General features: G+C 70.4%; 100 protein-coding genes and 3 pseudogenes (1 of these 103 cut by a window edge). 57 read left to right on the top strand and 46 right to left on the bottom strand.

All coding sequences use genetic code 11. From position 1 onward, the window contains the following. From ABZU52_RS04025 to ABZU52_RS04015, 3 genes are all read left to right on the top strand, one after another. Window positions 1–173 carry the final stretch of a SigE family RNA polymerase sigma factor gene (locus tag ABZU52_RS04025; RefSeq protein ID WP_354969597.1) on the top strand. 343 nt of this gene lie to the left of the window's left edge, so only the last 173 of its 516 coding nucleotides appear in the window; the start codon falls outside the window, past its left edge; it ends in the stop codon at window positions 171–173. Continuing rightward, on the top strand, window positions 170–1,327 hold the full coding sequence (locus ABZU52_RS04020; protein ID WP_354969596.1) for a hypothetical protein: 1,158 nt from the start codon (window positions 170–172) through the stop codon (window positions 1,325–1,327). The genes ABZU52_RS04025 and ABZU52_RS04020 overlap by 4 nt, the downstream gene beginning before the upstream one ends. A gap of 134 nt (window positions 1,328–1,461) precedes the next feature. After that, entirely contained in the window at window positions 1,462–1,845 is a 384-nt protein-coding gene (locus ABZU52_RS04015) for a hypothetical protein (RefSeq protein WP_354969625.1), read from the top strand. 83 nt (window positions 1,846–1,928) lie between these two features. On the opposite strand, the gene ABZU52_RS04010 is transcribed toward ABZU52_RS04015, so the two are convergent. Together ABZU52_RS04010 and ABZU52_RS04005 are read right to left on the bottom strand one after the other, a co-directional pair. Then, a complete protein-coding gene (locus ABZU52_RS04010; RefSeq protein WP_354969595.1) occupies window positions 1,929–2,804 on the bottom strand; it encodes an alpha/beta hydrolase in 876 nt (291 codons plus the stop codon). A 103-nt stretch (window positions 2,805–2,907) separates the two neighbouring features. Then, window positions 2,908–3,252: a DUF1330 domain-containing protein gene (locus tag ABZU52_RS04005; protein ID WP_354969594.1), complete on the bottom strand. Its 345-nt coding sequence runs from the start codon at window positions 3,250–3,252 to the stop codon at window positions 2,908–2,910. 183 nt (window positions 3,253–3,435) lie between these two features. On the opposite strand from ABZU52_RS04005, the gene ABZU52_RS04000 reads away from it, so the two are divergent. Further along, on the top strand, window positions 3,436–4,230 hold the full coding sequence (locus ABZU52_RS04000; RefSeq protein WP_354969624.1) for a helix-turn-helix transcriptional regulator: 795 nt from the start codon (window positions 3,436–3,438) through the stop codon (window positions 4,228–4,230). Window positions 4,231–4,245: 15 nt separating this feature from the next. Here the strand turns inward: ABZU52_RS04000 and ABZU52_RS03995 are convergent, their stop codons facing one another. Beyond that, on the bottom strand, window positions 4,246–5,253 hold the full coding sequence (locus ABZU52_RS03995) for a hypothetical protein (RefSeq protein WP_354969593.1): 1,008 nt from the start codon (window positions 5,251–5,253) through the stop codon (window positions 4,246–4,248). 542 nt (window positions 5,254–5,795) lie between these two features. Here ABZU52_RS03995 and ABZU52_RS03990 point away from each other — a divergent pair. Both ABZU52_RS03990 and ABZU52_RS03985 read left to right on the top strand, forming a co-directional pair. Beyond that, on the top strand, window positions 5,796–8,795 hold the full coding sequence (locus tag ABZU52_RS03990; protein ID WP_354969592.1) for a glycoside hydrolase family 95 protein: 3,000 nt from the start codon (window positions 5,796–5,798) through the stop codon (window positions 8,793–8,795). A gap of 106 nt (window positions 8,796–8,901) precedes the next feature. Continuing rightward, window positions 8,902–9,669, top strand: a complete 768-nt coding sequence (locus tag ABZU52_RS03985) for a class I SAM-dependent methyltransferase (RefSeq protein ID WP_354969591.1) — start codon at window positions 8,902–8,904, stop codon at window positions 9,667–9,669. A 15-nt stretch (window positions 9,670–9,684) separates the two neighbouring features. Here the strand turns inward: ABZU52_RS03985 and ABZU52_RS03980 are convergent, their stop codons facing one another. The 3 genes from ABZU52_RS03980 to ABZU52_RS03970 all read right to left on the bottom strand — a co-directional run bounded on the left by ABZU52_RS03980 (window position 9,685) and on the right by ABZU52_RS03970 (window position 12,310). Then, a complete protein-coding gene (locus ABZU52_RS03980; protein ID WP_354969590.1) occupies window positions 9,685–10,398 on the bottom strand; it encodes a hypothetical protein in 714 nt (237 codons plus the stop codon). A gap of 93 nt (window positions 10,399–10,491) precedes the next feature. Continuing rightward, entirely contained in the window at window positions 10,492–11,154 is a 663-nt protein-coding gene (locus ABZU52_RS03975; RefSeq protein WP_354969589.1) for a response regulator transcription factor, read from the bottom strand. A gap of 25 nt (window positions 11,155–11,179) precedes the next feature. Then, entirely contained in the window at window positions 11,180–12,310 is a 1,131-nt protein-coding gene (locus ABZU52_RS03970; protein WP_354969588.1) for a sensor histidine kinase, read from the bottom strand. A gap of 144 nt (window positions 12,311–12,454) precedes the next feature. Here ABZU52_RS03970 and ABZU52_RS03965 point away from each other — a divergent pair, with 144 nt between their 5' ends. The 5 genes from ABZU52_RS03965 (at window position 12,455) to ABZU52_RS03945 (ending at window position 16,556) form a co-directional block, all read left to right on the top strand. Continuing rightward, window positions 12,455–13,444 (top strand): carboxymuconolactone decarboxylase family protein, encoded by a 990-nt coding sequence (locus ABZU52_RS03965; RefSeq protein ID WP_354969587.1) that lies wholly within the window; start codon window positions 12,455–12,457, stop codon window positions 13,442–13,444. A gap of 10 nt (window positions 13,445–13,454) precedes the next feature. After that, a complete protein-coding gene (locus ABZU52_RS03960) occupies window positions 13,455–13,907 on the top strand; it encodes a DUF6220 domain-containing protein (RefSeq protein WP_354969586.1) in 453 nt (150 codons plus the stop codon). After that, window positions 13,904–15,643, top strand: a complete 1,740-nt coding sequence (locus ABZU52_RS03955) for a multicopper oxidase family protein (protein WP_354969585.1) — start codon at window positions 13,904–13,906, stop codon at window positions 15,641–15,643. Before ABZU52_RS03960 ends, ABZU52_RS03955 begins: the two co-directional genes overlap by 4 nt. Before the next feature lie 84 nt (window positions 15,644–15,727). Next, window positions 15,728–16,087 (top strand): VOC family protein, encoded by a 360-nt coding sequence (locus tag ABZU52_RS03950; protein ID WP_354969584.1) that lies wholly within the window; start codon window positions 15,728–15,730, stop codon window positions 16,085–16,087. Between the two features lie 25 nt (window positions 16,088–16,112). Continuing rightward, entirely contained in the window at window positions 16,113–16,556 is a 444-nt protein-coding gene (locus ABZU52_RS03945; RefSeq protein ID WP_354969583.1) for an OsmC family protein, read from the top strand. Window positions 16,557–16,658: 102 nt separating this feature from the next. On the opposite strand, the pseudogene ABZU52_RS03940 reads toward ABZU52_RS03945, so the two are convergent. Beyond that, window positions 16,659–16,847 (bottom strand): annotated as a pseudogene (locus tag ABZU52_RS03940) (transposase); the annotation flags it as partial. A 248-nt stretch (window positions 16,848–17,095) separates the two neighbouring features. Here ABZU52_RS03940 and ABZU52_RS03935 point away from each other — a divergent pair. From ABZU52_RS03935 to ABZU52_RS03925, 3 genes are all read left to right on the top strand, one after another. Next, window positions 17,096–18,304 (top strand): transposase, encoded by a 1,209-nt coding sequence (locus ABZU52_RS03935; RefSeq protein WP_354969582.1) that lies wholly within the window; start codon window positions 17,096–17,098, stop codon window positions 18,302–18,304. 79 nt (window positions 18,305–18,383) lie between these two features. Continuing rightward, window positions 18,384–19,463, top strand: a complete 1,080-nt coding sequence (locus tag ABZU52_RS03930; RefSeq protein ID WP_354969581.1) for a hypothetical protein — start codon at window positions 18,384–18,386, stop codon at window positions 19,461–19,463. A 185-nt stretch (window positions 19,464–19,648) separates the two neighbouring features. Further along, window positions 19,649–21,079, top strand: coding sequence for a non-reducing end alpha-L-arabinofuranosidase family hydrolase (locus ABZU52_RS03925; protein ID WP_354969580.1), 1,431 nt, complete (start codon window positions 19,649–19,651; stop codon window positions 21,077–21,079). Between the two features lie 182 nt (window positions 21,080–21,261). Here ABZU52_RS03925 and ABZU52_RS03920 read toward each other — a convergent pair. Then, window positions 21,262–21,867, bottom strand: a pseudogene (locus ABZU52_RS03920) (tyrosine-type recombinase/integrase); the annotation flags it as partial. Between the two features lie 1,643 nt (window positions 21,868–23,510). Between ABZU52_RS03920 and ABZU52_RS03915 the strand changes: the two are divergent. Continuing rightward, entirely contained in the window at window positions 23,511–24,074 is a 564-nt protein-coding gene (locus ABZU52_RS03915) for a hypothetical protein (RefSeq protein WP_354969579.1), read from the top strand. Window positions 24,075–24,430: 356 nt separating this feature from the next. Further along, complete coding sequence (locus tag ABZU52_RS03910; RefSeq protein WP_354969578.1) at window positions 24,431–24,997, top strand: NUDIX hydrolase; 567 nt, start codon at window positions 24,431–24,433, stop codon at window positions 24,995–24,997. 3 nt (window positions 24,998–25,000) lie between these two features. Here ABZU52_RS03910 and ABZU52_RS03905 read toward each other — a convergent pair whose 3' ends face one another. Further along, window positions 25,001–26,410 carry a helix-turn-helix domain-containing protein gene (locus tag ABZU52_RS03905; protein ID WP_354969577.1) on the bottom strand — a complete coding sequence of 470 codons (1,410 nt, stop codon included), beginning with the start codon at window positions 26,408–26,410 and terminating at the stop codon, window positions 25,001–25,003. Between the two features lie 147 nt (window positions 26,411–26,557). On the opposite strand from ABZU52_RS03905, the gene ABZU52_RS03900 reads away from it, so the two are divergent. The 5 genes from ABZU52_RS03900 to ABZU52_RS03880 all read left to right on the top strand — a co-directional run bounded on the left by ABZU52_RS03900 (window position 26,558) and on the right by ABZU52_RS03880 (window position 30,662). Beyond that, the gene (locus ABZU52_RS03900) at window positions 26,558–26,896 is read left to right on the top strand and encodes a hypothetical protein (RefSeq protein WP_354969576.1); all 339 of its coding nucleotides are present in this window, start codon (window positions 26,558–26,560) and stop codon (window positions 26,894–26,896) included. A gap of 3 nt (window positions 26,897–26,899) precedes the next feature. Continuing rightward, window positions 26,900–27,172, top strand: a complete 273-nt coding sequence (locus ABZU52_RS03895; protein ID WP_354969575.1) for a hypothetical protein — start codon at window positions 26,900–26,902, stop codon at window positions 27,170–27,172. Window positions 27,173–27,381: 209 nt separating this feature from the next. Next, entirely contained in the window at window positions 27,382–27,999 is a 618-nt protein-coding gene (locus tag ABZU52_RS03890; RefSeq protein WP_354969574.1) for a dihydrofolate reductase family protein, read from the top strand. A 185-nt stretch (window positions 28,000–28,184) separates the two neighbouring features. Further along, on the top strand, window positions 28,185–29,078 hold the full coding sequence (locus ABZU52_RS03885; RefSeq protein WP_354969573.1) for an SGNH/GDSL hydrolase family protein: 894 nt from the start codon (window positions 28,185–28,187) through the stop codon (window positions 29,076–29,078). 162 nt (window positions 29,079–29,240) lie between these two features. Next, on the top strand, window positions 29,241–30,662 hold the full coding sequence (locus ABZU52_RS03880; protein WP_354969572.1) for a serine/threonine-protein kinase: 1,422 nt from the start codon (window positions 29,241–29,243) through the stop codon (window positions 30,660–30,662). A 65-nt stretch (window positions 30,663–30,727) separates the two neighbouring features. Here ABZU52_RS03880 and ABZU52_RS03875 read toward each other — a convergent pair whose 3' ends face one another. From ABZU52_RS03875 to ABZU52_RS03865, 3 genes are all read right to left on the bottom strand, one after another. Continuing rightward, window positions 30,728–31,750, bottom strand: coding sequence for a glycoside hydrolase family 11 protein (locus ABZU52_RS03875; protein WP_354969571.1), 1,023 nt, complete (start codon window positions 31,748–31,750; stop codon window positions 30,728–30,730). A gap of 429 nt (window positions 31,751–32,179) precedes the next feature. Continuing rightward, window positions 32,180–33,325: a DUF6596 domain-containing protein gene (locus ABZU52_RS03870; protein ID WP_354969623.1), complete on the bottom strand. Its 1,146-nt coding sequence runs from the start codon at window positions 33,323–33,325 to the stop codon at window positions 32,180–32,182. Window positions 33,326–33,333: 8 nt separating this feature from the next. After that, window positions 33,334–33,741, bottom strand: coding sequence for a YciI family protein (locus tag ABZU52_RS03865; RefSeq protein ID WP_354969570.1), 408 nt, complete (start codon window positions 33,739–33,741; stop codon window positions 33,334–33,336). Window positions 33,742–33,938: 197 nt separating this feature from the next. On the opposite strand from ABZU52_RS03865, the gene ABZU52_RS03860 reads away from it, so the two are divergent. From ABZU52_RS03860 to ABZU52_RS03830, 7 genes are all read left to right on the top strand, one after another. Continuing rightward, window positions 33,939–34,394 carry a Fur family transcriptional regulator gene (locus tag ABZU52_RS03860; RefSeq protein ID WP_354969622.1) on the top strand — a complete coding sequence of 152 codons (456 nt, stop codon included), beginning with the start codon at window positions 33,939–33,941 and terminating at the stop codon, window positions 34,392–34,394. Continuing rightward, a complete protein-coding gene (gene katG / locus ABZU52_RS03855; RefSeq protein ID WP_354969569.1) occupies window positions 34,391–36,667 on the top strand; it encodes a catalase/peroxidase HPI in 2,277 nt (758 codons plus the stop codon). Before ABZU52_RS03860 ends, katG begins: the two co-directional genes overlap by 4 nt. 232 nt (window positions 36,668–36,899) lie before the next feature. Beyond that, window positions 36,900–38,213, top strand: coding sequence for a glycosyltransferase family 4 protein (locus ABZU52_RS03850; RefSeq protein ID WP_354969568.1), 1,314 nt, complete (start codon window positions 36,900–36,902; stop codon window positions 38,211–38,213). A 169-nt stretch (window positions 38,214–38,382) separates the two neighbouring features. After that, window positions 38,383–39,840, top strand: a complete 1,458-nt coding sequence (locus ABZU52_RS03845; protein WP_354969567.1) for an O-antigen ligase family protein — start codon at window positions 38,383–38,385, stop codon at window positions 39,838–39,840. 24 nt (window positions 39,841–39,864) lie between these two features. Next, window positions 39,865–40,878 carry a Wzz/FepE/Etk N-terminal domain-containing protein gene (locus ABZU52_RS03840; RefSeq protein ID WP_354969566.1) on the top strand — a complete coding sequence of 338 codons (1,014 nt, stop codon included), beginning with the start codon at window positions 39,865–39,867 and terminating at the stop codon, window positions 40,876–40,878. A 22-nt stretch (window positions 40,879–40,900) separates the two neighbouring features. Next, window positions 40,901–42,466 carry an oligosaccharide flippase family protein gene (locus tag ABZU52_RS03835; protein ID WP_354969565.1) on the top strand — a complete coding sequence of 522 codons (1,566 nt, stop codon included), beginning with the start codon at window positions 40,901–40,903 and terminating at the stop codon, window positions 42,464–42,466. Then, the gene (locus ABZU52_RS03830; protein ID WP_354969564.1) at window positions 42,463–43,317 is read left to right on the top strand and encodes a sulfotransferase; all 855 of its coding nucleotides are present in this window, start codon (window positions 42,463–42,465) and stop codon (window positions 43,315–43,317) included. The genes ABZU52_RS03835 and ABZU52_RS03830 overlap by 4 nt, the downstream gene beginning before the upstream one ends. Before the next feature lie 133 nt (window positions 43,318–43,450). Here the strand turns inward: ABZU52_RS03830 and ABZU52_RS03825 are convergent. The 6 genes and pseudogenes from ABZU52_RS03825 to ABZU52_RS03800 all read right to left on the bottom strand — a co-directional run. Then, a pseudogene (locus ABZU52_RS03825) lies at window positions 43,451–43,693 on the bottom strand (transposase); the annotation flags it as partial. 65 nt (window positions 43,694–43,758) lie between these two features. Further along, window positions 43,759–44,421, bottom strand: coding sequence for a GNAT family N-acetyltransferase (locus ABZU52_RS03820; protein WP_354969563.1), 663 nt, complete (start codon window positions 44,419–44,421; stop codon window positions 43,759–43,761). Between the two features lie 18 nt (window positions 44,422–44,439). Further along, window positions 44,440–45,933 (bottom strand): APC family permease, encoded by a 1,494-nt coding sequence (locus ABZU52_RS03815; protein ID WP_354969562.1) that lies wholly within the window; start codon window positions 45,931–45,933, stop codon window positions 44,440–44,442. Between the two features lie 40 nt (window positions 45,934–45,973). Next, on the bottom strand, window positions 45,974–46,711 hold the full coding sequence (locus ABZU52_RS03810; RefSeq protein WP_354969561.1) for a GPP34 family phosphoprotein: 738 nt from the start codon (window positions 46,709–46,711) through the stop codon (window positions 45,974–45,976). 216 nt (window positions 46,712–46,927) lie between these two features. Then, window positions 46,928–47,203 (bottom strand): hypothetical protein, encoded by a 276-nt coding sequence (locus ABZU52_RS03805; RefSeq protein WP_354969560.1) that lies wholly within the window; start codon window positions 47,201–47,203, stop codon window positions 46,928–46,930. Next, a complete protein-coding gene (locus ABZU52_RS03800; RefSeq protein WP_354969559.1) occupies window positions 47,200–47,463 on the bottom strand; it encodes a hypothetical protein in 264 nt (87 codons plus the stop codon). The genes ABZU52_RS03805 and ABZU52_RS03800 overlap by 4 nt, the downstream gene beginning before the upstream one ends. Window positions 47,464–47,890: 427 nt before the next feature. Here ABZU52_RS03800 and ABZU52_RS03795 point away from each other — a divergent pair, with 427 nt between their 5' ends. The 4 genes from ABZU52_RS03795 to ribD all read left to right on the top strand — a co-directional run bounded on the left by ABZU52_RS03795 (window position 47,891) and on the right by ribD (window position 51,385). Next, window positions 47,891–48,778: a helix-turn-helix transcriptional regulator gene (locus ABZU52_RS03795; RefSeq protein WP_354969558.1), complete on the top strand. Its 888-nt coding sequence runs from the start codon at window positions 47,891–47,893 to the stop codon at window positions 48,776–48,778. Further along, window positions 48,775–48,969, top strand: a complete 195-nt coding sequence (locus ABZU52_RS03790; protein WP_354969557.1) for a DUF397 domain-containing protein — start codon at window positions 48,775–48,777, stop codon at window positions 48,967–48,969. The genes ABZU52_RS03795 and ABZU52_RS03790 overlap by 4 nt, the downstream gene beginning before the upstream one ends. A gap of 380 nt (window positions 48,970–49,349) precedes the next feature. Continuing rightward, window positions 49,350–50,501, top strand: a complete 1,152-nt coding sequence (locus ABZU52_RS03785) for a hypothetical protein (protein WP_354969556.1) — start codon at window positions 49,350–49,352, stop codon at window positions 50,499–50,501. Beyond that, the gene (gene ribD, locus ABZU52_RS03780; protein WP_354969555.1) at window positions 50,501–51,385 is read left to right on the top strand and encodes a bifunctional diaminohydroxyphosphoribosylaminopyrimidine deaminase/5-amino-6-(5-phosphoribosylamino)uracil reductase RibD; all 885 of its coding nucleotides are present in this window, start codon (window positions 50,501–50,503) and stop codon (window positions 51,383–51,385) included. The genes ABZU52_RS03785 and ribD overlap by 1 nt, the downstream gene beginning before the upstream one ends. 16 nt (window positions 51,386–51,401) lie before the next feature. Here the strand turns inward: ribD and ABZU52_RS03775 are convergent, their stop codons facing one another. Both ABZU52_RS03775 and ABZU52_RS03770 read right to left on the bottom strand, forming a co-directional pair. Next, window positions 51,402–52,103, bottom strand: a complete 702-nt coding sequence (locus ABZU52_RS03775; protein ID WP_354969554.1) for a TIGR02391 family protein — start codon at window positions 52,101–52,103, stop codon at window positions 51,402–51,404. Between the two features lie 68 nt (window positions 52,104–52,171). Next, complete coding sequence (locus tag ABZU52_RS03770) at window positions 52,172–53,326, bottom strand: CHAT domain-containing protein (protein WP_354969553.1); 1,155 nt, start codon at window positions 53,324–53,326, stop codon at window positions 52,172–52,174. Between the two features lie 627 nt (window positions 53,327–53,953). On the opposite strand from ABZU52_RS03770, the gene fxlM reads away from it, so the two are divergent. The 5 genes from fxlM to ABZU52_RS03745 all read left to right on the top strand — a co-directional run bounded on the left by fxlM (window position 53,954) and on the right by ABZU52_RS03745 (window position 60,088). Continuing rightward, window positions 53,954–55,210: a methyltransferase, FxLD system gene (gene fxlM / locus ABZU52_RS03765; protein WP_354969552.1), complete on the top strand. Its 1,257-nt coding sequence runs from the start codon at window positions 53,954–53,956 to the stop codon at window positions 55,208–55,210. Beyond that, complete coding sequence (locus tag ABZU52_RS03760) at window positions 55,210–55,368, top strand: FxLD family lanthipeptide (protein WP_354969551.1); 159 nt, start codon at window positions 55,210–55,212, stop codon at window positions 55,366–55,368. The genes fxlM and ABZU52_RS03760 overlap by 1 nt, the downstream gene beginning before the upstream one ends. An 89-nt stretch (window positions 55,369–55,457) precedes the next feature. Beyond that, window positions 55,458–58,223, top strand: a complete 2,766-nt coding sequence (locus ABZU52_RS03755; RefSeq protein WP_354969550.1) for a lantibiotic dehydratase — start codon at window positions 55,458–55,460, stop codon at window positions 58,221–58,223. Beyond that, window positions 58,220–59,296, top strand: a complete 1,077-nt coding sequence (locus ABZU52_RS03750; protein WP_354969549.1) for a lanthionine synthetase C family protein — start codon at window positions 58,220–58,222, stop codon at window positions 59,294–59,296. The genes ABZU52_RS03755 and ABZU52_RS03750 overlap by 4 nt, the downstream gene beginning before the upstream one ends. A 27-nt stretch (window positions 59,297–59,323) precedes the next feature. Beyond that, window positions 59,324–60,088, top strand: coding sequence for a thiopeptide-type bacteriocin biosynthesis protein (locus ABZU52_RS03745; protein ID WP_354969548.1), 765 nt, complete (start codon window positions 59,324–59,326; stop codon window positions 60,086–60,088). A 166-nt stretch (window positions 60,089–60,254) separates the two neighbouring features. On the opposite strand, the gene ABZU52_RS03740 is transcribed toward ABZU52_RS03745, so the two are convergent. Genes ABZU52_RS03740 through ABZU52_RS03730 form a run of 3 tightly spaced genes read right to left on the bottom strand, consistent with a single transcriptional unit; the run spans window position 60,255 to window position 63,458 of the window. Continuing rightward, a complete protein-coding gene (locus ABZU52_RS03740; protein ID WP_354969547.1) occupies window positions 60,255–61,727 on the bottom strand; it encodes a hypothetical protein in 1,473 nt (490 codons plus the stop codon). Beyond that, complete coding sequence (locus ABZU52_RS03735; protein WP_354969546.1) at window positions 61,724–62,503, bottom strand: sulfotransferase; 780 nt, start codon at window positions 62,501–62,503, stop codon at window positions 61,724–61,726. Before ABZU52_RS03735 ends, ABZU52_RS03740 begins: the two co-directional genes overlap by 4 nt. Beyond that, complete coding sequence (locus ABZU52_RS03730; RefSeq protein WP_354969545.1) at window positions 62,496–63,458, bottom strand: hypothetical protein; 963 nt, start codon at window positions 63,456–63,458, stop codon at window positions 62,496–62,498. The genes ABZU52_RS03735 and ABZU52_RS03730 overlap by 8 nt, the downstream gene beginning before the upstream one ends. A 257-nt stretch (window positions 63,459–63,715) precedes the next feature. Here ABZU52_RS03730 and ABZU52_RS03725 point away from each other — a divergent pair, with 257 nt between their 5' ends. The 11 genes from ABZU52_RS03725 to ABZU52_RS03675 all read left to right on the top strand — a co-directional run bounded on the left by ABZU52_RS03725 (window position 63,716) and on the right by ABZU52_RS03675 (window position 78,212). Then, a complete protein-coding gene (locus ABZU52_RS03725) occupies window positions 63,716–64,990 on the top strand; it encodes a glycosyltransferase (protein WP_354969544.1) in 1,275 nt (424 codons plus the stop codon). Then, on the top strand, window positions 64,987–65,991 hold the full coding sequence (locus tag ABZU52_RS03720) for a sulfotransferase (protein WP_354969543.1): 1,005 nt from the start codon (window positions 64,987–64,989) through the stop codon (window positions 65,989–65,991). The genes ABZU52_RS03725 and ABZU52_RS03720 overlap by 4 nt, the downstream gene beginning before the upstream one ends. A 3-nt stretch (window positions 65,992–65,994) precedes the next feature. Then, a complete protein-coding gene (locus ABZU52_RS03715; protein ID WP_354969542.1) occupies window positions 65,995–66,906 on the top strand; it encodes a sulfotransferase in 912 nt (303 codons plus the stop codon). A gap of 85 nt (window positions 66,907–66,991) precedes the next feature. Next, on the top strand, window positions 66,992–67,669 hold the full coding sequence (locus ABZU52_RS03710) for a hypothetical protein (RefSeq protein WP_354969541.1): 678 nt from the start codon (window positions 66,992–66,994) through the stop codon (window positions 67,667–67,669). A gap of 175 nt (window positions 67,670–67,844) precedes the next feature. After that, window positions 67,845–68,663 carry a basic amino acid ABC transporter substrate-binding protein gene (locus ABZU52_RS03705; protein ID WP_354969540.1) on the top strand — a complete coding sequence of 273 codons (819 nt, stop codon included), beginning with the start codon at window positions 67,845–67,847 and terminating at the stop codon, window positions 68,661–68,663. Between the two features lie 100 nt (window positions 68,664–68,763). After that, window positions 68,764–69,558, top strand: a complete 795-nt coding sequence (locus tag ABZU52_RS03700) for an amino acid ABC transporter permease (protein ID WP_091406922.1) — start codon at window positions 68,764–68,766, stop codon at window positions 69,556–69,558. A gap of 5 nt (window positions 69,559–69,563) precedes the next feature. After that, window positions 69,564–70,403, top strand: a complete 840-nt coding sequence (locus tag ABZU52_RS03695; protein WP_354969539.1) for an amino acid ABC transporter ATP-binding protein — start codon at window positions 69,564–69,566, stop codon at window positions 70,401–70,403. A 294-nt stretch (window positions 70,404–70,697) separates the two neighbouring features. Then, on the top strand, window positions 70,698–71,702 hold the full coding sequence (locus ABZU52_RS03690; protein ID WP_354969538.1) for a multicopper oxidase domain-containing protein: 1,005 nt from the start codon (window positions 70,698–70,700) through the stop codon (window positions 71,700–71,702). Between the two features lie 23 nt (window positions 71,703–71,725). Further along, window positions 71,726–75,664, top strand: coding sequence for a ThuA domain-containing protein (locus ABZU52_RS03685; RefSeq protein WP_354969537.1), 3,939 nt, complete (start codon window positions 71,726–71,728; stop codon window positions 75,662–75,664). Between the two features lie 8 nt (window positions 75,665–75,672). Then, window positions 75,673–77,202, top strand: a complete 1,530-nt coding sequence (locus ABZU52_RS03680; RefSeq protein ID WP_354969536.1) for a plastocyanin/azurin family copper-binding protein — start codon at window positions 75,673–75,675, stop codon at window positions 77,200–77,202. A 32-nt stretch (window positions 77,203–77,234) separates the two neighbouring features. Continuing rightward, the gene (locus ABZU52_RS03675) at window positions 77,235–78,212 is read left to right on the top strand and encodes a hypothetical protein (protein WP_354969535.1); all 978 of its coding nucleotides are present in this window, start codon (window positions 77,235–77,237) and stop codon (window positions 78,210–78,212) included. Window positions 78,213–78,516: 304 nt separating this feature from the next. Here ABZU52_RS03675 and ABZU52_RS03670 read toward each other — a convergent pair whose 3' ends face one another. Further along, window positions 78,517–79,626, bottom strand: a complete 1,110-nt coding sequence (locus ABZU52_RS03670; protein WP_354969534.1) for an ROK family protein — start codon at window positions 79,624–79,626, stop codon at window positions 78,517–78,519. Window positions 79,627–79,667: 41 nt separating this feature from the next. On the opposite strand from ABZU52_RS03670, the gene ABZU52_RS03665 reads away from it, so the two are divergent. Further along, the gene (locus ABZU52_RS03665) at window positions 79,668–80,888 is read left to right on the top strand and encodes an MFS transporter (RefSeq protein ID WP_354969533.1); all 1,221 of its coding nucleotides are present in this window, start codon (window positions 79,668–79,670) and stop codon (window positions 80,886–80,888) included. Window positions 80,889–80,985: 97 nt separating this feature from the next. Here the strand turns inward: ABZU52_RS03665 and ABZU52_RS03660 are convergent, their stop codons facing one another. Continuing rightward, the gene (locus ABZU52_RS03660; RefSeq protein ID WP_354969532.1) at window positions 80,986–82,362 is read right to left on the bottom strand and encodes a serine hydrolase domain-containing protein; all 1,377 of its coding nucleotides are present in this window, start codon (window positions 82,360–82,362) and stop codon (window positions 80,986–80,988) included. A gap of 285 nt (window positions 82,363–82,647) precedes the next feature. Here ABZU52_RS03660 and ABZU52_RS03655 point away from each other — a divergent pair, with 285 nt between their 5' ends. Continuing rightward, window positions 82,648–83,952 (top strand): FAD-dependent monooxygenase, encoded by a 1,305-nt coding sequence (locus ABZU52_RS03655; RefSeq protein ID WP_354969531.1) that lies wholly within the window; start codon window positions 82,648–82,650, stop codon window positions 83,950–83,952. 43 nt (window positions 83,953–83,995) lie between these two features. On the opposite strand, the gene ABZU52_RS03650 is transcribed toward ABZU52_RS03655, so the two are convergent. The 3 genes from ABZU52_RS03650 to ABZU52_RS03640 all read right to left on the bottom strand — a co-directional run bounded on the left by ABZU52_RS03650 (window position 83,996) and on the right by ABZU52_RS03640 (window position 86,997). Beyond that, window positions 83,996–84,472: a heme-degrading domain-containing protein gene (locus tag ABZU52_RS03650; protein WP_196927065.1), complete on the bottom strand. Its 477-nt coding sequence runs from the start codon at window positions 84,470–84,472 to the stop codon at window positions 83,996–83,998. A gap of 33 nt (window positions 84,473–84,505) precedes the next feature. Further along, the gene (locus ABZU52_RS03645) at window positions 84,506–85,966 is read right to left on the bottom strand and encodes an SDR family NAD(P)-dependent oxidoreductase (protein ID WP_354969530.1); all 1,461 of its coding nucleotides are present in this window, start codon (window positions 85,964–85,966) and stop codon (window positions 84,506–84,508) included. 131 nt (window positions 85,967–86,097) lie between these two features. Then, on the bottom strand, window positions 86,098–86,997 hold the full coding sequence (locus ABZU52_RS03640; protein ID WP_354969529.1) for a siderophore-interacting protein: 900 nt from the start codon (window positions 86,995–86,997) through the stop codon (window positions 86,098–86,100). Window positions 86,998–87,310: 313 nt separating this feature from the next. Between ABZU52_RS03640 and ABZU52_RS03635 the strand changes: the two genes are divergently transcribed. Continuing rightward, window positions 87,311–90,493: a BTAD domain-containing putative transcriptional regulator gene (locus ABZU52_RS03635; protein ID WP_354969528.1), complete on the top strand. Its 3,183-nt coding sequence runs from the start codon at window positions 87,311–87,313 to the stop codon at window positions 90,491–90,493. On the opposite strand, the gene ABZU52_RS03630 is transcribed toward ABZU52_RS03635, so the two are convergent. Both ABZU52_RS03630 and ABZU52_RS03625 read right to left on the bottom strand, forming a co-directional pair. Beyond that, window positions 90,490–91,317: an ABC transporter permease gene (locus ABZU52_RS03630; protein ID WP_354969527.1), complete on the bottom strand. Its 828-nt coding sequence runs from the start codon at window positions 91,315–91,317 to the stop codon at window positions 90,490–90,492. The genes ABZU52_RS03635 and ABZU52_RS03630 overlap by 4 nt on opposite strands. Next, entirely contained in the window at window positions 91,314–92,294 is a 981-nt protein-coding gene (locus ABZU52_RS03625) for an ATP-binding cassette domain-containing protein (protein ID WP_354969526.1), read from the bottom strand. Before ABZU52_RS03625 ends, ABZU52_RS03630 begins: the two co-directional genes overlap by 4 nt. Window positions 92,295–92,558: 264 nt before the next feature. Between ABZU52_RS03625 and ABZU52_RS03620 the strand changes: the two genes are divergently transcribed. Beyond that, a complete protein-coding gene (locus ABZU52_RS03620) occupies window positions 92,559–93,500 on the top strand; it encodes a hypothetical protein (RefSeq protein ID WP_354969525.1) in 942 nt (313 codons plus the stop codon). Window positions 93,501–93,594: 94 nt separating this feature from the next. Here ABZU52_RS03620 and ABZU52_RS03615 read toward each other — a convergent pair whose 3' ends face one another. The 3 genes from ABZU52_RS03615 to ABZU52_RS03605 all read right to left on the bottom strand — a co-directional run bounded on the left by ABZU52_RS03615 (window position 93,595) and on the right by ABZU52_RS03605 (window position 95,822). Beyond that, window positions 93,595–94,059 carry a GNAT family N-acetyltransferase gene (locus ABZU52_RS03615; protein ID WP_354969524.1) on the bottom strand — a complete coding sequence of 155 codons (465 nt, stop codon included), beginning with the start codon at window positions 94,057–94,059 and terminating at the stop codon, window positions 93,595–93,597. 443 nt (window positions 94,060–94,502) lie between these two features. Next, window positions 94,503–94,982 carry a tetratricopeptide repeat protein gene (locus ABZU52_RS03610; RefSeq protein WP_354969523.1) on the bottom strand — a complete coding sequence of 160 codons (480 nt, stop codon included), beginning with the start codon at window positions 94,980–94,982 and terminating at the stop codon, window positions 94,503–94,505. Between the two features lie 102 nt (window positions 94,983–95,084). After that, a complete protein-coding gene (locus tag ABZU52_RS03605; RefSeq protein WP_354969522.1) occupies window positions 95,085–95,822 on the bottom strand; it encodes a GntR family transcriptional regulator in 738 nt (245 codons plus the stop codon). A 218-nt stretch (window positions 95,823–96,040) separates the two neighbouring features. Here ABZU52_RS03605 and ABZU52_RS03600 point away from each other — a divergent pair, with 218 nt between their 5' ends. Continuing rightward, window positions 96,041–96,262 (top strand): hypothetical protein, encoded by a 222-nt coding sequence (locus ABZU52_RS03600; protein ID WP_354969521.1) that lies wholly within the window; start codon window positions 96,041–96,043, stop codon window positions 96,260–96,262. Next, on the top strand, window positions 96,259–96,555 hold the full coding sequence (locus ABZU52_RS03595; protein ID WP_354969520.1) for a hypothetical protein: 297 nt from the start codon (window positions 96,259–96,261) through the stop codon (window positions 96,553–96,555). Before ABZU52_RS03600 ends, ABZU52_RS03595 begins: the two co-directional genes overlap by 4 nt. Before the next feature lie 84 nt (window positions 96,556–96,639). On the opposite strand, the gene ABZU52_RS03590 is transcribed toward ABZU52_RS03595, so the two are convergent. From ABZU52_RS03590 to ABZU52_RS03540, 11 genes are all read right to left on the bottom strand, one after another. Beyond that, on the bottom strand, window positions 96,640–97,443 hold the full coding sequence (locus ABZU52_RS03590) for a methyltransferase domain-containing protein (RefSeq protein WP_354969519.1): 804 nt from the start codon (window positions 97,441–97,443) through the stop codon (window positions 96,640–96,642). 33 nt (window positions 97,444–97,476) lie between these two features. Next, window positions 97,477–98,247, bottom strand: a complete 771-nt coding sequence (locus ABZU52_RS03585; protein WP_354969518.1) for an ABC transporter ATP-binding protein — start codon at window positions 98,245–98,247, stop codon at window positions 97,477–97,479. Beyond that, window positions 98,247–98,990 (bottom strand): ABC transporter ATP-binding protein, encoded by a 744-nt coding sequence (locus ABZU52_RS03580; protein WP_354969517.1) that lies wholly within the window; start codon window positions 98,988–98,990, stop codon window positions 98,247–98,249. The genes ABZU52_RS03585 and ABZU52_RS03580 overlap by 1 nt, the downstream gene beginning before the upstream one ends. Next, the gene (locus ABZU52_RS03575; RefSeq protein ID WP_354969516.1) at window positions 98,987–99,997 is read right to left on the bottom strand and encodes a branched-chain amino acid ABC transporter permease; all 1,011 of its coding nucleotides are present in this window, start codon (window positions 99,995–99,997) and stop codon (window positions 98,987–98,989) included. Before ABZU52_RS03575 ends, ABZU52_RS03580 begins: the two co-directional genes overlap by 4 nt. Continuing rightward, complete coding sequence (locus tag ABZU52_RS03570) at window positions 99,994–100,890, bottom strand: branched-chain amino acid ABC transporter permease (protein ID WP_354969515.1); 897 nt, start codon at window positions 100,888–100,890, stop codon at window positions 99,994–99,996. Before ABZU52_RS03570 ends, ABZU52_RS03575 begins: the two co-directional genes overlap by 4 nt. Further along, window positions 100,887–102,080, bottom strand: coding sequence for an ABC transporter substrate-binding protein (locus ABZU52_RS03565; protein ID WP_354969514.1), 1,194 nt, complete (start codon window positions 102,078–102,080; stop codon window positions 100,887–100,889). The genes ABZU52_RS03570 and ABZU52_RS03565 overlap by 4 nt, the downstream gene beginning before the upstream one ends. Window positions 102,081–102,134: 54 nt before the next feature. Beyond that, window positions 102,135–102,539 carry a roadblock/LC7 domain-containing protein gene (locus ABZU52_RS03560; protein WP_030490280.1) on the bottom strand — a complete coding sequence of 135 codons (405 nt, stop codon included), beginning with the start codon at window positions 102,537–102,539 and terminating at the stop codon, window positions 102,135–102,137. Between the two features lie 16 nt (window positions 102,540–102,555). Then, a complete protein-coding gene (locus ABZU52_RS03555; RefSeq protein ID WP_354969513.1) occupies window positions 102,556–104,946 on the bottom strand; it encodes a nitrate- and nitrite sensing domain-containing protein in 2,391 nt (796 codons plus the stop codon). 253 nt (window positions 104,947–105,199) lie between these two features. Then, on the bottom strand, window positions 105,200–105,682 hold the full coding sequence (locus tag ABZU52_RS03550) for a helix-turn-helix transcriptional regulator (RefSeq protein WP_354969512.1): 483 nt from the start codon (window positions 105,680–105,682) through the stop codon (window positions 105,200–105,202). 267 nt (window positions 105,683–105,949) lie between these two features. Next, the gene (locus ABZU52_RS03545) at window positions 105,950–107,242 is read right to left on the bottom strand and encodes a cytochrome P450 (protein ID WP_354969511.1); all 1,293 of its coding nucleotides are present in this window, start codon (window positions 107,240–107,242) and stop codon (window positions 105,950–105,952) included. 431 nt (window positions 107,243–107,673) lie between these two features. Then, a complete protein-coding gene (locus tag ABZU52_RS03540; RefSeq protein ID WP_354969510.1) occupies window positions 107,674–110,028 on the bottom strand; it encodes an AbfB domain-containing protein in 2,355 nt (784 codons plus the stop codon). A gap of 257 nt (window positions 110,029–110,285) precedes the next feature. Between ABZU52_RS03540 and ABZU52_RS03535 the strand changes: the two genes are divergently transcribed. The 3 genes from ABZU52_RS03535 (at window position 110,286) to pdxY (ending at window position 113,243) form a co-directional block, all read left to right on the top strand. Then, window positions 110,286–111,302: a LacI family DNA-binding transcriptional regulator gene (locus ABZU52_RS03535; RefSeq protein ID WP_354969509.1), complete on the top strand. Its 1,017-nt coding sequence runs from the start codon at window positions 110,286–110,288 to the stop codon at window positions 111,300–111,302. A gap of 156 nt (window positions 111,303–111,458) precedes the next feature. Beyond that, window positions 111,459–112,250 (top strand): serine protease, encoded by a 792-nt coding sequence (locus ABZU52_RS03530; protein ID WP_354969508.1) that lies wholly within the window; start codon window positions 111,459–111,461, stop codon window positions 112,248–112,250. Between the two features lie 141 nt (window positions 112,251–112,391). Beyond that, window positions 112,392–113,243, top strand: coding sequence for a pyridoxal kinase PdxY (pdxY, locus tag ABZU52_RS03525; RefSeq protein ID WP_354969507.1), 852 nt, complete (start codon window positions 112,392–112,394; stop codon window positions 113,241–113,243). Window positions 113,244–113,302: 59 nt separating this feature from the next. Here the strand turns inward: pdxY and ABZU52_RS03520 are convergent, their stop codons facing one another. Both ABZU52_RS03520 and ABZU52_RS03515 read right to left on the bottom strand, forming a co-directional pair. Continuing rightward, window positions 113,303–113,635 (bottom strand): putative quinol monooxygenase, encoded by a 333-nt coding sequence (locus ABZU52_RS03520; protein ID WP_354969506.1) that lies wholly within the window; start codon window positions 113,633–113,635, stop codon window positions 113,303–113,305. A gap of 9 nt (window positions 113,636–113,644) precedes the next feature. Continuing rightward, window positions 113,645–115,033: ATP-binding protein (locus ABZU52_RS03515; RefSeq protein ID WP_354969505.1), on the bottom strand; the 1,389-nt coding region annotated here is incomplete at its 5' end.

Below are 115,033 nucleotides of genomic sequence, written 5' to 3'. Positions count from 1 at the left end.
GCGGCCAGCGCACCGTCCTGGTCCTGCGGTTCCTGTGCGACCTGTCGCTGGCCGACACGGCCACCGCGATGGGCTGCTCCGAAGGCAACGTGAAGGCGCAGACGGCCCGGGCGTTGGCGGCCGTTCGCCAGGTGCTCGACGTCACCGAGATGTCAGTGAGGAGTCCGAAATGACCACGGTGGACGATCAACGGATCGCCGCGCTGCTGCGGTCGGTGCCGGTTCCCGAGCCGCGGGTCGACGTGCGTCGGGCGGTCCGCGACGGCCGGCGTCGCCGCCGGCGTCGCCGCGTCGGCGGGATCGCCGCGCTGACGATGCTCGCCGGGGTCGGCGTGGTGGGTGCCGTTCAGGTCGGCGGGACCACCAGCCGGCCGGCTCCGACCACCTCGGCGCTCGCGGTGCCACCGGCGGCCACCGCCCGCCCGCCGGTCACCTGCCAGGCGTCGTGGTTGTCGCAGCCGATCGGCGGCCCGGTCGCGGTGGCCACCGGAGTCGACCCCACCGGGCGGCACATCATCGGGGACATCGGATCCGGGCAGGAGGACGGGCGGGTCGTGCTGTGGACCGACGGCCGGCCGGTCGTTCTGCCGAAGACCGCGCGGCACGCGGCCGCGGTCAACGCCAGTGGCCAGGTGGTCGGCACCAACGGCGACGGCACCGGCTGGGTGTACGGGGATGGGAAGCTCCGGTTTCTGGCCACCCCGCCCGGCTACGACGCGGTGCTCGTGCACGGGGTCAACGCCCGGGGCGACATCGTCGGGACGGCCCGCAGGTCCGACGACACGCACCAGGCCGTGCGGTGGTCGACGGACCGCCCGCAGACGTACCGGCTGGTCGGCCAGCGGGGGTCGGCCGCGGCCGGGATCACCGAAGACGGCACGATCGTCGGCGCGATGGGCGAACTGCCCTACCTGTGGACGCCGCAGGGCGTCGGGAAGGCGCTGGCGGTGCCCGACGGCTACCCGCGGGCGTCGGTCGAATCGGCGCACGGCGAATGGGCGATCGGCATGGCTCCCGGCGGCACCCAGGGCGGCGCCGTGCAGATGCTGCCGGTGCGGTGGAATCTCACCACCGGGGCGGTGAGCCTGGTGCTCTATCCGGGGGCGAGCGGCATCGCCGGCAATGGTGAGGTGCTGGTCGCCGACGGTGCGCCGCTGGTCGTCGCCCCGGACGGCACCTCCCGTCGGTTGCCGGGTCGCCCCGAGGTCCGGGCGACCGAGGCGGGCACGTATTCGGCCGAGGGGATCAGCGACGACGGTCTGACGGTGGTCGGATCCGTCTACGAAGACCAGGCGTATCGGCCGCTGGTGTGGCGGTGCGCGCGTTGACGGGTCGAGCAGCCCAGCCCGAACTCCAGCACGGGGCCTGCTGGGAGCGCGCCGTCCGGATCGTTTCAACCGACCGGGTCCGTGGGTACGCTCCCACCGGCTGATCACCCGATCGACGGAGACTCCTCGTGCTGATGGCTCTGCTGCTCGACCTCGCCAACATCGTCGGTGGCTTCCTGCTCGCCGTGCCGGTGCTGCGGCTGCTGCCACGGGTCGGTGACGACCTGGGCCGCCTCGCCGGTCGGGCCGCCCCGATCGCGTGGGTGGTCGGCCTGGTGGCGCTGGTGACCGGCGGCTACTACCTCATCGTCCACCTGGTGTCCGGGCCCCGGGTGTTCCACTTCGAGCTGGTGGGGATCGGTGTGGGGCTGGCTCTGCTGTGGGGCCGGCTGACCGAGCGGCCGACGCCCCGCGACGAGCAGTCGGACGGCGCCACCGGCGTGCGACTGTTGCTCGCGATCCTCGGCCTCATCGCGATCGTCGTCGGCGTCCAGGGGCTGTTCACTCCGGACGGCTGAGGGTCACCGGGTCACCCGGGGCCGACCAGCTGTCGGCCGGCTTACCGACCAGCACCACGAGACCGACGAGCAGGACGCGGACGTCAGTCGGCGTCCAGCACCTCCCGCAGCCGTGCGGCGAACTCCTCGGGCTTGCCCGCGTAACCGAACTCGCCGCCGAGGAACCCGCCGTGGTGGCTCGGGAACACCACGGCCTCCTGGCCGAGCAGCGCCGCGAGGCCCAGGGCGGTGCGGGCGGTGTACGTCCCGGCCGACTCCTCGCCGACCGCGACCACGATCCGGGTGGGCGCGGCGGTGAGCACCTGCGCGTCGGGACGGTAGTCGGTGATCGCCCACGAGTTCCGCGACAGCAGTGGATCGTCGCGGCTGCCGTCGTCGTCGCTGGTCATGCCGAACATCGCCGGGTCGGGAGTGGGCTGAGCGAAGTAGGCATCGGTGAACTCGCCCTGCCAGGACGTCATCGCGATGAACGCGGCCATCCCGGCGCCCGAGCCCTTCGCCTGGTACGCCTCGTAGAAGCCGGCCCGGGCGCGCTCGGCGGCCGTGGCGTCGGGGAGCACGGCGTTGATCGGCGGTTCGTGCGCCACCAGGGTGGCGACGTCGCCGGGGTGGGTGGCGACCAGTTCGAGGGCGGTCACCGCGCCGCCGCTGCTGGCGAACACGTCGACCGGACCGACGCCGAGCGCCTCGACGAGCGCGTGCAGGTCGGCGGCCTGCTGCTGCGGCGTGTGGTCGGATCGTCCGTCCTTGCGGACGCTGCGGCCCAGACCACGCGGGTCGTAGGTGAGGACCGTGCGGTCGGTGAAGTGCGGGGCGAGCGCTACGAAGCCCTCCGCCGTCATCGGTTGGCCGATCATGAGCAGCGCGCGATGGGCGCCAGTGGGAGGTAGCGGGCCGCGGACGTCGTAGACCAGGTCGACGCCGGGTATGACCAGGGTGTGCGTCTGGATGTCAGGCATTCGGTGAGACTACGACCGGCTGGCCGGTGTCGGGGTGTCCTGGAAGCGGCGAGCCATCCGATTCCTCGGCACAGCGCCACTGTGTCGGGGCGGGGGTCGGGCGCTACCGGTCAGTGGCGCGGCGAATGTCCGCGGCCAGCTGAGACGAGTCGTGGCCGGGCTCGACTCCGTCGACGAGAATCGCCTCGCCGGTGAGGTGCCGCGTCCGCAAGGGCTTGATCTCCTGGTAGGCACTGGACTGGTACCAGGAGCGGGCCTGGGTCAGGTCGGGAAATTCAATGATGATCACGTCGCCGGGCCAGTCGTCCTCCAGGACGTCAATGGCGCCGCCGTGGACGAGGAACCGGCCCGCGAAGGGCGCGAGGGTGGCGTCGATTCGCTCCAGGTACGTCAGCACCTCGGCGTGGACGGGTGCCTTGCGGAGATGTGCGAGCGCGTACGCGGCCATGATTGCCTGTCCTTCGCGTCTGGTTTTCTGGTCTGGGTCGTGGTGGTGGCGGGCGGCGTGGGCTGCCGCGTCGCCGCACCGGATCGGTCGTGCCGGAAGAGATGTTTCCGCTGTCGCGGTGGGCTGTCGATTACCTCGCAGGTAATGGCCCGGGTGCCGGCGCGGAATTAGGGTCGGTGAGTGATGATCTCGACCGGGCCGGGGCGACCGGTGGGGGAGCTGCTGCGCGACTGGCGCCGGACTCGTGGGATGAGCCAGCTCGACCTGTCGATCGAGGCGGGAGTGTCGGCCCGGCACCTGAGCTTCGTCGAGACCGGGCGCGCCCGGCCGAGCCCGGACCTCCTCCTGCGGCTGGCCGAACACCTGGAGATGCCGCTGGCCGAGCGCAACACGATGCTGCTCGCCGGCGGCTACGCGCCCGCCTACCCCCGGCACGAGCTGCGGGACCCCGAGCTGGCACCGGTACGTGCCGCGGTACGGCAGATCCTCGACGGTCACCGCCCGTACCCGGCACTGCTGGTCGACCAGCAGTGGCACCTCGTCGACGCCAACCCCGCCGTCGCCCTGTTCACCGCCGACGCGTCGCCGCACCTGCTCACCCCACCGATCAACGTGCTGCGGCTCAGCCTGCACCCCGACGGCCTGGCGCCGCGCATCGTCAATCTGCCCGAGTGGCGCGCCCACCTGCTCAACAGGTTGCGCCAGCAGGCGGCGACGACGAACGACCCGATCCTGTACGACCTGCACGAGGAGCTTCGCGGCTATCCCGGTGGCGACGTCGACACGACACCGGTCGGCGATGCCCTCTCCCGTGTTCTCGTCCCGCTGCGATACCGGCACGGTGACCAGGAGCTGTCCTTCGTCAGCACCACGACCCTCTTTGGTACGCCGCGGGATGTGACAGTCGCCGGGTTGGCCGTCGAGGCGTTCTTTCCCGCTGACTCGGCGACCGCGGATGCCCTCCGTGCCGCGCCGTGACTCGGCTGCCGCCCATCACCCCGCGGGAACGGGCGGCGGCTGACGGAGCGCGTCGTCGATGATGCCGGGCATCCGCCGGGCCACCCCCGCGAGGAGATCCGCGACCTGGACCCGCGGATCGTCGCGGGAGTCGACAGTCACCAACCCGGCCAGGGGTGACACCCCGTTCGGCAGTGCCCCGGCCCGGTCGACGCCGGCCGTCGAGGCGTCGCCGTTGTCAGCCAACACCCGCTGAAGGCGGGTCAGCCGGTCGGCGGTCAGGGCGCTCTGCTCGTCATGGGTCACCAGCACCTGCCGACGGCCGCCGCTCCAGGACAGGACCGTCTCGGCCAGCGCCGGCAGCAGCGGTTCCAACGGGGGAGGGACCGTGCGGTCGTCGCCGTCGAGCCGGGCCACCACGGCCCGCACCTGGCTGGGGCTGAGACCGTCGAGGACGGCGTCGGCCGCCGTGCCGAGCCGGTGTCGGCGCAGCGCGTCCCGGGTCTCGAAGAACCGCCGCACCGTCTGGTCGCCCGGCAGCCGCCGCTTCATCCGGACCAGATCGACGAACGCTGAGAGGAAGGCGCCCCAGTCGCTTCCGGCCGAGCGCCCGGCCTGGTGCAGGGCGAGAGCCGCCGGATGGTGCTCGCGGGCGAGGCGGGTGCCCGCCGCGTACGACGGTTCGGTCAGCAGGAAGTCGACGATCCGGGTGACGAGGAAGAACTCCTTGTCGATGAGGTGGACGTGCGCCCGGCCGGCCAGCGCCGCCAGGAACCACTCCAGTGCCTCTTCCGCCCCCGAGCCGCGCAGGAAACGCCCGGACTTGAGCTCGTGCGGTGCGAACCGGAACCCGGACCGCAGCGCGGAAATGAGCGCGACCGCCTCGTCGAGGGCCAGGTCGACGCTCGCGTGCGTGATCACCGGGGCGGTCGAGTGCAGCAGGTTGGTGCCCGAGAATCCGGACTCGTCGCAGGCGATCTCCACGACGGCCCCGACCACCACCGCGCCACCCGGCGGCAGTCCACCCTGAAGGGGCGATCTCACCCCCGAGTTCCCGCCATGCCGCCCATGGTCACCCGTGTACCGGCGGAGAACAACCCGATTGCGGACAGGAGCGGCTGGGCTCGAATCGCGCGGTGCCCGATGATCGGTGCATGGGCGCGACGACCTGGCGGTGGTGCGGCGGTCGTTCCCGTGGGCTCCGCGGCGGGCGATCCTGACTGTCAGATCGCGGCGAGATCGGCGGCGCGCCGCCGTACATCTGATGTATGTCCATCCGGGCGGGTCGTCGTCGCGGCAATTCTGGCGAATCACCGTGCGGTGCCGCGTCAGGCCGCCGCTGCTGACCAGCCCGCGTGTCTTGCTGACCGGCCAGAGGGTTACGGCGTCCACCCATCGATCGACCGTTGCCTATTCTGTGGCCCCGGAGTAACCTTCCCGAAACACATCAGATGTCTGGCTCGTCAAGGCCGGGCATCGTCCTGCTCAGGCAGGGCCCGGTTGGCCCCACCAAGCGGATCCCCATGTCGAGTCCCACAGGTAGTCACACTTCGGGGTGGCCGGACTGGTCACCGTTTGGAGGACCGATGTCAGACCTGACCCGACGGCAAGCCCTCAAGGTCGGTGCGGCCGGTGCGGGCGGCGCTCTCCTGCCGGTGCCGTGGACCGCCTCGGCCCGAGCGAATTCGGTTGCTCCGCCGCAGGTGATGGCCGCCGGGGACCTCGCCCTCTGGTACGACGAAGGGGCCGGCACCGACTGGCTGCGGGCGCTGCCGATCGGCAACGGCCGGCTCGGCGCCATGGTGTTCGGCAACGTGGACACCGAGCGACTTCAGCTCAACGAGGACACCGTCTGGGCCGGCGGGCCCCACGACCCCAGCAACCCGCGAGGCGCGGGAGCGCTCGCGGAGATCCGGCGGCTGGTCAACGCGAACCAGTGGACCCAGGCCCAGGATCTGATCAACCAGACCATGATGGGCAACCCCGGCGGCCAGCTGGCCTACCAGACCGTCGGCAACCTCCGGCTCGCCTTCGGATCCGCCAGCGGGGCCTCGCAGTACGACCGGACGCTCGACCTCACCACCGCCACCGTCACGACGACGTACGTGCTGAACGGCGTTCGTCACCAGCGGGAGGTGTTCGCCAGCGCGCCGGACCAGGTCATCGCGGTGCGCCTGACCGCCGACCGCACCGGCTCGATCAGCTTCACCGCCACCTTCGACAGCCCGCAGCGCACCACGGTGTCCAGCCCGGACGGCACCACGATCGGCCTCGACGGCGTCTCCGGGAACATGGAGGGCGTCACCGGCCAGGTCCGCTTCCTCGCCCTGGCCAACGCGACCATCAGCGGCGGAAGCGTGTCCAGCTCCGGTGGCACCCTGCGGGTGACCAACGCCAACAGCGTGACCCTGCTGATCTCCATCGGCTCTAGCTACGTCAACTACCGCAACGTCGGTGGCGACTACCAGGGCATCGCCCGGCAGCGCCTCACCGCCGCGCGGGCCAGCAGCTACGACCAGTTGCGCAGCCGGCACGTGGCCGACTACCAGGCGCTGTTCGGCCGGGTCACCCTCGACCTGGGTCGCACGTCCGCGGCCGACCAGACGACGGATGTCCGGATCGCCCAGCACAACAGCGTCAACGACCCGCAGTTCTCGGCGCTGTTGTTCCAGTTCGGCCGGTACCTGCTGATCTCGTCGTCGCGGCCCGGCACCCAGCCGGCCAACCTCCAGGGCATCTGGAACGACTCGTTGGCCCCATCCTGGGACTCGAAGTACACGATCAACGCCAACCTGCCGATGAACTACTGGCCGGCCAACACCACCAACCTGGCCGAGTGCCACGGCCCGGTCTTCGACCTGGTCCGGGACCTCGCGGTCACCGGCACCCGCACCGCGCAGGTGCAGTACGGCGCGGCGAGTGGGTGGGTCACCCACCACAACACCGACGCGTGGCGGGCCACCGCGGTGGTGGACGGCGCGTTCTGGGGCATGTGGCAGACCGGCGGAGCCTGGCTCTCCACGTTGATCTGGGACCACTACCTGTTCAACGGTGACATCGAGTTCCTGCGGACGAACTACCCGGCGATGAAGGGCGCGGCGCAGTTCTTCCTCAACACCCTGGTCACCGAGCCGACCCTCGGCTACCTGGTGACCAACCCGTCGAACTCGCCAGAGCTCAGCCACCACGCGAACGCCAGCGTGTGCGCCGGCCCCACGATGGACAACCAGATCCTGCGGGACCTGTTCGACGCGTGCGCCCGGGCGAGCGAGATCCTCGACGTGGACAGCACGTTCCGGGCGCAGGTTCGCGCTACCCGGGACCGGCTCCCACCGATGAAGATCGGCTCCCGCGGCAACATCATGGAGTGGCTCTACGACTGGGTGGAGACCGAGCCCAACCACCGGCACATCTCGCACCTGTACGGGCTGGCGCCCAGCAACCAGATCACCAAGCGCGGCACCCCCCAGTTGTTCGAGGCGGCCCGGCGGACCCTGGCGCTGCGCGGCGACGACGGCACGGGCTGGTCGCTGGCCTGGAAAATCAACTTCTGGGCGCGGATGGAGGAGGGTAAGCGGGCCCACGACCTGATCCGCTACCTCGCCACCACCGCCCGGCTCGCGCCCAACATGTTCGACCTGCACCCGCCGTTCCAGATCGACGGCAACTTCGGCGCCACCGCCGGCATCGCCGAGATGCTGCTGCAGAGCCACACCGGCGAGCTGCACGTCCTGCCCGCGCTTCCGCCGGCCTGGCCGAGCGGGCGGGTGACCGGCCTGCGCGGTCGGGGCGGGCACACGGTCGGCATCACGTGGGCGAGCGGCCAGGCCACCGAGATCCTCATCCGACCGGACCGGGCCGGCACCGTCCGCCTGCGCTCCCGGATCCTGACCGGCACCGTCACGGTGGTCGACACCGCCGACGGTACGGCGGCCCGGACCACCCGGATCGACTCCGACCTGATCGACGTCACCGTGCAGGCCGGCCGCACGTACCGGGTCACCAGCTCCGGTGCCACCACACCCACGCTGGAGCAGAGCTTCAGCAATGTCGGCATCACCAGCGACAGCAACACCAACGTCGGTAACTTCGACGGCGGCGGTGCCTCGCTCTCCGCGCAGGCCCTGGCGGCGGCCGGTGCCAGCCCGGGCGGCACGGTGAGCCGCAACGGGGTCAACTTCCGCTGGCCCAACGTCAGCTCCGGCGCGGCCGACAACGCCATCGCCTCGGGCCAGACCATCGGCGTGACCGGCACCGGCAGCACCCTCGGCTTCCTGCTGACCGGCACCTACGGCGCGGTGTCGGGGACCGGCACGGTTGTCTACGCCGACGGCACCCGCCAGACGTTCACCCTGAGCACTCCCGACTGGTACGGCGGGCCGCAATCCGGGGGGACCGCGGCCATCGTGTCCGCGTACCAGAACCGGCCCAACAACGTCCGCCAGAACACCGCCGCGTGCATCTACTACGTGGGTGTCGCGTTGCAGAGCAAGGCGGTGGCCTCGGTCGTGTTGCCCAACATCAGCGCCCGGCCGGCGACGAACGTGCCCACCATGCACATCTTCGCCATCGCGATCGGGGGCTGACGGCGACGGATCGCGTACACCGGCACGCCCTGCCGGTTCCGGCGTGGCACCGGGCCAGCCGGCGCGGCTCGGCGCCACCGGCGCGAGTCGTGGCAGGATGGTCGGCATGCCTGCTCGCGCGCTGAGCTTCGGGATGGTGGCGCAACGATACGAACGGTACCGACCGGGCTACCCCGTTGAGCTCGTCGACCTGGTGCTGGCGTACGCGGGTCGGCCCATTCGAACGGCCCTGGAGATCGGCGCGGGGACAGGCAAGGCGACCCGGCTGTTCCTCGAACGGGACGTCACGGTCACCGCGACCGACCCGGACCCGGCCATGCTCGCCGAGCTGCGCAAGCACGTGCCAGGCGGGGTCAGGACCGTGCAGGCCGCGTTCGAGGAGCTGCGGCCGGCCGCGACGTACCACCTGGTCTATGCGGCGGCGGCCCTGCACTGGACGGAGCCGGAGGGTCGATGGTCGCGGATGGCCGCGCTGCTGGAACCCGGCGGTGTGTTCGCCTCGTTCGGCGGACCGACCCAACTGGCCGACCCGGCTGTGGCGGACGCTGTCCGCGCCGCCCGGGCGCCCTTCCTGGAGAGCGACGAGATTCCATCTCCCGATGGCACGCCCCCGGGACAGGCCATGCAGTGGCCGGGCACCGAGCTCCAACGCTCCGAATGGTTCACCGATGTCCAGCAGACCGTGCTCGAGCGTCGCCTCACGATGAGCGCGCGCGACTACGTCGGGCATCTGTCGACGGTCTCGGCGTATCTCGAACTGCCGACCGTGCAGCAGGAGCAGGTCTTCGGCCAGATCGAGCAGGTCCTGCCCGAGACGGTCGAGCTCTCCGCCGACATCATCGTGCATCTCGCGCGTCGGCGCCCCGAGCGGTAGCGCTCGCGCGGATGTTCAGACCAGGAACTCCTCCCGCATCCGCGCGCCCAGGTTGATCCCGCCGACCGCCCGTGGGCCGGCCGGATCGTGCACGGCGACGGTGTTGTTGCGACGCATCAGCTCACGGACGGCCGGCGGTAGACGCGGCGGATCGTCCATGGCCGCGAGCACCCGACCGGCACTGGAGATCAGCCGATCGGCCAGGGCGGCGGCGTCGGTGTCCACCCGCACCCGGCCGTACTCCCAGCCGGCGGTGGTGAGGTCGAGCACCTCGAACACGCGGGTCAGCAACGGGTTCGGGTCGGTCACCCGGTCGAGCCGGGGCGCCCGGTTGCCGACCACTGTGACAGCGGCGGCCACCTGCGCGTACGGGTGGAAGCCGCACGGCAAGGCGAACAGCGGCCAGCGCAGGGCCGGACCGGCCTCCTTCCACAGCGGCCGGTAGTTGCGGCGATGCACCAGCAGTCGCCGACCCGTCCGGCGGTGGATCTCCTGGGCCTGGGTCTGAAGGTCCACGTGGGCCTCATCGGCGACCTGACTCACGATCCGGGTCGCCACCACCAGGCCGTCGTCGCTGTCGAGCGATCCGGTGAGCGCCTCGACCTGCTCGTTGAACCGGATCCGCGCGTGCGGGCCGTACCGGGACTGGACGTCGTGCAGCAGCGCCTGCTGGCGTCCCGGGTCGAGCTGGACCTTCCTACCGCCCAGCAACCGACGGAGCCAACGCATGTCGCCTCGATTCAGCAGAGCCGTCGCGGACGGCGGCAATGCTAATGCGTCGACCCTCCCTCATGTTCCCAAGGGGGCCCGTCGACACCGCCCTCACCGGCGACGCGGCGTGATCAGCCCCGACTCGTACGCCCACACGACCAGCTGGGCCCGGTCGCGACAGTGCAGTTTGGTCATCGCCCGGTTGACGTGTGTCTTGGCGGTCAGCGGACTGATCACCATGCGCGCGGCGATCTCGTCGTTGGTCAGCCCGCGGGCGACCAGTTCGACGATCTCCTGTTCCCGGGCGGTCAGCACGTCACGTCCGGCCGTCGGCACGGCCGGCGGTGGGCCGGCCACGAACTCACTGATCAGGGTGCGGGTGACAGTCGGCGCGAGCAGCGCCTCACCGCGCGCGACGACGGTGACGGCGTGCAGCAGGTCGGTGGGGTCGGCGTCCTTGAGGAGAAAGCCGCTGGCGCCCGCCCGGAGGGCGGCGAAGACGTACGAGTCGAGCCCGTAGTTGGTGAGGATGAGAACGCGGATCGCGGCGAGGTCGGGGTCGGCGGCGATGCGCCGGGTGGCCTCGATGCCGTCGAGACCCGGCATCTGCACGTCCATCAGGACGACGTCCGGGCGCAGACACCGCGACAGGTGGACGGCCGAGGCGCCGTCGGTCGCCTCACCGACGACCTCCAGGTGGTCCTCGGCGTCGAGCAGTGCCCGGAAGCCGGCTCGCATCAGCGCCTGGTCGTCGGCGAGCAGCACCCGGATCATCCCGGCGCCTCCGGCCGGCGGGCGGTCATCGCGGGCCGTCCAGCGGAAAGGTGGCCCGTACGGTGAACCCGTGGTCGTCGTGCGCGGCGGCCCGCAGCGTGCCGCCGAGTGCGCTGACCCGTTCCCGCATGCCGCGCAGGCCCACCCCCGGGGTCAGCGGCGCAACCGGTGACGCCTGACCGTCGTCGGTGACCGCGACGGTCAGCTCCGCCGGCGCGTACTCCACCTGGATGTGCGCGGTCGCGGGGCCGGCGTGGCGGGCCACGTTGGTGAGGGCCTCCTGGATGACCCGGTACCCGGCCTGGTCGACCTCGTCGGGCAGGTCCCAGCGCTGACCGGTGACGGTCACCTGCACCGGTACGCCGACCGCCCGGGTCCGCTCGGCCAGCTCGTCCACCCGGGCCAGCCCGACGCGATCGGCGTCGGTGGGCGCGCGCAGGACGTCGAGGGTCGTGCGTAGCTCCCGCATCGCGGCGGCGCTGGCCTCCTGGATCGCCAGCAGTGTGGCCGACGGCGCCTCGCCGTGTTTGCGGGCCAGGTGCACGGCGATTCCGGCCTGCACCTTGATCACCGAAATGCTGTGGGTCAGCGAGTCGTGCAGGTCGCGGGCGATGCGCAGCCGCTCCTCCCCGGCGCGCCGCAACGCCATCTCCTCGCGGGTGCGTTCGGCCTCGATCGCCCGCTGCTCGACCTGCTCCAGGTACGCCCGGCGCTGCCGGGCGACGAGCCCGGCGACGTTGGCCGCCACGAACCAGCCCAGCAGCAGGGCCGTCCGCTCGGCGACCAGCTGGCCTGGTCGGCCGGCCGGCGCCGTCGAGATGTCGCGGGCCAGGAAGCTCCCGAGAAAGACGAGGCTGGCCGCGGCGGCGGCCCATCGGCGCCCCTGCCAGGCGGCGACGTAGACCGCGCAGAGGACGGGGAACGCGGCGGACACCCCGGGGTGCACCCGGACGTGGACGGCCAGCATGGCGACGGTGACCACGCCCAGCGCCGCCACCGGGTAGCGCCGGCACGCCGCCAGGGCCACCACAGTGGTCAGGACCAGGGCGACGTCGAGCACCTCGACCGTCGCGGCGTCCGGGGTGAGCACGGCGTTGCCGAGCAGCAGGACGCCGAGGGCGAGACCACCGAGGGCGTACGGGAGGTCACGGCGCATGGTCGCACTGTAGAGCGGCCGTCGCCGATGAAGCATCCCGCGCACGTGGTATCTGCGGTGTACCACGGACGCGGTATCGGTGGGGCGGCAAGTGTCTGCGGCGGAACGATGTTTTCCCGGCCCGCCGGAACAAGCATCGAGCCCATGACATACCGCTTCTTCACCCCCACGCCGACGAGGGCGGCCACCGGCCGCACCGCGGCGGTCTATCAACAACTGCGCGACGACTTTCTCGGGCCGTTGCCGACCTTCCAGGCGCTCTCGGCCGTGCCGGAGGTGCTGGCCGCGACCTGGGCGCTGATGCGGGAGGCGCTGCTCGCCGGGGACGCGCCCCGGGTCGACCGCGAACTCGTCGCGGCGGCGGTGTCCCGGGCCAACCGCTGTCAGTTCTGCGTCGACGCCCACGTGCTGCTGCTGCACGCGCTGGGTGCGTCGAAACTCGCCGAGGCCGTCGCCCGGGGCGAGACGCCGCCCGAGCCGAGGCACGCCGCGCTCGTCCGCTGGGCGCAGGCGAGCCGCAGCCCCAGCGCCGCCGACTGGACCAGCCGGTACGGCCCGGAGATCACCGGCACCCTGCTCGCCTTCCACTTCATCAACCGGGTCGTCTCGGCGTTGCTCGACCCCGATCTGCTCCCCGGCGGCCTGCAACGCTCCCCGCTGGTGCGTTCGGTCGGGGGCCGGCTCTACGCGAAGGCGGCCCGGGAGCCGAAGGAGCCCGGCCGGAGCCTCCCGCTCCTCGACGCCGACGCGACGGCGGCACCGGCCTGGGCGGGGGACAGCCCGGTGGGTGTCGCCTACGCGTCGTTGCGGAGCGCCGCCAGCCGGGGTGGGGACCTGCTGGGTGACGTGGCGCGCCAGACCGTCACGTCCACAGTGCGTTGGGAGGACGGGCGGTTCCCGGCCCGGCCCGCGGACTGGGCCGTCGACCTGGTGCGGGATGTGCCGGGCACGGACCGCATCGGGACCCGGATCACGTTGCTGGCGGCGATCGCGCCCAGCGCGATCAGCCCGGGAGATGTCGCTCTCTGGCGGCTCTCCCACCCGGCCGACGCCGACCTCGTGCGGTTGGTCGCGTACGGGGCGATCACGGCCACCGATCATGTCGCCCGGGCCCTCGCCTCGGCACAGCTCTAGGAGGTAACCCATGCGCAAAGCATTCGTCGTCATCACCGCGCTGTTGCTCGTCGCGTTCGCCCTCCAGTTCGTCTTCGCCGCCGTGGGCGGGTTCACGAGACCCGCCGGGGACGACGCGTACGCCCTGCACAGCGTCAACGGCATGGCGGTCATCCCGATTCTCACAGTGCTCACCGCCGTGTTCGCCGCGCTGGCGAAGGCGCCGGGGAAGCTCATCGGGCTGGCGGTCCTGCCGATCGGCCTCGTCCTCCTCCAGCCGCTCATCGCCATGCTGGCCGAGGCGTTCACGGACGCGTCGGGTGTGAGCACCCCGCTCGGCCTGACCGTCGGTGGGTTGCACGCCCTCAACGGAATCATCGTGGTGCACGTGGTGGTCGGCGTCCATCGGGCGGCGCGCAAGCTGGCCGTCCCGGTGCCGCCCGGCGCTGCTCCGCTGGTCGCCCGGGAAGGAGAGCCGGTATGACCACCGGGTCGCTGCTCGCGGCCGATCTCGTGATCGCGGTCCTCGCGGCCGCAGCCTGGTTGGGGGGTGGCGCCGCGTCCGCCGTCCGCCGCCGCCCGCTCGCCCTGGGACTGGCGGCCGTCGCGCTGCTCGCCACGCTCGCCCGCGCGATCACGATCACCGCGCTGGCCCGCGCCGGCTGGTGGTTCGCCGCGGAGAAAGTGCTCATCGCCGCGCCCCTGTCGCTCGCGGCGGTGGGCGTCGCCGGTCCGCGGCTGCTGCGGGCCCCGGGTGACATCCGGGCCGTCGCGGTGCCGCTGCTCTTCGCGGGGTACGCCACGAGCAGCGCCCTGCTGGTGACGGTTCTGCACGGCTACCCGGCGTCGGCCGGGGCGGGGCTGCTCGCGGTCGCCGGGGTCGTCGCGGCGACGGTGATCACGGGCCGTGCTCTCGGCGCGCGCCCGTCCCGGACGCTGTCCCGGGTGGCCGTCGTGGCGGCGGGCGCGGCGCTGGTGACCGGAACCGGGCTGACCGTCGCCTCCGGCGCGGCGCCGGGCGTACCTCATGATCATGGTTATCCGGTGGCCCGGATCGCCGCCGAACCCACCAGGCGGTTCACCCTGACGGCCGGGACCGCCACGGTGGACGCGGGCGGCCGGGACGTCGCGGCCTGGGCGTTCAACGCGCAGGTACCCGGACCGGAGCTGACCGCCACCGTCGGCGACGTCCTGGAGGTGACGCTGCGCAACCGCGACATCGGGCGTGGCGTCACAGTGCACTGGCACGGGTACGACGTGCCGAACGATCAGGACGGGGTGCCCGGGGTGACGCAGGCAGCGGTGCGGCCCGGGCAGGAGTTCGTCTACCGGTTCCGCGCCGACCAGGCCGGAACGTACTGGTACCACACGCACTCGGCCTCCGACGTGGGCGTACGGATGGGGCTCTACGGTGTGCTGGTGGTGCGACCGGGGCCGGTGGCCGGCGTCGACGTCACAGTGCCGGTGCACACCCTGGCGGGCCGTCCGTTGCCCGCGTCGAGAGTGGAGCGGGTCGAGGCCGGCGTACCGGTGCGGTTGCGTCTGATCAACACCGACAGCACGACGCACCGGTACGCCCTGGCCGGGACCGAGTTCCGGGTGGCCGCGATCGACGGCGTCGACCTGCGGGGCCCGACCCCGCTGGCGGACACCGCCGTGCTGATCCCGGCCGGGGGCCGCTACGACCTGGTCTTCAACGCGCCGGCGACCCCGGTGGCGCTGTTCGTCGACGGACGGGCGGTCTACTCGACCGGCCCGGTGTCGACGGTGACCGGCGCCTGGCCGGTGCTCGATCCGCTCGACTACGGGGTGACCGCACCGGCGCCGTGGTCAGGGTTCGACAAGACGTTCACCCTGGTGCTCGATCGCGGCCTCGACCTGCGCGGGTTGCTGCCCCGGTACGCCCACACCGTCAACGGCGCGGCCGACCCGGACATCCCACCGCAGGTGGTACGCCTGGGCGACGTCGTGCAGTTCACCATCGTCAACCGGTCGCCGGTCGTGCACCCGTGGCACCTGCACGGCCACCACGTCCTGGTGCTGGCTCGCGACGGGAAGCCGGCGGCCGGCAGCCCGCTGTGGCTGGATTCGTTCGACGTCCGTCCGGGCGAGGTGTGGAAGGTGGCGTTCCGGGCCGACAACCCGGGAGTGTGGGCCAACCACTGTCACAACCTGGCGCACGCCGATGCCGGGATGACACTGCATCTCATGTACTCCTGATCGCGAGGTCGACCCACCGCTCTCGCCCGTGTGTCACTGTGGTTCATGCCCCTGAGCGCGTACCACCTCAGAACGTCGGTCGCCGTGTCGGACATCGCGGCGGCGGTCGCGTTCTACGAAGGCAAGCTGGGCCTACCGGTGTTACGGTCCGGGCCGAGCGCGACCATCGTCGACGGCAGCCGTGTCTATGGTTCCGGTGGCGGGCCGGCACTCAACGTGTACCAGTCGGTCACCGCCGGGAAGACCCCGGCGACGTTGGCGACGTGGTATGTCGACGACATCGACCAGACAGTTGACGAACTCGCGTCGGCGGGTGTCGAACTCGTCCGCTACCCGGGGTTGGCACATGACGCCAAGGGGATCACCGCGCGGGCCGGCGGTGGACGCGTCGCCTGGTTTCAGGACCCCGATGGGAACACCTTCGCCGTCGAGGCCGACGTCTGATCCGCAATGCCGGTAGTTTTCTGGCATGACTGAGGACACCTTCCGCTCGGTGGCGATCGAGCGCACCAGCCTGGGCAACTACGTCGTGCGGAACGTCCGGGGCGGTTCGGTGTCGTTGGGCACGGGCGAGGACGGCAGTTTCACGCCGGTGGAGCTGCTGCTGGCCGCCATCGGCGGCTGCACCGCGGTGGACGTGGACCACATCACCAGCCGTCGCGCCGAGCCGACCGAGTTCACCGTCGCCGTCACCGGTGACAAGGTCCGGGACGAGGCCGGCGGGAACCGGATGCGGAACCTGCGGGTCGAGTTCACCGTGACGTTCCCGGAGGGCGCGGACGGCGACGCGGCCCGTGCGGCGCTGCCGCGGTCGTTGCAGCAGTCGCACGATCGGTTGTGCACGGTCTCCCGTACCGTCGAGCTTGGCACTCCCGTCTCGATGACCGAGGCGGGCGGGCCCACCGGAGACTGATCGTCGCTGAGCACTGCTACCGGATCTGCGGGCCAGTGCTCCGCCCTTCAGGGCGGGGGTGAGGGCCCGCGCTGGGAGGGCCTTCAAGGCCCGAGCAGTGCCTTAGTCCGGGCGGTTCTGCTGCTCGATGTACTGGCGCAGCACTGTCAGGGGTGCCCCGCCGTTGGAGCCGGCGAAGTACGACCCGGACCACAGTTTGTTGGCCCGGTGGTAGTGGCGTGCAAGCTCGGGGAACTCCTGGCGCATCCGTCGCGAGGACACGCATTTTGAGGCTGCTGACCAGCTTCGACAGGGCCACTTTGGGCGGGAAGTTGACCAGCAGGTGCACGTGGTGGGGTTCGCCGTTGAACTCGGCCAGTTCGGGTTCGAGGTCGGCGCACATCGCCTGCATGATCTCTTCCATGCGGGTCAGGTGCCGGCCGGTGAACACCGGGTGCGGTATTCCGTCACGGGAACCGAGTGCGCGGGCAACGCAGGAAACGCGATGTCCGTCTGTGCGGGGTGTCTTCGGTGTCAGACCTGGTGGATACGGTCGGCGGGTGCTGTTGCGTTACAACTTCCGTGTGTACCCGACCCCGGGCCAGCAGCAGTCGCTGGCGCGGGCGTTCGGGTGTGCGCGGGTGGTGTTCAACGATGGACTGCGCGCCCGGCAGGACGCCGGCGAGGCCGGTCTGCCGTATCTGTCGGACGGGGACCTGTCGAAGCAGGTCATCACCGAGGCCAAGAAGACCGAGGGCCGCGCCTGGTTGGGCGAGGTGTCGGCGGTGGTGTTGCAGCAGGCCCTGGCGGACCTGAACACCGCCTACCGCAACTTCTTCAACTCCCTGTCCGGGAAGCGCAAGGGACGCAAGGTCGCGCCGCCGCGGTTCCGGTCCCGCAAGGACAACCGGCAGGCCATCCGGTTCACCGCCAACGCCCGTTTCAAGGTCCTCGACAACGGACGCCTGCGGCTGCCGAAGATCGGCGACCTGCACGTGCGCTGGTCGAGGCCGCTGCCGTCCGCGCCGACCTCGGTGACGATCATCCGGGATGCTGCCGGGCGGTACTTCGCCTCGTTCGTGGTGACCACCGGCCAGGACGAGACGCTGCCACCGACGGACTCCGAGGTCGGCATTGACCTCGGGTTGACCCACTTCGCGGTACTCTCCGACGGCACGAAGATCGCCGCGCCGAGGTTCCTGCGCCGCGCCGCCCGCAAACTGCGCCGTCTGCAACACGATCTCTCCCGCAAGCAGAAGGGCTCCAATAACCGCAAGAAAGCCGTCGTGAAGGTCGCCCGTGCCCACGCGCGGGTGGCCGACACTCGGCGGGACTGGCAGCACAAGCTCTCCACGACGGTGATCCGCGACAACCAAGCGGTGTACGTCGAGGACCTTGCTGTTGCCGGTCTCGGCCGGACCCGGCTGGCGAAGTCGGTGCACGACGCCGGCTGGTCGCAGTTCACCGCCATGCTGGAGTACAAAGCCGCCCGGTACGGGCGCACCTTCGGCAAGGTCGACCGCTGGTTCCCCTCCACCCGCATGTGCTCAGAGTGCGGGGCGGTCAGCAACAAGCTGGATCTGTCCGTGCGGTCGTGGGTGTGCCCTTGCGGGGCCACCCACGACCGGGACATCAACGCCGCACGCAACATCAGGGCCGCCGGACGGGCGGACCTCAACGACCGTGGAGCGCAGATAAGACCAGGACTTGTCCCGGCACCGCGCAGCGAAGCGGTAACCCACCGGAAGCTCACGCCCTCACGTGCGTAGCAGGCCGGAATCCCCGCCATTCATGGCGGGGAGGACGTCAATCAGGTCCGGTGCGGCCCGTTCGTGTGAGGGTGACGGCATGCGTCGACTACTGGTGCCACTGCTGATCGTCCTCGCCGCGGCAGTGGGGTGCGCTGACGCGAACGCCCAGCCGGGTCGCCCGGCGGTCGCGGAGCCGGCGCCCACCGCACTGCTCGCCGATGGCAGCGTCCCCTGGGCCGACCTGAAGATCACCGACGAGGACCTCAACGGCCGTCCGGCCGGGCCGAGGGTTCCGGCCGCCGGCAGTGAGCCGTGTCGGGCCGAGCAGCTGACCGGCCGGCTCACCACATGGACGCGGCCCGGCACCGGCGGTGAGACGCCCCGGGGCTTCGACGCCGCCGTCGGCAAGCTCATCGGCGAGGTGGACGTGCGGAACTCGTCGACGGTCGAGTGCACCCTGCAGGGCGAGGTGCCCACGACCATGCTCGCCGGCGGCCGCGAGATCCCGATGCTCTACACCCACGACATCAACGCGGAGGGCCGCGCCCGGGTGGTCGCCGTGCCGGCCGGTGGCCACGCCAGCCTGCGCCTGGACTGGTCCGGGCCGTTCTGTCAGCCCGTGAAGGGGCCGTTGGAGCTCGCCATCGAGCTGCCGTACGACGGCGGCCGGTTGCGCGCACCGGTCACCGCCGACGAGCGGCCGGGCTGTCCGCAGGGGGAGGGGGTCCACCCCCGCGCGCGGGGGACGCTCTTTGCGAGCGGGTTCACCGAGCCGGTCACGGTGTCGAAGCCCCCGTCCTCGCCGCTGGACAAGCTCACCGTCGCTGTTCAGGGGCCGCCGACCGCAGCCGCCGGGTCGCGGCTCACCTTCCGGGTGACGCTCGGCAACCCGACCGGCGGCCCCCTCGTGCTGGACCCCTGCCCGGGCTACCTCATGGAACTGTTCTCGCTCGGCGACGCGACGAACGACGCGGTCAACACCTCCCAGCTGTACCGGCTGAACTGCCGCCCGCTTCCGCAGATTCCCGCCGGCGGCAGCGCCGCGTTCGACATGGTCGCCGAGGTGCCGGCCTCGATGCGTGCTGGGCGGATGTTGACGGTGACCTGGAAGTTCTACCTGCCGCACTACGTGCAGAGCGGTGACCAGTTCGGTGTGCTCACAGTGACCGTCGTCTGACGAGCGTTGCTCGGGGGTGGCCGCACCGGAGCGACGACCGAGAGCGCGAACCGAGAGATAGATGTTGTTGAGGGTATGGGAGCGCTCCCGTAACATACCTGACGCGGCCTGTTAACGCTCACAATCAGTCACGAGCAGCGACCACCACCAATGTATAGGCCGCCATCCCGCGAGGAGGGTGCTATATGACCAGATCCAGGGCCACCAATGTCGGTCTGGTTGCGGCCGGCGTCGGTTTACTGGTGTCGTCGACAGTGGTCGCGGCGCTGCCGGCCGGCGCCGCGGCCGAGGGTTGTTCGGTGAACTACGCCGTGTCGTCGCAGTGGCAGGGCGGCTTCGGCGCCAACGTGGCGATCACGAACCTGGGTGATCCGTTGAGCAGTTGGACGCTGACCTGGTCGTACGGCGCCGGGCAGACGGTGACGCAGGCCTGGAACACGTCGCTGACCCAGAGCGGGTCGGCGGTGACGGCGAGGAACGTGAGCTACAACGGTGCGATCCCGACCAACGGCACGGTGTCGTTCGGGTTCAACGGCTCCTGGACGGGCAGCAATCCGGCACCGACGAGCTTCGCCCTCAACGGTGTCACCTGCACCGGTGGCACGACGCCGACGACTCCGCCACCCACGACTCCGCCACCCACGACCCCACCGCCGACGACCCCGCCACCCACGACCCCGCCACCGACCACGCCGCCGCCCACCCAGACCTGTGACCTTCAGTCGACGTACCGGTGGTCGTCCACCGGCGCGCTGGCGCAGCCGAGGTCGGGGTGGGTGTCGCTGAAGGACTTCACCGTGGCCCCGTACAACGGTCAGCAGCTGGTGTACGCCACCACGCACGACACCGGGACCAGGTGGGGTTCGATGAACTTCGGTCTGTTCTCGAACTATTCGCAGATGGCGTCGGCCAGTCAAAACGCGATGAACAACGCGACGGTGGCGCCGTCGTTGTTCTACTTCGCGCCGCGCAACATCTGGGTGTTGGCGTACCAGTGGGGTGGGCCGGCGTTCTCGTACCGGACCTCGTCTGACCCGACGAACCCGAATGGTTGGTCGGCGGCGCAGACGTTGTTCAGCGGGAGCATCACCGGCTCCGGCACCGGGCCGATCGATCAGGCGGTCATCGGTGACGGTACGAACATGTACCTGTTCTTCGCCGGGGACAACGGCAAGATCTACCGGGCCAGCATGCCGATCGGGAACTTCCCCGGCAACTTCGGCTCCAACTACACGACCATCATGAGTGACACCACGAACAACCTGTTCGAGGCCGTGCAGGTCTACAAGCTTCAGGGTCTGAACAAGTACCTCATGATCGTCGAGGCGATCGGCTCGCAGGGGCGCTACTTCCGTTCGTTCACGGCCACCAGCCTGGGCGGTTCGTGGACGCCGAATGCCACCAGCGAGAGCAACCCGTTCGCGGGCAAGGCGAACAGCGGCGCGACCTGGACCAACGACATCAGCCACGGTGAGCTGCTGCGCACCAGTGCCGACCAGACGATGACGGTCAACGCCTGCAACCTGCAACTGCTCTACCAGGGTCGTTCCCCCAGCTCCGGCGGCGACTACGGCCTCCTGCCGTACCGGCCGGGTCTGCTGACCCTGCAGCGCTGACACTGCCTGATCAGGCTCGACCAGCACCGAACGGGCGGGCTCGGCACAACGCCGAGCCCGCCCGCACCGCGTGCAGTTGATCTTTGGCTGCGCACCACTGCGAAGTGCCGCCGACGTCACCGAGCGGACGAAGAGGTCGTCGGTTCGAATCCGGACACCCGACAGAGGTCAGAGGGCACATCCTATCGACGGATGTGCCCTCTAGTCCTTTGTACAGCAGTGGAGTACAGCAGCGGGTCACCGCAGGCTCTCGCCCAGGCGCTTGAGGCGTCGCGGGTGGCGTCCGACGACGCCTGCGAATAGAACCCCATCGTGACCGACACCTCGGCGTGCCGGAGCACCTGCATGATGACGCGCGGGTGCACGTCCAGGTCGACGAGCAGGGTCGCGCAGGTACGCCGGGCGTCGTGCACGGTGATCTTCCGAACCCCGGCCCGGACACAGCGGGCGTCCCAGGAGCGGTTGAAGTTGCGCGGCTCGACCGGAGTGCCGTAGCGGGTGGTGAACAGCAGCGACGACCCCTGCCAGGCGATCCCGGCCTGATCGCGGTCGTTCTTCCTCGCGCTCTGGCGGAGGTCGAGTGCCGCCGCGCAGATGTCCGGCAGCGGGAGCGTGGCGTCCGAGGTCTGCGTCTTGGTCTCCCGGTGCAGCAGTTGGCCCCCGAAGCGCTGCAACTGCCAGGCGATCGACAGCTCCCCCGCCGCCAGGTCGACGGCATCCCCTGTGAGGCCAAGTACCTCACCATTGCACAGCCCGAGCACCAGGATCAACACGTACGCGGCGTAGACCCGAACGTCAACCCGACAGGCCCTGCCCCTGCTCGTCAATGCGGGTCGTCTCTAGATGGCAGCAGCCGACAGCTTGAGACCTCATACCCCGGGCAGCGGCCGCCCGGGGTCGCTGGCGGAATGGCTGTCGACAGCAACGCTGACAGCAACCGCGCCGGACGGCAGCACGCTGAGGAGGGCTGGCATGGACGAAGGGTTTGAGCGCGTGCAAGCTTTCCCGGACGTGTGCGGACGCGATGCACAGAGCTTGTAAGCGAGACGTCAGGCAGCGAGGCAGCAAGGAGGCAGCGCGAGCCTTGATGCGGGTTCGCCCCGAACGTGAGCAGACGAGGTCCGGCGCCTGCTCGTCGACGCAGGCCGCCACCAGTTGGCAGCAGCCGACAGCTTGAGACCGTATCCCCCGGCGGGGGTCAACCGTCCGAACGCACAGACCGGACCAGCGGCGATCTGACAGTCGTTGAGATCAAGGGTGGGGCCGCCGCCGGATGAGTGTGGGCGGGTGCCCTCTCGGAGTCGGGCCCATGGACGGCAGCGGACGCTGTGACCTTTGCCGAAACCGCCTTACAAGCGGAGAGTCTGCGTTTTTGGCGCCCGCCGCTACTGTCGAGCAGTCGAGGCGTACCTACCAGAGAGGTCCTAGGGCTATGTCCGTCGACTTTGGAACTGTGCCTGATTGGGTCGGTGCAATAGGTACAAATGCGGCATTCGGCGCTGCTGCGATCGTGCTGCTTCGTGAGCGTAGACAGCGAGCGAGGGACCAAGCGGCAGCGATTGAGTGCGATGTCCGGACAGCTGATGGCAGCACGATCGTCACGATTACGAACCGGTCCAAGAGAGCCATTCAGAATGTCAAAGCATCTGTGCAAGACCCCCATCCGTTCGGCGGAGCGCTCGGAGATTATCTTCGAATCTCCAGTTGCCGCCCGATTGCGGCCTGGTCGAACCCTCACGGTGAAAGCACCGACTGTATTGATTGATGAGATTGTGCCTTCATACGGAGTCTTCTTCGAGGATGCCTACGGCCGACGATGGCTGACCCACGTGGAGACGGGAGAGGTCTTCCAGCTACTTTCCCGCTGGCATTACCAAGCAGTGTGGCGGAGGACAAAGCGGCGGATGCGTCGACCTTTGGTCGCCGTAGCCAGCGTCAGGCGGTTGGCGGGAGCCAAAGGCGGCCCAGCCTCGCCGGAGCAGACGGAAGGCACAGCTGCAAGCGAGAGACCGCCTGCGCGGTCGACCTCTGCGTAACGAAACCCAGCAGATTCTCGATTCGCGTGGAGATCGCGGTGGCAGCGGCAGGTCAGGCATGGCGATCAGCGGGTGAACCCACATGGCGGGCCTCGCCAGCGCTCGCTGCTAACAGCGACCAGGCTCTCCCCAGCGGCGGTTAACCTGGGTCCCCGGCGGAACGTCGTCGACAGCAACGCTGACAGCAACGCCGCCGGACGGCAGCACGCCGCCAGGTGCTGGCAGGACGAAGCCTTGAGCGTGCAGCCTTTGCCGGACGCGTGCGGACACGGCGCACAGAGCTTGTAATCGAGGCGTCAGGCTGCGCCTAGCGGCGGACAGGGGCAGGAGCAAGTGGACGGTCGCCTACAACACCTAGAGTTCGAGGCATCTCACCATCCAGCGGCGGGAGCCTCATGTTCTTCACCCTCACGTATGACGGCATCCTCCGTGGCTCTAGGAGCTCGGCTGCCGTCAAGCACGACATCCGACGCTCCTTGCATCCGCAAATTAAGGCCCTCTGGCAGATGCCGCCGCTGACTACACGATCAGAGGCGATCGACACGGAAGTAACGCGCGACGGGGCCGGGAGTATGGTCAGCACTATAGGCAGCCACACGTTCGCTGCCCTCGTCAACGACGTCTATCACCTACGGGCCAGGCTGCACATTCTCATGCTGAGGCGTGATTCCCCTGGTGGCCTTATGACCCACGGTGGTGACATCGACAATCGGCTTAAGACCCTGTTCGACGCATTGCAGCGCCCGCAGCACCCCCAGGAAGTCCCGGCGGACTGGCAGCCGAATGAGGATGAGAGCCCGCTTCACTGCTTGCTGAGCGACGACCGCCTCGTAACTAGAGTCGATGTCGATACAGCGCGCTGGCTGATGCCGGGAGATCCTGCGGAGGTGCGTCTCATCATCAATGTCGAAGTCTGGACTCCGTCACCCACGTATTGGTCACTTGGTGTGATCGGATAGTCCGCCACCGGGCGCTCCAACGGCCAGCGCTTCCCCTGCCCGAAGGAAGGCTGGTCCCTTCCCTTAAGCCTCAACGCCCGTCCTGCACAGCGGACCAACCTGCGGCGCGAGTGCATAAGCGAGGCAGCAAGGAGGCAGCGCGAGCATCGATGCGGGTTGACTTCGATCGTGTACCAACGACGCCGGGCATCTGCTCGTTTGCGCGGGCCACCATCTGTTGGCAACGTCCGACAGCTTGAGAGCGTATCCCCCCCGACGGGGGTCAGGGGCTAGGTCTTCGCCTGGCTTCCGCACAAGCAGTTTGCCCGGTAGATGTCGCCTATAGGCTTGGTGGATTCGGGGCGGATACTGGCGGGGTGGTGGAGAAGCAGGCGACGGAGTTGACCCGGTGGACCATCCACGGCGAGCGGGTCGTGGACGACACCCGGCGGGCGCGGTTGAGTATCGCTGAGGTGGAGTTGCCCGACGGGGTGCGCTTTGAGCAGTACGTGATCCGTGCTCCCCGGTCGGCCATGGTCGCCGTGCTCGATGATCGGGAGCGCCTGTTGTTGATGCGGCGGCACCGGTTTGTGTTCGACCGGTGGGTGTGGGAGTTGCCCGGTGGCTACGTCGACGACGAGGAGCAGCCGGCGCAGTGCGCGGTGCGGGAGGTCGAGGAGGAGACCGGCTGGCGGCCTCAAGGGGTGGAGCGGTTGCTGTCCTTCCAACCGTGGGTCGGGACTGCGGACGCCGAGAATCTGCTGTTCCTGGCTCGGCAGGCTGAGCACATCGGTGCGCCCGTGGACGTGAATGAGGCTGAGCAGGTCGCGTGGATTCCGCTCGACGAGGCGTACGGCCTGGTGTCCCGGGGTGAGATCGTCGGTGCCGGCACGGTGATCGCGGTGCTGGAGCTGGTCGCGCGTAAGGCCCGGGGAGAGCTGTGACGCTCAGCGTCGGGGACCGAGGGTGGCGTCGATGCGGCCGGTGAAGTGCCGGACGGCGGGTAGTCGCCGGTGCGGGGCGAGTTGGGTTTGCAGGTCGCGGAGGTAGCGGACGGCTCTGGCGGAGCGGAGCTGGGTGGTCAGGGTCAGGGCGTTCGCGCCGATGGCGCAGGCTCGGTCGGGTTCGCCCTTTTGGGCGTGGACGCTGGCGAGCAGGGCGAGGTTGAAGGCTCGGCCGCGTACGTAGCGGTTGTCCATGCGTAGGGATCGTGCCGCGAAGCGTTCGGCGTGGGTGTTGCGGCCGAGGGCGTGGAAGCAGTGGCCGAACTTGGCCGACAGGTACGCCTCGTCGAAGTAGCTGAGCCACTGCGGTTCGGTGCTGCGGTCGGCTCGGTCGAGGGATTGTTCTGCCTGGTGCAGGGCGGCGGCGCAGGCCCGTTCGTCGTTGGCTTTGGCTAGGGCGTGGGCTTCCATGACGTGGGCTTCGGCGGTGAGGACCGGAACCCCGGCGCGGCGGGCGGTCTGGCCGGCGGCGCGGGCGAGGTCAAGGCCGGTGGTGGTGTGGCCGAGGTAGGTGGCCTGGTGGCTCATCGCGGCGAGGATCTCCGCGCCGAGGCCGTGGTCTCCGGCGGCGTGGGCGAAGTCCAGGGCGAGGATGAGGTACCGCTGGGCGATGCCGTGCTCGGCGGTGTCGTACGCCTGCCATCCGGCGAGTTGAGCCAGTTCGGCGGCAGCGCTGAGCAGCCGCTGACCGGTGCCATGGTCGTAGCGGCCATCGGTGAGCAGCGGGGTCACCTCCTGGTGTAGGTAGCGGGACACGGTGTCGCGGGCGTGGCCGCCGCCGTACTGGTTGTCCAACTGGCGGTAGGTCGCCGTCATCGCGCGGATGGTGTCAATCTCCGGTTGACCGACCGTGTTGCGTCCGGGTTGAGTGACCAGGGCCGGATCGGGGGCGGTGAACCAGCGCAGCGCCGGCAGGGTGTAGCCGGCGGAACTGAAGGCCACCTGCCGGAGTACGTCTCGACGGTTCACGTCACCTCGCCAAAGCTCTGCGGCACTGCGTACGTCCTCCTGCCAGGTCCGGTGAACCGGCTCGCTGGGGGTGCGCCGGTCAAGGCCGGTTGGTGGTGCGGCCTGTCGGGGTGCCAGGCCCATCGTGGTGCGCGCCTGGTCGGGCATCCGGCAGCCGTCGGCGATCCGCTCTACGACGTCTATCGAAGTGACCTTGCGTCCGGCCATGATCCGGCTGACGTAACCCTGTTCCAGCCCGACAGCTGCCCCGATCCGGCTCTGACTCGCCCCGGTGAGACTGGCGATCCAGCGGAACAGCCCGCCGATGTCGCGAGCGGCCAGCACGGTCAGCACCTCGCCGTGTGACCAAGCATCCTCCGGAATCCGAAGCGGATCGGGCAGCACGGCAACTCCCAGCGTCGCGTTCCGACTACTCAAGGTGTTCAGATCGACAGCCTAGGGCGACCATTCGTGCTGGTCGAGCCGTCCCATGTCACCGTGACATGACCGCTGGCCATGGAGCGGCCCGTCGACGGACGCGATGGTCGGCGCATGTCCTTCGATGTCGACAACCCGCCCGAAGAGCCACCCGTAGAATGCCAGCACCGTCTGCTGTGGCGGTTGGCCCGCGCTCTCTGGGAGGCTCACCGGCCCGACAGCGCAGGCTTCTGCGTGGCCACCGGCTGCTGGCACACGAACCAACGCGACCCCTGCCGGCTGGCCCAACTCGCACAGGAAGGGATGCGCACCGCGTGCGGCGAAGCCACCCCCGCGTCGCCACCCTGGATCGCCGTCACCCGCGAGCGCCTGGCGGCCGGGGACATCGACCCCGTGGACGCCGTCGCCGAAGCCCTCTGGCACCACCGCCACGCCCGCAGGGCAGGGCGGTGACCGATGGGAGCCATCTACACCTCGACAGCCTTTCGGGAGTACGCGAAGACGCAGGTGGCCTATGCGGACATCCTGCTGACCAAGCACGCCGAGTCGGCCCTGAATCTGTGCCGCTGCGGCCGACTCCACCCCTGCGACGAACACCGCCACTGGCTGGAGATGCGCACCCACTTCAGACAGTTCCTCGTCGACGAGCAGTACGGCAGCGAAGTACAGCAACCCTGCCCACCGAACCCGACCCGAAGCGACCCCAGCAGGCCGTACGACCTTGGATGACACCCGACCGGACCGGCTCGCCGAGAGTTCGGGACGAACGGGTTGGGGCAGCCGAAGCTGCTCGAAACGTGGCATTGGACCGCTCCTGTGACGGCCGGCTGACAAAGACGGGGTACGACACGCATCAGCGGGGCAGCCTGTGGCTGACGAGTTTGGGACGATGCGCCGGTCGACCTACCGACATCAACCGACTCGAAGGGATCCCCGCGATGGCAAAGGTCATCTCCACGCTGTTCATCTCGGCCGACGGTGTGGCCGAGATCGACCCTGACTGGCACTTCCCGTACTTCGACGAGAACATGGGCCGCGCCGTCACCGAGGACTATGACGCCGCCGCCGATGTGCTGCTCATCGGCCGCGTGACGTACGACAGCTTCGCCGGGGCCTGGCCCGACCGGGAGGCCGCTGGGGGCGAGGACGCGCCGTTCGCCAAGCAACTAGGCGATACCCGCAAGGTGGTCGTCTCGCGTCAGCCGCTGGAGTTTTCCTGGCGCAACTCGGAGCTGATCAACGGGGACCTCCTCGACGCCGTCACCGCGCTCAAGGCCGATGCCGGCGTCCGGGGAATCCTCATCCCCGGGTCGATCTCCGTGGTGCAGCAACTGCTCGCCGCGGGCCTGGTCGACGAGCTGCGCCTACTGGTGCACCCGGTGGCCGCCCGGAAGGGTCGCAAGCTGTTCGACGAGGGCGAACCGGCGTACCACCTGCGACTGGTGGCGTCGGAGGCGTTCCCGACGGGCGTCCTTCGGGTGATCTACGCGCCGGGCCCGGCGCCGACTCCGGTCGGCTACGACGAGGTCAAGGACCAGTTGCCGGCCGGAAGCTAGGGACCTTCGAGGGCGACCGCACGCAGCCCTGGCGGATCAAGAGTGATGCGCGCCACTTGATTGACCACCACCGATTCATTCCACACTTCGAGCATGTATTTAGTGAGGTCCATCGATATTGATAGTTGACCTCGACGGAGACAGGATCTCGGGCACCACCACCCCGATCCCTCCTGGGAGGCGCCATGACCCGTCCCCGCCTGCCCCTCCTGCGGGCAGCCAGCCGGTTGGCCGCACTCGCCCTGGCCACCGCCGGCGTGCTGCTCACCGTCGCCACACCCGCCAGCGCCGCTGTGCCCACCGGCCGCTACGTCGCGCTGGGCGACTCGTACACCGCGGGTCCGCTGATCCCCACCCAGGTCGACCTCAACTGCCTGCGGTCCAACCGTAACTACCCGTCGCTGGTGGCGGCGTCCGCCGGCTCGTCGTCGTTCGCCGACGTGAGCTGCTCCGGCGCCACCACCGACGACATCCTCTACGGCGGTAGCGGCCAACTGGGCATCACGCTGCCACCGCAGCTCAGCGCGGTGACCTCGAACACGGCACTGGTGACGGTGCAGATCGGCGGCAACGACATCGGGTTCTCCGGCATCATCGGCGACTGTGCCGAGGCGAGCGTCAGCAGCCCGCTCGGATCCCCGTGCAAGGACCGCTACACCGCCGGGGGTGTCGACCAGTTGCAGGCGCGGATCGTCGCCGCCACGCCCAAGGTCACCGCGGTGTTGCAGGCGGTCCGGCAGTCCGCCCCGGGCGCACGGGTCGTGGTGCTCGGCTATCCGGCGATCCTGCCGGACACCGGTTACGGCTGCTGGCCGGTCGTTCCGATCGCCTACCAGGACGTGCCGTACCTGCGCGGCATCGAGAAGTCACTCAACGCGATGTTGGCCAGCGCCGCGAGCGCCAACGGTGCCACCTACGCCGATGTCTACACCCCGTCGATCGGCCGGGACGCGTGCAAGGGCAGCGGCACCCGCTGGGTCGAGGGCCTGGTGCCGCAGAACTCGGCCGCCCCCTTCCACCCCAACGCCCGAGGTGAGCAGGGCATGGCCACCGCCCTGATCGCCAGGCTGAACAGCTGACCAGACCCGCCACCGGTTGCGCCGGCCCCGTCGGAGACGACGGGGCCGGCGCGCCCCACCTTTCGGCGCGGACGGTCCTTCCCGAGGCGGCACCACCACCCGAGGCGACGTCGCGGTGCTTGAGATCGTGGAGTCCGGGGTACCGAAAGTGTCATGCCGAGCGTGGGGCAAGTCATCGGAGACCGTTACCGTCTGGTCGAGAGCATCGCCAGCGGTGGAATGGGCGACGTCTGGCGGGCGGTCGACGAAACCCTGGACCGCTGCGTCGCGGTCAAGATGCTGCAATCTCGGCTGGTCACCGATGCCGGCTTCGGCGAACGGTTCCGTCGCGAGGCTCGGGCCATGGCGGCCCTGCGTCACCCGGGTGTCGCCCAGGTCTACGACTACGGTGAGGTGTCCCAGGCCGACGCGCCGGTCCTCGCGTACATCGTGATGGAGTGTGTGCAGGGACAACCCCTGTCGGAGCGGATCGCCGAGGTCGGCCGGCTGGGCGTGGCCGAGACGATGTCGATCGCCGCACAGACCGCCCGTGCGCTTCAGGCCGCACATGACGCCGGCGTCGTGCACCGGGACGTCAAGCCCAGCAACCTGATCATCGAGCCGGACGGGCACGTCGTACTCGTCGACTTCGGCGTCGCGGTGACGCCGGAGGCGGCGAGCCTGACCCGTACGAACCAGGTCGTCGGCACCGCCCTCTACATGGCCCCCGAGCAGATCCGCAGGAACGAGACCACGTCGGCGATCGACATCTACGCGCTGGGGGCCGTCGTCTACCACTGCCTCGCCGGTAGGCCCCCGCATGAGGGCGAGCACGCCGTCGCGGTGGCGCTGCGGCATCTCGAGGAGGAGCCACCGCCGCTGCCCGCGGACGTTCCGGCGGCGGTCCAGCGCCTGGTCGCCACCGCGATGGCGAAGGAGCCCACCCGCCGTTTCCCGACGGCGGCGGCCATGGCCACCGCGGCGCAGACGCTCGCGGAGCCGTCCGACCAACTGGTGCGGACGGCCGTCGGGACGCCGATCACGGCGGCGGTCGAGCGCTCGGAGGTCCGGCGCCCGGTTGCCGGCGGCGCGGCGAAGCGGTCGGGGGGTCCCGGGCCGAAGGTGCTCGCGGTGCTTCTCGGATCGATGGCCGCCGCGGCTGCCGTCCTGGTGTTCGCCGATCCCATCGGCATGATGCCGGGCGGGACCGGGCGAGGGTCGACGCCACCCGCCGTGTCGCCACCGGCGCCGTCGCAGCGCGAGCCCGGCCCCGGCGTCGGCGGCGGCGAATCGGCCACCCGCGGTTCCGCGGGGCTGCCGGTCCGCGCGCCCGCCACAGTGACCCCGACGCCCAGCGTCTCGGCAACCGCGGGGACGGTCGGCCAGTCGACGCCACCCGGCGAAGGTACCGGGGGCGAGCCCGAGCCCACCTCGTCCGAGAGCACCCCCACCGACCCGACCACGGCTCCGACGGGGGAGACGACGGCGGCGCCGACCGAGACGGCTGCGGAGGAGGAGGCCGGGGAGGAGCCGGCGGCGGTCCCGACGAAGAGGCCGTCTGTGGGGGCACCGGCAGCGCAGAAGACCGAGGCGCCGCAGGTCTAGTGACACCAGTCTGGCGTGGCGGCCGGGGCCGCCACGCCAGACGTGGTGTCAGGAGTTGGTCACTGTCAACTGGTACGGCAGCTGACCGTCGGCCAGTTCCAGTTGCCGTTGGCCATGATCGTTATGCCGAAGTTGTTGCCGTTGCCGTTCGGCGTCGCGGTGACCGTGCCACTGTTGCCGTTGACGGCGGCGTTCCAGCTGTTCTGAATGCTCTGGCCGCCACCGAGGCCGAGGCTGACGACCCAGTTGTTGGTGCCGCTGACCGCGACGTTGAGGTTGAACCGGTCACCCCACTGCTGACCGGCGGACAGCGTCGCGGTGCAGTTGCCGGTGCCCGGGTTGCCGGTGGTGGGCGGGGTGGTCGGGTTGCCGCCGCTGCCCTCCCGGACGGTGATGTCGGAGCTGCCCTGGCTCTGGTAGCCCTCGGTGGCCATGATCTGGTAGCTGTGGTTGGTGCCGAGGTTCAGGCCGGCGCGGGCCCAGGCGTCGAAGTGGTTGGCGGTGGTGATGGTGCCGCTCGACCGCTTCTGCTGGCGGACGCTCCAGTACTGGTAGAACGTCTGGTTGCCGTCGATCGACGGGGCGTTGACCCGCTGGCTGCGGAGGATGTCGTAGGTGCCGCCGTCGGTGGTGACAGTGCCCAACCGCTGCGCGCCGCTGCTCGGGTTGTAGCTGCCGAAGTTCTCCACCACGTAGTACTCGATGAGCGGGTTGCGCGTCCACCCGTACAGGGCGAGGTAGGTGTTGTTGTTGCCCGGGTTGTAGCTGCCCGAGTAGGTGACCGTCCGTCGGCTGCCGGTGGCCCAACCCTTGCCGCCGACCCAGTTGTTGGTGCTCCGGTCCCAACTGCTGGAGTAACGGCCGTCGGCGCGCAGCGTCATGCTGGCGTTGCCGCTGTCCTTCCAGAACGAGAAGAAGTAGCCGTTGTGCGTGCCGGTGAGGTTCGAGGTGAGGGTCCGGTCGGCCTCGGCGTACGCGTTGGTGGCCGTCATCGTGCCGGTGATGGCCAGGACGGCGGCGCATGCGGCGCCAAGGAGCAACCGCATGCGGCCGCGCCTTCTCGGCTTGGTGTGGCTGGTGTCGGTCATGGAACTGTTGCCTCCTCTGACGGCTGGCGGGGGCCAGCGGCGCGGTACGCCTCGGCAGGTTGCCGGTGGTCGGGTGGCGGCCACGGCGTCGTACCGCTCGGTGGTGGTGGGCCGGTCGTCCTGCACGACGACCGGAGAAGTGGGTCGTGGTGGCTGGTGCTGACGACGATCGAGCGCCGTCGATGGCGACCGTATTAACCCGGCCGTCCACTTGTCAACAATTTTCGGAAACAGGCTGGCAACACCGCCGTCGTCACCGATCGGCATCCATCCAGGTCAGTAGTCGATCAGGGGCGCGGGGCGATCACCACAGAATCTCGATGGCCGATCGGTCCGAGTGGAGGTCGCCGAAACTTCCGGGAACTTTCCGGACCCCCGCATCAGCCCGGCCCGCACGGCACGGGGCCAGGCGTTTCGGTGCCGGACCGGTCAGTGGCGCCCGAGGGCGTTGAGCCGGGCGGCCTGACGGGTCAGGTGGTCGCGTTCGGCGAGGTTGGCGGCCTGCTGGGCCGCCTCGGCGTACAGCCGCGCCGCCGTTGCCAGATTGCCGTCCCGCTCGTGCAGGTACGCCGCCACCGCCTGGTAGCGGGGCAGTGTGTCGTCCACCGCCGCGAGCGCCGCCAGGCCGGCCCGGGGGCCGTCGGCCGCACCGACCGCCACCGCGCGGTTGAGTCGGACGACCGGGTTCTCGGTCAGGCGCGCGAGTTCGTCGTACCACTCCACGATCTGCACCCAGTCGGTCTCGGCGGCGGTCGGCGCGTCCGCGTGCAGTGCCGCGATGGCGGCCTGGGCCTGGAACTCGCCCAGTTGGTCGCGGGCGAGGGCGGCCTGCAGGATCTCCACGCCCTCGGCGATCGACCGGGTGTTCCAGCGGCTACGATCCTGCTCGGCGAGCGACACCAGGCTGCCGTCGGGCGCGGTCCGGGCGGCACGCCGGGCGTGGTGCAACAGCATCAGGGCGAGCAGCCCCGCCACCTCGGGGTGGTCGATCGCGGCGGCCAGCTGCCGGGTGAGCCGGATGGCCTCGGCGGCGAGGTCCACGTCGCCGGAGTAGCCCTCGTTGAAGACCAGGTAGAGGACGCGCAGCACGGTGGCGACGTCTCCGGGCCGGTCGAACCGCAGCCCGGAGACGGTGCGTTTCGCCCGGCTGATGCGCTGCGCCATGGTCGACTCGGGGACCAGGTAGGCGTTGGCGATCTGGCGGGTGGTCAGCCCGCCGACGGCGCGCAGCGTGAGCGCGACAGCGGACGACGGCGTCAACGACGGGTGGGCGCACAGGAAGTAGAGCTGGAGCGTGTCGTCCACGGTGGGGGTCGGCCCCGGCGCCGGCTCCTCGTCGACCAGATCCTCACGCCGGCGGCGAGCGGCGTCGGCGCGGGCTGTGTCGAGGAACCGTCGCCACGCAACAGTGGTCAGCCAGCCCTTCGGGTCGCGCGGCGGATCGGCCGGCCAGACGCGGACCGCCTCGATCAGGGCGTCCTGCACGGCGTCCTCGGCCGCCGCGAAGTCGATTCCGCGGCGGACGAGGATCCCGAGGACGCTCGGCGTGAGGCTCCGCAGCAGCGTCTCGTCCATCGGAGCTGTCACTCCGTGACGGTCGGCGGCTCGCTCAGGAACGGGCGCAGCTCGAGCCACTCGTGGATCGGCTTCCCACCTGCCCCGGGAGCGGCCGACAGCTCCCCGGCCAGCTCGACGGCCCGGTCGTAGCTGTCGACGTCGATCACCATCCAGCCGGCGATGAGATCCTTGGTCTCCGCGAACGGGCCGTCGGTGACCGGCGGGCGACCCTCGCCGTCGTACCGGACCCACGCTCCCTCCGGGGCGAGCGCCTGACCGTCGACGAACTCGCCGGTGCCCTCGAGGCGGGTCGCGAAGTCGCGCATGTACTGCATGTGGGCCGAGATCTCCGCCGGCGTCCACTGGGTCATCGGCACGTCGTTCACCGCGGTCGGGCCGCCTCGGTAGTGCTTGAGCAGCAGGTACTTGGCCATCGTGATGCTCCTTGGTGCTGGCTGCGACCCATCGTGGTCACGTTCACTCCGGGGACGGAGCCGGTCGGCACTTCTCGACATGGCTGTCCGGCTTTTTCCTCCCGCAGGTTAACCTCGGGTGAATCGTCCGACATTGGGGTAGCTCCGGCGGCGCAAAACTTGATTCGTTCCAAAATAGTGAGCTAGTGTTCGTACCCGTGATGTCCGACTTCGAGGCGCAGCTGCGGGCTGTCTCGTTGCGCGTGACCCGGCCCCGGTTGGCGGTGCTCGCGGCGCTGCGCGACCACCCGCACGTCGGCACCGACGCGGTGATCGCGCTGGTCCGCGCGGATCATCCCACGGTCTCCCACCAGGCGGTGTACGACGTGCTGCGGGTGCTCACCGACGCCGGGCTGGTGCGGCGCATCCAGCCGGCCGGGGCGACCGCCCGCTACGAGTCCCGGATCTCGGACAATCACCACCATGTCGTGTGCCGCTCCTGCGGCGCCATCGCCGACGTCGACTGTGCCGTCGGCCACGCTCCCTGTCTCACCGCCTCGGGCGACCACGGTTTCGTGGTCGACGAGGCGGAGGTCGTCTACTGGGGCACCTGCCCCGACTGCGCGACCGAACGCACGCCCCAGAGATCCGCAAGCTCGGAAGGAAGTACATGAGCGACACCCAGGACAACGGCCCCATCAGTGCGCAGGGCGTGGACCAGAAGGCCGCCGCCGGCTGCCCGGTCGCGCACGACTCGGTGACCGCGCACGGCAGCGAGAGTGAGAACCCGGCGATCGACTCGCCGACCCCGAAGACCGGTGGTCGTCCGCGCACCAACCGGGACTGGTGGCCCAACCAGCTCGACCTCTCGGTGCTGCACGCCCACTCGTCCAAGGGCAACCCGCTGGGCGAGAACTTCAGCTACGCCAAGGAGTTCGCGAAGCTCGACGTCGAGGCCCTCAAGCGCGACATCGTCGAGGTGCTCACCACCTCGCAGGACTGGTGGCCGGCCGACTTCGGCCACTACGGCGGCCTGATGATCCGGATGAGCTGGCACGCCTCCGGCACGTACCGCATCGAGGACGGTCGCGGTGGCGCCGGCGACGGTGGTCAGCGGTTCGCACCGCTCAACAGCTGGCCGGACAACGCCAACCTGGACAAGGCCCGCCGGCTGCTCTGGCCGGTCAAGCAGAAGTACGGCCAGAAGATCTCCTGGGCCGACCTGCTCGTGCTCGCCGGCAACGTCGCCCTGGAGTCGATGGGCTTCAAGACCTTCGGCTTCGGCTTCGGTCGCGAGGACGTCTGGGAGCCCGAGGAGATCTTCTGGGGTCCGGAGGACACCTGGCTGGGCGACGAGCGCTACGCCTCCGAGAAGGAGATGGCGGCCGGCGTCGGCTCGACCGAGATGGGGCTCATCTACGTCAACCCGGAGGGCCCGCGCGGTAACGCGGACCCGCTCGCGGCGGCGCACTTCATCCGCGAGACCTTCCGCCGGATGGCGATGAACGACGAGGAGACCGTCGCCCTGATCGCCGGTGGTCACACCTTCGGTAAGACCCACGGTGCCGGCGTCGCCGACAACCACGTGGGCCCGGAGCCCGAGGGTGCCCCGCTGGAGGCGCAGGGTCTCGGTTGGCTGAGCACCCACGGCAGCGGCAAGGGCGGCGACACGATCACCAGTGGTCTCGAGGTGACGTGGACCGACCTGCCGACGCAGTGGAGCAACCGCTTCTTCGAGATCCTGTTCGGCTACGAGTGGGAGCTCACCACCAGCCCGGGTGGCGCGAAGCAGTGGGTCGCCAAGGACGCCGAGGCGATCATCCCGGACGCCTTCGACCCGACGAAGAAGCACCGGCCCACGATGCTCACGACCGACCTGTCGCTGCGCGTCGACCCGGCGTACGAGAAGATCTCCCGCCGGTTCCTGGAGAACCCCGACCAGTTCGCGCTGGCCTTCGCCAAGGCGTGGTACAAGCTGCTGCACCGCGACATGGGCCCGGTCGAGCGCTTCCTCGGGCCGTGGGTGGCCGAGCCGCAGCTGTGGCAGGACCCGGTGCCGGCCGTCGACCACGAGCTGGTGGGTGACGCCGACATCGCCGCCCTCAAGGCGACGATCCTGAACTCCGGCATCCCGACCGACCAGCTGGTCTCCACCGCCTGGGCCTCTGCTGCGACCTTCCGGTACACCGACAAGCGCGGTGGCGCCAACGGGGCCCGCATTCGCCTCGAGCCGCAGCGCAGCTGGGAGGTCAACCAGCCCGAGCAGCTGGCGACCGTCCTGACCGCACTGGAGGGCATCCAGCAGGAGTTCAACTCCGCCGGTGGGGCGAAGATCTCGCTCGCCGACCTGATCGTGCTGGCCGGTTCGGCCGCCGTCGAGAAGGCGGCGCGGGACGCTGGCGTCGAGGTGACCGTGCCGTTCCGGCCGGGCCGCACCGACGCGACCCAGGAGCAGACCGACACCGAGTCCTTCCGGGTCCTGGAGCCGCGCGCCGACGGTTTCCGCAACTACCTGCGCGCGGGCGAGAAGACCCAGCCGGAGGTGCTGCTCATCGACCGGGCCTACATGCTCAACCTGACCGCGCCCGAGATGACCGTCCTCGTTGGCGGTCTGCGCTCCCTCGGCGCCAACGTTGGCGGCAGCCAGCACGGTGTCCTCACCGACCGGCCGGGCGTGCTCACCAACGACTTCTTCGCCAACCTGCTCTCCCCGGGCACCCGGTGGAGCGCGTCGAAGTCCGACGAGCACGTGTACGAGATCCGCGACCTGGCCACCGATGAGGTGAAGTGGACCGCCACCGCGGTCGACCTCATCTTCGGGTCCAACTCGCAGCTGCGCGCCCTCGCCGAGGTCTACGCCAGCCAGGACGCCCGCGACAAGTTCGTGGCCGACTTCGTGGCGGCCTGGACCAAGGTCATGGAGCTCGACCGGTTCGATCTCGCCTGACAGGTAGCACCGACGAGCCCCGGTCGATCTCTGTGATCGACCGGGGCTCTTTCGGTCTGGGTCGACGTGGTTCTCCTGCGTCCGTTAGATGTCATCCGGATGGCTTTTCACGAGTCACGAATCCCACCGATAATTTTTTTGTCTGGATGATCGACTGGCGGACGGGCCCGTACATGGCAAGGTGTTGATCTGCCCGGGCGCGGGCGCGCACCTAGTCACGCAGGGAGTCATCGTGGCCCACCCCGACCTGCATACCGACACTGTGGACCAGGGCACTGGTCATCCTGCGATTCCCCGGCAGCGGGGGGAGGGTGTCGCGGCGCGGCAGCCGCTCGACACGTGGGCTGCCGGAGGTGACACCGCCGGAGCAGGCGCGAACTGGCGTCCGCTGCGGATCGCGATGATCGGGCAGAAAGGGATGCCGGCGACCTACGGCGGGATCGAACGGCACGTGGAGGAGATGGCGAGCCGGCTGGCCAGCTACGGGCACGAGGTCACTGTCTACTGCCGCAGAAGCTACGGTGAGACGCCGGCCGCCGGCCATCGGGGCGTACGGCTGCGGCAGGTGCACACGGTCGCCAGCAAGCACCTCGATGCCATCGTCCACGCGGCGGCCTCGACGGTGGCGGCGATGACGGAGCGGCCCGACATCGTGCACTACCACGGGCTCGGGCCGGGCCTGGTCGCCCCGATGCCGCGTTGGCTCTCCCGGGCACGGGTGGTGCTCACCGTGCACGGCCTGGACAACCACCGGGCCAAGTGGGGGTTGGCCGCACGGACGGTGCTGGGGACCGCCCACTGGCTCAGCGGGTACGTCCCCCATCAACGGGTCGCGGTCTCCCGTGGGCTCGTTGCCCACTACGAGAACCGGTTCGGTCGGCCCACCACCTACATCCCGAACGGGGCGAACCCGGCCCGACCGGTGCGGACCCGTCAGATCCAGGACCGGTTCGGGCTGACCCCCGGCGGCTACCTGCTGCTGGTCGGTCGGCTGGTACCGGAGAAGGCGGCCGACCTGCTGATCCGGGCCTTCCGCCGCACCGACACCCGGATGCGACTGGCGCTCGTCGGCGGGTCGTCGTTCACCGACGACTACGTGGACAGGCTGCGCCGCGAGGCTGAAGGGGACGACCGGATCGTCTTCACCGGATTCGCCTACGACGATCTGCTCACCGAGTTGTACGCCGGCGCCGCCGGGTTCGTGCAGCCGTCCCGGTTGGAGGGGCTGCCGCTGACGTTGCTGGAGGCGGCGGCGTACGGACTGCCCGTCATCGCCAGCGACATCGCGCCGCACGTCGAGGTGTTGCAGTCTGACGCCGCCGGGAGGCGGTTGTTCCGCGACGGCGACGAGGACGATCTGGTGCGGGCGTTGCAGACGCTGCTCGCCGATCTGGCCGGTGAACGGGCCGGCGCGGCGGCACTGGGCGAGCGGGTGACCGGGATGTACAGCTGGGACACCGCTGCCCGCGAGTTGGAGCGGCTGTATCTCGGCCTGGTTCCGGTGCCGAGGCGACGGGCGAGGGCACGACTTACGGCCAGCGGTTGACCGAGGGGTCACCCGCCGGGTCAGCCCGGCGGATGACGTGCCAGTCGGTGCAATGGCCCCTTCTGCCGTCGAGGCGACAGGGCTAGATTGAACCGATCTTGTGCCGGGAGGACATTGGTGGGCCGCACCCGGCAGCGGCCGGGCAGCGTCGATTCGTTCAGTGGGACCGGTGGAACAACACACGCAGCAGGTCACTCCGCTCATGACCAAGCGGCTCGACCCCGCCCGCCTGCTCACCGGCGGCGCGGCGCTGGCCGCCGCGGTGGTGGCGGTGGTAGCGGGTGTCTCGATGGCGGCCGGTGACCGTAAGGGCGTGGTGCTGCCGCTCGCGGCGGTCGCGGGCATCGCGGTGGCCGTCCTCGCGCTGACCCGGTTCGCCGGGTACGTGCTGCTGATGCTCGCGGTGCGCTCCTGTGTCGACCTGTTCAAGCTGACCGGCCCGAGCGCCGGCCAGGCCGACTCCGCCGGAACGGCCCGGGCGATGGACCCCTCCACCCTGCTCGCGGTGCTGTTCCTCCTCGCCGCCGGGCTCTGGCTGGCCGCGCAGCTCAGCCGGCACGGGCGGCTGCGCGGCTCCCCGCTCAGCTGGGCCATGCTGCTCGTCGGCGCCAGCGGCGTGGTCAGCGCCCTCGGTGCCAGCCAGCCGGCGAACAGCCTGTTGGAGGCGTTGCGGATCCTCACCGTGGTGGTGATGTTCGTGGTGCTGGAACAGCTCATGCCGGATACTGCGGCGATCCGTCGGGTCCTGCTCGCCTGCTACGCCTCGCTGGTGCTGGCGCTGGGCTACACCGTCGTCCTGTCGCTGCTCGGCAACCCGCCGGCCGAGGTGAAGGGCGACTTCACCCGGATCAGCGGCACCTTCAGCCAGTCCACCACCTTCGGCCGCTACCTGATGTTCATGGTGATCTTCGGGTTCGCGGTGTACCGCTTCCTGGGTCGTCGACTGCGGGCGTCACTCGGGGTGCTGCTCGCGCTCTCACTGCTGTTCCTGCTGCTCGCCAACACCCGCAGTGCCCTGCTCGGCGCGGCGATCGGCCTGGTGGTGGTCGCCGCGCTGCATCGCAGCAAGCGGATGCTGGTCACCCTCTGCGTGGTGGCGGTCGCCGGGGTGGCCCTGGTGCCGGCCGTCGGCGAGCGGTTCGCCCAACTCGGTACGTCGCGCACGGTCGGCGGAGACCCGACCGGAAACACCCTGGCGTGGCGGATCGGCTACTGGACCGAGATCGTCACGCTCGCCGACCGGAACCCGGTGACCGGCATCGGGCCGAACATGACCCAGCGCGAGACCGACGAGGCGAAGAAGCCGCACAACGACTTCCTGCGGGCGTACGTGGAGACCGGGCTGCTGGGTCTCGGGGCGTACCTGCTGATGATTCTCGCTTTTCTGCACACCGCGCGGACCGCGCTGCGGCGGGCGCCTCCGGGCAGCTTCGAGCGTGGCGTCGCGGTCGGGTTCACCGGCTGCGCCGCCGCCTTCGTGGCGGTCAGCGCCGCCTCCAACGTCCTTTCCAACGTGGTCACCCTCTGGTACTTCGTCGCGTTCGCCGCGGCGGCCAGTGTGATCGCCCGCCGACCGGCTCCGAACCTGACCGGCGAGCAGCCACCACGCACCTCCGTCCCGGTTTGACTGAACGACAGCATTGGGGAAGAAGTGGAGATCGTCGACTACCTGCGGGTCGCCCGGCGGCGCCTCTGGGTACTCGTGGGAGTGCCGGTGCTCGCCACCGGCGCCGCGGCCGCCATCGTCCTGCTCGCGCCACAGCAGTTCAGCGGTACCGCGTACGTGGCGGCGCCGGCGCTGGTGGGCGGTACGGCCGGGACGCAGTACACCGGAACCCAGGCGGCGAACCAGTTCGTCGCGGCGTTCGGCGCTGCGGTCACCTCGCCCCGGGTGCTCGCCGACGTGGCCGGTGACACCGGGGTGTCGCCGGAGCGGCTGCGCGACGGGCTCGCCATCACCCAGGTCGGCGCGAGCAGCCAACTGGAGGTGACGTACACCGCCGGTGACCGGGCGACTGTCGCGCCGGTGCTGACCGCGACCACCACCCGGGCGCTGGCCTTCCTCTTCTCCTCCCAGGTCGGCATCGCCACCGGCGAGGTCGAGGCGGCCAACGCCGACGTCACCGCCGCGACCAGGGCGATCGGCGAGTGGGAGAAGGCGAACAAGGTCTCCCAGCCGGACCGGATCTACCAGGCCACGCTGAGCGAGCTGACCAGCCTGCGTCAGCAGCAGCTCTCCATGCAGGCGGTCGGTAACGGCCGAGGTGTCGACGCGGCGACCGCCGCGATCACCGCCGCGCAGAAGAAGCTCGACGAGCTGGGGCCGAAGCTCCCCGACTACCAGGCGCTGCTCGCCCAGCGGGACGCGGCGACAAACGCGCTGTCCCAGGCGCGGGAGGGGTTGCAGGCGGCGCGGGCGCAGGCCCAGGCCGCCGACCCGAAGCAGGTGACCAGCATCGGTGAGGCGCACGAGGTGAGCCGGATGGCGGAGCTGGTGCGCACCGCCCTGCCGGTGGGCGGTGCCGGTCTGCTGCTCGGGGTGCTGCTGGTGGGCGTACTCGAACTGCTCTCCCGGGGTCGTGCCGCCGCCCGGCCGGTGGCCCCGACGGCGACCACCTCGGCCCGGTCGGCGCCGGCGGAGACCGTGGGCGCGGCACGGCCGTGACCGTCGGAGAACGGGCCGTCGGGTGCGCGAGGTGACCGGCCGGCTGCCGGCCGCGCCGGAGGCCGGCGACCAGCAGGTACGCGGGATGGCCCGCGGCGGTGTGCTGAACCTGGGCAGCGCCGTGCTCAGCCAGGTGGCGCTCTTCCTGGTCATGCTCCTGTTGGCCCGGGTCCTGGGGGTGCGGGAGCTGGGCCGGTACGCCCAGGTCTACGCCGTGCTGTCGCTGCTCGGGTTGCTCTCGCTCTCCGGTTTCCGGGCCGGGCTGACCCGGTTCGTGGCGGTGCACCTCGCCGACGACGAGCCGGCCGCCCTGCGGGGCGCGATCCGGCTCGGGATCGGCATCTCGGCCGTGGCGTCCACGGTGATCGCTCTCGGTCTGGCGATCGGCGCGCCGTGGCTCGCCGACGCCCTGCACGACCCGCAGCTCACCACCGGGCTGCGGTTGGTGGCGCTGTGCCTGCCCGCCGCGACCGTCTGCGAGGCCGCGCTCGCGGCCACCCGGGGTTGGCGCACGCAACGGGCCTACGCGCTCATCGGCCAGGTCTACGAGCCGGCCGCCCGGCTGGTGCTCACCGCGCTGGCGCTCGCCCTCGGTGCGGGCCTGACCGGCGCGTTCTGGGCGCTGGTGGCGGCGAGCTGGAGCGCGGCCGGGTTCGCCCTCGTGGCGCTCGCCCGGATGGTGCGCCGGGTGCCCGCCGCCCGGCCCGCGTACCGGCCGGGCGAGCTGTTCCGGTTCTCCACCGTCAGCTGGGTCTCCTCGCTGTCGTCCACCGGGCTGATCTGGGTGGACGCGCTGCTGCTCGGCTTCTTCGACTACGGTCCCGACGCGATCGGCGTCTACCACGTGGCGACCCGGCTGGTCACGATCGCGGTGTTCGTGCTGGCCCCGGTCAACGCCTCGTTCGGCCCGCACCTGGCGCACCTCTACCACCAGGGCCGGCTGGACGAGGTACGCCGGATCTACCGGGTCGCCACCGGCTGGGTGCTCCGACTGTCGCTGCCGGCCTTCGTGGCGTTGCTGGTCTTCCCGGAGCAGTTGCTGCGCCTGGTCGGCGGGCCGGGTCTGGCCGGCGGCGCGGCGGTCACCGTCGTACTGGCGCTCGGCCAGCTCGTCAACGCCGCGACCGGGCCCTGCGGGACGCTGCTGAACATGTCCGGCCGGGTCTCGGTCAACATGATGGACAACCTCGCCGCCCTGCTGCTCAACGTCCTGCTGAACCTGTGGCTCATCCCGGCGTACGGCATTCTCGGCGCGGCGGTGGCCTGGGCGGTGTCGTTGGCAGCGGTGAACATCGCCCGGGTCTGGCAGGTGCGCGCCCAGGTGCACACCGTGCCGGTGACGGCGGGCATGGTCAAGGGCCTGGTCGCCGCGCTGGTCGCGATGGGCGTCGGGCTCGGTGTGCGCTGGCTGGTCGACGGCTGGACCGCGCAACTCGCGGTCGGGCTGGCCGCGATCGTGGTGGCGTACCTCGCCGCGGTGCTCGCCCTCGGGCTCAGCCGGGAGGACGTCATGGTGTTGCGTTCGGTGACCCGCCGAGGTGGTCGAGGTCGCGCCGCCAACCCCACCCCCGCCGAGGTCCGCTCGTGACCGGCGTCGCGAGGCGTCAGGTCAGCGACCGGCTGCGTCGGGGGGTACGCGCGGCACGGGCCTGGGGGCGGGCGGCCCGGCCGGGGGAGCCCGGTCCGCTGCCCGACTTCCTGGTGATCGGTGGGCAGCGCTGCGGCACCACCTCGCTGTACCACCACCTCGCCGCGCATCCCCAGGTCCGGGCGGCCAGCGGCAAGGAGTTGCAGTACTTCAGCGTCCACCACGGTCGGGGGGTGCGGTGGTACCGGGGGCACTTCCCGCGCCTCGCTCCCGGTGAGCGGACGTTCGAGGCGAGCCCCTACTACCTGTTCCACCCGAGCGTGCCGGCCCGGGTCGCGGCGACCCTGCCGCAGGCCCGCTTCGTCGCACTGCTACGTGACCCGGTGCAGCGGGCCTACTCGCACTACCTGCACACCCGCTCGTACGGCGTCGAGCCGCTCTCCTTCGCCGACGCCCTCGAAGCCGAGGAGGAACGGCTGGCGCACGCGACGCGGGGCGGCCCGGACAGCTCCGCCGCGCACCAGGCGTTGCGCAGTTATTCGTACGCGGCCCGGGGTCGATACGCCGAGCAGTTGGACCGGTGGCTCGCGCACGTCCCGAGGGAGCGGATCCACGTCGCCCGGACCGAGGATCTGCACGACGACCCGGCGGGCACGTACGCCGGGATCCTGCGCTTCCTCGGGCTGCCGGCCTTCACCCCCGAGGCGTTCACCCGGCACACCCGTCGCGTCGACCACGGCCCCTCCCAGCTGACCCCGGCGCTGCGGGAGCGTCTGAGCGAGCACTTCGCGCCGCACAACGCCCGCCTGGCCACCCTCCTCGACTGGCCCGACCCCTGGTCCGCCGCGTAATGGCCCGCAGAAATCCTCGCCGGGCCGCAGCCGTCTGCCGACTTAGACCCGGTGAACGTTCACGGACGACGCAAGCGATCCGTTTATGACGGTGCCGGCCAGTGCGAGGCCTAACGACAACCCACTGTGCGAACCGGCGGTGCGTCGTACGCCAGTGGACCGGAGACGAGCCGGGTAGCTTGCGCCTCGAGCAGTCGGACCCCAGCAGGTACAGGATCGCCGCGAGGGTCGCCCGGTCATCGCTACGGGACCGTCCGCCGCCTTGATGCCTTTCCGGGCGCGGAGGCAGCAACGGCCGCGGTGCCACAACGCGTCCGGGCAGGTCGGGTACCAGCCATTCGGCGACCGGGTCGTTGGCGAGGACCTGGGACAGCATGGCGGCGATAGCGGCCACATCCCCGGGTCGCCCCGGCCGTAGGAGCGGAGCGGTCGCTGCGGAGGTCACAGGGACCGCCGGCGGGGCGGTGGTCCACTCGCGGGGAAGGCGGCCGGCGCTGGAGCCCCTGGCTGTCCGCGCCACATCCGCCAGATTGTCGGCCCGGTGGTGGGCAGGATCAGCGGCGGCCCGGCACGGTAAGCGAGTCGGACGTACAACTCGCGATTGCGAACGTTGCTGGCCTCCAGGTACGCGGGCATGCCGAGCGCGTCGAGCTGGCGGTGGTACTGGCCGAGCATCGCGGTGCCTACGCCGTGGCCTTGCTGCCCCGGGTTGACCGCGACGTAGGCGAGGTAGTGATGCGGCTCGCCCGGGTGGAACGCCTCGAACACCGCATCGAGAAGGGTGAACCTTGGTGCGTAAACCCCGGTGGCCTCTTCCAAAGCAGGCTGGTATTCCAGCGAGCCTTTGGGAGAGGGCTCAAGGCGGGGGTACCAGATCGCGACTGCGGACAGGTCCTCAGTGGTGTCGACGTGGCCGTTTTCGAGGCCGTGGTGCAGAACTAGCTCGAAGTACCGGCGGTAGACGGCGCGGCGGTCGTTGGGGTCGGGGACCAGCCAGTCGGCTACCGGCCCGTCGAAGAATGCCTCGACGAGGACGGCGATGAGGGTTGCCGCATCGCTGTGGGTTGCCTGGCGCACGGTCACGGTGGTGCTGATGTCGGTCACGGTCACTCCTGGCTCGGATTAGGCCGGCTGGCGAACGGCGGCAGGGCTGCGGAGGGACGCGGTGGCGCTCTCCGCGCCGAGGCCGATGGCGTTGTAGACGTCGGGCTTGGTCGCGCGAAGGGTCAGCGCCCAGGTTGCGCCGATAAGGGCGACGATGGCGTACGTGGCCGGGAAGAGCCAGCGCAGCGGCGAGTTCGGTTGGACGCCGAGGAGGGTGTCGAACTCCTGCACGGTGACGGCCAGGATTGCCGTCAGCGCGATCGTGGCCATCAGTGGCGCGACGACTGCCCGCCAAGGCCCCTCGGTGTGTCTGATCCGGGCGAAGTAGCTGACCACTGCGGCAGAGGTCACGGTCATCAGGGCCAGGACGCCGAGGCCACCGGTCACAGTGACCCAGAAGAAGAGGTGCACGATCGGGTCAGCGTTCGCCACCGTGTAGCCGACGAGTACGGCCACCGCGATGACGCTCTGGATGATCGAGCCGCCCTTCGGTGCGCCGGTGCGGTGGCTGGTCCGGCCTAGCGCGGCGGGGAGCACCCGCTCACGTCCGAGGGCGAACAGGTAGCGGGCCACGGTGTGGTGAAACGACAGCAGCGCGGCGAACAGGCTGGTGATGAAAAGGACGCGGCCGATTGTGATGACGCTCGTGTCGAGGTGCGGCGAGACGAGGTTGAAGATCAAATCGGTGCCGTCGGCGCGGGCGGCGTCCACGATCCTGTCGGGACCGGTGGCCACGGACATGGCCCATGCCGACAGGCCGTAGAGCAGGCCGGTGATCGCCACGGCGATGTACGTGGCACGCGGTACGGTCCGGCGAGGGTCCTTTGTCTCTTCGCTGAAGACGACGGTGCCCTCGAAGCCGACGAAGCCTGTGATCGCGGTGACCAGTGCGGCGCCGATTCCGGCGGCGAGGATGTGTGATGGGGCGAGGGTGTCGAAGGTGAGCGTCCCGCTGGCGGGGTGGCCGACCATTACCGCGTCGAAGACGAGGGCGACGGCGCACTCGGCGACGAGCATGATCGCCAGGACCTTGCCGTTCAGGTCGATGCGCAGTAGACCGAGAACGGCGACGACGGCCCAGGCGCTCAGAGCGCACAGCCACCAGGTGGTGTCCCAGCCGTACTGGCTTTGCAGGAACTGGGCGAGGACCGCGCCGAACCCGCCGTACAGGCCGATTTGCATGGCGTTGTAGGCCAGTAGCGCGACCATGGCTGCGGCGACGCCGGCCGGGCGGCCGAGTCCCCGGGTGACGTAGGTGTAGAAGGCGCCGGCGTTGACGATCCGCCGGGACATGGCGACGTAGCCGACCGCGAACAGGGCGAGCACGGCGGTGACGACCAGGTACGACACGGGGATACCTGTTACACCGGTGACGGCGTACCCGGTGGTTGCTCCGCCGGCGATGACGGTGAGTGGCGCGGCTGCGGCGATCACGAAGAACACGACGGAGGGGATTCCGAGCCGGCCGCGTGCCAGGACAGCGGCGACGGTGTCAGGTTTCGAGTGGGCCATGGTTTCTCTTTCGCGTGAGGGGTGGTTTGTGAGCCGCATGTCAGGAGGTGCGGTGGCTGAGAACGCCTGCGCCGATGACGCTGCTGAGGTCGGCGAGGAGGTCGCGTAGCGGTAGCCACGATTGGTTGACCAGTTGGCGTAGGTGCGCTTGAGCGCTGTACGGCGCGCCGTCGAGCAGGGCTGTGTCCAGCTGGGTGTGCAGCGTCAGGCCGGCCAGCGCGATGTCGAAATGGTCGAGCCGCCGGTAGTTGCGTACCTGCTGCGACAGCCGAGCCCACGACCAGGCGGCGGTGTTGATGTCGGTCGGCACGTAGACGGTGCGCTGCCGCCAGAGCCGGTTGACCTGTTGCTGTTGGAGGAGCCCGACCTGCCACATGCGTGTGGCGACCTGCTCGTAGGCGGTGGTGGCCAGAAACGCCAGCCAGGTCCGGCTGTCGGTGTGCTGCGGCTGGGCGATCAACCGGTCGAGGACGAGGTGTTGCAGCCAATCCTTCGGCGGGAAGGTCTGGAGGACGTGGACCTTTCCTCGCTCGAACGTGATTCGGCGTTCGTAGTACAGCTCGATGAGCAGCGCGGCGGCGAGGCCCGAGGCCAGTGCAGTGTCGTAGAGCCGGGGCCGGCCGGTCTGGTCGTCGTGGGCCATGTAGAAGAACTCGTCGGCGATGCGAGGGGAGACTGCGGCAGCGGTACCGACGGCTTTGACCGGGCGATGGGGCGGTACTGGCTGGCTGTGGCCGGACATGGCGTTCTCATCGGCCGCGCCGAGGGGTCTGGTCACCGCAGCTGGCCTTCCGGGATAGCGTGGGAGCAGCCCCGAGTCGGCAGAGGAGGCGTCGGCCCCCGGCGTGGCGGGCTAGCTCCTCCACCGCCCAGGTGTGCTGCTTGCATTGGTTGTCGCAGCAGTGGAAGCAGGTGCGGCTACCGACGTGCTGGAGCACCGTCAGGCGGGCCGACTCGAAACGGTCGACGGGGCGGGCGCTTTCGTCGGTGCGGGTCACGGCGTCTGCGCAATCCGGCGTAGCGCGGCGACGCCGACGCGCAGCTCCATACACGGCGGGTGTAGATCAACGTTGGGGTAGTCGCATTGGGGTCGGTGGCCGCGTACCCACATCCACTCTTCGCTGAGGTGCGCGAGGTCGGTGCGGAGCCAGGCGACGACGACGTCGACGTGCGTACCAGGGGTCAGGTCCCGGCCGAGAGACCAATCGTCGGGACCGAGCCTCAGCAGCGTCCCGGGTCCGGCGGCGGGCAGATCGCCGGGGTCGTTCATGGTGTCGGCTCTTCGTTGCCCTGAGGGCTGAGACGGGTCTGCCGATCGGCAGGCGCCCGATCAAGACCGGCCCAGAAGGCACGGTTCTCCGCAGCGAGATCTCGAGGGGAGTGCTGGTTCGGGCCGGCCGCGCCGGTCCGGTTCCATCCGCTGCGGTGACTGAACAGCGTCGCCGCGCCTTCACAGTCGATGCCGAACGGTCTGTACTGGCGACCGTCCTGTGCAGGGACGAACCACTTGATCCGTTTCACCACCGTCATCTCCCCTCCCTGGGTGGGTGCGCGGCCGGGACCCACCGACCCTGGCCGCGGCCCCGTCGGGCGGGTGCAGGGACCGTCTCGCACGGGGGGGACGTGACGGGCCCTGCACCCTGCTCGCCTGGTTAGTACCGAAGCAGGCACCTGCCCAGCTGGATCTCGGGCGATCGAGCAACCGCTTGGTGGGCCTGGGCCCACCGGCGAATAACTGATTGCGAGTCAACGATCACGGAATGCTGTACGGCTGGGAATGCCGACCTCTGGTCCGACCTCGTGTACCGACCTCCGGCCCGACCGCCCTCTGAACTGGGTATTCATGGTCGTGCAGTAACCACCGACAAGATCGATTAGCCGTTTGCCGGGGTTACATTGAGATCACCGAGCCGGCCGCATGGTCGACCGGCTTGAGACGATGCCGTGGAGGCCGCCGGTGACCAGACCCAGTCCGTACGTCCGGCGACGATGGCTTGGACGCGAGATCAGGCGCCTGCGTAACGAGCACGGGCTGGCCGCTGAACCACTCGCGCGCGCCGTTGGGTTTCCACGGCAACAGCTCAGTGCCATGGAGAATGGGCACCTCGGCCCCGATATCGATCTGGTCAGCGCGATCTGTGACTACCTGACCGTTGGCGCCAACCGGCGGACAGCCATCATGGACGCGGCTACCGACGGCTGGGCGCGGGGGTGGTGGATAGCCGACGCGGAGCGAATGGGCGCCCGGCAAGCAACCTACGCAGACCTGGAGAGCGGCACCAGAACCATCACGGAGTACGCCCTGGCGCTGGTGCCCGGACTGCTCCAGACGACGGCGTTTGCCGATGCTCGGCTGCGCAGCGACCCGGCCCGGCACGCCGAGACCTTCGACCCCGCTGCGGCGGTCGCTGCCCGATCGCACCGACAGCGGCTGCTACTCGCCGTCGGTGGGCCGCGCTACGACGTTGTGCTCGACGAAATCGCGGTCCGACGGTGCGCCGCCGATCCCCACATCGTCGCCGATCAGCTCCGGCACATCGTCGCCGTCTGCGCCGCACACCCAACCGTGACTGTCCGGGTGCTTCCGATCGACGCCTCCATCAAGGGCCACAGCGCGCCCAGGTCCGCGTACTCGATCTACCGCTACCGCGACACGCCGGCCTCCGTGGCTGTCGCCGCCGACACGCTTACGAGTGATCTGATTTACACCGAGCCGGATGAGGTCCAGCCCTATCTGAGCCTGCACAGCCGGCTGAAGGCCGCCGCACTCGCACCTGACGTCAGCATTGATCTGCTCCGTATTGCGGCGCAGGACCTATCACCCATGGAAGGAGTTTCCGCATGACCTCGCGATATTCAGCATGGCGCAAGTCCACCCGCAGCGACGATGGCAACTGCGTCGAGGTCGCCAACGCAGTCGACGGCACCGTCGGCGTGCGCGACTCGAAGAACGACGCCGGTCCGATACTGGAGTTTCGCTCCGCTACTTGGAGCGCCTTCACCGGCGGCCTTCGGGTGGGCAAGTTCAGCCGCTGACCCTGGCCAAAGTGCGCTGCAGCGCCATGCGGTGTGACGCGACCTTCGACGCGAGGGCCTACACCCAACGAAGCCGTAGCCCTCAGGCCTCAATGTTGGCATCCTGGACATCGAATCCACATGACTCGAGTAGCCGACCAACAGCAGCGATGCGCACGTCACGGATCGACGTGGAAGGGGGAGCCAGTGTCACGTCATCCCGATACGGTTGTCGAACTCGGTCGGCAGCCCAGAGGTGATGGCGACGAAGGTCTCGGCCCTCACCTGCCAGTGCGCCGGGGCCGGTAATGCCCCGTCACCCGGATACGGTAATCAGCCCGAACACCCTGCTCAGCGACGCCCGCCGGCGGCTAGCCTCACCTCGGCGGCCAGGGCAACCCTTGTCACGCAGCGAGCTGGCCGATGCCGTCAACGCCGCTCTTGATCGGCTCTACCCCGGCAGGGTCCTCACCGCGCACTACGTCGACTCTCGCTGGATCGGCAAGCTCGAACGCGGCGAGCACCGTTGGCCCAACGAAGAGCGTCGCGCTGCTCTCTGTCACGTTCTCGGTGCCGCCAGCGACGGCCAACTCGACCTCTACAGCCCGCGGCGTACCGACCTCACCACTACCGCCAACCTCGGCACTGAGCAGCCGATACCGGGAAGCTGGGATGAGACGGTCTATCAGCTGCGAGCCCAGTGGCACCTGCTGGTCCAGAACGACAAGCTGTTCGGACCGCAGTACGCCCTGTTCGGGGTCACGGCTCAGCTAAATCTGCTCGACCGGCTGCTCAACGAGGTGCCATCGTCGTTTCGCCCCAGCCTTGTACGCCTAGCGGCGCAGTACGCTGAATCGGCAGCCTGGTTGAATCACTCACTCAACGACGCTCCGGCCGCTCAGCTTTGGACCCGCAAGGCGCTTAAGTGGTCGGATCAGATTGCTGATCCGACCATGACAGCGTGGGCGACGTACCGCAGCAGTCAGCACTGGCTTATCGCCGGAAACCCGCGCCGTGCTGTCGAAGAGGCCGAAGCTGCCATGCTGCAAGACAAGAAGGTACCCAGCCCAGTGCGCGCGGCACTCCGCGTGCAGCATGCCCATGCGCTCGCCACAGTCGGCGAGCATCGCAAGGCCATGCAACTCCTGGACAACGCTCATGAGTGGGCCGCAGACCGCCGCCCAGGTAAGCCCGAAGGCGAGCACGCCTCCTACTGCACGAGCGGTTACATCGAGGTCCATCGAGGCACGTGCTTGAGGATAGGGCGGCGGCCCGACGAGGCCGTTGCAGTACTCGACGCCGCGCTGCCGTCGATCCCGTCGCTCCACCGCCAGGATTTCACCGCAGCCCTGCTGACCAAGGCCGCAGCCCACGTAGCGGCTGACCAGCCTGAGCAGGCGGCCGTTACGGCGCATATCGCCCTACCGATCGCTCGGCGAGCTGGATCGCGCCGGATCCTTCACCAACTCGGCCAGATCGGCTCCGCTGTTGACGAGCACCGCCACTTGGCCGACGTCAGTGCGTTCCTCGATGACCTGGTGGAGACTGCCTGATGGCGTCAGACCTCGAGCTGTCCGCGATGCGGCAGGCCATCACCCTCTCCGCCCTTGGGCTGGGCACCACGAGCCCGAACCCGCCCGTCGGATGCGTGATCCTGGATCAGCATGGAACGGTGGTGGGCGCGGGATTTCACCGCCGCAAGGGCGAGCCGCACGCCGAAGCACACGCTCTCAACCGAGCGGGAGGTGCGGCTCGCGGCGGTACGGCTGTCGTCACGCTTGAACCGTGCAACCACGTCGGAGTCACGCCAGCTTGTCGCCAAGAGCTGATCAACGCCGGTGTCTCCCGGGTGGTCATCGCCGTCATGGACCCAACTTCCCGCGGCGAAGGTGGCGCCTCGATGCTCGCCGCCGCAGGCGTCGAGGTCGAGACCGACGTGTTGCGCGACGAAGCCCTGACCGTCCTTGAGCCGTGGCTGACCGCAACCGTGCGCCGAAGGCCGTACCTGACTTGGGCGTTCGCAGCGGAAGGTGGACATCAATCGGCGGCGGAAGAACGGCTCTTGCTCGACCTCCGCGCGAGCGCTGACCTTGTCGTCGAGGGCAAGGCCATCGACGAGGGCATCCCGGGAGGCCACGCTAGTGCGCACTTCGCGCTGCCCGGTGATGCCGACATCGGCGTTGGCCTCTCGCAGTGGCTGTCAGCTGCCTACGAAGGCGGTGTTCGCAGGGTGCTCGTAGTCGGACACGAGCACGCAGTTGAGCTGCGACCGCGCCTGTATGCCGTCGATGAGCTCTTCGTCGTTGTGCCGCAAACTGATCCGCCGCAAGCGTTGGAAGTGATCCATCCGGACCTCATGCCGATCGGTTTCGGACTGGTCGAAGTCGCGGCTCAGATCGACTCGGTGACGTCTCGCATGCGACGCGTCCGCGTGTAGCGCGGGAGAGGACTCATCAGATTCGACGTAGTAGCGCACTCGCCAACGCTAGGTACTCGATTGCTTCCACTTCGGAGTCGGGTAGGTCTGCACCATGTGCCCGGGGATTGCGAAGGCCCGCCATCGCTCCAGCGAATAGGAATCGGAATCCCTCGCGTTCGTCCTGCGCGTTGCGGCCGCCATGTCGGGCGACGTCGATGATCGGGTTCTGGGGGTTGAGGGCGCGATGCATGAGCGGGACGCCGGTTTCGATCAAACCGGATTTCGTCTGGACTTCTAGCTCCACGGCTTGAAAAGCGGCCAGTACGGCCTTGCTGTAGTGGCCGTCTGCGAACAAGGCGCCTGCCGCCCGAGACACGGTAGGGTGCATCCCGCGGATTTCTACCCGCCGGTCCGCGGGTGCCGGCCGAGTTGTAACCGGCTCGATATCGACCGTTACGCGTTGGGCCGATGCCGGTAGTCCGCGCTGGCTGTGGTAGGTCACCCGTGTCGCTCGATACAGCTTGGCCTTCCCCGAGGGAAGGCGCTGCTCGATCAGGTCCCCCTCCTCAAGGTCGGTGTCGAGCGGGAATGTAGCCCTCTTGGCTGACATCAGGGCAAAGGCATCGACACGCAGTTCACCATCGGAGCTGCGGCGGACGATGGCGACTTCTTCCATGTGACGCCCGAGTGGTCCGTTCAGCCGGGCGGAACGCATCTCGCTTCGGGGGGTACTCATCTTGTTCTCCTTGCCTCATCGGGGGCGGGCGGTTCGACGAAATACGAACCGCCCCTGCTCGGGCGGAGTCATGCGGGCGGGGCGGTCACCAGGAGCACGTCCTCCGGGCGTAGACCCGGCTGCGTGAGCACCTCCGGAGTGCTCCCTTCGCCGGTCAGAAACTCGCTCGCGGCCTGACCTTGAGCGAGCGCGGAGGCGAGGGATTGGCCGCTCGCGATAGCGGCGTAGAACTTGATCGCGAAAGCCTTCGCGGCGGCGTCGCTGATCTCATCGACCATAGCCACGACCACCGGTACGGCGTCCAGCAATGTTTCCGCGCCTTCATACGAGTCGCATGCGTTGAGCACGAGCAGCGTTGGCGGGCGATCCGTACCCTTCAACAGCCGCCCCAATAGTGCGAATCCGACGTCCACACCGTCAGGGTTGTCCGTGTCAGTGCCGTCGAAGAACAGACCTGCGGCCGACCCGTGCCCTGAGAAGTGCATGACATGCGGGCGCTGGTCGTTGAGGGCGTTGAACAGGTCGTCGAACGTCGCCGCAGGCCAGTGGTCAATCGTCACCTGGCCCCGGTGGATGGCCCGCTTGACCGCCTCCCTGACCTCGCGTACCTCCCGGTCGACCCGTAGCCGATCCTCGCCATCGGGGCTTGCGGTGAGGTACGCGACCCGCAGCGGTTCTTCCTTTGGCTGCGCGGGCTCCGAAGCTCGTGGGCGGGATGCCGCCGCCACCTCACGAGCGTGCGCCAGTTCGCGACGCCGCCGACGCTGGTCGTCGCGGTCGCGCGCCTTCGTTGCGGTGGTCTCGGCCTGGGTGAGCGTCTTCGAGGTCGTCGCGATCTTCTTCGCCACGGCAGCCAACTTCTTGCCGTAGTCGGCAGCCTTGTCGTCGTGCTTTACAGCATCTTGCTCGGCCCGGTTGGAATCTTTGATCAACCGCTGGATCGACGACGCGACCTTGGTCCGCTGCGCCTGGCCGGCCTTAGTGGCAGCCTTCTCCCGGAGCTTGGCGGCGGCGGTGCGTTCCGCGCCCTGCTTCTTCGAGAGGTCGGCTTCTTCCTTCTTCAGCTTCGCCAGCTGATCCTTCAGGTAGTCAGGCGTCGGCACGCTGCCCTCCTCTTCGCGGTGATCCGATATCCTCCACGGATAGATCATTGAAGCGCCCATGCAGGCGAACACGCGTACGACACGCCGATACATGTAGGGCAGCAGCGACGCCTCGCCCACAAGATCTTGTGGGCGAGGCTGCTGAGTCGAATCCGGCGCCCATGAGATCCGCCTCGGCGGGGGCGGCCGACAGCCCGCCTACCAGGTCGTCAGCCGCGCCGACTTCACCCGGCCCGAACCTGGGAAAAACGGTCCACGCGAGCCGTCAGGGTCATTCGACGGCGCCTCGCATCGCCGACTACCTCTGCGGTGTCGGCGGCTGGGCTCGGCTTGCAAGCGAGTGCAAGATGTCGCCAATTTCAGTAGACGCGTATCTGGCAACACCTCCATAGCCACGCGGAAGGCCAACTGCCCCCGACGCGTACGCGCTTGCGCTCGGCCCGGCACTGAGACGAGCGGTAGGCGAACTCTCGCGAAGGTTTACACAGTTCAGCGTCACGTCGGACCGAAGGTCGGCACACAAGGTCGGACCGCAAATCGGCATTCCCAGCAGCTGCACGCTGGGGGAGTCTGAGCGCACGGAGTAATCACGTTGGAATCTGTGATCACTGCGGGTTCCACGGGGCCTCACCGCCTCGGCCGTCGGGTGCAAGCGCGACTGGCTGGCGTGCACCCGCCCCAGATGTTCGTTGCAAGCGTGAAGCCGCCGCGAGCCGTAGCGGCTCGAATACGTCGGAGAGGACGTTCATGAGCGTCGAAACGATGATCAGCGAAAGCTTGCGCCAGGCGATGGTCGATCAGTTGGCCGCTGATCATGCCGACAAGGGCTTGACGTTACGGCCTGAGGTGGAGGCGGCGATGCGGACGGTACCTCGCGAGCTGTTCACGCCGGGCCTTCCCCTGCAGGAGGCATACGAGAACAGGGCGGTCATCACGAAGCGGCGCGGTGAGGAGAACATCAGCTCGGTGTCGGCGCCCTTCCTCATCGCGGAGATGCTCGGCCAGGCGGCCGACGCGTTGGGCGGCCTCCGCGGCCGTCACGTGCTGGAGATCGGTAGCGGTGGCTACAACGCCTCGCTGCTGCGGGAGCTCGTCGGCGCGGCCGGTTCCGTGACCACGGTGGACATCGACCCAGACGTGACGGACCGAGCAGTCGCGTGTCTCAAGGCGGCAGGCTACGACGACGTCAAGGTCGTGTGCGCCGACGCCGAACATCCTGTAGAGCCCGGCCGCCGGTACGACCTGATCATCGTCACCGCTGGAGCATGGGACATCCCGCCGGCATGGTGCGAGCAGCTCACCGACCACGGCGTCCTCGTGGTGCCGCTGCGCACGTTCGGCATGACTCGATCGTGGGCGCTCCGCCGTTCCGGTGTCGGCCTGGTCAGCGTGAGTGAGCGGCAGTGCGGGTTCGTGCCGGTGCAGGGCGACGGGGCGTACGACGTGCAGTACGTCGACGTGGCCGACGGCGTCCACCTACGCCTCGATGAGGGCCAGCTGATTCCCTCGCAGGGCCTCGGCGGCCTGCTCGAGACGCCCCGGCAGGAGGCATGGGCCGGAGTAAGCCTGCCGCCTCCCACCCTGCTGGCGGACTTGGACCTGTGGCTCGCGACCCGCATCGCCGCCGCAGGACAGGAGTTCGTGGTGCTGACCGCACAGGACGCCGCCATCTCGTCCGGCGTCGTCGCGCCGTCGTGGCGGTTCGGGACTCCTGCTGTCCTGCACGACGATGGCACGTTCGCCTACCGGTCGGAGCTGCGGTGGACCGGCGGCGCGTTCGATTTGGGCGCGTACGCCCACGGGCCTGACACCTTCGCGGCGGCTGCGGCAGCGGGGCGAATGGTCGAGCACATGCGGGCTTGGGTGAGCGCCGGCTGTCCCGCGCCGGCGCTGCACGTCGTGCCCGCGCAGACCCCCGACGGCGACTTGCCGGCCGGGACGGCCGTGGACAAGCGGCACAGCCGCATCGTCCTGGCCTTCACCACTGAGGGAAGGGAGTCCTGATGGAGTTCGACGAGTACGAGGTCGGCCAGGAACACGTGGAGGGCGAGCTCAACCTCCGGCTGGTTGATGCTGGGCCGGCGTTGAGCGCGTACGCGACTGCCACCGACGACGGGTGCGGCTCGGGTAACACCGGGTCGAGCGCCTGCACCGGCAAGTAACAGCGACGACGCGCGGTGGGGTCCGACCTCACGAGGTCGGGCCCCACCCTCACATCCCTCCTTTGCCCCGCCGGTTCCAGGAGCGCGCGATGTTGCAAGCGACGGGTGCTGCCCTGATCAGGGCGGCGTCCTACCCTTCCGATCTGACGCTGCCGACGTGGCCCGACCTGGCCGTCGGGCAGCCAGAGCAATGGCGGGACTGGCTACAGCGGGCCTGGGCGCTACCAGGCTTCGCCGCTGCCGTTACCCACGCGGCGCCACAGATGGCCCGCCAGATCGCCCGCGTACTCGCCGACGAAGCCGTGACCGGGCCGAGGCTGCGCCGCGTGGTGGAGGCGACGCTCCGGTACCTCCTGAGGTGGACGACGCGCGCGACGCCGTTCGGTCGATTCGCCGGAGTCGCTCCCGTGCAGCTTGGCCCGCGTGCGGCAGTCCGCTGGGGTGCCGAGCACCGGGAGGTGAGGTGCCCCGATGGTCGGTTCATCGCCGAGCACACAGCCCAGGCGGAACGGAACCTGCACCTGCTCCGCTCGGTCAGGGTCGTCACGAACCCGATCGGTTATCCGCGCGGCGGTACGTGGGTGGTGCCCTGCGGCCACAGCGACGGTGACCGGGTCAGCGACGTGGAAATCGACCTCACCGACCCGATACGACTGGCGGTGCAGCTCGCCAGCTCACCAATCGCGTTCGCCGACTTGACGGCCCGGATGGTCGAGCGGACCGACACAAACCTGCCGGACGGCGCCGAGCGGCTCCTTGCCGCACTCGTTGCCGCAGGCGTCTTCGTGTCCGAGGTCCGCCCACCAGTAACGGTGACCGATCCAGTTGCCTACCTCAGTCAGCACATCGACCTGCCTGGCCCCGGCGAGCGTGTCCAGGTTGACCTACGCGTCGACTGCTCCGTAACGCTGCCACCGGCCGTGGTCCGCGAGGCATGCGAGGCCGCGGCGGCGCTCGTCCGTGTGGCACCGCGCTTACCGGGCTGGGCTGCCTATCACTCCGCGTTCATCGAACGCTGGGGACCAGGCGCGGCCGTACCGCTGCGCGACGTCACAAGCGTCCTGGGCTTCCCCGCCGATTACCGCGGCTCGCTGCGCCGCGGCCCGACGGAGCCGACGAGACGCGACGTCCTCCTCGGGGAACTCGCCCAGCGCGCGGCCCTGCAGAACTGTGCCGAGGTGATGCTCGACGCCAAGCTCGTCGACCAACTGTGTGGCGACGACGATCGGCCTCCGGTCCCGCACACCGAACTTCAGTTCACCCTTGCCGCAGCTACGCTCCGGGACCTCGACCGTGGCGACTTCACGCTCACGGTCGTCAGCGGCGCCCGCCACGCAGGCGCCGCAGCGGGCCGATTTCTGCACCTGCTCACACCGTCCGAGCTCGCGCTGTTCTCGGACGTCTACACGCACCTGCCGACGGCCCTGCCGGGCGCGGACGCGGTACAGATCTCCGGTCCTCCACTGGGCAGCCGGCTGGCCGCTCTCGCCCGTGCCCCGGAGCTGCTGCCCGTCCTGCCGGTCGGCGACTTCCACCCCGACCCGCGATGGACGCTCGCGGACCTGGCCGTCACAGGTGACGGTCAGCGGCTCTGGCTCATGTCGCGTACGACAGGCCGGCCGGTCGAGCCCATGCTGCTCAACTGCCTGCTGTTACCGACGCTCCAGCAGCCGCTCATCCGGTTCCTGACGGAGATCCCCATCGCGTGGACGGCGCCGTGCGTCCCGTTCGACTGGGGCCGCTGCCACAGCTTGCCGTTCCTGCCACGCGTACGACGAGGCCGGTCCATCCTGCACCCGGCCCGCTGGATCATCACCGCAGCAGCACTACCCGGGCGTAGTGCGACGTGGCATCAGTGGCGGGCGGCCTGGCAGCGCCACCGTGAACACCACCGGCTACTCGCAGACGTACTCCTTGGCAGCGGTGACGCACGGCTACACCTCGACCTGGACGACACCGCCCACCTGGCGCTGCTGCGTAGCCACCTCGACCGGCACAGACGCGCCACACTCACCGAGGCGCCGGGACGTGCCGGCTGGATCGACGGCAGACCCGCCGAACTCCTACTCACGCTGACCCGCACCCCACCGCAGGACGAGCTGCCTCCTCGACCGGCGCGGCCCGCCAGCACCGTGCAGCACCGCCCCGGCCACTCGCTCTGGCTGGACGTCCGTCTCACCGGCCGAACCGAGCACATCCTCGCCGACCTGTCGAAACGCCTAGAGGTGTTGCCGGCTGGCTGGTGGTTCCTGCGCTACCCCGATCCAGAACCACATCTGCGGCTGCGTATCCCACTGCGCGACGCCGACCGGTTCGCCAACGTTGCCCGCGACGTTGCCGCGTGGGCGGAGCGGCTCGACGGGCAGGGCCTGCTGGCTGACTACAGCCTGGCCACCTACCGACCCGAGACACGCCACGGCACCGGGCCCACCCTCGCCGCAGCCGAAGCCGTATTCGCCGCCGACTCCCGTGCCGTCGTTACGAAACTGATCGGCGACCGGCACGCCACCACCGCCAGCAACATGATCACCATCGCCCACGGCTTCGCTGGCGACGGCCCACGCTGGATAACCGAACATGTTCCGCACCGCAGTGGCCCACGCCTGGATCCCACCCAGCTCAACCAGGCCCGTCGAACCCACCGAGGCGACGAGCTGACAGCGGCGCTCACCACGGCGCTGACGGCCTACCGGGCGCTCGTCGACCGAGATGGCCTCGACCCGGACCGGGTGCTGGCCGACCTGCTCCACCTGCACCATGCCCGCATGATCGGCGTCGACCTTGCTTCCGAACGGCACTGTCTGCGCCTCGCCCGCGCCGTCGCCCATACCACCCTCATCTGCGGTGCGCCATGACCGCAGGGCAGTCACTCGCGGACGGGGCGGTGGGCAATGCTCTCTGGCATCTCGAAACCGGGCGGTGGAACGCGGCATACGCCGCGCTCCAGCAGGCAACCGCCGACGGCGTCAGCGCCACCGACAACGCCAGCCTTTACTACGGCGTACCCGCACTCGCATTCGTCCTCGCCGCCTCCGACCGGCCCGCGCTCACCCGGGCCCAAGCCATCGCCGCAGCTGGAACCGCCACGGTGGCCCGCCGCCGGCTGCACACCGCGCACCGCCGAATTGACCAACGCCAACAGCCCGAGTACGCCGAATTTGACCTCATCCGCGGCCTCACCGGCCTCGGCGTCGTCCTTCGTCGCATCGGGGACCTCGACCTCCTCCGCGAGGTACTGACCTACCTCGTACGACTCACCGAACCCATCGGCGCACTCCCCGGCTGGTGGTGCCCACACGGCCCCAACCGCACCGAGCCAGGACCCACCGGAGGCCACAGCAACCACGGCATCGCCCACGGAATCACCGGCCCACTCGCACTCCTAGCGCTCACCCTCCTCGACGGCATCACCGTCGACGGACACACCCAGGCAATCAATCACATCTGCCAGTGGCTCGACACCTGGCAACGCCACACCAGCACCGGCCCATGGTGGCCCCAGACCATCACACTCGACGACCTCCGCCGCGGCGACCCAAGCCAACGCAGACCGCTCCGGCCATCCTGGTGTTACGGCACCCCGGGTATCGCTCGTGCCCAGCAACTCACCGCGCTTGCCCTCGGCGATACCACACGTCGACACCTCGCCGAGTGCGCGATCGTCGCCTGCTTGAACGACCCGACCCAGATCGGTCAACTCACCGACCGCAGCCTGTGCCACGGAACCGGCGGCCTCCTTACGACCGCCCGCCGTATCGCCGCCGACGCCCTGACACCCATATCTCTCGCGCCACTGAAGCATCTCCACCAGCAGGCGCCAGAGGAGACCGACGAACCCGCAGGCTTCCTCGACGGGACACCCGGCGCCGCCCTGGCCGCGACCGGAACCACGAAGACCTCATGGGACGCCTGCCTGCTCCTCTGCTAAACCGCCAACATCGACAGGACGGCATTCATGGAACAGAACTCCTGGAAGCAGGTGAACGTCGCCTACCCGGGCCCAGACCCCAGGCAACGGGAAAGGCAAGCCGTCGAACACCTCACCCACGTGCTACCCGCCGCCGAAGCTGAGGGCTTCATCACCTCGTGGTGGTTCATCCGCAAAGGCCCGTGGCGGATCCGCTACCTCCCCGCCGTATCCACCAACGACCCGGTGCACCTACTGCTCACCGACACCGTGAACTGGACCACCGACATCTACGAACCGGAAGTCCATGCCTTCGGTGGATCCGCCAGCATGAGCGCGGCCCACGCCCTGTTCCACCACGACAGCAGCCACCTCCTGGACTACCTCAGCGACGACCCCGACGACCGGCGGGAACACGCACTCATACTGTGTACTGCGCTTATGCGCGCGGCCGGCCTCGACATCAACGAGCAAGGCGATGTCTGGGCCAAGATCGCCGAGCAGCGCAGCGCGTTGGAAAGCCCAGCACCCGCCCAGGACCTTCGAGCGTGGACCGATCTCACCGCCGACGTCCGCCACCTGTTGCTCGGCGCACTACGAGCGGGTGGCATCGCCAGCGAGTGGCTGAGCGCCTTCGAAGACACCGGGACAGCACTGCACACCCTCCGCAGGTCAGGCAAGCTCACACGAGGAATCCGCGGGATCATCGCGTTACACGTGATCTTCCACATGAACCGCCTCGGAGTCCGCGCATGCACCCAAGCCACCCTCGCCCGCGCTGCCAAAGAGGCTATCTTCAATGGCAAGATGTGATGCTCGGAAGCTGATGGCGCAGGACGGGGACGGGCGCGACGCAGCGGTGAGGCGCTCATCGTCACCCGCCCCATACTGCGGTCGATGGCTGCCATGGTTCTGCTGCCCCGCCTCCGTCGGTGTGTCGAGGTCGGCCGGTCGTCCTCGGGGTACCACGAGCCGCCCGTTAGCGCACCGTGGCGAGGATCCGGTCCACCGGCTGGTCGGCGCGGAGCAGCACGGGGACGTCGGTGACTGTGGTGCCGCCGCCGGCCGCGCCCAGCGGGGAGCCCACCGCCCCGGCCCGCCCGCCCGGCGCCGCCGGCACGGTCACCGGCGTGCTCGACGCCGACCAGAGCACCAGCGTGCTCTGCCCACCGCGGACGAACGCGACCCCGTTCAGCCTGCCGGCCACCGAGGCGGGCAACGGGGTGACGGTGGCGTCCCGGGCCGCGTCGGCCAGGGCCGCCATCATCCGGCCGGCCTCGCGTTCGGTGCCGTCCGGGTCGAGCAGGCCGTAGCGGACCTCGCTCCCGGCGGCGTTGTTCGGGTTGTACGCCAACGGCAGCCAGCTGATCTCGCCGATCCCGCCGGCGGCCAGCAGGGTGACGGTCTTGACCATCTCTGCCGCCCGGCTGGCCGGGTCGCCGTCGCCGTCGCGCCAGAACTGCCCGACCTCCCACGCCTGGATGGGCGTACCCGGCGGTGTGGTCGCGCGGAGGTAGTCCAGCAGCGGCGCCACCCCGCTGAAGTGCTCGTAGAAGTGCACCTGCCGGATGTCGACGGTGCGGTCGGTCAGCAGCGACTCGGTCACGGCCAGGAAGCGCAGGCTACGGCTGTTGGTCTCGGTGCCGAGCGCGCGGCGCAGCTGCGCCTCCCCGGTCACCGCCGGGATCTGCTGCCCCCGGGTGCCGACCCGGCGCTGGAAGTACGCCCGGTAGGCGGCGAGGGCCTCGGGCACCCGATCGGCGCGCACCAGCCGGTCGGCGACACCCATGCCGTACGCGACGCTGCTGATGCCGGAGTCGACCACCCGCGCCTTCGGGTCGGTCGCGCGGATCGTCTCGGCGGCGGCCCGGACCAGCCGTGCGTAGTCCTCGGGGCTGCCGGCCCAGTAGCTCGGCGCGTTGACCTCGTTCTCGATGGCGTACTCCCGCACCCCGTAGGGGCCGTAGCGTTGCACCACCGAGCGGACGAACCGCTGGTACGCGCCGAGGTCGGTGGGCATCGCCGACTCGGTCTTGTTCGCCGCGCCCCGGGTGTAGCGGGCGGTGCCACCGGTCGCCCAGCACACGCCGGTGCGGATCTTCAGGTGCAGGGTGATGCCCAGGTCCCGGCTGCGCGAGGCGATCTCGTCCAACCCGGCCCAGTCCGTCTGGCCCGGGGTCCGTTCGATCTCACACCAGGAGATCTCCTCGTACGTCGCCGAACCGGCGAGCCGGCGCAGGTACGGCCCGAACTGCTGGTACCGCGACCAGTCCCAGTGCGCGCCGAACGGGTTGCTCACCCCGTCGACGGTGCTGGTGGGCCCGGGAGTCGTCGTCGCCGAGGGGGTGGCGGCCGGCGGCGGGTCGTCGTCGCGGGCGGTGCAGCCGGCGGTGAGCAGGAGCGCGACGGCGACGACGGCGGCGACCGCCCGCAGCCGGACCGGGCGGTTCACCGGTAGCCCAGCGCGCGCAGGGTCGGACCGGAGAAGACCCAGACCAGCAGGCGCAGGAACGGGTCCAGCTCGCGGCGGTAGCTGCCCACCCGGGAACCGTAGATCGGCGCGGTGACGCTCGCCGCGGCCCGCCGTCGCTCCGCCTCGGTGGTGTACTTCTGCGCCACGTCGTGCTGCTTGCTGTCGTAGTCGAGGATGCCGTCCTCCCACGGCTCACCGAGGAACTCGAAGAGGCCGCGCATCGTCTTCTCCGGCTCGCTGACCGCCTGCTCGTAGCGCAGCTCGTAGTAGCGGTCCGCCGGCAGGGTGGCGCCGACCGCCCGCGCGGTGCGGATGTAGCGCGGCCACTTCACCACGCACTTCACCGCCGACCAGTAGCCGAACCGTTTGCGGTGCGAGACCACCACGTCGCGCCCGTCCCGGATGAGGTGCACGATCTGGGCGTCCGGGAAGACCTCGGTGACGAAGTCGAGCGACATCGCGTACAGCGGGGTCTTGTCGGCCCACCGGGCCTTGCCCCGCGCGGCGGCGTAGTCGGCGTGCACGCCGCCGAAGAAGTCCCGGATCCGGCGCAGCCAGTCCTCGCGCGGAAAACCGAAGCGGGCCAGCCGTTCCCAGTCCCGGCCGACGATCCGTCGCAGGTCCGGCAGGAACCGGGTCTCCGGGCCGCAGCTGATCCGCGAGTGCGAGTCCAGCACGAGGCGCACCATCGTGGTGCCCGACCGTTGGCACCCGACCAGGAAGATCGGCGCGGTACGGGTTCCGGTCTCAGCCACTGTCGACCGCCTTCGTGGTCTCGGATCGGGCGTCGGCCGCGGCGCGGTCGAGTCGGTCGGTCAGCTCGTCGCAGCGAGCCCGCACGCGCGAGTCGATCGGTAGCCGCCGGTGGCCCGCCGCGCCGTGCGACCCGCGCGGCGCGATGTGCGCGTGCAGCCGGGGATGATAGGGGAAGTCGAGGAAGGCGCAGAGCCGTCGGAGCTGGGCCGCGGGCTCCGCGACCAGGCTGTCGTAGCGGCAGAGCAGCACGTCGGCCCGCTGGTCCAGGCCGAGCTGGAAGACCAGCGAGTTGCGGACGTACCAGAACAGCGCCGCGCCGCTGTGCGGATCCAACCGCTGCGGGTCGTGCGCCCGGATCAGTTCGACGGCGTCGGCGTCGAGGCGCTGCCCCTGCCACCGTCGACCGATGGTGCCGTCGGCGATCGCCCGCAGGGCCCGCAGGTTGGCGTCACCGAACTTGGCGACCTCGGAGCGGGCCCGGTCGTCGACATCGCGGTAGACCCAGAGCGCGCGCCCGGGCGGCAGCCCCGGCAGGGCCAGCAGCTCGTCCACGCGGTGGCTCTCGCAGAGCGGCTTGACCAGGACGTACGCGTGCCGGCTGCGCTGGATGGTGGCGGTCAGCACCGGGTCCGGGCGGAGTTGGAAGCGGTGGAAGAGGGTGCCGTCGTTCTCGTTGCGTACCTCGACCTCGGGGGCGGCGTCCAGGCCCCGGACCAGCATGTTCGTGCCGGAGCGTTGCAGACCGACCAGGTAGACCGGCATCGCCGAGCCGGGCGTCCGGCCGGACCGCCGTCGCCAGCGTCGCTTCGCCAGGGCCGTGCGGATCCGGTCGACCGGGTTGAGCTGGTCCTCCTCGACCAGTCGTCCGATCCCCTCGGTACGCGCCCAGCGCAGATGCCGCCGGACCCGCCGCGCGGTGTACGCGAGCGCGGAGACCTCGTCGTCGGCTGCCACGGTCCTCCTCGTCGGGCACCGGCCCGCCCCGACGGAGAGCGGGTGCGACCGGCGGCAGCCAGGCTATCCGGAGATCATGGCGAGAGGCCAGGCTGCGGACCGCACGGGCAGACGAAGATCACCCGTTCAGCCACATGCCAAACGTGAGCTGGACTCGCCGAGCCGCTCTGCATACCGTGGGCCCTGGCCGGGGCGGGCAGACCCCAGTCATCACCCCCGGGCCCGGTTCGCCCGATCGACGTGAGCAGGGCGAGTCGATGCGCGTGCTGCATGTGAACAAGTTCCTCTACCGCCGTGGCGGCGCCGAGGGGTATCTGCTCGATCTCGCCGACCTGCAACGGGCTGCGGGCGACACGGTCGGCTACTTCGGCATGAGCCACCCGGAGAACGAGTCGCCACTGCCGTACGCCGCGCGGTTTCCCTCCGAAGTGGAGTTGGAGCCCGCGCCGCGCGGGGTGCGACCCCGCGCGGTGGCCGTCGGCCGGATGCTGTGGTCACCGACCAGCCGCCGCGGCCTGGCCCGCGTGATCGACGATTTCCGGCCGGACGTGCTGCACCTGCACAACATCTACCACCAGCTCTCCCCGTCGGTGCTCGCCGCGGCCCGCGCCGCCGGTGTGCCGTGCGTGCTGACCATGCACGACTACAAGCTCGCCTGCCCGAGCTACCAACTTCTCGACCGGGGTCGCCCCTGCCAGGCGTGCGTCACCGGTGGCCCGTTGCAGGCGGCCCGTCGCCGCTGCAAGGACGGATCGCTGTCGCGCAGTGGGCTGCTCGCTGTCGAGTCCTGGTTGCACCGTCAGCTCGACGCGTACGACCCGGTGCAGCTCTTCGTCAGCCCGAGCGGGTTCCTGGCCGACGTGATGCGCCGCGCGGGCGTCTACCCGGACCGGTTGCGGGTGGTCAACCACTTCGTCGACCTGACCGGCGTCGCGTCCAAGCAGACGCCCGGCGGCGGTGTCGTCTTTGCCGGCCGGCTGGCCCCGGAGAAGGGCGTCGACGTGCTGATCGAGGCGGCCGCCGCGCTGCCGGCCGGGGTCGACGTGGACATCGCCGGAGACGGCCCGGCCCGCCCGGAGCTGGAGGCGCTCGCGGCGCGGCGGGTGCCCGGCCGGGTCCGGTTCCACGGCCGTCTCGACAAGCCACGCCTGCACCAGCTGATCCGCTCGGCGGCGGTGGTCGCCGTCCCGTCCCGGTGGCACGAGAACCAACCGATGGTGGTGCTGGAGGCGTTCGCCTGCGGTGTGCCGGTGGTCGCCACCGACCTGGGTGGGCTGCCCGAGCTGATCGAGCCGGAGGTGGACGGCCGCATCGTCGCCGCCGATGCGCCCACCGCCCTCGGCGACGCGCTGAGCGACATCCTGGCCGACCCCGAGCGGGCGCACCGGATGGGCCGGGCCGGTCGGGCGAAGATCGCCGCTCAGTTCGCTCCGGACCGGCACCTGGACCGAATCCGTGGGCTGTACACGGAGGCCGCCGAGGCGCTGCCGTCGCGGCGGCGTGCCGCAGCCGGTGGGGGAGCGGCCCGGTGAGCCGAGTGCGGGTGCTCTACCTCGCCGGCAGCGGTCGCAGCGGCAGCACCCTCGTCACCACGGTTTTGGGACAGATGCCGGGCTTCTTCGCGGCGGGCGAGCTGCGCTACCTGTGGCGGCGCGGCATCCTGGAGAACCGGCCCTGCGGCTGCGGTTCCCCGGTCGCCGACTGCCCACTCTGGGCCCGGGTGCGCGCCGACCTGACCGACGCCGACCCGGCCGGGATCGCCGCCCGGTTGGCCCAGCGGCTGCGGCTGCGGGGGCTGCCCGCACTGCTGCGCCGCCACCGTCGCGGGCAACCGCCGGTGTCGGGCCACCCCGACGACACGCAGCTGGCCCGGCTCTACGCCTCGATCGCCGCACACGCCCTCAGCGAGGGCGGCGTCATCGTCGACTCGTCCAAGCTGCCGCCGTACGGCGCCCTGCTCGGCAGCCTGCCCGGCATCGACCTGTACGTCCTGCACGTGGTGCGCGACCCGCGCGCGACCGCGTACTCCTGGCGACGGCGACGCCCACTGGACGGTGGCGCCGACGATCGGCTGATGAGCCGACCACCCGTCGGCAAGGCCGCGCTGCTCTGGTTGGTCTGGAACACCGCGACGGTACGACTGTGGGGGAGCCGCGATGACCGCTACCTGCGGGTGCGGTACGAGGACTTCGTGGCCGACCCGGCCGGCGCCACCGCCCGGATCGCCCGGTTCGTCGGCGCGACCCCGGACGAGCTTCCGTTTCCGACGCCAACCACGGTGCGACTCGCGCCCACCCACTCGGTGGCCGGCAATCCGTCGCGGCACCGCACCGGGCTGGTCGACGTGGTCGCCGACACCGAGTGGGTGACCGGCCTCCCAATCCGCGCGTACGCCGTGGTGACCGGGCTGACCGCGGTGGCCCTGCGCCGGTTCGGTTACCCGTTGCGCCGCCCGGCGGCCACCCCTCCCGCCGCCCGCGTCGCCGCGGACCCGGCCGTCTCCCCATCACCCGCCACCCGGCAGGAAGGCTGAACGATGCTCTCACTGGTGGTGGGCACCGGTCGCTGCGGTTCGACACTGGTCCAGGAGTTGCTCTCCCGGCATCCCGCGGTCGGCTTCGTCTCCGGCCTGGACGACAAACTGGCCCGGCTCAATCTCAAGGGCCGGTTCAACGGGACGCTCTACCGGCGCTCGGCGCCGCGCCCGGTGGGGATGACCTCGCTGCGACACAGTCGACGGTTGCTGGAGCGGGGCCGCTTCCGGGTGGCACCGTCGGAGGCGTACCACCTGCTCGACCGGCAGGTGCTGGCCGGCTTCTCCCGACCGTGCCGGGACCTGGTGGCCGAGGACCTGACGCCGTTCGTGGCCCGACGGCTGCGGGCCTTCTTCGACGAGCGGATCGCACGGCAGGGCTGCCAGCAGTTGGTGCAGCACGTCACCGGGTGGCCGCGCACCGGCCTGCTGCACGCGGCGTACCCGGAGCTGCGGGTGGTCAACGTGGTGCGCGACGGCCGGGCGGTGGCCAACTCGTGGCTCCAGATGGGCTGGTGGGACGGGTGGCGTGGGCCGGACAACTGGATCTACGGCCCGCTCCCGTCCGACCTGCGGGAGGAGTGGGCCGAGTCCGGTCGGTCCTTCCAGGTGCTCGCCGCGCTGGGCTGGAAGATGCTGATGGACGCCTTCGCCCAGGCTCGGCTGCGTCACCCGGCCGACCAGTGGCTGGACGTGCGCTACGAGGACCTGGTCGAGCAGCCGCGCGAACAGGTCGGACGGATGCTCGATTTCCTCGGTCTGAGCTGGTCGACCGCCTTCGAGGAGGGCTTCTCCCGGTACAACTTCACGGCGGGACGGGCGGAGGCGTACCGGGACGAACTCAGCCCGGCGCAACTCGCCGCGATCGAACGGGTACTGGAGAAGCCGCTGGCCGAGTGGGGTTACCCGATCTAGCGGCGTGTGTCAAAGTCGTCGCTATCGACGGACCGCACGGGGGCGGCTAATCTTTGGCCCCACACCATCGATGTGAGGAGATGCGATGGCGCGCCGTACCGGTCGGCCCTCCTACCTGCTGGACAAGGCCGACGTGCGGCATCGCCGCACCGTCCGGTACGCGGCCGTCGCGGGCGTGATCGCACTGGTCACCGCGTTGCTGGGTGGGTTGGTCGGCTACCAGGTGGGCCGTCCGGACGCCACCGAGGCGACCATCGCGAGCATCAAGCAGGCAGAGGCGAAGCGGGACGCCCAGCAGATCGCGGAGTTGATCGAGACGGCCCGCCGTGTGCGCGACCAGGTCGCCCCGGTGCTGGCCGCCATCAAGACGGAGACGACCGCCGGACGGGCGCCGGACCCGGCGAAGGCGCGCCAGTGGCAGCAGGTCATGCGCCAGGCGGCCGAGCCGTTCGCCGACCCGCCGTCGGGGACCACCGCCACCAACGTGGCCCGCGGCGGGTTGCGCGGAGCGGTTCAGCAGGCGTCGCTGGCCGTCGACGCCTACGCCCTGGCCGCCGGCGTTCCGGCGGCGCAGCGTGCGGCGATGCTGGATGTCACCGCGCGGCAGGCGGCCGAGGCCGCCACGATCTGGTCGGTCGCGGCGACCCAGCTCGACCAGATCAGCGTCGACGCCGGCCAGGGCCACCAACACGTGTTCCTGGACACAGACCCGGACGGAGGGGCGCTCACCCCGGACGGGGCGGCCGAGGGAACCGGCGGCTGAGGGGCTTTGCTGCACAGGTGTCCGGTTTGCCGGCGGGGTTCGGTCTGCCGGGTCGGCTGAGCGGCCGCAGCGTGATCTGGGGGCGACGGCCGGATCGGGTACGGTCGCTTATCGCAAAGTCTATGAACCAGATTGGCTTTCAGTGCAATGGAAGCCGAATCGGAGGGGCACAGCCGTGAGGTTCCCAAGCGCCGTCCGTCAGGCCGGCCTCGTCGTGGCCGTCGCCGCCCTCGCGCTGAGCGCGGGATGCGCGAAGAAGGACGACAGTGAGGTTCAGGCGAGCGGCGTCAAGCTGGTCGCGGCGGGCAAGCTGACCGTCTGCACCCACCTGCCGTACCCGCCGTTCCAGTCCAAGGACGCCAGCGGCAAGGTCACCGGCTTCGACGTCGAGATCATGGACCTGGTCGCCAAGGAGCTCGGCGTCGAGCAGACGATCATCGACACCCCGTTCGAGGGGATCAAGTCCGGCCAGGACCTGAACACCGGCAAGTGCGACGCGGCCGCCGCCGGCATGACGATCACCGAGGAGCGGCGGAAGGTGATCGACTTCTCCGATCCCTACTTCGACGCCACTCAGGCGTTGCTGGTGAAGACCGGCAAGACGTACAAGTCGCTGGACGACCTCAAGGGCAAGAAGCTCGGCGTCCAGGCGGCCACCACGGGTCGTGACTACGCCAAGAAGCTCGAGGCGGAAAAGGGCCTGAAGCTGGTCGAGTTCGAGGACCTCGCCGCCCTTCAGCAGGCCGTCGCCAACGGCCAGGTCGAGGCCGCCATCAACGACCTGCCGGTCTGGACCGAGTACCTGAAGAAGAACCCGGGTGGGTTCGAGGTGGCCGCCGAGTTCGACACCGGCGAGCAGTACGGCTTCCCGGTGAAGAAGGACGCCAACCCGGAGCTGCTCAAGAAGATCAACGAGGTGCTGGCCAAGGCCAAGCAGGACGGCACCTACAACACGATCTACGAGAAGTGGATCGGCAAGCAGCCCAGCGCCTGAGCCGCGTAGCGGCCGAGCGCCTGAGCACCGCGCAGTACCGGAGGGCGCGCGTCCCGCGCGCCCTCCGTGTCAGTAACCTCCGGGAAGGCAACGAGCGAACGTGAAGCTGCGACGCCGCCAGCGGGAGCGGCTGTCCCTCGGGCTCCAGTACCTGGTCTTCATCGCCATCATCGCCACGGTGCTCGTCGCCGCGGACTGGGACAGGCTGGCCGACGCGTTCTTCCGCGTCGACATCATCAAGTCGATGTTCCCGACCATCATCACTGTCGCGCTGCGCAACACCATCCTCTACACGCTGGGCGCGTTCGCCTTCGGCCTGGTGTTCGGCACCATCCTGGCGCTGATGCGGCTGTCCCGGGTGGCGCCGTACCGCTGGGTGGCGACGGCGTACATCGAGCTGTTCCGGGGTCTGCCCGCGCTGCTGGTGCTCTTCCTCGTCGGGTACGGCATTCCGATCGCCTTTCCGGAGCGCGAGATTCCGGGCGGGGTGTTCGGGTCGATCGCGATCGGCCTCGGGTTGACCGCCGCGGCGTACATGGCGGAGACCATCCGGGCCGGCATCCAGGCCGTGCCGAAGGGGCAGATGGAGGCGGCGCGGACCCTCGGCATGTCGCACTTCACCGCCATGCGCACGATCGTCATTCCGCAGGCGTTCCGGATCGTGATCCCACCGCTGACGAACGAGCTGATCCTGCTCACCAAGGACTCGTCGCTGGCCTACGTGCTGGGCGTGACGGCGCAGACCATCGAGATCACCAAGTTCGGTCGGGACATGCTCAACGACCGGGTGAACGCGACCCCGCTGCTGGTGGCCGGCCTCGCCTACCTGGTGATCACCCTGCCGCTGTCGCAGGTGGTACGACGCCTCGAACTCCGCTACGCCAAGGCTCGGTGACCCCGATGACGACCACCCCTCCCCGCCCCGCCGTGGAGATCCGCGACCTGCACAAGTCCTTCGGGCCGCTCGAGGTGCTCAAGGGCATCGACTTCGAGGTCGGCCAGGGCGAGGTGGTCTGCGTGATCGGCCCGTCCGGCTCGGGCAAGTCGACCCTGCTGCGCTGCGTCGACCTGCTGGAGGAGCCGACCGCCGGCAAGATCTGGGTGAACGGGGTCGAGATGACCGACCCGGACGTCGAGATCGACGCGGTTCGCCGCGGCATCGGCATGGTCTTCCAGTCGTTCAACCTGTTTCCGCACCTGACCGTCCTGAACAACCTCACCATCGCCCAGCGCCGGGTGCTGCGGCGAGGTCGGGCCGAGGCCGAGCGGATCGCGCGGGCCAACCTGGAGCGCGTCGGGCTGACCGACAAGGCCGACGCCTTCCCGGCGCAGCTCTCCGGTGGGCAGCAGCAGCGAGCGGCGATCGCCCGGTCGCTGTCGATGGAGCCGAAGCTGATGCTCTTCGACGAGCCGACCTCGGCGCTCGACCCGGAACTCGTCGGCGACGTGCTCACCGTCATGCGCAAGCTGGCCGAGGACGGCATGACGATGATGGTGGTCACCCACGAGATGGCGTTCGCCCGCGACGTCGCCGACCGGGTGGTGTTCATGGATGGTGGCGTGGTGGTCGAGCAGGGGCCGCCGCAGGAGGTGCTCGGCGCGCCGAAGCACGAACGCACCCGCGCGTTCCTCTCCCGGGTCCTCGACCCGACCCATGTCGCCCAGCTCGGTCAGCCCGACCAGTCGCCCGCGCCGCCGGCCGCCCCCGGCCTGCCGGCGGACGATCGCCACAACCTCTGACCCACAGCTCCCGTACGCCTGACCGCCGGGTTGCCGCATCGACGGCAGCCCGGCGTCTGCTTGTGTGTCAGGTCTATGTCAATCGACGGACGTCGTGATGTCAAGGTAATCTTTTTGCAATCAGAACTGTACTTTCGTCGATGGATTACATAAGTTGCTCTCATCCATCGAAAGTTCTGAGTCTTCCGAGCAAAGTACGCGACGAGCCTCACCCTCAGTCGTGCCACCGCCCGTGCTCGGCGGTCGATGCACCCTGCCTTCGTCGCGTCTTCGCCCGGTCGGAAACGGAGACCCATGGACGATCACGCTGGTGGTCCTCACCGCCACCTGTCCCGCAGATCGCTGATCGCCACCGGTGCGCTGGCCGCCGGGGCGTTGGGCGCGTCCGCCCCAACCATCGGCACCGCGTTCGGCGGCACCCCCGCCCGGGCCGCCGCCGGTGTCACCAAGAAGATCACCATCTACGCCGAGCAGCTGCCCGGCAACCTGTTCGGGTACGGCCTGGCACCCGGCCAGGCCACCGTTCCGGGCCCGATCCTGGAGATGTACGAGGGTGACACCCTGGAGATCACCCTGGTCAACACCACCACCCAGCGGCTCTCCATCCACCCGCACGGGGTGGACTACAGCACCGAGTCCGACGGCAGCCCGTTCAACGCCTCGTTCAACAACCCCGGTGAGACCCGGACGTACGTCTGGCGCTCGCACGAGATGGTGGCCGCGGCGGGCCGGCGGTACATGCCGGGCAGCGCCGGTTACTGGCACTACCACGATCACGCGATGGGCACCGACCACGGCACCGGCGGTGTCGCGAAGGGACTGTACGGCGCGCTGATCGTCCGGCGGCGGGGAGACATCCTGCCGTCGAAGCAGTTCACGGCCGTGTTCCACGACATGATGATCAACAACAAGATGGCCCCGGCGACCCCGATGTTCGAGGCGAACCTGGGCGAACGCGTCGAGTGGATCGCCATCGGCCACGGCAACCTGTTCCACACCTTCCATCTGCACGCGCACCGCTGGGCGGACAACCGCACCGGGATGCTGGAGGGACCGAGCGACCCGAGCCTGGTGGTCGACAACAAGGACCTCAACCCGGGCAGCTCGTTCGGCTTCCAGGTGCTGGCCGGGGAGGGCGTCGGACCGGGCGCGTGGATGTACCACTGCCACGTGCAGTCGCACTCCGACGGCGGCATGGCCGGGATCTTCCTGGTGCGCAACGCCGACGGCAGCATGCCGCCGGGCGCCGAGGAGGCGATCCACCGGTTCCAGGGCCACACCCACACGCACGGAAGCTGACCCAACCGAAAGTGGGGACGGGGATGACCAGAAACTTACGACGAACCCTCGCCGCGGTAGCGGCCTTCGCGACACTGATCCCGGCGACGACGGCGGCCGCGGCCGCACCACGAACGGCGGCCGCCCCCCAGGCGGCGCAACCGCAGAAGACCGCGGTCCTGGTGTTCCACGGCCCGGTGGCCGAGCAGCAGGACCCGGTTTCGCGCGCGGTGGACACCATCAAACAGCTTGGTGCCGGTCATGACATCGATGTCACGGCCACCACCGACCCGGGTGCCTTCACCGTGGCCGGGCTGTCCGCGTACCGCAGCGTGGTCTTTCTCTCCGCGACGGGCGCCGCGCTGAACCGCGACCAGGAGTCGGCGCTACAGAGCTACGTCAAGGCCGGCGGCGGTTTCGTCGGCATCGCCGACGCCGCCCGCGCCCAGGTCGACTCCACCTGGTTCACCGGGCTGATCGGCACCCGCCCGGCCGGCGCCATCCCGGTCGCCGAGCCGGTGGCCCGGGTGACCGCCAGCGGCGAGAACCCGCCCAACGAGACCAAGGAGAAGCTGACCGACGGCGACGCCAACACGAAGTGGCTGGTCCGCACCCCGACCGGTTGGGTGGCGTACGAGTTGGCCGCGCCCAAGCGGGTCACCGGGTACGCGCTCACGTCGGCGAACGACTCGGCCGGTCGGGACCCGAAGGACTGGACCCTGCAGGGCTCCACCGACGGTCAGAGCTGGACCGACCTGGACCGCCGCACCGGGCAGACCTTCCCGGACCGGTTCCAGACCCGCCGGTTCGACATCGCCACGCCGCAGGAGTTCACCCGCTACCGGCTCAACGTCACAGCGAACAGCGGTGAGCCGCTGGTCCAACTCGCCGACCTGCGCCTCTTCACCGGCAGCACCACCGCACCCGAGCCGCCCGCGGTGAACCGCGCGGTGGTGAACATCCTGGACCGCACGCACCCGGCCACGGCATCGCTGCCGATGACCATCACCCGGTCCGACCGCTGGGAAAACTGGGACCCGAACCCGATCGGCACCGTGCACACCCTCGCCCAGGTCGAGGAGCGGCACTACAACCCGGGGGCGGCCGCCAACGGCGCCTTCCACCCGGTGTCCTGGTGCCGGGACTACGACGGCGGCCGGTCGTTCTACACCGGCATGGGCCACACCGAGGGCAGCTACGGTGAGGAGGCGTTCCGTACCCACCTCGCCGGCGCCCTCAACTGGACCACCGGTCGGGTACGCGGCGACTGCCAGGCCACCATCGCCGCGAACTACAAGGTGGAGCGACTCACCGCCGCGAACCAGACCGGGCAGCTGGACCAGATCGGCGAGCCGCACGGGCTCACCATCGCGCCGGACGGCACGGTCTTCTACGTCGGCAAGGCGGCCTGCCCGAGCGGCCCGATCGCGGACTGGAACAACCCTAAGGTCGGCCTGGGCTGCGGCACCATCCACTCCTGGGATCCGGCTACCAAGCGGGTCAAACTGCTCACCACCCTGGAGGTGATGGGCAACCGGGGCAGCGGCTCCGAGTTGGTGAAGAACGAGGAGGGCCTGCTCGGCATCGTGCCCGATCCCGCGTTCGCCGACAACGGGTGGCTCTACGTCTACTGGATGCCGCACGAGTCGGTCGACCGGGTGAAGCGGGTCGGTCAGCGGACCGTCTCGCGGTTCACCTACGACCGGGCCACCCAGACCATCGACCAGGCCACCCGCAAGGACCTGTTGCAGTTCCCGGTGCAGATCCACAGCTGCTGCCACGCCGGTGGCGGCATGGCGTTCGACGCCAAGGGCAACCTCTACGTGGGCTCCGGCGACAACAACTCCTCGGAGGGGTCGCAGGGCTACGCCGGCAACAACTGGACCCAGGAGTACCAGGGGATCTCGTTCCAGGACGCCCGCCGCACGTCGGGTAACACCAACGACCTCGCCGGCAAGATCATCCGGATTCACCCGGAGCCGGACGGCACGTACACCATCCCCGAGGGCAACCTGTTCCCGCCGGGCACCGAGAAGACCCGACCGGAGATCTACGTGATGGGCGTGCGCAACATCGCCCGGCTCCAGATCGACCCGGTGCACCAGTGGCTGACCGCCGGCTGGGTCGGCCCGGACGCCTCCTCGCCCAGCCCCACCCTCGGGCCGGCGAAGTACGAGACGGCCACCATCATCACCTCGGCCGGCAACCAGGGCTGGCCGTACTGCATGGGTAACCGCCAGCCGTACCGGGACCGCAGCAACACCGACGCCAGCGTGCTGACCGGCTGGTACGACTGCGACAACCTGAAGAACGAGTCGCCGCGCAACACCGGACTGGTGGACATCCCCGCCGCCCGGGACAACATGATCTGGTACGCGCCGGACGGCGGCGGCCCGGTGTTCCCGAAGCGGACCGACGGCAGCGGCCTGCCGACCTACGTGGCGGCCGACGCCACCTACACCCAGCCGTACCTGCGCGGCGGCGGCCAGGCCATCATGTCCGGCCCGACCTACCACCGCAGCCTCGTCGACACCACCAGTGGCGTGGCGTGGCCGGAGCACTGGGACGGCAAGTGGCTGATCGGCGACCAGTCGAACGCGTCCAACCGGATCGCGGTCACCGTCGACCCGGCCGGCGTGCCGCAGGCCGCCCCACCGGTGTACGCCGAGTCGCTGCGGGCCATCATCCCCGGTGGCAACGGCGACACCCGGTTGCAGAGCTGGATGGACGCCAAGTTCGGCCCGGACGGCGCGCTCTACCTGCTCGACTACGGCGGCGGGTTCTTCAGCCTGCACGCGAACCAGAAGCTGATCCGGATCAGCTACACCGGCGGGGCGCCCACCCCGGCACCGGCGGCGACCTCGGTCGCCGTGCAGAACAAGCCGCTGACCATCGCCTTCACCGGCTCCCGCTCCGGCGGCGTCAGCCACCGATGGGAGTTCGGCGACGGCGCCACGTCGACCGAGGCGAACCCCCGGCACGTGTACGCCAAGGTCGGCACCTACACCGCGAAGCTCACCGTCACGTACGCCGACGGGGAGACGGCGACGGTGCAGACCACTGTGACGGTGGGCTGCGCGGTGCCCGACGACCGGCCGACGGTGTGGCTCGGCGACACCGACACCGGGGTGCCCAGCCGTACGGTCGGGCAGGGCTGCACGGCCAACGACCTGATCGACGACGAGAGCACCTGGGCCGACCACAACGGTTTCGTCCGGCACGTCAGCGCGGTGACCCGCGCGTTGCAGGACGACGGCCTGCTCAGCAGCCGCGAGTCGGGCACCCTCACCCGCCTGGCCGCCGCGTCCGACATCGGCCGGGACGGTCGCACCGGGTACGAGCCGCTCTACGACGGCACCGCGGAGTCCCTGCGCGGTTGGCAGCAGGCGCCGACCGGGTCGTGGGCCATCCAACCCGACGGGGCGCTGCGCTCCAGCGGTGGCCTGGGCATGCTCTGGCACACCAAGGAGTTGGGCGACTTCTCGCTGAAGGTGCAGTTCAAGGACATCGCACCGGGCACCAACCGGGCCAACACCGGCGTCTTCATCCGCTTCCCGGACCTGCGGGTCCCGCTGGAGCAGCGGCCACCGGGCAGCTGCGGCACCATCGGGTCGGCCCGGACCTCGACCGCCTGGATGGCGATCTACTGCGGACACGAGATCCAAATCTACGACGGTGACACAGGTGAGCCGCAGAAGACCGGATCGGTCTACAACTTCGACCCGGTGCCGCTCGCCCAGGCCGGCGTTACCCCGAAGAACGAGTGGAACGACTACGAGATCCGCGTGGTCGGGCAGCACTACACGATGATCCGCAACGGCGTGGTGATCAACGAGTTCGACAACACGCCGGGCAAGCAGTCGTCCCGAGCCGGCGACCCGCCGACCGACCTGCGGCAGTTCCTGCGCGGCTTCATCGGCCTGCAGAACCACGGCGACAACGACCTGACCGAGTTCCGCAACATCCGCGTGCGCGAGCTCTAGGAGTGACGATGACCCGACGACTGACGGCCGCGCTGGCGGCGCTCCTGCTCACGGTGATCCCGTTGGCAGTGGCGCCCGCCTCCGCCGCCCCGCGCGTCGCCGCCGACCAGGTGTTGACCTGGACCGCCGACGACAGCATCACCCGCTACAAGTCCGCGCCCACCACTGCGGTGGCCGGAGCGACCACGATCATCTGGGAGAACAGCGCGGCCACCGGCAACACCACCGGGATGCCGCACACCCTGACCTTCGACACCAGCACCGAGGGCTACAACCACGACGTCACAGTCAACATACTGGCCAGCCCGTTCGACGCCAACGACGGCCGCCACCAGGCCACCGTCACCCTGACCCCGGGCCGCTACCGGTACTTCTGCTCGATCCCCGGCCACAGCTCCATGGTCGGCGAGCTGGTGGTCACCGAGGGCGGTGGAGGCGGCGACACCACCGCGCCGACGGTGACCGGCGCGGTCTCCGGCGACCAGGACCCCGACGGCAACTACCTCGGCGCGGCCACTGTGACAGTGACGGCCACCGACGCCGACTCCGGGGTCCAAACCATCGAGTACCAGGTCGACGACACCAGCTTTCGGCCGTACACCGAGCCGGTGCGGGTGACCGCGATCGGCGACCACTCGGTGCGGTTCCGCGCCACCGACCAGGCCGGCAACACCAGCGCCGTCGGCTCGGTGTCGTTCCGGATCGTCGAGCCGGGGGAGGAGGACACCACCGCGCCGGTGGTCACCGCCGCACTCGCCGGCGACCGCGACGCCGGCGGCAACTACATCGGTACGACCACCGCCACGCTGACCGCCACCGACAGCGGATCCGGTGTCGCCACCATCGAGTACGCGCTGGACGGGGCGGCCTTCACCACGTACACGAATCCGATCGTGGTGAACGCGGCCGGGATGCACATGCTGCACTACCGGGCCACCGACGCCGCCGGCAACACGTCGGCCGAGCAGATGGCCCACTTCACCGTCGTCGAGCCGCCGGCCGAGGACACCACAGCACCCACTGTCGCCGCCACGGTGGCCGGTGACCGCAACGGCGACGGCGGGTACGTCGGCGGCGCGACAGTGACCGTCACGGCCACCGACGCCGAGTCGGGGGTGGCGAAGATCGAGTACGCGCTCGACAGCGGAGGTTGGACGGCGTACGCCGCTCCGGTCGCCGTCCGCGCACCCGGCCCGCACACAGTGCGCTACCGGGCCACCGACACGGCGGGGAACTCCTCCGCCGAGCAGTCCACGACGTTCACCGTCGTGGCCGACGACACCGACCGCTGCCCCGACTCGGACACCCGAGCCACGGTGATCATCGACGGCGACGACAGCGGTGTCGCCAACGTGGACACCGGCGACGGCTGCACCATCAACGATCTGATCGACGAACACGCCGACTACCCCGGCCACGCCGCATTCGTCCGGCACGTCGAAGCGGTCACCGCCGCGCTCGTCACCGCCGGCACGCTCGACCGGCGGCAGCAGGGCGCCATCGTCCGGGCCGCGGCCCGATCGGACGTCGGCGCATGAGTCCTCGAACCTCATCGACAGGGAGTACCACGATGCCCGGACGTACCGTCGCCAAGCTGGCCACCGTGAGCGCCGTCATCGCGGCCTCGGTGCTGGCCGTGGCGCCCCCCGCACACGCCGACCTGGTCACCCACTGCATCGGCACCGGCGGCGCGGTGACCGTGCCCAACGACCTGCTCGTGCCCGCCGGCGAGTCCTGCGCGCTGACCGGCACGACGATCACCGGCAACGTCACCGTCGCGGCCGGCGGCAACCTGGTGGTGACCGGTGGCCGGATCAGCGGTGAGGTACGCGTCGCCGCCGACGGCTACCTCGACGCGACCGAGACGACAGTCGACGGCCAGGTGGTCCTCGCGGCCGGTGGCTACGGGATCTTCCTGAAGGACGCCCGGACCGGCACCGTGACCGTCCGGCCGAAGGGCTCCACGACCATCGACAGCTTCCTCTTCGCCGAGGCGTCGACGGTCACCGGGCACGTCAACGTCAGTGCCGGTGAGGTCCGGCTCGACCGGGGCAGCCAGGTGCAGCGCAACCTCAGCAGCACCGGCACCTACTACACCGACCTGCACGACTCGTTCGTCGACGGCACCGTGTCGGTGCTCAACAGCGCCACCGGCAGTGTGGTGTGTGGCAGTGCGGTCCAGGGCCGGGCCACCTTCGCCGGCAACCTGGGCGGTGTGCAGCTCGGCCCGAACGGCGCCCTGGACAGCTGCGCCTCCGGCGGTTACTGGGGTGGGGACGTGAGCATCACCAGCACCACCGGTGGTGTCACCGTCGACGACAACATCATCAACGGTCAGTTGGCGGTGACGTCCAACAACCCGGCTGCCCAGGTGGCCGCGAACAACCGGATCCGTGGCGGGGTGACCGGTGACCAGGCGGCGGCGACCACCAACCGGTCGGCGAGGGTCGCCGCTCCGGACCGGGAGGACGCCGGCGACCAGCGGGCCGAAATCCGTCGTACCTCGGCAATGCAGGAGGCCACCGAGGCAGGCGCGGCGAAGCTCTAACCCGCCCCACCCCGTCGATCATGGAGTTGTGGTGCCGTACTTGGTAGACGATGTCCGATTCGTCACCCACCACAACTCCATGATCGACGAGGCTAGGGGGCTCCGGCCGAGTTGCACTTCACGCTCAGCGGGTACGAGGTCACGAAGGACACCGAGGGGGACGGGCACCGGGCAGGCCCCGGTGTTGTCCCCGTTGGCCATGTGCCCTGGTGTCGCAAGCGACGCGGCGAGTCTCCGCGCCGCCAGCTGACCTCGCGGCGATCGGTGGCAGCTCAGCAGGGCGGCGCTCGGCGTGTCGAGCTGCTCAGCTGCCACTGATCAAGGAATGGGTCAGCTCCGGGATGCCGTAGTGCTGGTCGAGGATCTGCATGGCGGCGCCCGCGGCGATCACGTCCGCGCCGAGGCTGGACAGGGCCACCCTGGTACTGAGCCAGGCCGCGCGCCGCGCGTCGGCCTGCACCGCCTCGGTGACCGCCGCGAGATAGGTCTGCGAGTGCCGGAGGAGGTCCGCGCCCGCCAGCACCACGTGGGCGAGGTCGAGGGTCTGGAGCAGATTGACGACGCCCACGGCCAACACCCGGGCCGCGTGTGCGATGTCCCCGGCCTCGGCGGCGTGCTGGTGCACGATCTCCAGGCATCCGTGCCGGCCACAGACGCAGCGTGCTCCGGTCAGGTCGACGACCGTGTGGCCGAACTCGCCCGCGTTGGTGTGCGCTCCCCGGTGGGCCGCGCCGCCCAACCAGAAACCTCCGCCGATGCCGGACTCGACCATGATGAGGACCGCGTCGCCGAACGTCGTGCCGTGCCGCCAGGCCTCCGCCGTGATCCCCGCTGTGACGTCCTTGTCCAGGTGCACGGGGAGGCCGAGGTGTTTCTCGGCGATCTCGCGCAGCGGTACGTCGTGCCAGTGCCGCAGGCCGTGGGCGTCCCGGACCAGGCCGTTGGCGTGGTCGAGTGGGCCGATCATGCCGATGCCCAGCCCGGTGAGCCGGCTCCGCAGGTCGCCGATGCCGGCCATCGTGTCGATGCCGGCGCTCAACGCGTCGAGGAGCTGTTCCGGGGTGAAGTCGCGGGGCAGCGGGCTGACCGCCGAGTGGTGCACGGTGCCGGCCAGGTCGACCAGGACCAGCCGCAGCGTGCGCCGGGCCACGTGGGCACCGATCGCGTACCGGCTGTCCGGGACGAGTTCGTAGACGACAGCGGGCTTGCCGATGCCCGGACGCCGGAGGCCGGCCGGGCGGATCAGGCCGTCGGCGGTCAGTCGGGCGATGACCTTGGAGACCGCCTGTGGTGTCAGGCCGGTGGCCTCGACCACTGTCGCCCGCTCGAACGTGCGAGCGGTACGCCCCACGGCCATGACCAGTGCCTGGTTGTAGCCGCGCAGGAAGGCGACGTCGGCAGTGACGCGAGTCATCTCACCACTCTATTACGCAACGCTGTTGCTAAATTTTCTCGGTGATCGAGTTGAGTAGAGGACGGCGGTTGGCGGCGCTGGCCGCTCTGGCACTGGGCGGCGTCGCGGTCGGCCTGACCGAGTTCGTGGCGATGGGGCTGCTGCCCGACATCGCCCGCGGTCTGCTCCCGCAGGAGTACGCGCAGTCGTCGTCGGACGCGATCGCCCGGGCGGGCTGGATGATCACCGCGTACGCCCTTGGTGTGGTCGTCGGCGCGCCGCTGATCGCCGCGTTGAGCGCGCGCCTGCCCCGCAAGAAGCTCGTCCTCGGGCTGCTCGTGCTCTTCGCCGTCGGTACGGTCGCGTCCGCGATCGCCCCCACCTTCGACCTGGTGCTGGTGGCCCGGTTCGCTTCGGCAATGCCGCACGGCGCGTACTTCGGTGCGGCCGGTCTGCTCGCGGCCACCCTGATGGGCCCCGGTAACGAGGCCCGCGGTTACGCCACCGTGCTCGGCGGTCTGACAGTGAGCAACCTGGTCGGCGTACCCCTCATCACCCGGCTCGGGCAGGAGGTCGGCTGGCGGGTCGCGTACCTGGTCATCGCCGGCTTCTTCGTGCTCACCCTGCTGGCGGTGCTGGCGGTCGTACCGGAGGTCGCGGCTGCGGTCGACGGCTCGCCGGCCGCCGAGCTGCGAGCGCTGTGGACCTCGCAGGTCTGGCTGGTCGCCGCGACCGGCGCGGTCGGTTTCGCCGGTTTCTTCGCGGTGAACACTTACATCGCACCGGTCACCACCGACGTCACCGGCCTCTCCGCCGCGACGGTGCCGTGGGCCCTGGTCGCGGTGGGTCTCGGCATGACCGTGGGCAACGCCCTGGGCGGCTGGCTGGCGGACCGCGACCTGCAGCGGAGCATGGTCGTCGGCTTCGCGGCGATGATCGTGAGCATCGGCGTGTTCAGCCTCGTGGCGTCGACAGGCGTCGGCCTGTTCGTGGGCGCGTTCCTGGTCGGCGCGACCAGCCTCTATCTCGGTCCGGTCCTCCAGGCGCGTCTGATCACCGTCGCTCCGGGCGCGCAACTGATGGGCGCGGCGGTCAGCCAGTCGGCCATGAACGTCGCGAACAGCCTGGGCGCCGTGCTGGGCAGCGTCGCCATCGCCGCCGGCCTCGGCTACCTCGCGCCGGCCCGGGTGGGCGTCGTCCTGGCGGTCGTCGGGTTGATCCTTGGACTGGTCAGCGTCGCGGTCGGGCGGCGAGTGCGCGAGCGGATCCCGGCTACCGTCTGACGAGTACGCGGGCGGGCCCGGCCACCGTCACGGCCGGAGGTGGCCGGGCCCGCCCGCGAGACGCGGTCAGAAGTCGTTCACGCCGACCGTCACCCGGTCAGTTGACCTTGGTGGCGAGCAGGTCGCCGACGGCGGCGCGGACCGGGTCGGGGTTCGACCAACTCCAGTTGGGGTGCGCGCGATTGGTGAGCAGCGCCAGGACGAGCTTGCGGTCGGGCGCGACCAGGAGCGAGGGGCCGGCGAACCCGGTGTGGCCGAAGGTCCGGGCCGAGGCGAGCTTTCCCATGAACCAGCTCTGGTCGAGGACGACGCCGAGGCCGTGCGCCGAGGTCCGGTTGGGTCGCTCGGGGTCGATTGCGGGTTTGCCGGCGTTGTGGTTGCTGAGCATCCGGCGCACGGTCGCCGCGGCGAGGATCCGCTTGCCCTGGTAAGTGCCCTCGTTGAGGAGCAGCTGACCGATGACCGCGAGGTCGGTCGCGGAGGCGAAGATGCCGGCGTGACCGGCGATGCCACCGAGGTGGTTGGCCACGTCGTCGTGCACGACGCCACGGAGCAACCCCCGGGAGGAGCGGGCGTCGGTGGCGACCAGGCGGCTGGCCTTCGCGGCGGCCGACAGCCAGCTGTTCGGGTTGAAGCCGGTGTCGCGCAGGCCGAGCGGGCCGGTCAGGTTGCTCTTGAGCGCCTGGTCGAGCCGTTGCCCGGTGACCTTCTCCACGATCTTGCCGGCGACCATGAGCCCGACGCTGGAATAGCGGAACGTGTCCCCGGGCACGGCGCCGGAGACCAGCGGCGTGCTGAGCACGGCGTTCCAGCGGGCCGCGTCGTCGGGCAGGCCGGTGACCTTGGCGCCGACCGGGAGGCCGCTGGTGTGGGTGAGCAGCATCTCGACGGTGATCCGCTCCTTGCCCGTGCCGGTGAAGCCGGGCAGGTAGTCGCGCACCGGAGCGCCGAGGTCGACACTCCCCTTGTCGACCTGCTGCAACAGCAGGATGGCCGTGTACACCTTGGTGACCGAGGCGAGGTCGAAGATGGAGTCCGGGCGCATCACGACGCGCTGGTTCGCCGCGAGCAGTTTCGGGCCCGCCTCATAACGCAGCGCCTCACCGACCGCGGTGTGCACCGTCATCTTGCCGTTCACCAGAACGAGCGCGACCGCGCCGGGGAAGCCCTTGTGCTGGAAGGTCTGCGCAGTGGCGGGCAGGTGTCGCCGGAGCAGGGCGGTCACGTCCTGCGCGTAGCGGGCCTGACGGACCGGCGGGTTGCCGCCGACCGGTGCGTCCGGTGCCCTGGGCGGCGACCCCCCGAGGTCGCCCGCCGAACCGAGGCCGACTCGGTTCCCGGGGGCGCGCGTCCCGGTCACCGCGTCGCCGCCGGCCGAACCGGGGGCTGGCGCGGCGTTGTCGCGGCAACCGGTGAGGGCGGAGGTCGCGGCGGCCAGGCCGGCCCCGAGCAGAGTACGACGCGCAACGGGCATGCCGCAGATCGTGGCAGCCGGCCTGGAGACACGCCACCTGACCCGTCCGAACGTCGACCCGGTCCGACCCAAAGGGCAATTGATGGTCATCTGGCAGACAGGGCCGGTTGGCCTTCGAGTGGTTGTGCGACGATCGACGGGGATCACGTCGAACGACCGTCCACCGGTCTGTCCGCGCAGGGCACACACCTCGTTACCCCCTTGGAGAGCACGATGTCCCTCTCCCCGTCCCGGGTCTTCGCAGCGCTGAACGCGACTCGACCCCCTGATCGACCGTCCCCGATGATGGGAACGGCCGTCGTGGTCGGCGGCAGTGTCGCCGGCCTGCTGGCCGCCCGGGTGCTGTCCGATTACGCCGACACCGTCGTCATCATCGACCGGGACGACCCGCAGGTCACCGGCGCGCGGCCCGGCGTCCCGCAGGGGACCCAGCTGCACGCGCTGCTGTCCGGCGGCCTCTTTCAGTTGGAGCGGCTGTTCCCCGGATTTCGCGACGAGGCGGTGGCGCGCGGCGCGGTCGAGGCGCCGCCCGCATCGCGGCGCAACTACCTCGACGGGCGTCTGAAGGTCGTCGTTCCCGACGACGCCGACAGTCTGGCGGGCAGTCGGCCACTGCTGGAGGGCCTGATCCGCCAGCAGGTGCTCCGACTGCCCAACGTCAAGACGATCACCGCCCGCGCCACCGGCCTCGTGCTCGACGACGACGCGGTCACCGGGGTTCGCTGTGAGGTCGGTGGGGTGCCCGGTGTCGAGCGGGCTGACCTCGTGGTGGATGCCATGGGGCGGTCCAGCAAACTGTCAGACTGGCTGGAGCGGGCCGACTGGGACCGGCCGGTCACCCGGCGGATGACAGTGCGTCTCAACTACGCGACCGCCGTGTTCCGTCGTCCGGAGGCCAACCCCGCATCGACGGTCGTCCTGGCACTGAACACGCCGAAGATGGCGATAAACGTGGCCGGGGCCGCGTTCTTCGCCATCGAGGACGGTCGGTGGATGGCCATGATGGCCGGTTACGGCGACGACCGCCCGGGGCGCACCGCCGAGGATTTCGTCCGCCGCCTGCGGGAGCAGTTCCCACCGGAGTTCGGCCAGGTCGCCGACCAGGAGATGATCGGCGACGTGCAGACCTACCACCATGCCGACAGCCGGCGACGGGACTTCCACGCGCTCAAGCGGTTCCCGGCCGGCCTGATCAGCATCGGAGACGCCGTCGCGTCGTTCAACCCGGTGTACGGGCAGGGCATGACCGCGGCGACCCTGCACGCGGCCTGCTTGTCGACGTACCTCCGGTCCGGCCCGGACCTGCGGGCGCCCGCGCGCCACTACCTCGCGCTCCAGAAGGTCGTGGTCGACGCCGCCTGGTCGCTCTCCACCTCGGCGGACCTGGCGTTGCCCCACGTCGACGGGCCCTACCCGCGCGGCTACCGGCTTACCAGGTGGGCCAGCGGCCAGGTCATCGCCGCGACCGTCACGGACGTGGCGACCGCGCGGCGGTTCAACGACGTCGTCTCCATGCGCGCGCACCCGCGCTCGCTGGCCCGGCCCGGCGTGCTCCTGGGCGCCCTGCGCGCCAACCGGCGCGCACACTGAGCGGGTGACCCGGCGGCCTCGCTGCGAGGCCGCCGGGATCGCTCTACCGGGGGAGCTTGCGGAGGATGTCGACCACGAAACGGTGGTCGTCCAGCTGCGGCAGCCCGGAGACACCGACCCAGCCCACCACACCGGTGCCACGCACCCGCAGTGGCACCGCGCCCCCGGCGGCCGCGTAGCGCGAGGCCGGCAGGCCGAACCGCTCGGCCAGCGTCACCTGCTTGTCCTGGCACAGCCGGGCCATGTAGAGCGAGGAGTGCTCGAACCGCATCACCACCCGTCCCTTGCGGCGCAGCCACGCGTCGTTGTCCGCCGTCGACCCGGGCAGGCCACAGTGGAACAGCTGCCGCCCGGCCCGCCACACGCCCACCGAGACCGGCAGCCGCTGCTCGGTCGCGGCGGCGACGGCGAGCATCCCCAGCTCGTACGCGTCGGTCTCGGACAGGCCCGCGAGCTCCAGCTCGCTCTCCTCGCGCAGCAGCTCGTCCAGCGTCGGCCACGATTCACGGTCAGCTGACATGTTCTTCTCCTCGTTCAGCGGTGGCAGCGTCGCTCACCAGGCGCAGGGCGCGTAATCCTTCAGGAAACAGCCGTACAGGTCCTCGCCCAGCTCGCCGCGGACGATCGGGTCGTACACCCGGGCCGCGCCGTCGACCAGGTCCAGCGGGGCGTGGAAGCCCTCGTCGGCCAGCCGCATCTTCGTCGGGTGGGGGCGTTCGTCGGTGATCCAGCCGGTGTCCACGCTGGTCATCAGGATGCCGTCGGTCAGCATCTCCTCGGCACTGGTGCGGGTCAGCATGTTCAGCGCCGCCTTGGCCATGTTGGTGTGCGGGTGCCCCGGCCCCTTGTAACCGCGACCGAACTGGCCCTCCATCGCCGACACGTTCACCACGTACTTGCGGCGGGCCGGCGCGGCGGCCATCGCCGGGCGCAGCCGGCTGACCAGCACGAACGGCGCGGTGACGTTGCAGAGCTGCACTTCGAGCAGCTCGACCGGGTCCACCTCCTGGACCCGCTGGACCCAGCTGTTTACCGAGTCGAGGTCGGGCACCAGACCTCCGGCGTCGATGGCCGTGGACGCCGCGATCCGTTCCGGCGAGGCCGAGCCGCTGGTCAGTGCCAGCGCGGTGAGCGCGTGCGGGGTGAGCGCGGTCGACTGTGGTCCGGCGGTCAGGCTGCCCACCGGGCCGCCCTGACCGTCCGGCTTGGCGAACGTGATCAGCTCCGGCAGCGGGCCGTCCGGCAGGGCCGCGGCCTCGGCGGCGATGAGCTGCGCGTACGCCCCGGGGGACCGGCGGACGGTCTGCGCCGCGTTGTTGATCAGGATGTCGAGGGGGCCCTGGCTGCTCACCGAGTCGGCGAGGGCGATCACCTGGGCGGGGTCGCGCAGGTCGATCCCGACGATGCGCAGCCGGTGCAGCCAGTCTCCGCTGTCGGGCATCGCGGCGAAACGGCGTACCGCGTCGTGCGGGAAGCGCGTCGTCACCGTCGTGTGCGCGCCGTCGCGCAGCAGCCGCAGCGCGATGTACATGCCGATCTTGGCCCGGCCGCCGGTGAGCAGTGCGCGCCGGCCGGTCAGGTCGGTACGGGCGTCGCGGCGCTCCCGGTTGAGTGCGGCGCAGGACGGGCAGAGCTGGTGGTAGAACGCGTCCACCTGGCGGTAGCGCTGCTTGCAGACGTAGCAACCGCGGGGGTTGTGCAGGAAGCCCGCCGTCTCGCCCGCGACGGAGGTCGCGAGCGGAATGCCCTGCGTCTCGTCGTCGATCCGCCCCGGAGCGCCGGTGGCGGTGGCCTCCGTCACCGCCCGGTCGGCGGCGAGGATGGCGTCCCGCCTCTCCTCGCGTCGCCGCTGCTTGATCACCTTGTAGAGCCGGGCGGTGGCCCGCTGCACCCGCACCACGTCGGGGTGGTCGGAGGGCAGCGCCTCCAACTCCTCGAAGACGCTGAGGCAGGTCTCCAGCCGGCTTCGGTCAATGCCCTCTTGACCGTTTTCGGTAATGATGTCCACCGTCATGCGTCGTTGTCTCGTCCCGTATCCCGTGCCGGCTTCAGCCGGTCCGCCCGAAGTCCGACCCGAAACGGTACGCGCCCCACCGCCTCCGACGCACCTCGCCGCCCCCGGGGGCGGCGCGCCGCGCGGTGCTGTCAGTCGGCGTGGCCGAGACGCCAGTAGCCCATGAAGGCCACCGCTCGCCGGTCCAGACCTCGCTCGGCGACCAGGTGCCGGCGCAGGTGACGGATGACGCCGGCCTCCCCGGCCAACCATGCGTACAGCGGCACCGAGGCCGCCTCCGCGGGCACCTCCCACAGGATCTCGGTGTCCACGTCCACGTCCGGCACCGGCCGGGCGACCGTCGACGCGTCGGGGGCCAGCAGTTCCCCGGCCGCGGCGACGACGGCGGGCACCAACCGGCTGCCGTACCCGTCGGCGCCCCGGGCCAGCCAGCGAACCTCGACGCCGGGGGGTGCGATCAGCGGCAACACGTCGGCGGCGTCGGGTACCTCCAGCACCACCGTGCCGCGGGCGTCCAGGGGGAGACGCTCACAGATGCTGCTGATCGCCGGCACCGCTGTCTCGTCCCCGGCCAGCAGCAGCGCGCCGCCGGTCGACTGTCGAAACTCGACCCCGCCGTGGTTGCCGTCGTAGCCGGCGTCCGGCCCGACCAGGGCGATCTCGTCGCCGACGGCCGCCCGCCGCGCCCAGCGCGTCGCCGGCCCGCTGTCGCCGTGCAGCACCAGGTCGACGTCGACCTCGGCCAGGTGCGGTCGGACCGCCCGCACGGTGTAGGTACGGATCGGGTTGCGCAGGTGCTCCGGCAGTGCCCGCCACTGCGCGTACCAGTCCGCTCCCTGGGGAAGGGGCACCCCGTGCTGACCGGGCAGCGGCAGGCCCAGCTTGATCCGCTGGTCGTAACCGTTGTCGGCGATGCGGTCGAGGTCCGCCCCGGTGAAGGTCACCCGGGTGAAGGACGGGCTGAGTCGGCGTACCGCGCGGACGGTGACGGCGAACACGCGCCACGGGGCGATGGGCAGGGTCTCGATCATGGTGCCTCTCTCGACTCGGGCCGGCGTCTACCGGGTCGTGCTCGCCATGGCGCTGCCGTTGGGCCCCACGAGTGCGGTCACGGCACCCGGGCGGAGGTTGATCACCGCACCGTGCACCATCAACACACCGTGGTAGCCCAACCGGAGGTCGACGTCGGACAGGCTGCGCGCCCGTTGGCCGACGCCAACTCGTTCTGCAAGAGGTTAGGCTAACCTAACCGAATGTCGGCCTGTCAAGCCGATCTCGAAGCCCTGATCAGCCCGTCGGACCGGTGGTCGTCGGGCCTGTGCGCGGGTGGGGGATGCTGGGTCCGTGCACATCGCGACCCTCGGCCCCCTCGCCGTCGACGGCCAACCCGTTCGAGGTGAACGGCTCGCGGCGGTGCTGCGCGCGCTCGTCGACGCGCGCGGGCGGATGGTCTCCACGAGCCTGCTCGTCGACGCCGTCTGGGACGGCGCGCCACCCGACGACGCGACCGGCGCCGTCCAGGCGCTCGTGTCCAGGGTGCGCCGTCTCGGGCTGCCCGTGGTCGCGGTGCCGGGCGGATACCGGCTGCCCGCCGACGAGGTCACCGTCGACGCGGTCGAGGCGCGGTCGCTCGTCGACCAGGCGCGTACCGTGCTCCGGGCCGGCGACGCCCGTGCCGCCCGCAACCTGGCCGACCAGGCGCGCACCCTGTTCCCCGAGGTGCCCGAGCTGGTCAGCGTCGAGGACACGCGCCTGTTCGCCGAGGTCGCCGCGTTGCGGGCGGAGGCGGCACTCGCCGGCGTGGGGCCGTTCGACGAGGTCGACCTGAGCCGACTCGTCGCGCGTACGCCGCCGGACGAGCCGTCCGCCGCCCTGCTCGTCCGGGTGCTCGCCGCGCAGGGGCGGGAGGCGGAGGCGCTGGAGGTGGTCGAGCGGCTGCGCGCCGAGCTGGCCGACCGGTACGGCACCGACCCGTCGCCCGTGATCACGGCCGTCCACCTGGCGCTGCTACGCGGCGAACTCACCGCCCCGCCCGTCGCGGCACCTCCGTCCCGGAAGCCGGCACGGATCGCGTTGCCCGCCGCGTGGCGTCGTCCGATGGCTGCCCTCGTCGGGCGGGAGCGCGACGTCGAGGCCGTCACCGACGCGCTCGCCGAGACACCTGTCGTGACGATCGTGGCGACCGGTGGGGCGGGCAAGACCCGGCTCGCCGCCGAGGTGGCACGGCGTACGGCGGCGGCCGGGCAGTCGGTACGCGTGATCGAACTCGCTGGCCTGCGCTCGCCCGCCGAGGTGCTGCCCACGGTGCTCGCCGCGCTCGGTGGCGCGGACACCACGGCGACCGGCGGCAACCTGGGTCTGGAGCGGCGGGTCCTCAGCCCCGAGGAGCGGCTGCGCGCCGTGGCGCCGGACCTGGACGGGCTGGTGGTACTGGACAACTGCGAGCACGTGCTCGACGCGGTGGCCGTCGTCGTCGCGGACCTGGTCGCGGTGGCCTCACCGGAGGTCGCGGTGCTCGCGACGAGCCGCGCCCCACTGGGCCTGATCGGCGAAGTGGTGCACCGGCTGACCGCATTGCCGGACGCCGACGCGCTCGCGCTTGTCGAGTCCCGGGCGCGGGCCGGTGGCGCGGTGCCGACCTGGGACACCGAGCGGGCGCTCGCCCTGTGCCACCGGCTCGACAACCTGCCCCTCGCCCTCGAACTGGCCGCCGCGCGACTGCGGCACATGCCGATCGACGACGTGCTCGCCGGGCTGACCGACCGGTTCGCGCTGCTCGACGACGCCCTGCGCGGTCTGCCCGAGCGGCACGCGAGCCTGTGGGCGCTGGTCGACTGGAGCCGGGAACTGCTCGCCGAGGACGACCGTGACCTGCTCCAGCGGGTCGCGGTCATCCCCGCGCCGTTCACCGCGGACCTCGCCGCCGCCGTCGCGCAGGCCCCGGATGTGCGACACGGCCTGGCGACCCTCGTGGAACAGTCCCTGTTGACCCTGGTGGAGGGGGACGGTCCGCCGCGCTACCGGATGCTCGAAACGGTCCGCGAGTACGGCGAGGCCCGGCTGGACGCCGTGGGCGCCCGGGATCAGGCGATGGCCGGCCTGGTCAGGTGGGCGCGGGAGCAGGCGGTCGCGCTCGCCGGCCGATTCGTCGGCCCCGACCAGGTCGAGGCGCTGCACCGTTGCGCCGCCGAGCAGGACAACCTGCTCGCGGCACTGCGCTGGGCGATGGGCGAGGACGACGAGCCCGCCACCGTCGACGTCGCGACGGCGCTGTTCCACCTCTGGACGGTGCGCGGCCTGCACCTGGAGGTTCTCGGGTGGGCGCGAGGGCCGCTGGGCGTCGACGACCCGGACCGACGCCGCCGCTCCGCGATCCTGCACGGCCGTGGTGTGGGCAGGCCACTGCCCGACGCCGACCGGCTCGCCTGGCTGAGCCTGTTGGTCGGCGTCAACTCCGGCATCAGCGGTGAGCTTCGGCTCGCGGCGCTCTCCCGGCGGGCACTTCGGACACTGCTCGCCGAGCGGCCCGACGAGGTGTCCTCCCGATTGACCGCGCTCGCGTCGGCGCTGCCCGCGTTCGACGCGTCCGACCCGGAGCAGAGCACCAAGGCTGCCGACGAAATGATCGGGCACCCCGACCCGTACGTGCAGGCGGTGGGCCTCTTCGCCCGGGCGGCCGTGCGGGAGAACGGCGGCATGCCCGAGGCGGTCGTCGACGCCGAGCAGGCCTACCATCGTTTCGCGATCGCCGGTGACCACTGGGGCATGGCGATGGCGGCCGGGGCCGTCGGGCAGTTCCTTGATCCGGGCGGGAGCACCAGGTCGGCCGAGTGGCTGGCGCGCAGCGTCCGGCACATGGAGATGATCGGCGCCACGCAGGATGCCCGCTCGATCCGGGTACGGCTGGACGTGCAGCTCGCCCTGACGGGCGACGCGGAAGCCGAACGACGACTGGTGGAGACGGCCGCCCCGGGCGAGGACGAGGCGGTCGACGCCGCGGTCGCGTGCCTCGGGCTGGCCCACCTGGCCTGGCAGCGCCAGCAGTACGACGAGACCCGCGGGTACGGTGCCCGGGTTCTCCGGATCCTGGCCGGCTGGACGAGCCCTCAGCCGCAGCCGCGCGCCATGCTCCGCGTCGCGGTGGCGGTCCTGGACCTGCGGGTGACACGGGCGCTGGCGGTGCCGGATGAGAGCGTCGACGGCCACGCGGTCGCCCTGTTGACCCTCGCCCGGGAAGACGCGCTCTCCTCGAAGGACCTGCCGATCATCGGGGCGTGGGCCCAGGGCGGCGCCGAACTCGCGGCGCACCGGGGCGACGACGCGACCACACGGGAGCTGTTCACACTCAGCACCCGCATCGGCACCCATGTCGGCATCTTCTTTCCACCCGGAGACGCCGAACGACTCGACGCCGCCCTCGGTGACGAGAAGCAGCGCGAGTCGTTACTGGCCAGGTGGCGCGGCCGGCCGGCCGCCGCCGCAGTCGCCCGGATCCGCGAGCTGATGGACGACCTGCTCGCGCGCTAGACCTTCTTGCGGTAAGCGCGCAGCGCCAGCGGCATGAACAGCGCCACGAAGCCGGCGCACCAGGCGAGCGTCCACCACACGTGGTTGCCCAGTGGGGTGCCGAGGAACAGCCCGCGTACCGACGCCACCAGGTGGGTCATCGGGTTGACGTCCACGAACGCCTGCATCCAGCCCGGCAGGGTGTCGGCGCCGACGAACACGTTGGACGCGAAGCTCAGCGGCATGATCAGCGCGAACATCACCCCCTGCACCGCGCCCGCGGTCCGCACCTTCATCGACACCAGCACCGGCAGCCAGCTCAGGCAGAGCGCGAACAGCACCGCGAGCAGACACCCGGCGATCGCCCGGAACGGGTCGGTGTCGATCCGGAAACCCATCACGTAGCCGATCGCGAGGGTCGACACGGTGACGATGACGTACCGGACGACGTCGCCGAGGACCGCGCCGACCAGTGGCGCGGAGCGGGGGATCGGCAACGACCGGAACCGGTCGAAGATGCCCTTGGCGATGTCGGTGTTGAGGTTGACGCCGATCGCGATGGCGCCGGTCGCGATCGTTTGCGCCAGGATGCCGGGCAGCAGGAACTGCAGGTAGTCGTGGGTCGATCCGGCGACGGCGCCGCCGAAGACGTACACGAAGATGATGAGGAACAGCACCGGTTGCAGGGTGACGTCGATGAGCGCCTCGGGCGTACGCCAGGTCTTGATGAGGCTGCGCTTGGCGAGCGCCAACGAGTGCCGGAGCAACTTGAACGGTCGCGGATTCGAGGTGGTTGTCGACAGCCCGCGGTTTCGCGTCGGTGCCGTGTCGATCAGGGTGCTCATGCCGCGACCTCCGTGGGGCGGGTGGTGTCGTCGTCGGATGCGGTACGCCCGGTGAGGGTGAAGAACACCTCGTCGAGGCTCGGCAGGTGCAGGGAGAGTTCGGTGACCGCGATGCCGGCCGTGGCGAAGCGCGCGACGCTCTCGGTCAGCGCCGCGTCGTCGGTGACCGGCACCGCGAGCACGCCCTTGCGGATCTCGTCGGCCTGCCCGCCGGAGCCGACCTGGGTCAGGATCTCCGCGGTGCGGGGCAGCTGCGCCGGATCGGACGGCCGGACCTCCAGGGTCTGCCCGCCGACCACCCGCTTGAGCCCCTCGGGGGTGTCGTGCGCGATGACCCGGCCGTGGTCGATCACCGTAATCGCGTCGGCGAGCGCGTCGGCCTCCTCCAGGTACTGGGTGGTGAGCAGCACCGTCGAGCCGCTGTTGACCAGCGAGCGGACCACGTCCCACATGTCCTCGCGCTTGGCCGGGTCGAGCCCGGTGGTCGGCTCGTCCAGGAAAATCACGTCGGGGGAGCCGACCAGGCTGGCGGCCAGGTCCAGCCGCCGCCGCATGCCGCCGGAGTACGTCTTGGCCGGCCGGTTCGCCGCGTCGGTCAGGTCGAACCAGTCGAGCAGTTCGGCGGCCCTCCGTCGGGCGCCGGTGCGCCCCAGCTCCAGCAGGGTGCCGAACAGCTCCAGGTTCTGCCGCCCGGTCAGGTCCTCGTCGACCGAGGCGTACTGGCCGGTGAGGCCGATGCTCTGCCGAACGCGCTCGGCGTCCCGTACCACGTCGAAACCGCCGATTCGGGCGGTCCCGCCGTCCGGGGTGAGCAGGGTGGAGAGGATGCGTACGGCGGTGGTCTTGCCGGCGCCGTTGGGGCCGAGCACCCCGAGCACCGTGCCGCGGGGTACGGCGAGGTCCACGCCCTGTAGCGCCCTCGTCTTCCCAAACGTCTTCACGAGGCCCTCGGCCTCGATCACCAGGTCAGCTGTCATGCGCCCAGTCTGCGCGGGCCCGCTGACACCGCCCTGACACGGCACCGACACGTGCTGACACCGGGGGTGTGCGCATCCACGCCGACGGTCGGCGTCACGATATGCTGGCCACGGCAGAGCGCCTGCCAGTGCCCGATGTGGTGGCCCACGCCCGACCACATGCCTGGGGCCAAGAGTCTCCGACTCCGCGTCGATGTGTCGACTCCCGGCGTGCCGGTCACGCCGCCCGTTCGGTGGAGTGCGTGGGGCTGCACCGGAGGCGTCATGTCTGATTTCATCCCCCGGCGGACCCCAGCCCCGGGACGCGCCCGCAAGCGCGCCATCCGGGAGCACGCAGCCCGGGCTGGCGTTGCCTACTCGGAGGCCGCCCGGCAACTCCAGGCGGTCGGTCTTCGGCCCGGCGAAACCCTTTCCAGGTACGGGCGGACGATCTATCCGATCGGGTACGACCCGCACCGCCAGCTGCTCGTTGAACGCCGCGAGCGGCGCTCGTTCGAGGAGCGGGTGTCGGACACCAGGCGGGCCGCAGTCCTGCCGTACGGCCGCGCGCGGCACCTCGTCGAGCGGTTCCCGCCCAGCCGTGGGCGTACCGGCAGCGGGGTGGGCTCGCTCTATCACGGCGAGGGCCGCGAGGAACTGCTCGCGATGCTGTACATCGTGATCATGGTCGAGTCGCCAGGGTTGCTGCCCGAGGTGGGGGATCTCGCCTGGATCGCGGAACTTGGCGAGGACACCGCGCTCGACACGGCCTGCGCCGACCTCGACCGCGAGGCCCGTCGCCTGCTCGACCAGGAGCCGCTGGCCCTCTGGTCGGGCCTTCAGCAGGCGCTGACCATGGCCGAACGCGTTGTGGACGGACCGGTCCGCCAGGAGGCGATCCGGCAGACCGCGCTGTTGAGCACGATGATGACGCCGCGTCTGGGATACGCGGGCGAGCCATGGGTTCCGGGGTTGCCCATCGCCGGTGCCCGGCAGATCCTCGACGCGCTGCTCATCGTCGCCGACGACGGACACGCGCCGGGCACCCGGGCACGCCTGCTCACGCACCCGCACCAGGCGGGGTCGGCCACGATCATCGGTGCCCAGTGGGGTCGGTCGGGTCCGCCGGTGGGCTATCTCGTGTGGCTCGACGGGGCGACCGCGCCGCTGTCGGCCCGCCCCGACGACCTGATTGTCCTGGCCGACCAGGAGACCATTCCCCGGTGAGCGAGGGCCCGACTCAGTGGTGCCCACATCGCCCCCTCCGGGCCCGGTCAGACCCTCGTGCAGAACGTCCCTGCCTGGACCACCGTCGGCTCGATCAACTGACGGCCAGGCGAAAGACCTGCCGGGAACCGCCCTCCGGACCGGGATCGACGGCCTCGGCAGGGGTGAAACCAAGGCGCTCGTAGAAGGCACGCGCACCGCTGACGTAGGCGCCCGGGTGATCGGCACCAAAGGTGACCACTTCGACGGAGCCTGAACCCGGCACAACCCTGCGCATGGCCGCTGTCATCAGTGCACGACCAACACCCTTCCCCCGTGACTGCTCAGCAACGACAAGCCAGTGGACGTGGTGGGTCGGGGCCTTCGCCGTGAACAACAACCCACCCAGGAGATCGGACCCTGACGAGATAGCAACGATCGCTGTGGACCGACGAATGTGCTTGCGCACCGCGTCATGGAAGCCGTGATCGTCGACCATCGGGCCGAACCAGCACTCGACCTGGGCCGCCAGGCCGAGGAAGCCGTCGAAGTCCTGCTCTTCGGCAAGTCTGACGATCACCCGAGCAGTCTGACAGCAACACCCTCGCGTCAGGTGGAGTAGTTGTCCATCAACCCCGCACCACCTCGTCGATCATGCAGTTGTGGTGGGCGACAAAAGCCCCGAATAGCAACAGCTCAGGCACCACAACTCCATGATCGACGAGGCCAGCCGGCCCTAGCGCCGCGATCTTGCACCTTCTGTCCTGGCATACTGGCCATTCCACGCGTATCGGCAACCGAAAGTGCAAGATCGGCGGGGCGAGGGGCGTGGGCGCCGAGGTGTCCTACGGCACCGTCCGGGACTACGTCGCCCGAGAACGCCGCCAACCCCGTCCACGTGTCACCCGCCAGTTCTGAGGCATCGCCGGCGTGTCGAGGCAATCGGGGCATCCCGACGGCCCAGGCTGCCCACTGCGCCCGGCGACACCGCCGGCTACCGGTGGTCTCTCCGGCAACGCGCGCCTACTCAGACGTCGCCAGCTGCTGCACCAGCCGATCCAGGCCGCCCTTGATCAGCTGCCCGTACTCGTCATCGCCAAGCGCGCCGATCCCCGCCTGCGCACGCTGGAGGCACTCCCGGGCACGGTCGAGATCGCCGAGCTTGCGATAGCACTCAGCCAGGTTGAGGTGCAACGACGGATACAGACCGGCCACCGACATCGGAACGCCGGCCTGCGCAACCCGGTCTTCGGTGAGTAAGTCGGCCGCCGCCAGCGCCCGCTCGTCCCAGACCAACTCCTGGTGGACGTCGTCCTGCACATCGGCCATCGAGTGCGCGAGGACGCAAACATGCAGGGGATCGCCTCGCTCGCCGCCGATCTCGTCCCAGATCTGCGCGAACAAGTCGCGAGCAGCCTCACGCTGGCCTTGATGATGATTCAACTGCACGCCTTGGTTAATGCGGGTCAGCGTTTCATCGGTGATCATCAGCTGCTCCTGCACGGCTCATGTCGCCACGATGGCATGGATCGTACTTGCTCAAAATCATCGACAGAACAGCCCTCGATCAGGGCAACTGCACTGAGACGGGACACGCGCGATCGGCTAACCGAGGTGGATCAGATAGTCCAGCTCAACTCGATCAGCCCGCATCACGATGTGCGCGACCTCGGCTACCCAATCGTCCACGTAGGTCTGTCTGGTGATGACGATGACGGGCACGCCGCCAGGGATGCGCAGCGCCTCGGCCTCGTCCGGGGTCGGCATCCTCCAAGCGGGACGTTCGCGAATGCTGGTGATGGTGTGCCCAAGGCTGTAGAGCTGCGAGGTGTTGCCACCGGGCCAGGGCTCGTTCGCCGGGTTGGCTATCGGGGTGCCAGCGACCATGTCCAGCAACAGGCGTGAGACGGACATCTGCTGCGCAACGCCGTCGGTACGGAAAAGGAGGTGACGCTCAAGGAGCATCGTTCCTGGCTCCACACTGAACAGTTCGGCTATCGCCGCACTGGCCGGCACCTCGCGGAAGTCCGTGTCCACGCTGTAGGCCGACCACTTCACCTGCTGATCAACCGTGAATGACGTGCCAAGCTCGCCGCTCCGGACCTGCTCCAGCTCCTTGCGGTACCGCTCTGAGGCCACCCGGCGCACGGGCACGATCGGACGCGCGTAGGTGCCGCGTCCTACCTCCGTCAACACCAAGCCCTCAGAACGCAGCAACGCCAAAGCCTCACGAACGGTTCCGCGGGCGACTGAGAATTCAGCCATCAACGTCGACTCACTCGGCAGCAATGAGCCAGGTGGGATGACGCCAGCCTCGATGCGGCGGCGTAGCTCGTCGGCCACCTGACGATATCGACGGGGCTGCGGGTGCGGGGTAGGCACGTTTGTCACCGTACTCCCGATCTTCCTGCCACCTCCTCCGTGCCACGACACGTTGTCAACCTGTCTAGACAGGCTGCACAGACAGGTCTTACCGTAGCAGTGAGACCGGCACGCAGAGAGATCTAGGGGTAGGCACCCGTGCCGGTCTCTCAAGATCGAGAGAAGGTCCCCGTGCGCCGATGGAAGTGGTTCCAGAGACCGCAAGCACCGAAACCACCAAAGCGGCGGGCATGATGCTTGAGCAGCCTCGTCCGGAACCCCCGTTCACCGTGATCATGGCCGGGTTCGTGGTCGACCTCCACAATCGCGCCGTGTGCCCGCGCTGCCAGCCTGATGGCTGCCCGAAGCTGAGGGCTGCCGGGCTGACGTTGAAGGTGTGGCGTGCCAGGAAGCCGGCATGAAGGCAGGTGACATGCTGCGGCTGGACCGAGCTGTCAGCGTTCAGTTCGGGCACCCCATCACCGTACGAGTCATCAGGGTCCTTGACTGGATCACCTACGACGGTTGGGCCTGGATCGACTGCTACCAGGTGGGCCCGACCGGCGACGCCGTCGCGCGACGTTCACTGTTCATCCAGCCGGCGCACGTGCAGTACGTACCGCCTGCGCTGTTCCAGGGGCGCCAGGCACCACGGGCACGGGCCGGCCGGGCTCCCTCGCGGGGAGCCCGGCCGGTGCGGTCGAGGCCGTCGTAGAGCTGTCCGGCCCGCAGTGGGGGGCGTGCTGCGGCGGGAGAGGTACGGACGGCGCGACCGCGCTCCGCGCGGTGAGCCGCCTGCTCAGCTTGGTAGGCGGCCCCGCGTGGAGACGAAGTGGTACGACATGACGGCGAACCCGGGGTCACGGAGCAGCCGCCGGAAGGCGTTCAGTTGACTGGGCGACAGCCCCGCCGCCAGCAGGTCTGGTTCCAACTGGCGGGAGTTGGTCTCGTAGAGCGAGGCCCCGGTCGACCCGCCGGCCCAGCTCTGCGAGTGGGTGATGGTGTCCAGGTCGGTCAGGCCGGCGAGGGCCATCTCGGTGTGCACGTCCTGCGCCCAGCCCAGGTCGGCGCCATGGTCCTCCAGGACACCCATCATGGCGTCCATGACCTGCGCGAAGAGTTTCGCGGCGTCGTCGGTAGGTGCGGTCAGCACCCGCTGCGGCGCGGTGCAGTCGAACTCCTCGACCACCAGCCACCCGCCGGGCGCCAGCGCGCCGGTGAGCGTACGCAGGACCCGTCGTCGATCGGGGAGGTGCAGCAGCACCAGCCGGGCGTGGATCAGGTCGAACGCGTCCCCGGGTGGCGGTTCGGTGCGCACGTCGTGCTGGCGTACGTGCAGGTTGCCCTCGGCCACCAGGTGGGTGGGGTCGATGTCGGTGGCCAGCACGTGACCGTCGTCGCCGACCGCGCGGGCGATCCGCCGGGCCATCGAGCCGCCGCCTGCCCCGACCTCCCAGCAGGTCGCGCCCGGTGGCAGCACCGGGCCGGCCAGCCGGCGCGTCGTGATCGGGTCCAGGAAGGACTCCAGCGCGTGCATCTGGGGAACGGCGTCCGGTGCGCCGTTGTCGAACGTGTACGTGTCATCGCTGGTAGCGGTTGTCATCGGTGTCCACCTCTCCGAGAAGGGTCGGGTTGACTACGGGGTGTCGGCCCAGAGCCGTGGCGTCGGTCGGTTGGCCGGGGGCGGCGTGACGGCGGCGACGCTCAACATCGCCGCCAGCGGGGCCGGGTCGCGGCGGGCCTCCGCGGTCGGCCGGTCGTAGACCACCCGGCCGTACTCCAGCACCGCCACCCGGTCCGCGATCTCGATGGCGTGCTGGAGTTGCTGCTCCACCAGCAGCACGGTCAGGCCGTCGGCGGCGAGACCGTTGACGAGTTCGCGGACCCGCGCCGCCAGATCGGGCGAGAGACCCTCACAGGGTTCGTCGAGCAGCAGCACCCGGGGTTGGCCGAGCAGCGCTCGGGCTATCGCCAGCATCTGCTGCTCGCCGCCGGAGAGTTCGCAGCCGCGGTGCCGCAGCCGCGCCGCCAACCTCGGCAGCAGTTCCAGGACCCGGGCGACCGTCCAGCCCTCGCCGCCGGAGGTGGGGGCCCGCCACGGCGCGGCCGCCAGGTGCAGGTGCTCGGCCACTGTCAACCGGGAGAAGACCCGTCGGCCCTGGGGGACGAGTCCGACGCCGGACTGGGCGATGCGATGCGGTTGTCGGCCGGCGACGTGCACGCCGCCGATCTCGATGCGACCGCTGGACGCGCGAACCAACCCGGCGATGGTGTGCACGAGCGTGCTCTTGCCCGCCCCGTTGCGGCCCACCACGGCCTGGATGCTGCCCGGTCGTACCCGCAGGCTGACCTCGTGCAGGACGATTCCCCCGCCGTAGCCGGCGCAGAGGCGATCCACGGTGAGCATCAGGCCATCCCGTCGGCGTAGGCCTGCCGCACCAGCGGCGAGGTACGGATCTCGTCCGGTGTGCCGGCGGCCAGGGTCTGACCGTCACGCAGCACCGTGACCGTGTCGGAGAGGGCGTACACCAGGTCCAGTCGATGTTCGACAAGCAACACGGCGACCGCCCTGGGCAGCGCCTGGAGCAACTCGACCAGCCGGCCGACCTCGATGGCGGACAGCCCGGCTGCCGGCTCGTCGAGGAGCAGCAGGCGGGGGCGACCGGCCAGGGCCATCGCGATCTCCAACTGGCGTCGTTGCCCGTGCGCGAGCTGCCCGGCGGGCACCGCCGCGACGGCGGTGAGCCCCATCTGCTCCAGTAGCGGGCCCGCCAGCTGCCGCGCGGAGCGTCGGCGTCCGCCCGGCCACCACCGGCGGCGTGGGATGACCCGGGGCAGCGCGGCCACCACGACGTTCTCCGTCGCGGTGAGCGTCGGAAACACCGCGGGTCGTTGGTGGATGCGGTTGATGCCCCGCCGCGCCCGGGCCGCCGGCCCGAGCCGACCGACGTCCCGTCCGTCGAACCGCACCGTGCCGCGCTGCGGTCTGGTGGACCCGCCGATCACGTTGAGCAGGGTCGTCTTGCCGGCCCCGTTCGGGCCGATCAGCGCGTGCCGCTGACCGTCGTGGACGCACAGGTCGACGCCGTCGAGCGCGGCGAGCGAGCCGTACCGCACGCTGACACCCTGGGCTTCCAGCAGGCAGGTCATCGGCGCAGCTCCGGGACGCCTGCCTGCTCAGGAACGGCGGGCTGGTGGGACGGGGTCTCCGGTGGGCGCAACCGACCCCGGGCCCGGGTGACGCCGGTGGGTAACAGGTAGACCGTCGCCACGAACAGCGCGCCCAGCACCAGCGGCGCGTGGCCGGGCAGCACCCCGAACAGCCAGTCCCGGACCGCGATGACCAACGCCGCACCCACCAGGGCGCCGCCCACCGAGGCGGTGCCACCGATGACGACACCGAGCAGCAGCAGCGCGGACGTGTCGAAGCCGAAGTCGGCGGGGGAGATGTACTGCTGGGCGACGACCAGGAGCGAGCCGGCGGCACCGGCTATCGCCCCGGCGGCGATGTGCGCGCCGGACAGGTGCAGCGCCACCCGGTGACCGCTGGCCCGCAACCGCGTCTCGTCGTCGCGGCCGGCCCGCAGCACCAGCCCGGCCCGGGTACGCAGCAGTACCAGCACCGCGCCGACCAGTGTGGCCACCACGACCAGGGCGTACAGGTAGCGGGCCTGATCGCTGGCGAACGCCGGCAGCCCCCAGAACGGGCGGACCGCGGGGATGCCGGCCAACCCGTCCGTGCCACCGGTCACCGACCGCCACCGCCCGAGGACGGTGACGACGAGTTCACCGATGGCCAGGGTGATCATCAGGACGATCACCCCTCGGGCGTGCACGACGAGCGGCACGGTGAGCGCGGCCAGCAGCGCCCCGGCGGCCGCCGCGACGACGAGCTGCACCACGCCGACGTCGGAGACCCGGCTGCCGACCACGGCGCAGGCGTAGGCACCCGCCGCGTACGGTGCGGTCTGCCCGAGGGTGGGCATGCCGGCGACGCCGGTGAGCAGGGCCACGCTCACCCCGACCAGGGCCAGCGCCAGCGTCCGGGCGAGGATCGCCGCGGTGTAGTCGTCGACCACCCAGGGCGCCACGACCAGGCCGACCAGGACCAGCGCCGCGATGCCGCCCCGGGCGCGCCGGATCACCGCGCCGGTCATGCCGTCCGCCATCTGCCGGCCAGGCCGCGCGCACGCACGGCCAGCACCGTGGCCATGGCGACGAACAGCAGAAACGGCGCGGCGGACGGCAGCAGCGCCACCCCCAGCGTCTGGATCTCGCCGATCGCGAGCGCGGCCAGCAGGGTGCCCGCCATCGACCCGAGACCACCGAGGACGACCACCACCAGCGAGAGCAGCAGCACCGTGTCGGCGGTGCCCGTGCCGGGGCCGATGATGGGCGCGCCGAGGACCCCGGCCGCGCCGGCCAACGCACCGGCGGCGGCGAGCACGCCGGCCCGGATCCGGGCCGGACTCACGCCCAGGCAGGCGACCATCTCCGGGTCGTCGACGGCCGCCCGGACCAGCATCCCGGCCCGGGTGCGGCGCACCACCAGGTAGAGCGCGGCGGCGAGCACCGCCGCGACGACGATGAACACCAACCGGTACGCGGCATAGCGGTGCCCGGCGACCACCACCGACCCTTCCAGGGCGGCCGGCACCTGGACCTGCGGGTCGTCGGGCCCGAAGCCGGCGACGAGCAGGCTGCCGCCGGCCAGCGCCACCCCGAACGTCAGCAGCGCCTGACTCAGGTGACTGCCGGTGGCGACCGGTGTGAGCAGGCCGGCCAGGAGCACCCCCGCCGCGGCGGCGGCCAGCACGCCCACCGCCAGCGCCAGCGCCAGACTCGCCCAGCCGCCGTCGAGCAGCGCCGCGGCGGTGTACCCGCCGATCGCGTAGAGCAGGCCGTGCGCCAGGTTGAGGATGTTGGCGACGCCGAAACAGACGACCAGGCCCGACGCGGCGACGAAGACGAGCAGCCCGTAGGCGACTCCGTCCAACGCTGGGATCAGGTACGGGTCGATCCGGTTCGGGCCGGCCGCCACCGCTATCACCGGCCGACGGTCGCGAGGTCACCCACGACGGTGTTGGACAGCGCCCGGCCGTCCTGGCGGACCTGGCGCAGGTACCACTTCTGCACCGGGGAGTGCGTGGTGGTGGAGAACTGCCAGGTGCCGCGCGGGCTGGCGATCTGGCCGAGTTGGCCGATGGCCGTGTTGATGGCCTCGGGGGTCGGGTCGCTTCCGGCGGCGCCGATCGCCCGGTCCAGCACCGCCGCCGCGTCGTACGAGGCGAGCGCGTAGGTCGTCGGCGAACCGTCGTGCTTCGCCTTCCACGCGGCCACGAACGCGCGGTTCTCCGCGTTGTCGAGGTCGGGCGAGTAGTTGAGCACCGAGTAGATGTCCCGGGCGGCCTCGCCCTGCGCGTTGAGCACGCCGCCTTCGGTGAGGAACCCGGCCGCGTACAGAGGGATGTCCTTGATCTCGGACTGCGCGTACTGCTTGACGAAGTCGACGGCGGCGGTGCCGGCGTAGAAGGTGTAGACGGCCGCCGCGCCGGAGGCCTTGATGCGGGCGAAGTACGGGAGGAAGTTGGTGGTGGCCGGGAACGGCGTGAAGGTCGTCTTGCCGTCGGTGTTGGCGAGCTTCCCACCGATCTTTCCGAATGCGTCGGTGAAGCCGCGCAGCTCGTCCCAGCCGCCCTGGTAGTCCGGGCCGATCGCGTACACGGAGCCCTTCACGTTGTCGCGGACGTGCTGGGCGATCGCCGCCCCGGGCTCGTCGGAGAGGTACGAGGTGTGCCAGACCCGGGACACGTCCTTGAGCTCCGGTCGGCCGTTGGAGCCGACCAGTGGCACCTTGGTCTCGGTGAGCAGCGGGGTGACTCCGGCGACCGAGCCGCCACCGACGATGCCGGTCAGCGCGGACACCCGGTCCTGCTTGAGCAGCTTGGTCGCCGCTGGGACCGCGGTCTGTGCGCCGTTGCCCTCGTCCGCGACGACGAGGTCGACCTTCCGGCCGCCGAGCTTGCCGTCGTGGGTGTCCAGGTAGAGCTGGAAGCCGTCACGGATCTCCGTACCGACCGCCTGGTACGTCCCGGACAGCGACGCGAGCAGACCGATCTTTATCGAGCCACCGGCGCTCGTACCCGGAGCGTCGTCGCCGCAGGCCGTGCCGGTGGTCAGCACGGCGGCGAGCAGCGTGGCGGTCAGGGCACGGCTGCGCCAAGGCGTGGTGAGAGGCATGTCTAACTCCAGAGGAAGGGGAAGGGGGATCTCCGGCGTGGGGGCGCCGGGTGGTCAGCGGCTGCGGGCGAGCGCGGCTCGGGCAGCGGGGGTCAGCGCGTCCCCGATGCGGTTGGCCAGCTCGGTCATCTCGTAGGAGACCTTGCCCACGTCGCACTCCGGGGCGGCGAGCACCAGCAGCGAAGCGCCGTCGTTGAAGGCCATGGAGAACATGAACCCGCCCTCGAGCTGGGTGACGTTGGAGATCACCGCGCCGGCGTCGAAGAAGGCCGCCGCCCCGCGCAGCAGGCTGACCAGCCCACTACCCGTCGCGGCCAACTGGTCGGCCCGGTCCGGTGGCAGGTCGCGGGTGGCGGCCACCATCAGGCCGTCGCTGGAGATGGCGATCGCGTGGCTGACCTCGGTCGCGCGCGCGGCGAAGTTGTCCAGCAGCCAGCCGAGATCCTGTTGGTCGGTCACGTGCTCTCCTGTCGCATCATTTGTTGCCGAGGTTGATTGGGGTGCGCCGTCGGTTCGCCACGCCCCGCGCGTACGCGGCCATCGCCGTGGCCACCTGCGTCGGGTCGCGGTACTCGGACCGTTGCCGCTGCTGGGGCACTGTCACACCGCCGGGCACCAGGTGCCGTTGCGGCTGCCTCTTGGGCAGACCGGAGTTGGTGGTCGTGGCGACCTCGGGGGTGGTTGCCTGGGCGGCCGTCCGCCAGGCGTCGTCGGCGGAGCTGGACCACTGCTGGCCGTCCCGGCCGTCCGCGACGTCGCTCTGGAACCAGTGGTTGACCTGTTCGAAGATGAGGAGCTCCTCGGTGGGCGCGTCACCCCGGCCCGGAGGTGTGGGAGCCGGTCGGAACACCGGCGCCGCCGGCAGGGTCCGTTCGGCCGGGGGGCGACCGGCTGTGGGTTCGGGGCGCGGCTGGTACGGCGGCGGAGGGCTCGCCGTCCGCGCTGCCCGCCGGGACAACCGGCCGGGTGCGAGCAGGTACTCCTCCGGTGGCAGCGACCGGATGATGGCCGCGGGGAGTGTCGCCTCGGCGAGGATGCCGCGGCGGGGGCCGCGTCGCAGTTGGACGGTGGCGCCCAGCCGGGCCGCGAGCTGACCCACGACGACCAGCCCCATCGCCCGTACGGCCGCCACGTCGATGGCCGGTGGGCGGGCCAGCAGGTCGTTGAGTTGCTGCATCCGCTGCGCGGACAGCCCCACGCCCTCGTCGCTGATCTGGACGATGACGCGGTCACCCAGGCTCCGCCCGCTCACCCAGGTCTCACTGCCCGGCGGCGAGTACGTGGTGGCGTTGTCCATGAGTTCGGCGAGCAGGTGCACGACCTCGTCGACGGTCTTGGCGGCCACCGCGACGTCCCCGTCGATCATGCCGAGCCGGACCCGCGCGTAGTGCTCGATCTGGGACAGCGCCGCCTGGAGCACCTGTTGCAGGGGGACGTCGCGCTGGCGTACCCGACCCACGCCGACGCCGCCGAGCACCAGCAGGCTGGCGTTGATCCGTCCCATCCGGGTGGCCAGGTTGTCGAGTGTGTACAGCTGGTCGAGCCGGTCGGGATCGGTCTCGTCCCGCTCGACCAGGTCGACCTGGGCCAGCACGGCGTCGACCAGTCGCTGTTCGCGGCGGCTCAGGTGGATGAAGATGTCGGCGGTGTTGGCGCGCATGACGGCCTGTTCGGCGGCGGTCCGCACGGCGGCCTGGTGCACGGCGCTGAACGCCTGACCCAACTCGCCGATCTCGTCGTCGCTGGACGGTTCGAGGGCGGCGCTGGACTGCTGGCGGGCCAGCTTCTGTGGGTCGACGGTGGCGCTGCCGGGCTGTTGGAGTTGGGCCACCACGGCGGGGAGTTGTTCGAACGCGACGGCGTTGGCCGCGTCCCGGAGGCGGCGCAGCCGTCGGGTGATCTGCCGCGCGACGGCCCAGGTCACCAACGCGGTCAGGATCAGGGCCAGCAGGACGCCGGCCGCCTCGGCCACGGCCCGGCGGCGCTGGTCGGCGTGTGCGGCCCGAACGTCGTCGCGGACCGCGTCGTCGACCCGGGCGCGCAGATCGGCCAGGCGGGCGGCGCGCGTCTGGGTGGTGGACACCCAGGCGTCGGTCTCCAGTTGCAGCCGCGACCCCGGCTGGGCCCGGGACACCTCGTCCTGCATCCGTTGCAGGGCGAGCGCCTCCTTGCCGGTGCCGGCCTGCTCCCACCAGATGCCCCACTCGGCTGGGGCCAGGGCCAGGAACGACAGGCTCGACTCGGTGTAGCTGGTGCGGGCCGCGGTGATGTCCTGTTGCATGGCCGGGGTCAGCTCGCCGCCCGCGACGGCGCGGAGCACGGCCACCTGCTGCTGACCGATGGCCTCGGCCGTCTTCGACAGCGCCGCCGAGGCCCGGATCCCGTCGGCGAGTTGGGCGTCCACCACGCCGTGCGAGACGACCTCCCGGAAGTTGATGAGGTCGGCGATCGCGATGCGGTAGCTGAAGGTCATCGCCGACACCGACGCGTGCGTGGCGGTGCGTACCTGGGTGCGCAGCGGGGCGAGGCCGTCCAGAGCCGCGTCGATGCGCCTCAGGAGAGCGGGGTTGGCGTCCTCGTCGGTGGACAGTCGGTCCCGCTGCCCGCGGTAACTGGCGACGGCGTCATCGGTGGCGGAGATCTCCGCGCCGAAGGCGTCCTGCTGCTCCGGCCGGGCATAGGTGAGCAGGTCGGCGGCGGCGATGCGTTCGCGTTGCAGCCGGTAGGCCAGGTCGCCGGCCTCGGCGCCGACCTGCGCCAGGATCTGCAGGTCGCTGGCCCGTGCCGTCTGGCGTGCGCTCTCGGTCAACGCGAGACCGGCGAAGCCGATCACGGCGACCAGCGGGGCCGCGACGATGAGGCGCATCCGGCCGGCAATCTTCCAGCCGCGCCGCCGGGTCGGGTAGGGTCTGGCCGCGTGGGACCGGGTGCTCGACGCCAAGATTGACTCCCACGACTCGTCGATGACGGTCTATCCGCACGTTGCCGAATGCAAGTCCCATTCGGCCGGAAGCCGCGCTCGTAGACCAGACCTGGCCGTGGTACAAACTGCCCGTACCAGCATCTGTACCCAACGTCAGCAACCGGTGACGCCGTGAAGTCGTGCCGGAATTGTCGAGTCAGCGCTGGTTGTCGAGGGGCCCGGCCGGCGGCTGCCGCCGCTCCGGGTCGTCGGTTTCGGTCTGGCCGTTGAGTACCTGGCCGATCAGTTCACGCAGCTCGTCGATCGCGTCCACCACGGCGCCCGGGTCGCGCGCGTCCCGCTGCCCACGCTGACGCGGCACCCGCCGATCCGGCCGGGCTGCCTCCAGCGCGCGGGGGCCTCGGCGACCATCGGCCGCCAGTTGCTCGGCCGCGACCTGCGGCCAGAGCGCGGCCAGCCGGCCGTCGGTGCCGAGCACGTCGTCGCAGCGCAGCGCGAACTCGTGACTGCCGAACCGGCGACCCGACTCGACCGCAGCGACCGTCTCCCGGCTGAACCGCACCAGGTCCGCCAGGGCTCGTTGGGTCAGGCCCCGTTGGATACGGCAGTTGCGCAACTCCCATCGGAACCGCTGACTGGCCGCGGAGTGAGCCGAGCTCGACGGGGACGTGTGCTCCATGCGCTCACCTTCGTGGAACGGGCATTCAGCAGCGGACGCCAGATCGAGATTGGCCGATGCATTGAACATTCACCGAGAGCAATTCTTAACCCAGGACGCGATGGGTGTGAAGACGTTCACCGGTGTGGATCGTCGGGCAAAGCGGTAAAGGCGCCTGCCGGACCCGGTGCCGGTACCGACATGCGCCGGGTGGAGCGGGCAACCCCGCCCCGCCCCACCCCACCCTCGACCTGTGGGCAGGTCAGCGCCGCTGGCGCTCACGCGCACTCAGCCGGCGTGCGCGTCGACCGTCGCCTCACCCCGTGCCGCCGGCACGTCCGTGGACGTCGGGATATCGATTATCGCAAGCAGTGTGCGGTGTGCACGAAACGCGACATTGGGTTTGTACGACCGATGCTGCGCCGGTGACAACCGTAGGCCGGGAATGGTCTCGGCGAGCCGGCTGAGGGCGATCGCGGCCTCAAGTCGCGCCAATCCCGCACCGATGCAGAAATGCGGGCCGTGGCCGAACGACAGGTGATTGCCCCCATCGGCCCGGTGCGGGTCGAACCGGTCCGGGTCACGGAACGCCGCGGGGTCCCGGTTCGCCGCTCCGATCAACAGCAGGCAACGTGCCCCGGCGGGGATCGTCACCGCCCCCAGTGTGACCTCCCGGGTGGTCACCCGGAGCCAGCCGTCGATGGCGGGCGCGAACCGGAGCGTCTCGCCCACGAAGGCCGGGACGAGCGCCGGGTCCGCCGCGATCGCCGACCAGCGCTGGGGCGTGGACAGGGCCTGGTCGAGGGCGTGCGCGAGCAACCCGGCGGTGGTCTCGTGCCCTGCGACCAGCAGGTTGAAGGCAAGGCTCGCCACCTCGGGCACCGTCAGCACGGTGTCGTCGTCGTCCCGGAAGGCCAGGGCCCGGCTGATGAAGTCGTCGCCCCGGTGCCCGCTGTCCACCCGTTGGCGGACCAGATCTTCGCAGTAGTGCCAGAACTCCAGCAGGCCCTGCGCCAGGCGTACCTGCTCGGCCGGGTCCGGTTGCCCCCAGATGAGGGCGATCTGTCCGTCGGCCCAACCGCGAATTCGCCCGATGTCGGCGTCGGGCACCCCGAGGATGTCCAGAACCACCAGCAGGGGAAGCTCGGTCGCGAACTCCGGGATCAGATCGACCTGCTCGCCCTGGCGGGCGGCGAGGCGGGACACCAGCTGGTCGACCCGGCGCCGCACGATCGCCCCGTACTCGGCCTCGACTCGCTCGGCGGTGTTCGCGAAGGTGGCCCGGAGGGCCCGGCGGGTGCGCGGGTGCGCCGGGGGGTCCGCGGCGGCCGTCGTGGGTGGCGCGTCGATCTGCATGATCACGTTCAGTGCCGCCGGGCACACCTCGTAGACCGGGGCGAGGGTGAGCGCGTTGGCGAATGTCGTGGCGTCGGCGAGAGCCCGCCGGACGTGCGCGTGCCTGCTGATCAACCACAGGCCCAGATCCTCGGCGTAGTGCACCCCGTCGGGATCGTCGAGAATGCGTCTCCACATGCTTGCCGGGTCGGTGAGATAGACCCCGGTGAACGGATTCAACCGCATGGAAAGCCTCCTGGTGCACGCGGCGCGAAACCGGCAGCGCCCCCATTTGGCGATCCACTTCAGCCGGGCCGATAATGGCGCGCATCTGCCTCTGGCTCTTCACGGTGCGCTGGCTGGCCGCACAAGTCAAGATTGGTTCCCGTCTATTTATAGCTCGGCATAATTGCGTGTTGCAGCAGACGAGTGAACCTGGCCAGATGCAAGTTGCGGCTTGGCCCTTGCCGTGGAAAGTCGACCCGGTCGGACGGTGGAATCGACTCGCCGCTTTCCCTCATGACCGGGGAAACGACCTCCGGGACGACGAGTGACGCCGCAGGGCCGGGTCGATGGCGTTGACGGAAGCCGGCCCGGTGACGACGGCGCGGGGGGTTCCGGCCCAGGCTGGAACCCCCCGCGCGTCGTGTGGTGACGACCCGGTCAGCGCGCGGCGGTCACGGCGCCCACGGAGCGGCGATGTTCCAGGTGCTGTCGGCGGTCCACAACGTCGGCGTGTTGTACGCGTCGCCGCCGGTACCGTTGCTGAGCCAGACCTCCGCGTTGTAGTGCCGCAGGTACTTGCCGCGGAAGTTGTACGACTCCAGCGACACGCCGGTGCCGGTCAGCCCGGTGCGCGCGCACCAGGTGGCGTCGGCGCGCAGCAGCGCGGAGCCGTCGTCCGGCGAGTTGCGGACCCGGGAGTTCTGGTGACGCAGGTACTGCCCGGGAAAGTTGACCGACTCGAACGAGTAGCAGCCGGTTCCGGCCAGGCCGGGCCGGATGGTGTACGTGGCGTCGGCCTTGAGCAGGCTGGAGCTCGCGGCGTCGACCACCTCGGTGTAGGCCAGGCTGTCCTGGTGGCGCAGGTACCGGTTGGTGAAGCCGGGCGTGGTCACCTGCAACGACCGGCGGGTGTTGACCGGCAGCGCGACGGGCGCCGAACTGCCGATGGTCTTCGAGGCGTTGATCAGGGCGGTGTTGGCGGCGCGCACCCGCGCCTGGTCCATCTTGATCACCTGTCGGTCGTAGGTGAGGAAGCCGTTCAGCTCACCCTCCAGGTCGGTGATCTCGGTGTAGATCGAGGCGCTCAGCCCTTTGCCGATCATGAGGTTCTGGCTGCCCTGCACCAGCCCCAGGTACCGGTCGGTGAGGGCGCTCGAGCTGGACTGCCACTCGTACGCGAAGAAGCTGCCGTTCGGGCTGTACTCGTGGCCCGGCGTGTGCAGGCCCAGGCCGCCGAACTCACCGAGCACCGCGATCCGGCTGCTCGACGGTACGGGGGAGTCCGGCCCGAGGTAGACGTGCCAGTCGTCGATGTCGCCGTTGCCGGGGTCACCGAGGGACTGGCAGCAGTTGTGGCCGCTGTGCGGGTTGACCAGACGGGTCGGGTCCTGGTTCTTGATGTTCTGCGCGACCCGTCGGGTGTCGGCGAGGGACCGCTCGCCCCAGCCCTCGTTGTAGGGCGTGTACGCGACCACGGCGGGTGAGCTGCGGTGCTCGTCGACGATCTCGCGTGCCTCCGCCTCGAACTGCGCCTGCTGGGCGTCGGTGGGGTCGACGTCCTGCGCGGTCAGCGACGGGATGTCCTGCCAGACCAGCAGGCCGAGCCGGTCGGCGTGGTAGAACCAGCGCTGCGGTTCGACCTTGATGTGCTTGCGCACCATGTTGAAGCCCAGGTCCTTGTGTTTCTGCAGGTCGAAGGCGAGGGCGGCGTCGGTCGGCGCGGTGTAGAGCCCGTCCGGCCAGAAGCCCTGGTCGAGGGTGCCGACCTGGAACACGAACTGGCCGTTGAGCTTCGGGCGCAGCACACCGTTGACCAGGCCCGTGGTGATCTCCCGCATCCCGAAGTAGTGCGTGGTCCGGTCCACCGTGGCGCCTGCGGCGTTGCGTAGGGTCACCCGGAGGTTGTAGAGGAACGGGTCGTCGGGTGACCAGCGGCGGGCGTTGGGCACCGGCACGCTGAAGTCGGTGAAGCCGCCGGTCGCCGAGCCGACCACTGTGGTGCCGTTCAGCGCCTCGGCGAGCACGCTGTGACCGCTCACGTCGCCACGGGTGAAGACCCGGACCCGCAGGGTGTTGTTGGCGAGGTTCGGGTAGACGTCCACGCTGCTGATCGAGGCGGCGGGCACCGGCTCCAGCCACACCGTCTGCCAGATGCCGGAGCTGGGGGTGTAGAAGATCCCGCTCGGGGTCTTGGTCTGCTTGCCGATGGCGGGCAGGCTGCCGTTCTGCCGGGTGTCGGTGGGATCCCAGACCTTGACGACGATCTCGTTGGTCCCGGTGCTGAGCTGGGGAGTCACGTCGAAGGTGAAGGCGTCGTAGCCGCCGGTGTGCGCGCCGACCCGGACGCCGTTGACCCAGACGGTGCTCTGCCAGTCGACGGCGCCGAAGTGCAGCAGGGTGCGTCGACCCGACCAGTTCGTCGGGATGGTGACGGTGCGTCGGTAGAACAGGTAGTTGCGGTTGTCGTTGGCGGCCCGTTGGATGCCGGACAGGGCGCTCTCCACCGGGAAGGGCACGTTGACCCGCTCGGGCAGGTTGGTGCCGAACTGTGGGGCGTCGTCGGTCGTCGACTGGCGTAGCTGCCACTCGCCGTTGAGGTTGAGCCAGTCCGGCCGGGTCATCTGCGGTCTCGGGTACTCGGGCAGTGGTGTGCCGGTCAGGGCCTGGCTGGTCCAGGGGGTGGTCAGTGGTGGCGTCCTGGGCGGTGCCGCGTACGCCGGCGAGGCCGGCGCGGCGAGAAGGCCGGCGACCAGGGCCAGAACGAGCAGCAGTGGCAGGGCGGGGCGGATGGGGACGTGACGTGTCATGCCGTCTCCGAGGGGCGAGTCGCCGCGGGCGGTGCAGCCAGGCCCGAAGCGCGTGGGTGGTGGGCGTCGGGTGGTCATTGACGGGGGACGGGCGTCAGCGACGGATGTCGGTGGGATTTCCACACGCCAACGATGGCTGGAATATTGACATCCATCATCACCTGTATAACGTTATAGAGCCGCGCCGGGCGTCCCGTCAATGCTTGTTCATCAATGCCCTGGCGGGCCCGCCCGTCGCATTCGGGAAAGGTTGGTGGATGGGCGTCAACCTGAAGGACATCGCCCGGCGCGCCGGGGTCTCCCTGGCCACCGTCTCGAACGTGGTGAACGGGTACCGGCCGGTGGGGGAGCGGACCCGACAGCGGGTGCAGCAGGCCATCGACGAACTCGGCTACAGCCCCAACCTCGGCGCCCGGCATCTCCGTCGGGGCCGTACCGGCCTGATCGCGCTGGCCGTCCCGGAGTTGACCAACCCCTACTTCGCCGAGCTCGCCGAGATCGCCATCGCCGAGGCCGCCGCGCTCGGCTACACGCTCGTCATGGAGAACACCGCCGCCGACCGTGCGGTGGAGCTGGCGCTCCTCGACGGCTCCCGGCAGCGCGTCATCGACGGCCTGATCCTCAGTCCGGTGCGGGTCGGTCGGGAAGAGGTGCTGGCCCGGACCGCAGACAGTCCACTCGTGCTGATCGGCGAGGGTGTCTACGACGTGCCGCACGACCACATCGCCATCGACAACGTGGCCGCCAGCCACGCGGCGATCCGGCATCTCGTGGCGATCGGCCGTCGCCGGATAGCGTTCATCGGCGCCACTGCGGGCGGTGACCGGCAGTCGGCGCACCTGCGGGTCCGGGGTTACCGGGAGGCTCTGGCGGCCGCCGGTCTGCCGTACCGACAGCGGTTGGTCGCCGGCACCGACGCGTTCGGTCGGCTCGACGGCAGGCGGGCCATGCGCGAGCTGCTCGCTCTCGGCGACCCGCCGGACGCGGTGTTCGGCTACAACGACCTGGTCGCCATCGGCGCGCTCCGCGCGCTCGCCGAGGCCGGTCACCGGGTGCCCGAGGACGTCGCGGTAATCGGCATCGACGACATCGAGGAGGGGCGGTTCAGTGTCCCGACCCTCACCACGATCGCGCCGGACAAGAGGGAGATCGGCCGTCTCGCGGTGCGTCGCCTCGTCGCTCGCATCGAGGGCGCGGAGGTCGCGGGGCCGCTGACCGTACAGACGCCGTTCCGGCTCGTCCGCCGGGAGAGCACCGGTACACCGGGCGACTGACGCCCGCCGCCCGCGACGACCGCGCCGCGGCGATCCATAGCCCCGGTGGTACGACCCAGAGAGGATGACCCGCTAGATCCATAAATCTCAATATGATGACCGCTATCTCGACTGCGGTGCGCTCACCAGGCGTGCCATCCTGATGCGGAGGAATGCATGGTTCGCTGGCGTACCCTCACTGGCCTGCTGGCCACCGCGTTGACCGCGGTGACCGCGGCCAGCCTCACCCTCACCGCACCGGCCGCGGCCGACAGCCCGGTGACGCCAACCGTCGTCGGCGGCACCCCCGCCGCACAGGGCGAGTTCCCGTTCATGGTGCGTCTCTCGATGGGCTGCGGCGGGGCGCTGTACAGCCCCCGGCTGGTGCTCACCGCGGCACACTGCGTGGGCTCGACCGGCACCAACACCAGCATCACCGCGACGCTCGGGACGGTCGACCTCCAGTCGTCCAGCCGGATCACCGTCCGGTCCAACTACGTCTACCGTGCCCCCGGCTACAACGGCGCCGGCCGCGACTGGGCGCTGATCCGGCTGGCCAGCCCCGTCACCGGGCTGAGCACGCTGCCGATCACCACCACCACCGCGTACGACAGCGGCACCTTCACCGTCGCCGGCTGGGGCGCCGCGCGCGAGGGCGGCGGCCAGCAGCGGTACCTGCTCAAGGCGACAGTGCCGTTCGTCAGCGACTCCGTCTGCAACGCCAACTACGGCGGGGACCTCATCCCGGCCCAGGAGATCTGCGCCGGCTACGCCAGCGGCGGCACGGACACCTGCCAGGGTGACTCGGGTGGCCCGATGTTCCGCCGCGACGCCAACAACGCCTGGATCCAGGTCGGCATCGTCAGCTGGGGCAACGGCTGCGCCCGGCCCAACTACCCGGGCGTCTACACCCAGGTGAGCTACTTCGCCTCGTCGATCGCCTCGGCCGCGGCCAGCCTCGGCGGCTGACCGTACACCCGCTCGGGCGGCCCGGACGGCACGGTCCGGGCCGCCCGTCTGTGCGTCCCGATGGGTGGGCGGCGAGTGGGCCACCCGACAGAAACGGCGGGCCGTCCCGGCGGCGGCGGCCGCAGCGGTGATGATGGGCCGGTGAAGATTCTGTCCATCCAGTCGTCGGTCGCCTACGGTCACGTCGGCAACTCGGCGGCGGCCTTTCCCCTGCAACGCCTCGGGCACGAGGTCTGGCCGGTGCTGACCGTGCACTTCTCCAACCACACCGGTTACGGCGCCTGGCGGGGCCCGGTGATCCCGGCGGCGGACGTGGCGGAGGTGATCGCGGGCATCGGGGACCGCGGGGTCCTCGGCAGCGCCGACGCGGTGCTCTCCGGCTACCAGGGGGACCCGGCCGTTGGTGCGGTGATCCTGGACGCGGTGGCGACGGTCAAGGCGGCCAACCCGGCCGCGGTGTACTGCTGCGACCCGGTGATGGGCGACGCCGGTCGGGGCATGTTCGTCCGGCCCGGAATTCCGGAGTACCTCCGGGACACCGTGGTGCCGCGCGCGGACATCATCACGCCGAACCACTTCGAGCTGGACTTCCTCGCCGGCCGCACGACGAACTCGCTGGCCGAGGTGCTCGACGCGGTCGACGTGGTGCGCGCGAGCGGACCCCGGCACGTGTTGGTGACCAGCGTGCTGCACGGCGACCTGCCGCCGGACTCGCTGGAGGTGGTGGCGGTCTCCGACGAGGGCGCCTGGGCGGTGACCACGCCGCTGCTGCCGATCAGCCCGAACGGTGGGGGCGACGTCACCGCGGCGCTGTACCTCGCGCACCTGTGCACGACCGGCTCACCCGCGACCGCGCTGGAACGCACCATCGCCTCGGTCTACGCCGTGCTCGAGGCGACTCTCGCGGCGGGCACCCGGGAGATCCAGCTGATCGCGGCGCAGGACGTGATCGCCGACCCGCCGGCCCGTTTCACCGCCCGCCGGCTGCGCTGACGGCGGGTCGCTGACCGCGGACCGGCTGCGCTGACGGCGGGCGGCGAGACCGGCGGCGGTCAGCGGCGCTCGGGGACGGCCATCTCGCCGAGCAGCGACCAGTCCTCCTGCGGCACCGTGGCGTTCACGATGCGCGGCGTCTCGGCCAGGTGCGGCGGCAGGGTCTTCTGGGCCGCGCGGAAGTGGTCGGATTGGACGTGGGCCGCGCCGGCCTGGTCGTCGCGGAACGCCTCGACCAGCACGTACTCGGTCGGATCGTCCACGCTGCGGGACCAGTCGAACCACAGGCAGCCCGGCTCCGCCCGGGTCGCCTCGGTGAAATCGGCGGCGATCTGCGGCCACCGGTCGGCGTGCTCGGCCAGAACCTTGAACTTGGCGGTAATGAAGATCATGGCCCCAGGCTACCCAGCCGGGCGGGCGCGGGCGACGACATCCTCGGGGGTCAACGGCGCCTTCGGGTGGTGCGTCAGACACAGCGGGGTGCGGACCTTGACGAACGAGAATCCCTCCCCGGCGGCGTAGAACTCACCGCTGTTGAGCAGGCCGATGTCCGGCAGCCGTCCGCCCTTGGCCTCGGCGAGTTGCCGGGCCGCGTCGATCTGCGCCGGCGCGTTGAGCAGCCCGAAGAACTGCGTCGTCGCGTTGCCGGAGATCTGGTTGTGCAGACCCTTGGGCGCCTGGGTGGCGAAGACCAGCCCGAGCCCGTACTTGCGGGCCTGTGCGGCCAGCGCGATCGAGCTGGCGGTGCAGGCAGTGGTGCCGGTCGAGGGCGCGAGTGTCTGCGCCTCGTCCATCACGAACAGCCCACCCAGCGGCCGGTCACCGGCGGGGTGCCGCTTGATCCACGCGAAGAGCGCCATCTGCAACTGGTTGACGAAGCTCTGCCGCTCCTGATCGGAGGTGAGGCCGACGAAGCTGATCACCGACACCCGGGCCCGCCGCCCCGCCGACGGCGTCAGCAGCAGCCCCGGGTCGGCCGGCGCGCCGACCCCGCCGAAGAGCGGATCGGTGACCATCGCCGCCTTGAGCGCCTCGGCCAACTCCTCGGCGAGCTTCCCGGCGCGGGCCAGCCGACTGACCCCCTCCGGCAGGTCGGTGAGGAACTCGGTGAAGCCGGGCAGGCCCACCATCCCGCTTCGCGCGTACGCCTGAAGGGCCTCGGTGAGGACGGCCTTGCCCTGCTGGGCGAGCCTGCTGGAGCGGTCGACGCCGGCCCGTGGCGCGAGCGCCTCCACGGCGGAGCGGACCGCCTGGTCGAACTCGTCGGGCCAGTCCCGCAGTGCGGTGAAGTCGGGCAGCGGCTGGAAGCTCAGCGGTCGACCGGCGGTGACCCGGGGCGTCCAGACCACCACCTCGGTGTGTGCGAGGTAGTCGGTGGCGCGTTCGGCGTCGCCGGGGCCCCAGCCGCTCGGCGGTTCCGGCCAGGCGTCACCGAGCCGGGCGAGGTCGTTGTTGGGGTCGAGTACGATCGCGGAGACCCCCGCGCGGGCGCACTCCTCGACCAGCCGACGGATGAGCACGGTCTTGCCCGAGCCGGACCCGGCGAACACCACGGCGTGGCGGCGCAGCGACTCCAGGGGCACCGTGAACGGGTGGCCGCCGTCGACGGTGCGCCCCAGCCCGATGGCCGGACCCTCGACGTCACCCCCGAGCTCGGCCGGCTCACCGGCAACGTCGGCGGCCGGCCCGCCGGCAACGTCGGCGACCTGCGCGCCCGTCGCATCGGGATCGGCGCCGCCCGCCGGCGTACCCTCGTCGCCGGGCGCTGCCGGTGGGTCGCCGCCGTCGGG

The sequence above is a fragment of the Micromonospora sp. NPDC005220 genome, from assembly GCF_040607895.1.
GTDB lineage: Bacteria > Actinomycetota > Actinomycetes > Mycobacteriales > Micromonosporaceae > Micromonospora.
This window is presented reverse-complemented; position numbering and strand designations above follow the sequence as displayed.

Bases quoted from the DNA above. Each gene is read 5' to 3' on its own strand.
- ABZU52_RS03930 (WP_354969581.1), top strand. From the start codon at position 18,384: ATGCGTCGACTACTGGTGCCACTGCTGATCGTCCTCGCCGCGGCAGTG.
- ABZU52_RS03660 (WP_354969532.1), bottom strand. From the start codon at position 82,362: ATGCCCGTTGCGCGTCGTACTCTGCTCGGGGCCGGCCTGGCCGCCGCG.
- fxlM (WP_354969552.1), top strand. From the start codon at position 53,954: ATGAGCGTCGAAACGATGATCAGCGAAAGCTTGCGCCAGGCGATGGTC.
- ABZU52_RS03970 (WP_354969588.1), bottom strand. From the start codon at position 12,310: ATGCGCCGTGACCTCCCGTACGCCCTCGGTGGTCTCGCCCTCGGCGTC.
- ABZU52_RS04015 (WP_354969625.1), top strand. From the start codon at position 1,462: ATGGCTCTGCTGCTCGACCTCGCCAACATCGTCGGTGGCTTCCTGCTC.
- ABZU52_RS03900 (WP_354969576.1), top strand. From the start codon at position 26,558: ATGTCCTTCGATGTCGACAACCCGCCCGAAGAGCCACCCGTAGAATGC.
- ABZU52_RS03965 (WP_354969587.1), top strand. From the start codon at position 12,455: ATGACATACCGCTTCTTCACCCCCACGCCGACGAGGGCGGCCACCGGC.
- ABZU52_RS03885 (WP_354969573.1), top strand. From the start codon at position 28,185: ATGACCCGTCCCCGCCTGCCCCTCCTGCGGGCAGCCAGCCGGTTGGCC.
- ABZU52_RS03945 (WP_354969583.1), top strand. From the start codon at position 16,113: ATGACTGAGGACACCTTCCGCTCGGTGGCGATCGAGCGCACCAGCCTG.
- ABZU52_RS03565 (WP_354969514.1), bottom strand. From the start codon at position 102,080: ATGCCTCTCACCACGCCTTGGCGCAGCCGTGCCCTGACCGCCACGCTG.
- ABZU52_RS03540 (WP_354969510.1), bottom strand. From the start codon at position 110,028: ATGACACGTCACGTCCCCATCCGCCCCGCCCTGCCACTGCTGCTCGTT.
- ABZU52_RS03745 (WP_354969548.1), top strand. From the start codon at position 59,324: ATGGAACAGAACTCCTGGAAGCAGGTGAACGTCGCCTACCCGGGCCCA.
- ABZU52_RS03680 (WP_354969536.1), top strand. From the start codon at position 75,673: ATGACCCGACGACTGACGGCCGCGCTGGCGGCGCTCCTGCTCACGGTG.
- ABZU52_RS03980 (WP_354969590.1), bottom strand. From the start codon at position 10,398: ATGCGTTGGCTCCGTCGGTTGCTGGGCGGTAGGAAGGTCCAGCTCGAC.
- ABZU52_RS03590 (WP_354969519.1), bottom strand. From the start codon at position 97,443: ATGACAACCGCTACCAGCGATGACACGTACACGTTCGACAACGGCGCA.
- ABZU52_RS03645 (WP_354969530.1), bottom strand. From the start codon at position 85,966: ATGACGGTGGACATCATTACCGAAAACGGTCAAGAGGGCATTGACCGA.
- ribD (WP_354969555.1), top strand. From the start codon at position 50,501: ATGGCGTCAGACCTCGAGCTGTCCGCGATGCGGCAGGCCATCACCCTC.
- ABZU52_RS03990 (WP_354969592.1), top strand. From the start codon at position 5,796: ATGTCAGACCTGACCCGACGGCAAGCCCTCAAGGTCGGTGCGGCCGGT.
- ABZU52_RS03600 (WP_354969521.1), top strand. From the start codon at position 96,041: ATGGAAGTGGTTCCAGAGACCGCAAGCACCGAAACCACCAAAGCGGCG.
- ABZU52_RS03575 (WP_354969516.1), bottom strand. From the start codon at position 99,997: ATGACCGGCGCGGTGATCCGGCGCGCCCGGGGCGGCATCGCGGCGCTG.
- ABZU52_RS03595 (WP_354969520.1), top strand. From the start codon at position 96,259: ATGAAGGCAGGTGACATGCTGCGGCTGGACCGAGCTGTCAGCGTTCAG.
- ABZU52_RS03760 (WP_354969551.1), top strand. From the start codon at position 55,210: ATGGAGTTCGACGAGTACGAGGTCGGCCAGGAACACGTGGAGGGCGAG.
- ABZU52_RS03925 (WP_354969580.1), top strand. From the start codon at position 19,649: ATGACCAGATCCAGGGCCACCAATGTCGGTCTGGTTGCGGCCGGCGTC.
- ABZU52_RS03960 (WP_354969586.1), top strand. From the start codon at position 13,455: ATGCGCAAAGCATTCGTCGTCATCACCGCGCTGTTGCTCGTCGCGTTC.
- ABZU52_RS03640 (WP_354969529.1), bottom strand. From the start codon at position 86,997: ATGATCGAGACCCTGCCCATCGCCCCGTGGCGCGTGTTCGCCGTCACC.
- ABZU52_RS03685 (WP_354969537.1), top strand. From the start codon at position 71,726: ATGACCAGAAACTTACGACGAACCCTCGCCGCGGTAGCGGCCTTCGCG.
- ABZU52_RS03580 (WP_354969517.1), bottom strand. From the start codon at position 98,990: ATGACCTGCCTGCTGGAAGCCCAGGGTGTCAGCGTGCGGTACGGCTCG.
- ABZU52_RS03550 (WP_354969512.1), bottom strand. From the start codon at position 105,682: ATGGAGCACACGTCCCCGTCGAGCTCGGCTCACTCCGCGGCCAGTCAG.
- ABZU52_RS03915 (WP_354969579.1), top strand. From the start codon at position 23,511: ATGTTCTTCACCCTCACGTATGACGGCATCCTCCGTGGCTCTAGGAGC.
- ABZU52_RS03670 (WP_354969534.1), bottom strand. From the start codon at position 79,626: ATGACTCGCGTCACTGCCGACGTCGCCTTCCTGCGCGGCTACAACCAG.
- ABZU52_RS03655 (WP_354969531.1), top strand. From the start codon at position 82,648: ATGGGAACGGCCGTCGTGGTCGGCGGCAGTGTCGCCGGCCTGCTGGCC.
- ABZU52_RS03675 (WP_354969535.1), top strand. From the start codon at position 77,235: ATGCCCGGACGTACCGTCGCCAAGCTGGCCACCGTGAGCGCCGTCATC.
- ABZU52_RS03530 (WP_354969508.1), top strand. From the start codon at position 111,459: ATGGTTCGCTGGCGTACCCTCACTGGCCTGCTGGCCACCGCGTTGACC.
- ABZU52_RS03755 (WP_354969550.1), top strand. From the start codon at position 55,458: ATGTTGCAAGCGACGGGTGCTGCCCTGATCAGGGCGGCGTCCTACCCT.
- ABZU52_RS03725 (WP_354969544.1), top strand. From the start codon at position 63,716: ATGCGCGTGCTGCATGTGAACAAGTTCCTCTACCGCCGTGGCGGCGCC.
- katG (WP_354969569.1), top strand. From the start codon at position 34,391: ATGAGCGACACCCAGGACAACGGCCCCATCAGTGCGCAGGGCGTGGAC.
- ABZU52_RS04000 (WP_354969624.1), top strand. From the start codon at position 3,436: ATGATCTCGACCGGGCCGGGGCGACCGGTGGGGGAGCTGCTGCGCGAC.
- ABZU52_RS03800 (WP_354969559.1), bottom strand. From the start codon at position 47,463: ATGACGGTGGTGAAACGGATCAAGTGGTTCGTCCCTGCACAGGACGGT.
- ABZU52_RS03775 (WP_354969554.1), bottom strand. From the start codon at position 52,103: ATGAGTACCCCCCGAAGCGAGATGCGTTCCGCCCGGCTGAACGGACCA.
- ABZU52_RS04020 (WP_354969596.1), top strand. From the start codon at position 170: ATGACCACGGTGGACGATCAACGGATCGCCGCGCTGCTGCGGTCGGTG.
- ABZU52_RS03975 (WP_354969589.1), bottom strand. From the start codon at position 11,154: ATGATCCGGGTGCTGCTCGCCGACGACCAGGCGCTGATGCGAGCCGGC.
- ABZU52_RS03630 (WP_354969527.1), bottom strand. From the start codon at position 91,317: ATGAGCACCCTGATCGACACGGCACCGACGCGAAACCGCGGGCTGTCG.
- ABZU52_RS03895 (WP_354969575.1), top strand. From the start codon at position 26,900: ATGGGAGCCATCTACACCTCGACAGCCTTTCGGGAGTACGCGAAGACG.
- ABZU52_RS03545 (WP_354969511.1), bottom strand. From the start codon at position 107,242: ATGCGGTTGAATCCGTTCACCGGGGTCTATCTCACCGACCCGGCAAGC.
- ABZU52_RS03625 (WP_354969526.1), bottom strand. From the start codon at position 92,294: ATGACAGCTGACCTGGTGATCGAGGCCGAGGGCCTCGTGAAGACGTTT.
- ABZU52_RS03790 (WP_354969557.1), top strand. From the start codon at position 48,775: ATGACCTCGCGATATTCAGCATGGCGCAAGTCCACCCGCAGCGACGAT.
- ABZU52_RS03695 (WP_354969539.1), top strand. From the start codon at position 69,564: ATGACGACCACCCCTCCCCGCCCCGCCGTGGAGATCCGCGACCTGCAC.
- ABZU52_RS03585 (WP_354969518.1), bottom strand. From the start codon at position 98,247: ATGCTCACCGTGGATCGCCTCTGCGCCGGCTACGGCGGGGGAATCGTC.
- ABZU52_RS03955 (WP_354969585.1), top strand. From the start codon at position 13,904: ATGACCACCGGGTCGCTGCTCGCGGCCGATCTCGTGATCGCGGTCCTC.
- ABZU52_RS03815 (WP_354969562.1), bottom strand. From the start codon at position 45,933: ATGGCCCACTCGAAACCTGACACCGTCGCCGCTGTCCTGGCACGCGGC.
- ABZU52_RS03555 (WP_354969513.1), bottom strand. From the start codon at position 104,946: ATGCGCCTCATCGTCGCGGCCCCGCTGGTCGCCGTGATCGGCTTCGCC.
- ABZU52_RS04005 (WP_354969594.1), bottom strand. From the start codon at position 3,252: ATGGCCGCGTACGCGCTCGCACATCTCCGCAAGGCACCCGTCCACGCC.
- ABZU52_RS03875 (WP_354969571.1), bottom strand. From the start codon at position 31,750: ATGACCGACACCAGCCACACCAAGCCGAGAAGGCGCGGCCGCATGCGG.
- ABZU52_RS03710 (WP_354969541.1), top strand. From the start codon at position 66,992: ATGGCGCGCCGTACCGGTCGGCCCTCCTACCTGCTGGACAAGGCCGAC.
- ABZU52_RS03715 (WP_354969542.1), top strand. From the start codon at position 65,995: ATGCTCTCACTGGTGGTGGGCACCGGTCGCTGCGGTTCGACACTGGTC.
- ABZU52_RS04010 (WP_354969595.1), bottom strand. From the start codon at position 2,804: ATGCCTGACATCCAGACGCACACCCTGGTCATACCCGGCGTCGACCTG.
- ABZU52_RS03535 (WP_354969509.1), top strand. From the start codon at position 110,286: ATGGGCGTCAACCTGAAGGACATCGCCCGGCGCGCCGGGGTCTCCCTG.
- ABZU52_RS03870 (WP_354969623.1), bottom strand. From the start codon at position 33,325: ATGGACGAGACGCTGCTGCGGAGCCTCACGCCGAGCGTCCTCGGGATC.
- ABZU52_RS03890 (WP_354969574.1), top strand. From the start codon at position 27,382: ATGGCAAAGGTCATCTCCACGCTGTTCATCTCGGCCGACGGTGTGGCC.
- ABZU52_RS03520 (WP_354969506.1), bottom strand. From the start codon at position 113,635: ATGATCTTCATTACCGCCAAGTTCAAGGTTCTGGCCGAGCACGCCGAC.
- ABZU52_RS03650 (WP_196927065.1), bottom strand. From the start codon at position 84,472: ATGTCAGCTGACCGTGAATCGTGGCCGACGCTGGACGAGCTGCTGCGC.
- ABZU52_RS03985 (WP_354969591.1), top strand. From the start codon at position 8,902: ATGCCTGCTCGCGCGCTGAGCTTCGGGATGGTGGCGCAACGATACGAA.
- ABZU52_RS03865 (WP_354969570.1), bottom strand. From the start codon at position 33,741: ATGGCCAAGTACCTGCTGCTCAAGCACTACCGAGGCGGCCCGACCGCG.
- ABZU52_RS03690 (WP_354969538.1), top strand. From the start codon at position 70,698: ATGGACGATCACGCTGGTGGTCCTCACCGCCACCTGTCCCGCAGATCG.
- ABZU52_RS03805 (WP_354969560.1), bottom strand. From the start codon at position 47,203: ATGAACGACCCCGGCGATCTGCCCGCCGCCGGACCCGGGACGCTGCTG.
- ABZU52_RS03620 (WP_354969525.1), top strand. From the start codon at position 92,559: ATGTCTGATTTCATCCCCCGGCGGACCCCAGCCCCGGGACGCGCCCGC.
- ABZU52_RS03750 (WP_354969549.1), top strand. From the start codon at position 58,220: ATGACCGCAGGGCAGTCACTCGCGGACGGGGCGGTGGGCAATGCTCTC.